103 protein-coding genes (2 of these 103 only partly in view) are annotated in these 115,343 nt (G+C 61.9%); 59 read left to right on the top strand and 44 right to left on the bottom strand.

Features of this window, described 5'->3' with window-relative positions:
- The 4 genes in view from RE4_RS00790 to RE4_RS00775 are tightly spaced (at most 55 nt apart) and all read right to left on the bottom strand, a layout consistent with a single transcriptional unit that may run on beyond the window.
- Positions 1-588 carry the 5' portion of a PucR family transcriptional regulator gene (locus tag RE4_RS00790; RefSeq protein ID WP_021345888.1) on the bottom strand. It extends 624 nt beyond the left edge of the window, so the window shows 588 of its 1,212 coding nt (coding positions 1-588); it begins with the start codon at positions 586-588; its stop codon lies off the left edge, out of view.
- Between the two features lie 55 nt (positions 589-643).
- The gene (locus RE4_RS00785) at positions 644-1,774 is read right to left on the bottom strand and encodes a thiolase family protein (protein ID WP_003942932.1); all 1,131 of its coding nucleotides are present in this window, start codon (positions 1,772-1,774) and stop codon (positions 644-646) included.
- Positions 1,767-2,150: a Zn-ribbon domain-containing OB-fold protein gene (locus RE4_RS31175; RefSeq protein ID WP_060937811.1), complete on the bottom strand. Its 384-nt coding sequence runs from the start codon at positions 2,148-2,150 to the stop codon at positions 1,767-1,769. Before RE4_RS31175 ends, RE4_RS00785 begins: the two co-directional genes overlap by 8 nt.
- 19 nt (positions 2,151-2,169) lie before the next feature.
- Entirely contained in the window at positions 2,170-3,747 is a 1,578-nt protein-coding gene (locus RE4_RS00775; protein WP_060937810.1) for an AMP-binding protein, read from the bottom strand.
- A gap of 375 nt (positions 3,748-4,122) precedes the next feature.
- Here RE4_RS00775 and RE4_RS00770 point away from each other — a divergent pair, with 375 nt between their 5' ends.
- Positions 4,123-5,472: an MFS transporter gene (locus RE4_RS00770; RefSeq protein WP_060937809.1), complete on the top strand. Its 1,350-nt coding sequence runs from the start codon at positions 4,123-4,125 to the stop codon at positions 5,470-5,472.
- Here the strand turns inward: RE4_RS00770 and RE4_RS00765 are convergent, their stop codons facing one another.
- The 5 genes from RE4_RS00765 to RE4_RS00745 all read right to left on the bottom strand — a co-directional run bounded on the left by RE4_RS00765 (position 5,473) and on the right by RE4_RS00745 (position 10,986).
- Positions 5,473-6,108 (bottom strand): TetR/AcrR family transcriptional regulator, encoded by a 636-nt coding sequence (locus RE4_RS00765; RefSeq protein ID WP_031333860.1) that lies wholly within the window; start codon positions 6,106-6,108, stop codon positions 5,473-5,475.
- 60 nt (positions 6,109-6,168) lie between these two features.
- Positions 6,169-7,722, bottom strand: coding sequence for a succinyl-CoA:acetate CoA-transferase ScpC (gene scpC, locus RE4_RS00760; protein WP_060937808.1), 1,554 nt, complete (start codon positions 7,720-7,722; stop codon positions 6,169-6,171).
- 82 nt (positions 7,723-7,804) lie between these two features.
- Positions 7,805-9,448, bottom strand: a complete 1,644-nt coding sequence (locus tag RE4_RS00755; RefSeq protein ID WP_046379496.1) for an AMP-binding protein — start codon at positions 9,446-9,448, stop codon at positions 7,805-7,807.
- A 14-nt stretch (positions 9,449-9,462) separates the two neighbouring features.
- The gene (locus RE4_RS00750; RefSeq protein WP_024487574.1) at positions 9,463-10,344 is read right to left on the bottom strand and encodes a crotonase/enoyl-CoA hydratase family protein; all 882 of its coding nucleotides are present in this window, start codon (positions 10,342-10,344) and stop codon (positions 9,463-9,465) included.
- A gap of 42 nt (positions 10,345-10,386) precedes the next feature.
- Entirely contained in the window at positions 10,387-10,986 is a 600-nt protein-coding gene (locus RE4_RS00745) for a TetR/AcrR family transcriptional regulator (RefSeq protein WP_021331692.1), read from the bottom strand.
- Between the two features lie 117 nt (positions 10,987-11,103).
- On the opposite strand from RE4_RS00745, the gene RE4_RS00740 reads away from it, so the two are divergent.
- Positions 11,104-11,745: a nucleoside/nucleotide kinase family protein gene (locus RE4_RS00740; protein WP_060937807.1), complete on the top strand. Its 642-nt coding sequence runs from the start codon at positions 11,104-11,106 to the stop codon at positions 11,743-11,745.
- A 177-nt stretch (positions 11,746-11,922) separates the two neighbouring features.
- Here RE4_RS00740 and RE4_RS00735 read toward each other — a convergent pair whose 3' ends face one another.
- Positions 11,923-13,557, bottom strand: coding sequence for a N,N-dimethylformamidase beta subunit family domain-containing protein (locus RE4_RS00735; protein WP_060937806.1), 1,635 nt, complete (start codon positions 13,555-13,557; stop codon positions 11,923-11,925).
- 255 nt (positions 13,558-13,812) lie between these two features.
- On the opposite strand from RE4_RS00735, the gene RE4_RS00730 reads away from it, so the two are divergent.
- The 3 genes from RE4_RS00730 to RE4_RS00720 all read left to right on the top strand — a co-directional run bounded on the left by RE4_RS00730 (position 13,813) and on the right by RE4_RS00720 (position 16,518).
- On the top strand, positions 13,813-14,859 hold the full coding sequence (locus tag RE4_RS00730) for a LacI family DNA-binding transcriptional regulator (protein ID WP_060937805.1): 1,047 nt from the start codon (positions 13,813-13,815) through the stop codon (positions 14,857-14,859).
- A 90-nt stretch (positions 14,860-14,949) separates the two neighbouring features.
- On the top strand, positions 14,950-15,816 hold the full coding sequence (locus RE4_RS00725; RefSeq protein ID WP_060937804.1) for an alpha/beta hydrolase family protein: 867 nt from the start codon (positions 14,950-14,952) through the stop codon (positions 15,814-15,816).
- A 168-nt stretch (positions 15,817-15,984) separates the two neighbouring features.
- Positions 15,985-16,518 carry an ANTAR domain-containing protein gene (locus tag RE4_RS00720; RefSeq protein WP_238076631.1) on the top strand — a complete coding sequence of 178 codons (534 nt, stop codon included), beginning with the start codon at positions 15,985-15,987 and terminating at the stop codon, positions 16,516-16,518.
- A gap of 136 nt (positions 16,519-16,654) precedes the next feature.
- Here RE4_RS00720 and RE4_RS00715 read toward each other — a convergent pair whose 3' ends face one another.
- Both RE4_RS00715 and RE4_RS00710 read right to left on the bottom strand, forming a co-directional pair.
- Complete coding sequence (locus tag RE4_RS00715; protein ID WP_020909524.1) at positions 16,655-17,989, bottom strand: MFS transporter; 1,335 nt, start codon at positions 17,987-17,989, stop codon at positions 16,655-16,657.
- On the bottom strand, positions 17,989-19,704 hold the full coding sequence (locus RE4_RS00710) for an amidohydrolase (protein ID WP_060937803.1): 1,716 nt from the start codon (positions 19,702-19,704) through the stop codon (positions 17,989-17,991). Before RE4_RS00710 ends, RE4_RS00715 begins: the two co-directional genes overlap by 1 nt.
- A 224-nt stretch (positions 19,705-19,928) precedes the next feature.
- Between RE4_RS00710 and RE4_RS00705 the strand changes: the two genes are divergently transcribed.
- The 7 genes from RE4_RS00705 to RE4_RS00675 all read left to right on the top strand — a co-directional run bounded on the left by RE4_RS00705 (position 19,929) and on the right by RE4_RS00675 (position 26,196).
- On the top strand, positions 19,929-20,831 hold the full coding sequence (locus RE4_RS00705) for an Lrp/AsnC family transcriptional regulator (RefSeq protein WP_019745816.1): 903 nt from the start codon (positions 19,929-19,931) through the stop codon (positions 20,829-20,831).
- Positions 20,832-20,910: 79 nt separating this feature from the next.
- Positions 20,911-21,567 carry a FadR/GntR family transcriptional regulator gene (locus RE4_RS00700; protein WP_021345902.1) on the top strand — a complete coding sequence of 219 codons (657 nt, stop codon included), beginning with the start codon at positions 20,911-20,913 and terminating at the stop codon, positions 21,565-21,567.
- Positions 21,564-22,367, top strand: coding sequence for a class I SAM-dependent methyltransferase (locus RE4_RS00695; protein WP_020909528.1), 804 nt, complete (start codon positions 21,564-21,566; stop codon positions 22,365-22,367). Before RE4_RS00700 ends, RE4_RS00695 begins: the two co-directional genes overlap by 4 nt.
- A 56-nt stretch (positions 22,368-22,423) precedes the next feature.
- The gene (locus RE4_RS00690) at positions 22,424-22,975 is read left to right on the top strand and encodes an acyl-CoA thioesterase (RefSeq protein WP_020909529.1); all 552 of its coding nucleotides are present in this window, start codon (positions 22,424-22,426) and stop codon (positions 22,973-22,975) included.
- Positions 22,976-23,020: 45 nt separating this feature from the next.
- Positions 23,021-24,301 carry an NAD(P)/FAD-dependent oxidoreductase gene (locus RE4_RS00685; RefSeq protein WP_020971174.1) on the top strand — a complete coding sequence of 427 codons (1,281 nt, stop codon included), beginning with the start codon at positions 23,021-23,023 and terminating at the stop codon, positions 24,299-24,301.
- 69 nt (positions 24,302-24,370) lie between these two features.
- Positions 24,371-24,694 (top strand): DUF6292 family protein, encoded by a 324-nt coding sequence (locus RE4_RS00680; protein WP_019745820.1) that lies wholly within the window; start codon positions 24,371-24,373, stop codon positions 24,692-24,694.
- Between the two features lie 80 nt (positions 24,695-24,774).
- Complete coding sequence (locus RE4_RS00675) at positions 24,775-26,196, top strand: DUF2252 domain-containing protein (protein ID WP_019745821.1); 1,422 nt, start codon at positions 24,775-24,777, stop codon at positions 26,194-26,196.
- 4 nt (positions 26,197-26,200) lie between these two features.
- Here the strand turns inward: RE4_RS00675 and RE4_RS00670 are convergent, their stop codons facing one another.
- A complete protein-coding gene (locus tag RE4_RS00670) occupies positions 26,201-26,458 on the bottom strand; it encodes a WhiB family transcriptional regulator (protein ID WP_003943196.1) in 258 nt (85 codons plus the stop codon).
- A 19-nt stretch (positions 26,459-26,477) separates the two neighbouring features.
- Entirely contained in the window at positions 26,478-27,017 is a 540-nt protein-coding gene (locus RE4_RS00665) for an HNH endonuclease (protein ID WP_020971175.1), read from the bottom strand.
- Positions 27,018-27,351: 334 nt separating this feature from the next.
- On the opposite strand from RE4_RS00665, the gene RE4_RS00660 reads away from it, so the two are divergent.
- Positions 27,352-28,362: a threonine aldolase family protein gene (locus RE4_RS00660; protein WP_019745824.1), complete on the top strand. Its 1,011-nt coding sequence runs from the start codon at positions 27,352-27,354 to the stop codon at positions 28,360-28,362.
- A gap of 1 nt (position 28,363) precedes the next feature.
- Here the strand turns inward: RE4_RS00660 and RE4_RS00655 are convergent, their stop codons facing one another.
- Both RE4_RS00655 and RE4_RS00650 read right to left on the bottom strand, forming a co-directional pair.
- On the bottom strand, positions 28,364-29,218 hold the full coding sequence (locus tag RE4_RS00655) for an LLM class flavin-dependent oxidoreductase (protein WP_060937802.1): 855 nt from the start codon (positions 29,216-29,218) through the stop codon (positions 28,364-28,366).
- Complete coding sequence (locus RE4_RS00650) at positions 29,215-30,078, bottom strand: patatin-like phospholipase family protein (RefSeq protein ID WP_060937801.1); 864 nt, start codon at positions 30,076-30,078, stop codon at positions 29,215-29,217. Before RE4_RS00650 ends, RE4_RS00655 begins: the two co-directional genes overlap by 4 nt.
- A gap of 54 nt (positions 30,079-30,132) precedes the next feature.
- Between RE4_RS00650 and RE4_RS00645 the strand changes: the two genes are divergently transcribed.
- Together RE4_RS00645 and RE4_RS00640 are read left to right on the top strand one after the other, a co-directional pair.
- A complete protein-coding gene (locus RE4_RS00645; protein ID WP_021345909.1) occupies positions 30,133-31,818 on the top strand; it encodes a dihydroxyacetone kinase family protein in 1,686 nt (561 codons plus the stop codon).
- 101 nt (positions 31,819-31,919) lie between these two features.
- The gene (locus tag RE4_RS00640) at positions 31,920-33,542 is read left to right on the top strand and encodes a long-chain fatty acid--CoA ligase (RefSeq protein WP_019745828.1); all 1,623 of its coding nucleotides are present in this window, start codon (positions 31,920-31,922) and stop codon (positions 33,540-33,542) included.
- Positions 33,543-33,629: 87 nt separating this feature from the next.
- Here the strand turns inward: RE4_RS00640 and RE4_RS00635 are convergent, their stop codons facing one another.
- Genes RE4_RS00635 through RE4_RS00625 form a run of 3 tightly spaced genes read right to left on the bottom strand, consistent with a single transcriptional unit; the run spans position 33,630 to position 36,252 of the window.
- Complete coding sequence (locus tag RE4_RS00635) at positions 33,630-34,256, bottom strand: TetR/AcrR family transcriptional regulator (protein WP_060937800.1); 627 nt, start codon at positions 34,254-34,256, stop codon at positions 33,630-33,632.
- A gap of 12 nt (positions 34,257-34,268) precedes the next feature.
- A complete protein-coding gene (locus tag RE4_RS00630; RefSeq protein WP_003942978.1) occupies positions 34,269-35,030 on the bottom strand; it encodes a 3-hydroxyacyl-CoA dehydrogenase in 762 nt (253 codons plus the stop codon).
- A 28-nt stretch (positions 35,031-35,058) separates the two neighbouring features.
- Complete coding sequence (locus tag RE4_RS00625) at positions 35,059-36,252, bottom strand: thiolase family protein (RefSeq protein ID WP_019745830.1); 1,194 nt, start codon at positions 36,250-36,252, stop codon at positions 35,059-35,061.
- A gap of 368 nt (positions 36,253-36,620) precedes the next feature.
- Here RE4_RS00625 and lanKC point away from each other — a divergent pair, with 368 nt between their 5' ends.
- Entirely contained in the window at positions 36,621-39,203 is a 2,583-nt protein-coding gene (gene lanKC / locus RE4_RS00620) for a class III lanthionine synthetase LanKC (protein WP_060937799.1), read from the top strand.
- Between the two features lie 770 nt (positions 39,204-39,973).
- On the opposite strand, the gene RE4_RS00610 is transcribed toward lanKC, so the two are convergent.
- Entirely contained in the window at positions 39,974-40,456 is a 483-nt protein-coding gene (locus RE4_RS00610; protein ID WP_238076633.1) for a hypothetical protein, read from the bottom strand.
- Positions 40,457-41,558: 1,102 nt separating this feature from the next.
- Here RE4_RS00610 and RE4_RS00605 point away from each other — a divergent pair.
- Positions 41,559-42,797, top strand: coding sequence for an HNH endonuclease signature motif containing protein (locus RE4_RS00605; protein WP_060937798.1), 1,239 nt, complete (start codon positions 41,559-41,561; stop codon positions 42,795-42,797).
- A 96-nt stretch (positions 42,798-42,893) separates the two neighbouring features.
- On the opposite strand, the gene RE4_RS00600 is transcribed toward RE4_RS00605, so the two are convergent.
- Positions 42,894-43,781, bottom strand: coding sequence for an SDR family oxidoreductase (locus RE4_RS00600; protein WP_019745837.1), 888 nt, complete (start codon positions 43,779-43,781; stop codon positions 42,894-42,896).
- Positions 43,782-44,013: 232 nt separating this feature from the next.
- On the opposite strand from RE4_RS00600, the gene RE4_RS00595 reads away from it, so the two are divergent.
- The 4 genes from RE4_RS00595 to RE4_RS00580 all read left to right on the top strand — a co-directional run bounded on the left by RE4_RS00595 (position 44,014) and on the right by RE4_RS00580 (position 48,658).
- Positions 44,014-45,021 carry an AurF N-oxygenase family protein gene (locus RE4_RS00595; RefSeq protein WP_003943163.1) on the top strand — a complete coding sequence of 336 codons (1,008 nt, stop codon included), beginning with the start codon at positions 44,014-44,016 and terminating at the stop codon, positions 45,019-45,021.
- A gap of 33 nt (positions 45,022-45,054) precedes the next feature.
- Positions 45,055-46,782 carry an FAD-dependent oxidoreductase gene (locus tag RE4_RS00590; RefSeq protein WP_060937797.1) on the top strand — a complete coding sequence of 576 codons (1,728 nt, stop codon included), beginning with the start codon at positions 45,055-45,057 and terminating at the stop codon, positions 46,780-46,782.
- A gap of 212 nt (positions 46,783-46,994) precedes the next feature.
- A complete protein-coding gene (locus RE4_RS00585) occupies positions 46,995-47,471 on the top strand; it encodes a Zn-ribbon domain-containing OB-fold protein (RefSeq protein ID WP_019745839.1) in 477 nt (158 codons plus the stop codon).
- Complete coding sequence (locus RE4_RS00580; RefSeq protein ID WP_020909545.1) at positions 47,468-48,658, top strand: lipid-transfer protein; 1,191 nt, start codon at positions 47,468-47,470, stop codon at positions 48,656-48,658. Before RE4_RS00585 ends, RE4_RS00580 begins: the two co-directional genes overlap by 4 nt.
- A 30-nt stretch (positions 48,659-48,688) precedes the next feature.
- Here RE4_RS00580 and RE4_RS00575 read toward each other — a convergent pair whose 3' ends face one another.
- Positions 48,689-49,495: an alpha/beta hydrolase gene (locus RE4_RS00575; RefSeq protein ID WP_019745841.1), complete on the bottom strand. Its 807-nt coding sequence runs from the start codon at positions 49,493-49,495 to the stop codon at positions 48,689-48,691.
- 168 nt (positions 49,496-49,663) lie between these two features.
- Between RE4_RS00575 and RE4_RS00570 the strand changes: the two genes are divergently transcribed.
- Positions 49,664-50,635: a helix-turn-helix domain-containing protein gene (locus RE4_RS00570; RefSeq protein ID WP_060937796.1), complete on the top strand. Its 972-nt coding sequence runs from the start codon at positions 49,664-49,666 to the stop codon at positions 50,633-50,635.
- On the opposite strand, the gene RE4_RS00565 is transcribed toward RE4_RS00570, so the two are convergent.
- Positions 50,596-51,357: an ankyrin repeat domain-containing protein gene (locus RE4_RS00565; RefSeq protein ID WP_127160028.1), complete on the bottom strand. Its 762-nt coding sequence runs from the start codon at positions 51,355-51,357 to the stop codon at positions 50,596-50,598. The genes RE4_RS00570 and RE4_RS00565 overlap by 40 nt on opposite strands.
- Positions 51,354-52,064: a FadR/GntR family transcriptional regulator gene (locus RE4_RS00560; protein WP_019745844.1), complete on the bottom strand. Its 711-nt coding sequence runs from the start codon at positions 52,062-52,064 to the stop codon at positions 51,354-51,356. The genes RE4_RS00565 and RE4_RS00560 overlap by 4 nt, the downstream gene beginning before the upstream one ends.
- A 216-nt stretch (positions 52,065-52,280) precedes the next feature.
- Between RE4_RS00560 and RE4_RS00555 the strand changes: the two genes are divergently transcribed.
- The 5 genes from RE4_RS00555 to RE4_RS00535 all read left to right on the top strand — a co-directional run bounded on the left by RE4_RS00555 (position 52,281) and on the right by RE4_RS00535 (position 59,871).
- Entirely contained in the window at positions 52,281-53,720 is a 1,440-nt protein-coding gene (locus RE4_RS00555; RefSeq protein ID WP_060937795.1) for an aspartate ammonia-lyase, read from the top strand.
- On the top strand, positions 53,720-55,165 hold the full coding sequence (locus RE4_RS00550; RefSeq protein WP_019745846.1) for an amino acid permease: 1,446 nt from the start codon (positions 53,720-53,722) through the stop codon (positions 55,163-55,165). Before RE4_RS00555 ends, RE4_RS00550 begins: the two co-directional genes overlap by 1 nt.
- A gap of 15 nt (positions 55,166-55,180) precedes the next feature.
- On the top strand, positions 55,181-56,143 hold the full coding sequence (locus RE4_RS00545) for an asparaginase (protein WP_060937794.1): 963 nt from the start codon (positions 55,181-55,183) through the stop codon (positions 56,141-56,143).
- 177 nt (positions 56,144-56,320) lie between these two features.
- The gene (locus RE4_RS00540; RefSeq protein ID WP_060937793.1) at positions 56,321-59,035 is read left to right on the top strand and encodes a helix-turn-helix transcriptional regulator; all 2,715 of its coding nucleotides are present in this window, start codon (positions 56,321-56,323) and stop codon (positions 59,033-59,035) included.
- Positions 59,036-59,049: 14 nt separating this feature from the next.
- The gene (locus RE4_RS00535; RefSeq protein ID WP_020909552.1) at positions 59,050-59,871 is read left to right on the top strand and encodes a hypothetical protein; all 822 of its coding nucleotides are present in this window, start codon (positions 59,050-59,052) and stop codon (positions 59,869-59,871) included.
- Here RE4_RS00535 and RE4_RS00530 read toward each other — a convergent pair.
- The 3 genes from RE4_RS00530 to RE4_RS00520 are packed head-to-tail and all read right to left on the bottom strand — an operon-like array spanning position 59,863 to position 62,948.
- A complete protein-coding gene (locus tag RE4_RS00530) occupies positions 59,863-61,563 on the bottom strand; it encodes a SulP family inorganic anion transporter (RefSeq protein WP_060937792.1) in 1,701 nt (566 codons plus the stop codon). The genes RE4_RS00535 and RE4_RS00530 overlap by 9 nt on opposite strands.
- Positions 61,560-62,273: a GAP family protein gene (locus tag RE4_RS00525; protein WP_019745851.1), complete on the bottom strand. Its 714-nt coding sequence runs from the start codon at positions 62,271-62,273 to the stop codon at positions 61,560-61,562. Before RE4_RS00525 ends, RE4_RS00530 begins: the two co-directional genes overlap by 4 nt.
- 15 nt (positions 62,274-62,288) lie before the next feature.
- Entirely contained in the window at positions 62,289-62,948 is a 660-nt protein-coding gene (locus RE4_RS00520; RefSeq protein WP_020971194.1) for a GAP family protein, read from the bottom strand.
- A gap of 257 nt (positions 62,949-63,205) precedes the next feature.
- On the opposite strand from RE4_RS00520, the gene RE4_RS00515 reads away from it, so the two are divergent.
- On the top strand, positions 63,206-63,418 hold the full coding sequence (locus RE4_RS00515) for a DUF8691 family protein (RefSeq protein WP_078377385.1): 213 nt from the start codon (positions 63,206-63,208) through the stop codon (positions 63,416-63,418).
- A 112-nt stretch (positions 63,419-63,530) separates the two neighbouring features.
- Here RE4_RS00515 and RE4_RS00510 read toward each other — a convergent pair whose 3' ends face one another.
- A complete protein-coding gene (locus RE4_RS00510; RefSeq protein WP_020909554.1) occupies positions 63,531-63,947 on the bottom strand; it encodes a DUF7144 family membrane protein in 417 nt (138 codons plus the stop codon).
- A gap of 145 nt (positions 63,948-64,092) precedes the next feature.
- Between RE4_RS00510 and RE4_RS00505 the strand changes: the two genes are divergently transcribed.
- A complete protein-coding gene (locus RE4_RS00505) occupies positions 64,093-64,566 on the top strand; it encodes an SRPBCC family protein (protein ID WP_201799176.1) in 474 nt (157 codons plus the stop codon).
- Between the two features lie 54 nt (positions 64,567-64,620).
- On the opposite strand, the gene RE4_RS00500 is transcribed toward RE4_RS00505, so the two are convergent.
- Positions 64,621-65,301 (bottom strand): cation efflux transmembrane domain-containing protein, encoded by a 681-nt coding sequence (locus RE4_RS00500; protein WP_021345930.1) that lies wholly within the window; start codon positions 65,299-65,301, stop codon positions 64,621-64,623.
- A complete protein-coding gene (locus RE4_RS00495; protein WP_060937791.1) occupies positions 65,292-65,636 on the bottom strand; it encodes an ArsR/SmtB family transcription factor in 345 nt (114 codons plus the stop codon). Before RE4_RS00495 ends, RE4_RS00500 begins: the two co-directional genes overlap by 10 nt.
- A gap of 128 nt (positions 65,637-65,764) precedes the next feature.
- Between RE4_RS00495 and RE4_RS00490 the strand changes: the two genes are divergently transcribed.
- Positions 65,765-66,529: an acyl-[acyl-carrier-protein] thioesterase gene (locus RE4_RS00490; protein ID WP_060937790.1), complete on the top strand. Its 765-nt coding sequence runs from the start codon at positions 65,765-65,767 to the stop codon at positions 66,527-66,529.
- Here the strand turns inward: RE4_RS00490 and RE4_RS00485 are convergent.
- Complete coding sequence (locus RE4_RS00485; RefSeq protein WP_021345932.1) at positions 66,520-67,116, bottom strand: CHAP domain-containing protein; 597 nt, start codon at positions 67,114-67,116, stop codon at positions 66,520-66,522. The two genes, RE4_RS00490 and RE4_RS00485, sit on opposite strands and share 10 nt — an antisense overlap.
- A 131-nt stretch (positions 67,117-67,247) precedes the next feature.
- On the opposite strand from RE4_RS00485, the gene RE4_RS00480 reads away from it, so the two are divergent.
- The 4 genes from RE4_RS00480 to RE4_RS00465 all read left to right on the top strand — a co-directional run bounded on the left by RE4_RS00480 (position 67,248) and on the right by RE4_RS00465 (position 70,448).
- The gene (locus RE4_RS00480; protein ID WP_029256566.1) at positions 67,248-67,763 is read left to right on the top strand and encodes a toxin-antitoxin system HicB family antitoxin; all 516 of its coding nucleotides are present in this window, start codon (positions 67,248-67,250) and stop codon (positions 67,761-67,763) included.
- A 65-nt stretch (positions 67,764-67,828) separates the two neighbouring features.
- Complete coding sequence (locus RE4_RS00475) at positions 67,829-68,704, top strand: DUF4097 family beta strand repeat-containing protein (RefSeq protein ID WP_021333362.1); 876 nt, start codon at positions 67,829-67,831, stop codon at positions 68,702-68,704.
- A gap of 14 nt (positions 68,705-68,718) precedes the next feature.
- Positions 68,719-69,660, top strand: coding sequence for a daunorubicin resistance protein DrrA family ABC transporter ATP-binding protein (locus RE4_RS00470; protein ID WP_020971200.1), 942 nt, complete (start codon positions 68,719-68,721; stop codon positions 69,658-69,660).
- Entirely contained in the window at positions 69,657-70,448 is a 792-nt protein-coding gene (locus RE4_RS00465) for an ABC transporter permease (protein ID WP_019745861.1), read from the top strand. The genes RE4_RS00470 and RE4_RS00465 overlap by 4 nt, the downstream gene beginning before the upstream one ends.
- Here RE4_RS00465 and RE4_RS00460 read toward each other — a convergent pair.
- A complete protein-coding gene (locus RE4_RS00460; protein ID WP_060937789.1) occupies positions 70,403-71,197 on the bottom strand; it encodes a 2-phosphosulfolactate phosphatase in 795 nt (264 codons plus the stop codon). The genes RE4_RS00465 and RE4_RS00460 overlap by 46 nt on opposite strands.
- A 12-nt stretch (positions 71,198-71,209) precedes the next feature.
- Positions 71,210-72,037, bottom strand: coding sequence for a transglutaminase-like domain-containing protein (locus tag RE4_RS00455; protein ID WP_042953237.1), 828 nt, complete (start codon positions 72,035-72,037; stop codon positions 71,210-71,212).
- 88 nt (positions 72,038-72,125) lie between these two features.
- Here RE4_RS00455 and RE4_RS00450 point away from each other — a divergent pair, with 88 nt between their 5' ends.
- Positions 72,126-73,139, top strand: a complete 1,014-nt coding sequence (locus RE4_RS00450; RefSeq protein WP_225989364.1) for an ABC transporter substrate-binding protein — start codon at positions 72,126-72,128, stop codon at positions 73,137-73,139.
- Here the strand turns inward: RE4_RS00450 and RE4_RS00445 are convergent.
- Positions 73,114-74,406, bottom strand: a complete 1,293-nt coding sequence (locus tag RE4_RS00445; RefSeq protein ID WP_019745865.1) for an MFS transporter — start codon at positions 74,404-74,406, stop codon at positions 73,114-73,116. The genes RE4_RS00450 and RE4_RS00445 overlap by 26 nt on opposite strands.
- 132 nt (positions 74,407-74,538) lie before the next feature.
- Between RE4_RS00445 and RE4_RS00440 the strand changes: the two genes are divergently transcribed.
- On the top strand, positions 74,539-75,660 hold the full coding sequence (locus RE4_RS00440) for an endonuclease/exonuclease/phosphatase family protein (protein ID WP_060937787.1): 1,122 nt from the start codon (positions 74,539-74,541) through the stop codon (positions 75,658-75,660).
- Here the strand turns inward: RE4_RS00440 and RE4_RS00435 are convergent.
- Positions 75,631-76,710: an alpha/beta fold hydrolase gene (locus RE4_RS00435; protein ID WP_020909566.1), complete on the bottom strand. Its 1,080-nt coding sequence runs from the start codon at positions 76,708-76,710 to the stop codon at positions 75,631-75,633. The two genes, RE4_RS00440 and RE4_RS00435, sit on opposite strands and share 30 nt — an antisense overlap.
- Before the next feature lie 106 nt (positions 76,711-76,816).
- Here RE4_RS00435 and RE4_RS00430 point away from each other — a divergent pair, with 106 nt between their 5' ends.
- Positions 76,817-77,419 (top strand): TetR/AcrR family transcriptional regulator, encoded by a 603-nt coding sequence (locus RE4_RS00430; protein WP_060937786.1) that lies wholly within the window; start codon positions 76,817-76,819, stop codon positions 77,417-77,419.
- On the opposite strand, the gene pip is transcribed toward RE4_RS00430, so the two are convergent.
- On the bottom strand, positions 77,407-78,366 hold the full coding sequence (pip, locus tag RE4_RS00425) for a prolyl aminopeptidase (protein ID WP_060937785.1): 960 nt from the start codon (positions 78,364-78,366) through the stop codon (positions 77,407-77,409). The genes RE4_RS00430 and pip overlap by 13 nt on opposite strands.
- A gap of 100 nt (positions 78,367-78,466) precedes the next feature.
- On the opposite strand from pip, the gene RE4_RS00420 reads away from it, so the two are divergent.
- The 10 genes from RE4_RS00420 (at position 78,467) to RE4_RS00375 (ending at position 94,003) form a co-directional block, all read left to right on the top strand.
- Positions 78,467-78,925: a hypothetical protein gene (locus RE4_RS00420; protein WP_019745870.1), complete on the top strand. Its 459-nt coding sequence runs from the start codon at positions 78,467-78,469 to the stop codon at positions 78,923-78,925.
- 4 nt (positions 78,926-78,929) lie between these two features.
- Positions 78,930-79,526 carry a hypothetical protein gene (locus RE4_RS00415; protein ID WP_020909569.1) on the top strand — a complete coding sequence of 199 codons (597 nt, stop codon included), beginning with the start codon at positions 78,930-78,932 and terminating at the stop codon, positions 79,524-79,526.
- Positions 79,527-79,610: 84 nt separating this feature from the next.
- Positions 79,611-80,231, top strand: coding sequence for a TetR/AcrR family transcriptional regulator (locus RE4_RS00410; RefSeq protein ID WP_019745872.1), 621 nt, complete (start codon positions 79,611-79,613; stop codon positions 80,229-80,231).
- A gap of 9 nt (positions 80,232-80,240) precedes the next feature.
- The gene (locus RE4_RS00405; RefSeq protein WP_019745873.1) at positions 80,241-81,101 is read left to right on the top strand and encodes a 3-hydroxyacyl-CoA dehydrogenase; all 861 of its coding nucleotides are present in this window, start codon (positions 80,241-80,243) and stop codon (positions 81,099-81,101) included.
- Positions 81,102-81,253: 152 nt separating this feature from the next.
- The gene (locus RE4_RS00400) at positions 81,254-82,297 is read left to right on the top strand and encodes a ParB/Srx family N-terminal domain-containing protein (protein ID WP_021345944.1); all 1,044 of its coding nucleotides are present in this window, start codon (positions 81,254-81,256) and stop codon (positions 82,295-82,297) included.
- Between the two features lie 182 nt (positions 82,298-82,479).
- The gene (locus tag RE4_RS00395; RefSeq protein ID WP_060937784.1) at positions 82,480-87,948 is read left to right on the top strand and encodes a glutamate synthase-related protein; all 5,469 of its coding nucleotides are present in this window, start codon (positions 82,480-82,482) and stop codon (positions 87,946-87,948) included.
- Positions 87,949-87,979: 31 nt separating this feature from the next.
- Positions 87,980-89,752, top strand: coding sequence for a sulfite reductase subunit alpha (locus tag RE4_RS00390; protein WP_060937783.1), 1,773 nt, complete (start codon positions 87,980-87,982; stop codon positions 89,750-89,752).
- A complete protein-coding gene (locus RE4_RS00385) occupies positions 89,742-90,692 on the top strand; it encodes a ChuX/HutX family heme-like substrate-binding protein (RefSeq protein ID WP_238076637.1) in 951 nt (316 codons plus the stop codon). The genes RE4_RS00390 and RE4_RS00385 overlap by 11 nt, the downstream gene beginning before the upstream one ends.
- Before the next feature lie 132 nt (positions 90,693-90,824).
- A complete protein-coding gene (locus tag RE4_RS00380) occupies positions 90,825-92,453 on the top strand; it encodes an ATP-binding cassette domain-containing protein (RefSeq protein ID WP_060937782.1) in 1,629 nt (542 codons plus the stop codon).
- Between the two features lie 2 nt (positions 92,454-92,455).
- Positions 92,456-94,003, top strand: a complete 1,548-nt coding sequence (locus tag RE4_RS00375; RefSeq protein ID WP_060937781.1) for an ATP-binding cassette domain-containing protein — start codon at positions 92,456-92,458, stop codon at positions 94,001-94,003.
- Positions 94,004-94,092: 89 nt separating this feature from the next.
- On the opposite strand, the gene RE4_RS00370 is transcribed toward RE4_RS00375, so the two are convergent.
- From RE4_RS00370 to RE4_RS00360, 3 genes are all read right to left on the bottom strand, one after another.
- Entirely contained in the window at positions 94,093-94,554 is a 462-nt protein-coding gene (locus RE4_RS00370; RefSeq protein WP_020971217.1) for an Rv1352/Rv1906c domain-containing protein, read from the bottom strand.
- A gap of 222 nt (positions 94,555-94,776) precedes the next feature.
- Positions 94,777-95,862: an ABC transporter substrate-binding protein gene (locus tag RE4_RS00365; protein ID WP_060937780.1), complete on the bottom strand. Its 1,086-nt coding sequence runs from the start codon at positions 95,860-95,862 to the stop codon at positions 94,777-94,779.
- A gap of 74 nt (positions 95,863-95,936) precedes the next feature.
- Positions 95,937-96,767, bottom strand: a complete 831-nt coding sequence (locus RE4_RS00360) for a siderophore-interacting protein (RefSeq protein ID WP_060937779.1) — start codon at positions 96,765-96,767, stop codon at positions 95,937-95,939.
- 169 nt (positions 96,768-96,936) lie between these two features.
- Here RE4_RS00360 and RE4_RS00355 point away from each other — a divergent pair, with 169 nt between their 5' ends.
- Complete coding sequence (locus RE4_RS00355; RefSeq protein ID WP_060937778.1) at positions 96,937-98,523, top strand: helix-turn-helix domain-containing protein; 1,587 nt, start codon at positions 96,937-96,939, stop codon at positions 98,521-98,523.
- Positions 98,524-98,553: 30 nt separating this feature from the next.
- On the opposite strand, the gene RE4_RS00350 is transcribed toward RE4_RS00355, so the two are convergent.
- The gene (locus tag RE4_RS00350) at positions 98,554-98,868 is read right to left on the bottom strand and encodes a hypothetical protein (RefSeq protein ID WP_042953267.1); all 315 of its coding nucleotides are present in this window, start codon (positions 98,866-98,868) and stop codon (positions 98,554-98,556) included.
- A gap of 174 nt (positions 98,869-99,042) precedes the next feature.
- Here RE4_RS00350 and RE4_RS00345 point away from each other — a divergent pair, with 174 nt between their 5' ends.
- Both RE4_RS00345 and RE4_RS00340 read left to right on the top strand, forming a co-directional pair.
- Entirely contained in the window at positions 99,043-100,158 is a 1,116-nt protein-coding gene (locus RE4_RS00345; protein WP_060938232.1) for an agmatine deiminase family protein, read from the top strand.
- A 36-nt stretch (positions 100,159-100,194) separates the two neighbouring features.
- Positions 100,195-100,767 carry a TetR/AcrR family transcriptional regulator gene (locus RE4_RS00340; RefSeq protein WP_046379538.1) on the top strand — a complete coding sequence of 191 codons (573 nt, stop codon included), beginning with the start codon at positions 100,195-100,197 and terminating at the stop codon, positions 100,765-100,767.
- 3 nt (positions 100,768-100,770) lie between these two features.
- On the opposite strand, the gene RE4_RS00335 is transcribed toward RE4_RS00340, so the two are convergent.
- Positions 100,771-101,427: a TetR/AcrR family transcriptional regulator gene (locus tag RE4_RS00335; protein WP_021333340.1), complete on the bottom strand. Its 657-nt coding sequence runs from the start codon at positions 101,425-101,427 to the stop codon at positions 100,771-100,773.
- Between the two features lie 167 nt (positions 101,428-101,594).
- On the opposite strand from RE4_RS00335, the gene RE4_RS00330 reads away from it, so the two are divergent.
- Genes RE4_RS00330 through RE4_RS00305 form a run of 6 tightly spaced genes read left to right on the top strand, consistent with a single transcriptional unit; the run spans position 101,595 to position 109,372 of the window.
- Positions 101,595-102,983: a flavin-containing monooxygenase gene (locus tag RE4_RS00330; protein ID WP_020971222.1), complete on the top strand. Its 1,389-nt coding sequence runs from the start codon at positions 101,595-101,597 to the stop codon at positions 102,981-102,983.
- Positions 102,980-104,134, top strand: a complete 1,155-nt coding sequence (locus RE4_RS00325) for a serine hydrolase domain-containing protein (RefSeq protein WP_060937777.1) — start codon at positions 102,980-102,982, stop codon at positions 104,132-104,134. Before RE4_RS00330 ends, RE4_RS00325 begins: the two co-directional genes overlap by 4 nt.
- On the top strand, positions 104,131-105,171 hold the full coding sequence (locus RE4_RS00320; RefSeq protein ID WP_020909584.1) for an NAD(P)-dependent alcohol dehydrogenase: 1,041 nt from the start codon (positions 104,131-104,133) through the stop codon (positions 105,169-105,171). Before RE4_RS00325 ends, RE4_RS00320 begins: the two co-directional genes overlap by 4 nt.
- A 19-nt stretch (positions 105,172-105,190) precedes the next feature.
- Positions 105,191-106,852 (top strand): steroid-24-oyl-CoA synthetase, encoded by a 1,662-nt coding sequence (gene casG / locus RE4_RS00315; protein ID WP_060937776.1) that lies wholly within the window; start codon positions 105,191-105,193, stop codon positions 106,850-106,852.
- The gene (locus RE4_RS00310) at positions 106,849-108,594 is read left to right on the top strand and encodes an N-acyl-D-amino-acid deacylase family protein (protein WP_060937775.1); all 1,746 of its coding nucleotides are present in this window, start codon (positions 106,849-106,851) and stop codon (positions 108,592-108,594) included. The genes casG and RE4_RS00310 overlap by 4 nt, the downstream gene beginning before the upstream one ends.
- Complete coding sequence (locus tag RE4_RS00305) at positions 108,584-109,372, top strand: SDR family NAD(P)-dependent oxidoreductase (RefSeq protein ID WP_020971227.1); 789 nt, start codon at positions 108,584-108,586, stop codon at positions 109,370-109,372. The genes RE4_RS00310 and RE4_RS00305 overlap by 11 nt, the downstream gene beginning before the upstream one ends.
- 2 nt (positions 109,373-109,374) lie before the next feature.
- Here the strand turns inward: RE4_RS00305 and RE4_RS00300 are convergent, their stop codons facing one another.
- From RE4_RS00300 to RE4_RS00290, 3 genes are all read right to left on the bottom strand, one after another.
- Positions 109,375-109,854: a carboxymuconolactone decarboxylase family protein gene (locus RE4_RS00300; protein ID WP_046379544.1), complete on the bottom strand. Its 480-nt coding sequence runs from the start codon at positions 109,852-109,854 to the stop codon at positions 109,375-109,377.
- Complete coding sequence (locus RE4_RS00295; protein ID WP_019745892.1) at positions 109,851-110,975, bottom strand: NAD(P)H-dependent amine dehydrogenase family protein; 1,125 nt, start codon at positions 110,973-110,975, stop codon at positions 109,851-109,853. The genes RE4_RS00300 and RE4_RS00295 overlap by 4 nt, the downstream gene beginning before the upstream one ends.
- A 61-nt stretch (positions 110,976-111,036) precedes the next feature.
- Positions 111,037-111,717 (bottom strand): NUDIX hydrolase, encoded by a 681-nt coding sequence (locus RE4_RS00290; RefSeq protein ID WP_047889437.1) that lies wholly within the window; start codon positions 111,715-111,717, stop codon positions 111,037-111,039.
- A gap of 78 nt (positions 111,718-111,795) precedes the next feature.
- Here RE4_RS00290 and RE4_RS00285 point away from each other — a divergent pair, with 78 nt between their 5' ends.
- From RE4_RS00285 to RE4_RS00275, 3 genes are all read left to right on the top strand, one after another.
- Entirely contained in the window at positions 111,796-113,718 is a 1,923-nt protein-coding gene (locus RE4_RS00285; protein ID WP_060937774.1) for an O-acetyl-ADP-ribose deacetylase, read from the top strand.
- Positions 113,719-113,988: 270 nt separating this feature from the next.
- Positions 113,989-115,131, top strand: a complete 1,143-nt coding sequence (locus tag RE4_RS00280; protein ID WP_046379547.1) for an Ig-like domain-containing protein — start codon at positions 113,989-113,991, stop codon at positions 115,129-115,131.
- A 29-nt stretch (positions 115,132-115,160) separates the two neighbouring features.
- A protein-coding gene (locus RE4_RS00275) for an Ig-like domain-containing protein (RefSeq protein WP_238076640.1) crosses the window boundary here: on the top strand, positions 115,161-115,343 show its 5' end (the start). The gene runs 1,563 nt beyond the window's last position; 183 of the gene's 1,746 nt are visible here — the first part of the coding sequence; it begins with the start codon at positions 115,161-115,163; the stop codon falls past the right edge of the window.

Raw genomic sequence — 115,343 nt, 5'->3', positions numbered from 1 at the left:
GCCGAGCACGGCACGTTCGACGGCCCGCACCAAGGGATTGTCGTCGGTGAACTCGCGCGTCGCGGTCACGACCGCGACGGCATGCGGACCGCTGAGATGGAGCCCGAATCCCGAAGCACGACCTAACAATCCGACGACATCGGCTCCACCGGTCAACAGGTCGTCGACGAACTCACGGCGTGCCGATACCTGCGAGCGGACCAGAGAACGCCTGGCCAACTGAAATCCTTCGGCCAGTTCGGCGACGGCATCGTCGACGGCGCGGAGCATGACTTCGCCGGCCGAGACGACGGCAGTCGGATCCGATTGTGCCGCAATAACAGCGGGGAGCTCACGCCACAGGCGCCAAGCCGAGGAGAGATAAAGATCGAGCAGGGCTCGCAGGGCAACACCCTGCTGCGCCGCTTCTTCACCGCGGGCACGGAAACGATGCAGCTGACGACGCTGCAGCGGCTTCCCCTCGCATACGGCGACACTGAGCACGTCCAGGAAATCACCCAGCAACTCGACGGGTAGGCCACCGGCGTCGTCCGCCCCTGCCGCGGCTACCCGGGAAAGCACTTCTGTGGGTACTCCGGTTGCGTTCACCCCCCGCATTCTTCCACCACGTTCCGAAGGCGGAGGGACTGTCGTACCGGAACCGCTAGTCTTCGCCGACCAGGATGTGCGCGTAACTCACTCCGCCGGCTCCGATCATCTGCGCGAATCCGATCCGCGCACCGTCGTGCTGACGGACCCCGGACTGCCCACGAATCTGCTGAGTGATCTCGACGAACTGGGACAGGCCGGTCGCTCCACCGGGATGCCCACGGCCGATCAGTCCACCGCTGGGGCTGACCGCGACACGGCCTCCGATGTGGAAATCGCCGTCTGCCATCGCGAACGACGCCTTCCCTTCCGCCGCCAACCCGAGATCCTCGATGTACTGCAGTTCTTCGACGCTGAAAGCCTCGTGAACCTCTACGACGTCGACGTTGTCGGGGCGAATGTCGGCTTGCTCGTAGGCACGGGCGGAGACCCGCTTGGTCACACCGAGATCAGGCATGAACGCGGCAGCCCCGTGCCACTTGTCTGTCTCCGCTACGGCGGCAGCCACTCGGACTGCCCGACTGGCGTTCGCGAGTTTTCTGCTGGTGATGACGACTGCCGCTGCGCCGTCACCGATCGGGCAGGATTCGACGCGCCGGAGCGGATCCACCAGCATCGGTGCAGCTTTCAACTCGTCCATCGTCAATGCTTTGTTACGCTGCGCCATGGGGTTTCGGCTTGCATTGAAGAGGTTCTTCTCCACCACCAGGAGGCTGGCGTCGGCCGATTCGCCGTGTCGATGCATGCGGGCCTGCTTCATCAACGCAAACGGAACAGCAGGAACTGCCATGCCGGATACAGAAATCAAGTCCGGTTCACGTTCCCCTTCGGCAGCGCGGCTCATCAAGAGAGCACCTAGGCTTCCGACTCCGACCACCGCGGCAGTTTCCACCTGCCCCGATGCCACAGCAGCGCGGGCCTGCTCGAAAGCCGCTGTGCCGGTGGCTGATGCGTTCTCTACCGCAACAGCAGGAATCCCGGTCCACGCCATTTCGTGCAGAACCAGCGGAGCGGTCGACATTCCGGTACCGACGGCACCGACCACGAGCAGGCCGACTTCAGCCCAGTCCAGTCCGGAATCCCCGAGGGCCGCGTTCAACGCCTGTCCACCCTGAACATGTGGCGGTGTCGTCGTTTTGGAAACGAACGGCGTCATTCCGACGCCCGAGATGTATACCTCACGCATCGCGCGACTCCTTTTCGAAACCGTATGTCGTGAACAGTGAGTCTTCCGTGCCCGCACTCCGGGGAACAACGGAAACCACATCACCGATTCGAACGGGATCGGCACTGACTCCCAGAATTTCGATGTCGGCGTCACCGATACGCACCTGCGCGATGGTCACGGGAGGTTGCGCTCCGGCAATCGGAAATGCTGCAGTGCAATGCGATAAGACGGTACCGGACTCGGCCAGTTCGATCTGGGTCGCCGCGGCGTAGCACTTGGCGCAACGCTCACGGCAAGGGAAGCTGATGTTCTCGCACCGACTGCACTGCGAAGCCAGCAGTCTGATGCTCGTGCCTTCACATCGCAGGGCGGCATCGTCGAATGAAGGGTGCATTATTCGTCAGTCCTGTTCTTCAGACTCGTCGAGCCTGATCAGCCCAGTAGAGTTCTCGGAGATCCTTCTTGAGGACCTTCCCGTTGACGCTGCGCGGGAGTCGTTCGACGAAGTCGATTCGCTTGGGACTACGAACACCTCCGAGCTTGTTGCGGCACAGAGCAATCAGCTCGTCGGCACCTACTTCTGCGCCCTCGTTGAGCTCGACGACAGCGGTGACGGCCTCGCCCCATTCCGGGTCCGGAATGCCGATGACGGCACAGTCCTGCACAGCGGGGTGCGACCAGATCACCTGCTCGACCTCAGCTGGGAAGACGTTGAATCCGCCCGAGATGATCATGTCTTTCTTGCGGTCGGTGAGCGTCAGAAACCCTTCGTTGTCGAGGTATCCGATGTCGCCGGTGTGAAGCCAACCGTCACGTATGGTGTCGCCGGTCGCCTCGGGGTTGTTGTAGTACCCCTTCATGACCAGGTCTCCGCGTACGCAGATTTCGCCACGCTCACCGCTCGGAAGCGCGTTGTCTTCGTCGTCGCGGATTTCGACTCTGATCAACGGCGACGGCCGACCACAAGACAGCAATCGGGCGTCGTCGGCGATCTCGCCGTCGACAAAGTGCTGCTCGGGGCGCAGGAAACTGATGGAGCCGGGAGCTTCCGTCTGGCCGAAGCATTCGATCATCACCGGACCCAGAACCTTCAAGCACTTGCGCAGCTTCTCGGCCGACATCGGGGCAGAACCATAGAGGAAGTACCGCAGCGACGTGAGATCGTAGTTCGCCAGATCCGGATGTTCGATCAACCGGTAGATCACGGTGGGAGGCAGGAACAGGTCGGTGACGTTGTATCGGTCGATCGACTCGAGCAGGGTCTCCGGATCCGGCCGCTTCAACACGACGACGGCGCCGCCGCGGGCAGTTGCCGGCAGGGTCAGCATTCCGGCGGAGTGCGTCATGGGGGCAGCCGCGAGGTTGACCACCTTCTCGTCGGCGCGATAGTGCATGGCAAGCATCAGCTGCGCAACACACATCGAGAAGCTGCGGTGGGTGTTCATCACGCCCTTGGGAGCGCCTGTCGTACCGCCGGTCGGCGAAATCATCGCCACGGAATCCTGCGGAACGTCGACCCTCGGATGCGTCGACGGAGAATCGCCGAGCCAGTCCGTCAAAGCGCGGGCGTAGTCACGAACACACTCGGCGGCGTCCGCTTCTCCTTCGAGGCGGATGTACTGGATGCGGTCGCCGACTGCAGCGTGAATCTCGTCTACAGCTGCTGCAAGCGCAGGGTGATAGAAGAGAATCTCGCAATCGAACTGGTTGACGAATCCGATGCTGTCCGTGATCGGACTGTTCGGATTGAGAGGCACCCAGGTTCCCCCGGCACGCCAGGCAGCGATGACGCATAACCACGCCGCTGGATCATTGGGAGAGAGAACGCCGATCTTCGTTTCCGGCTTCATTCCGTCTCGCAGCAACGCGTTCGCGACACGACAGGACAGCGAACCTGCTTCTTCGAACGTCCAGTCGACGTCGCCGTGACGATATGCGATGGCAGCGGGATCGACGCTCCACCCTTGGTCGAAGAAATCGGAGAGGGCCATGGGAAACCATTCCTTCCTTCCTGCGGGCCGCAGCGTCCCAGGAAGTTGTCAGTAACTGTTTACATCTCGGCGAAACGTAAGCTCCCCCGGCCGACCTGTCAACCATCGACAACTGCAAAACTGTTGCACAACAACAGAATAGAGCTAACAGTCGAACAGACTCAGCAGAATCATCCCGTCTCGTACACTAAACCATACGCCATTAGGTTTACCGAAGGCGCATGCGTTGACCATTTAACCGAACTGCGTTAGATTAACCGATGTGACTTGAGGCACATCGATTCAGTGTCGACTCGAAAACTGCTGCTGGTGAACATCACCCGAGCGCACAAGCCAAGTCACACCCGCAACCACCCCTTCCGACTAAGGAACACGATGGCTTCAGCACGCGAACTGATCGATGCGTCTCCACTCAGCAGACTCCAAATACGGGTAATCCTTCTGTGCACGCTGGTCAACATGGCCGAGGGATACGACATCCTTTCGATGTCACTCGCCATACTGCCGATCACGGACGACTGGGGAATATCCGGCACCCAGTCCGGCATGCTTTTCAGCGCCGGCCTCATCGGCATGGCGGTCGGCTCGATCGCCTTGGGACCGGTCGGCGACCGATACGGGCGCCGCCCCCTGCTGATCGGTTCGCTGGTCGTCATCACAGTCGGTCTTCTACTGTCCGCAGCGAGCGGCGACGTCACACAACTTGCGCTTGCGCGTCTGCTGGCCGGCGTCGGTATGGGCGGCATCATCCCGAGTTCGCCGATCATCGTCGGCGAGTACGCACCTGCACGCAAGCGCTCGACGCTCATCGCGCTGTTCGCGATCGGCATTCCACTCGGGGGTGTACTCGGCGGCGCCGGAGCAGCGGTGCTGATGTCGACGTACGGCTGGCACTCCGCATTCCTGCTCGGCGCGGTCGTCACGGCAATAATGGCGGGTGTGGCCTATTTCGGAATCCCAGAATCGCCGGACTTCCTCGCCGCCAAGGGAACCGAGTCGTCGCGAAAGAAGCTGGACGAACTGATTTCCAAGATGAAACTGACCGGAGTCCCGGCCACGGGTAATCACACGACACCTGTGCGGCGGTCACCGAACGTCTCCGGATCGGCTCACCTGAAGTCCTGGGCCCTGGCGACGACATGCATCGTCTTCGGCCTGGTCAACATCGCATACTTCTTCGGCAATACCTGGACACCGAAACTTCTCAAGCTTGCCGGCATGTCCAACAACGCCGGAATCAGTGGTGGACTGATGTTCTCGCTCGGCGGCGCGCTCGGAACGCTGGTCTTCGCCGGCCTGGCCCTTCGATTCGCCTCGATGTGGATCACCATGGGCTTCATCCTCGCCGGCTCGCTACTGTTCGGCGTCCTCGCTCTGGTCTCGACTCAACTCAGCCCCGCGCTGGTGGCGTCAGCTCTGCTCGGGCTGTGTATGACCGCGGCCTACACCGGCCTGTATGTCATGGTGCCGATCCTCTTCCGCCCCGAAGCACGTGTCTCCGCTCTCGGAATCGCAGCGGGACTCGGCCGCATCGGAAGTATCGTGACGCCGTTGGGGATCGGTCTACTCGTCGACCGATCCTGGACGACGGAATCCATCTTCTTCCTCTTCGTCGTACCGACCCTGCTCGCCGCCGCAACGATCGCATACGCGCAGGTTCGCAATACCAAGGAATCAGTCGCCCTTGCCGTCGACGGCGAAAAGGCATCTGTATCTGCCGCTTGATCAGATCGAGTTATCCACCTGGTCGGCGTGAAGAACCCCGTAGAGGAAACTTCGCATCATCTGTTCGTACAACTGCCTGGGCGTACGTTGATTCGACTTCAGCGCGGCGTCGAGGACCGGGTGGGCAATTCGATCTACGTTGGCAAAAACGGCGGAACGCTTGGCCTCGGGCCTCATCGCCTCAGTGAGGGTGACACCCAAGGTCAGCTTCTCGAGGCCGTCGAGGATCTGAACATGCAGCCGCACAGGAACTCCCGAACCCTCGAGGTAATCTGCTGCAGCCTCGAACATGTCAGTCACGAGGTCTCGCGGAAGAAACTGCAACATCACCGGCGCGGCATTGCGGTGACGCAGAATCACATCCCGAAAGTTCAAGCCGTACGCGACAACCCAGTCCTGCCAATCACCTGACGCGGGCTGACGCGGAATCCTGGTCTCGAACACGATTGCTCGCGCAACCTCCGTCAAAATCTCGTTCTTGTCGGAGAAATGGTGATACAACGACGGAGCTTTGACGTCGAGGTACTTAGCCAGACGCGGAAGGCTGAAAGCGTCCAAGCCCTCGGCATCGATAATCGAGATTGCTGCGGCAACTGCGGTGGTTCGGCTGATCAACGGTTTCGACGGTCGAGCCATGTCGCTCTTCACTCCTGATTTGCTCGGCGTCCGAAGATCGTACAAGCACCGATCGGAAGGTCAGGACAAGCGCATCGAACCCGTGTCGATGTACTGCTGATGGAACGAGAATGCCTCGCCCAGGATGTGCGGCGTCTGCCCCGCGCCCGGCTGAGCGTCGGCGCGAGCGATGTAATCGCGGAGCAGTGGCCGGAACTCCGGGTGAGCACAGTTGTCGACGATCAGGCGCGCGCGTCGCCGCGGAGACAGACCGCGCAGATCGGCCAACCCCTGCTCGGTGACCAACACCTGAGTGTCGTGCTCGGTGTGGTCGACGTGCGGAACCATCGGAACGATCGCCGAGATCTCACCCCCGCGGGCCGTCGACGGGCTCAGGAACATGGACACGTAGCCGTTACGAGCGAAGTCTCCCGAGCCGCCGATTCCGTTCATGATCTTCGTCCCCATGACGTGCGTCGAGTTCACGTTGCCGTAGATGTCGGCCTCGAGCATGCCGTTCATGGCGATGATTCCGAGTCTGCGCACCACCTCTGGGTGGTTGCTGATTTCCTGCGGACGGAGCGTGATGTGGTTGCGGTAGAAGTCGATGTTCGCGGTCAGTTCTTCGATGCCCTCGTCGGTGAGCGCCAAAGCCGTCGACGACGCATGCGCGACGGTTCCGTCCTTGATCAGCTTGAGCATCCCGTCCTGGATGACCTCGGAGTAGCAGGTCAGGCCGCGGTACGGCCCCCGATCGAGACCGCCGAGCACCGCGTTGGCAACATTGCCGATGCCTGCCTGCAGCGGAAGCAAGGTATCCGCCGGCATCCGTCCGGCGCGCACCTCGAAGTCGAAGAATTCCAGGACGTGGCCGGCGATCGCCTCACTGACGGCGTCGGGTGCAGTGAGAGGGCTCGCGCTGTCTCGGCAGTCGGTCTCGACAACGGCCACAACCTTCGCGGGATCCACTCGGAATGTCGTCTGGCCGATCCGGTCTTCGACGCGGGTGATCTCGAGAGGCTTGCGATGCGGCGGCAACGCGGTGCCGTAGTAGACGTCGTGGATGCCTTCCATCGCCTCGGGCACCCAGGAGTTGACTTCGAGAATGACCTTGTCTGCGACGTCGAGCCACGTCTTGTTATTGCCGATCGACGCGGAGGGAATCAGTTCACCTGATTCGGTGATACCGGCGACTTCGACGACCGCGACGTCGACGTTGCCGTAGTAGCCCTCCCACACCTGCTGAGCAACGTGGGAGAGATGGATGTCGACGTAGTCCATGCGACCGTCGTTGATGCGGCGACGCGCGGTGGCCTCGGACTGATACGGCATACGCAGCGCGATTCCGTCGACCTCGGCGAGCAGCCTTTCGGTCTCGGTGGACACCGAAGCACCGGTCAGGAGATTGATCGTGAAGTTCGATCCGTTGCCGCGGGTGTGGTGAATGCGCTCGGCCAGTGCCGGAATGATCACCTTGGGAGTACCGGCGCTTGCGAAACCGCTGATCGCGACCGTGTCGCCGGGGTGAATGAACTTCACAGCGTCGGACGCGGCCATCACCTTCGACGCAAAGGCTGTGGCGCGAATGCGGCTGGAGGTGGCTTTATGTCCGGTTTCACCGAAGGTTGAACTCACGCCACCAGGATAAACAGGGCACATCGGAGCGATTTACGGGGATAACCCAGACAGAATCGCTCCGACGTGCTATGCGCTCGGGTCAGCTGACGACGCCGTAGGCGCCCTCGCCGACCAGGCTTGCAATTCGATATTTCTGAATCTTGCCCGAGCCGGTCAGAGGAAATGCTTCTGCACTGAACCACTCCTTGGGTGCTTTGTGGCGTGCCAGTCGCTCGGTGCAGAACTCGACCAGTTCGGCTGCGGTCGGCTGGTCGGACTCGTCTTTCCACCTGATGACGGCAACCACCCGCTCGCCCCACACCTCGTCGGGCACACCCACGACCGCCACATCGAGGATCTTCGGATGCGTGAAGATCACGGACTCGACCTCTCGCGGATAGATGTTCTCCCCGCCGCGGATGATCATGTCCTTGAGCCGGCCGGTCACCCGGACGTATCCACGGTGATCCATCGTCCCCAAGTCGCCGGTATGCAACCAACCGTCCTTGTCCACGGTGGCGGCCGAAGCCTCCGGGTTGCGGAAGTATTCGGTCATGACGAGGTACCCGCGCGCGCAGATCTCACCTTGTTCGCCGAGTGGCACGCTGTCCCCGGTCACCACGTCGGAAATCTTCACCTCGACCTGCGGCAACGCGAGACCGACCGTCTCCGATTTGTCTTCAGGGGTGTCGGCGGGGCTGGTCTGCGTGATCACGGGGCTCGCCTCGGTTTGTCCGTAGACGATGCTGAACCCCGCACCGAAGGCCGATTCCACCGTGCTCACGAGTTCGGGCGGGACCGACGACCCACCCGACACGACCACCGAACAGGCCGAGAAATCGCGGCTCGCGAAGCTGGCGTCGTTGATCATCGCGATCAGCATCGTCGGAACTCCACTGACCACGTCGGCCCGAAAGCGTTCCGCCGCATCGAGAACCGCAGTCGGATCGAAATACTGGATCAGACCGATGGACATTCTTCGCTGTGCGGCGCCGAGGACCAGGATGCCGCACCCAGCGGTGTGAAAGAGCGGCATCGCCGAGACCACCGAACCCCGTTCGGGGAATTGACCTCTCCGACTGACGAAATCGGCATTGTTGACCAGTCCTCGGTGATGCAGCAGCGCACCTTTGGGAACTCCGGTGGTTCCCGACGTGTACTGGATCTGCGCATTGTCGTCAGGAGAGACTTCCGGCAGTGCGCCCCGTTCGCCGGCCCAACCTCGAACCTGACGATCCCAGTCCTCGAAGTTCACTGCCAGAACTTCTGCTCCCGCAATCGAAATCGCCTCGGATGCCACCGCTGCCATGTCGCCGCCGCGGAACTTTCCGGTGTGGAAGAGCCCGCGGGACTGGGACTGCGACAGGACGTACGCCAATTCCTCCGCACCCAATGCCGGATTGGCAGTCACCAGAACCATTCCGGCAAGCGCGGCGCCGTACTGCAGAATCATCCACTCCGGAATGTTCGGAGCCCAGACCGTTATCCGGTCGCCGCGGTCGAACTGCGACAAGAGGTAGTGCGCGCACCCCTCCGCTTCACCCAGGAGTTCCGCAAAGGTCCAGGTGCGATCCGTCTCGGAGGCACCGGACAACGAATGCGATTGCGCCGGAACTACTTCTCGGATAGCAACCAGGTTCGGCGAGTCCGCGGCGCACTCTCGGAGCAGCCCGCCGACCGTTTGTTCCACTATCGGGTCCGACACGTCCGCGGGGAAGTACGACGTTTCGAGAACACTGCTCATCTCACATCCACTTTCTATCGTGAAGGGGTGTCGGATTCGGGGAGCGGCCCGCCTCCGTCTGGAATCTTGCGGCCGGAATCGCGGTACTGCACCGCGGCGTGAAATCCGTCGCGTTCGGCAAAATCCTTGAACCAGCGCCCTTCCGGCGAGTGACGCGTAATTCCGTCGAACAGGGTTGCCAGCACCTGGGTGCCCTGCAACCCCATGTTGTCGTACGCCTGATTGATCATCATCTTCTGCATTGCCAATTGATTGAGCGGGACACCGGCGATGCGATCCGCCAACGCCTCCACCGCAGCGTCCAGTTCGTCGGCCGGCACCGATTCGAGCGCCAATCCCCAATCGGCGGCGGTGACACCGTCAATGGTGTCTCCCGTCAACAACATTCGCTTGGCGCGTTGCGCCCCGAGGCGGTACACCCACATAGCTGTGGTCGGGCAACCCCAGACGCGAGCAGGCGGGTATCCGATGCGGGCGTCGTCAGCCATGATCAGCATGTCGCAAGACAGCGCAATATCGCTTCCGCCTGCGACTGCATGACCCTGAACTTTGCAGATGGTCGGCTTGAGCGATCGCCAGAGGGTGAAGAAGTCATCGGTGTTCTGCTTCATGCCCCGAAAGTCCTTGATGGGGTCCCACACCGGGCCTTGATTCCACTTTCCGTCGAGATCTCCTTCGGCGAACTTCTTGAGGTCGTACCCGGCGCAAAACGCCTTGCCTGCGCCTTGCAAGATGATCACGCGAACGTCGTCGTCGTCATTGGCCGCCGCAACTGCATTTCGGATGTCCGACGGCATCCGATCGTCGATTGCGTTGAGCCGATCGGGGCGGTTCAGGGTGATGTACGCCTTACCACCAGAGGTCTCGTATTTCAGGGTCGCAAAATCTGTCATCATCGGTCCTGTCGATCGAGCGCATCTCGAACGAAACGAGTTGCGCTAGTTCTGGGTGAGCAGCAGGCGAACGACGCCCGCCCATTGACTGATCGAACGACGCGCAGAGGCATCGCTCTTGTGTACCGCCCGGGACAACGCCAAACCACGGAGCATCAGCACGGTTAGATCTGCAATTTGCGAATAGTTCTCGGAAGCAACAATTTCAGGCCCGAACGCGTCATGGACAACTCGCTGCAAATCCCGCCCGGCGACGCGCTCCGATTCGCGGAGAACCTCCGCCAACACCGGATCCGTCCGAGCCGCCGACCACAGTTCGAGTTCCGCTTGGAACGGCGGCTGAGTCAACGCCGAATACAAAGCGGAGATCGAGTTCTCGATCGTATCCACCGACGGGTCTTGTCGAGACATCGCCGACCTCACCGCCGCCTCGTTCCGCACGACGATATTCGACACCAACGCGGCAGTGAGCTCCTGCATATTCGGAAAGTGGTGCAGGAGAGCGCCCCGACTGACTCCGGCAGCCGTTTGAACCGACTGCGTCGTCAACGACGAATACCCGTCCGCTATCAGTAAATCCGTTGCCGCATCGAGAATCCGGTGGCGCGTGGCTTCGCGCTGCGCGTCACGCAGGGTCACGGTCACACCTCCAGCCTCTCGAGTGGCATGGCTCACAGTTTCACAGTCCATTCAGACTGTCAACGGTTGAAGACCTCCGGCGTACCCTCGATCCACCGGACCTCGGACTGATCGGAGCAACAAGTGAGAACCTCACCGCCGACCGTCTCGCTGACGCTCGATCAACTTGCCTCACGCGCCGCTTCACTGATCACCGACAACGGCCGATACATTCTCGGCATCGCGGGAGCCCCTGGAGCCGGGAAATCGACGGCTTCACAGGCAATTGCGCAGAAACTGGACTCACTGTGCACCGTCGTCGAGATGGACGGCTTCCACCTTGCCAATCGGGAACTCGACCGACTCGGCAGGCGTGGACAAAAAGGCGCTCCGGAAACTTTCGACGCCGACGGATACGCGGCGCTTCTACACCGCCTCCGATCCGAAGACTCCATTGTGTACGCGCCCGCCTTCGATCGCGAGATCGACGAATCAATCGGCAGCGCAACCGCTGTCGAGCCTCGAACGCCATTGATCGTCACCGAGGGAAACTACCTCCTCCTACCAGACGGCAGCTGGCCACAAGTACGAGCGGCGATCGACACCGTCTGGTACCTCGAGGTTCCGGAGGCGACACGCACACAGCGGTTGGTGAAACGCCACAGCCGCTTCGGGAGGAGTTCCGAAGCGGCCGCGGACTGGGTGAGACGGGTGGATCAACCGAACGCCGACGTAATCGCAGCGGCCAGGTCACGTGCGGATCTGATCGTGGAGATCCGCACGTGACTGTCGAAGTTCGGCAGCTCCCCACACCCACCCGTCATCCAACTGAACGGCGAAGACTACGGTAGTTTGGATTAAAAACCCTGGTCAAGTCGATTTAGTATCTCCATACATACGTACGTATGGATCCTCTTTCGGCCATCATCCTCGGGCAACAAACTCTACCGCTGGTCGCCGCCGTCAGTCTGGCTCCTCAGTGAAACTCGACAGTTGCGCAGCAAACAGATTCAGCACGTTTGCGGTTATTCGTTCGGTGAAAGGATCCCGGTGAATCAGTCCACTGACCCACTCGGTCGTCCCGGCATTGAAAACGGTTCCGAGACCGCGCCGATGTGTCGCCACCATTCCCGAACCGTATTCGAACTCGCGCAGATGCTCGGGGAGTTCTCTCCCATAGGCACTTTCGAAGATTCCCGACACCTCGGCGAGGGGCGCACCAATCGGAGCGGTGCCGTTCCAGTTGTCCCGTGACCCCGAAACTGCCGGCGCCATTGCGATGATTTCCAGATCCTCTGGTGCACCGTCGACACCGGTGGCGTACGGCAGACCCTTCCTGAACGTGTAGTCCGCACCGTCCATTGCGAAAGCAGCAATACAGACCGGCGCGATTCCGAAGTTGTCACCGTAATACAGGTCGGTTCCGTTCAATGCCCAATGATCGGGCCGGTATACGGTAAAGCCGCCGGATGACCTCGGAGCTGTTGCACCGTAACGGTTGTACACCCCCGCCATCGCAGTCAAACCCATCGTCCACGCGCCCGGCCGATCAATCTCGGGGGAATCCCATGCCGTGGTGACGCGGGTGGGGTCTACTTCTCGTATGGGATCGCCGAAGGGGTTCTTGTAACAAATCTGCGCGTCACCTTCGATGCGTACCTGCCACAGGAAGTTCCCGCCGAATCGCGCCAGGCCGCCTCCTCCTTCGACAAATGCGTCGAGACGATCACGCATTTCCCACGACCAGTACTCGTCGTGACCGACGACGACTGCACACGAATATCCGCGCAGCGCTGAAGGATCCTCATGTAGGTCGTGCTGGGTGATGTGGTGTACGAGAAACGCTTGCTCCTCCGCCCACACCGTGAACGGGCGTTCGTACGTCGCCCAGAATGCGTCGGCGTGATGGCGCGAGTATCCGTTCACCCAGGCCCATTCGTACGGCGGGTGCCGCGGAACCCATCCGATTCCCGGCATATCGGTGTGAATGTTTCGCGCTGCACCTTCGGGTTTGCGCAACATCCCGCGCGCGATGGGACGCTGCGTCGACGAAATCGGTGTCGCCACGTCGCCGAAACCGTCCGGGGCACCACGGAAATTGTTGGCTCCGCCCCAGTCGTTGTAGGCCAACATCGTGCTCGTGGTGTGGATGAGGACCATGTCAGCGTGCTCGGGTTCACGTGCCTTGACAATGAAGAAGCCCTCACGTTCGACGACCACACCTTCGTGGCGCATTCGAACCAGGATCAGGTACATCCCCGAAGCCCAATTCGGTGCAACGGTGAAGGCAACGGATTCCGACCAATCACACCCGGTCGCATAGGCGTCGTCGGGCGTCGACTGTTGTTTTCCTGGTAGCCCGATGTACTTGACGATGCTCTGTGGGCGCGCGCCGTCACGGACCACCTCGATGTCGTATTCGTCAGCGGTGGTGTGGACCCGCACCGAGACGGTATCGCCGGCGAAGTAGGAGAACTTGTCTGCGTAGACCCAGATCTCGGGTGCACCCGGAATCAATCCCGGCCGTTCGACCAAACCACCAGTGGCCGACCACGCGGCAGCAGCACCCGCGCGACGTGGACGGGTTTTCTCTCTCATGGGGTAACTCCGTGGATCGTCGTATTTAGGCGCAGGGACTGGGAATGAGGGTGCCCGAGGTCGACCGAATTTCACTCGAAGTTGTCCCGGTGTTCTACGAGAGTGCCGAAACGTTTCGGCATAGTCAATAGCTTTGATGAAACGATTCGGCGCAATTTCTTCGACTGAACAATCGTCCGCCAGGTTCCCCCTGCCGAAACGATTGGGCGTTACTCTTGAGTAGAAACCGCCCAGCAACTAGAGGACGCGACCCCGATGATCACGCCGAACGTCCCGACGCTTCGCGATGTCGCGACAGCCGCCGGCGTCGACGTGTCCACAGTTTCCTACGCACTCAACGGCAAGGGCAGAGTCGACTCTGCCACCCGGGCGCGTGTTCAAGAGGTTGCGGATCGCTTGGGTTACCGAGCCAATCGGTCGGCACAAAACCTTCGCTCGGGTCGAACCGCCACCCTCGGGTTGATGCTCCCGGCTCCGGACGAGCCTTCCTCGGCCGAGTGCCTCAACTTCGACTGGTACGGCCGTGTGGCGACCGCCGCCACACAGGCAGCGTTCCACGCCGATCACTCACTCCTGCTGTTGCCGTCGATGAAAGACCCGAACGGACTGCGTCGCATCGAGATGGACGGTGTGATCGTCGTCGACCCGATGATGCACGACCCTCGCGTCGACATCTTGAAGAAACTCGGAATACCTTCTGTCGTAGTGGGTCCCGGCAACCCTGAGCAATTCGGATGGAGTATTTCGCCGGATCTCTTCGCCACGACCGAAACGCTCTTGAACCACCTCACCGAACAGGGCGCAACGGATATCCTTGTCCTCAATCCCGGAATGGATTCGGCATGGACTCGCGCAACGACCATCGCTTACCTCGAATGGTGCCGCATCCACGGCGTGTCGCCCCGAGCCACCGACGACCTGGCGTCGTTCGAGGGCGTCAATTCCGTCGAACAACTCGTCTCCGCGGCATACGCGGCGACTCACAAAGCACTGACATCCGAGAATCCCCCTGACGCGATTCTCTCGGTCATCCTCGGTTGCGCCCCCGCCGCTGCACGAGCGGCGCTCGATCTCGGCCTGTCAATTCCCGGAAGTATCTTGATCGCCCAGGACAGTGACGAGCCCGCTCTACTGATCTCCGATCCCCCGATCACCGCCGTCGACTTCTTCCCCGAAGAACAAGCAGCTTTGGCGGTGGATGCACTGCTCGCCCTGATCGACGGTGACGAACCCTCTGCGCCGACCCACACGCGTAGCGAACTACGCATACGAGCAAGCACGGCGCATTCGCTCACCCCATGAATTCACTCGGCACCGATAGACTGATTTCCTGACAATCGTCCGTCGCAGACCGAGAGGAATCAAGCCATCGCGCACCGCTCCCGCGACCGCTTGGCCAGGTACCTCGCCGTAGCGCTCGTCTGCATCTTCACGCTCGTGATCTCGGTCGCCAGCGCCTCCGGTCTCGACCGCGATGTCCCTGCGGTACGCATCGCTTACGCTGCTGCCGCAGATACTTTCGGCGATCTGTATCTTCCACCCGGATCGGACGGCGACCTGCCAGTCGTCGTATTGATCCACGGCGGCGGCTGGGCGCAGAAGAGCAATCTGGAGTACGCGGGTGCGTGGGCAAAAACGCTGACCCCCTACGGAATTGCGGTCTGGAACATCGAATACAGACGTATAGGTGGGCAGGGCGGTTGGCCGACTACTCTCTCCGATACCGTTGCGGCGACCAACGCGCTTGCCGGCATCGTTCAGGAAAAGGCCTCCGGGCGACTGGATTTGGGTCGCGTGCACATCGCCGGATACTCCGCGGGCGGACAACTGGCCGCGTGGGTCGCGTCGCGACCACAACAGGACACGGATGCTCCCGCGCCTGACCTCACCGTGCCGATTCGTTCGGCGACGATCATGGCCGGCGTCTTCGACATGACACTCGCCGCAACCGCGGGCAAAGATCGATTTGTTCGAAATCTTCTGGGCGGCATGCCGGTCGATCACCCTGACCGTTACCGCATCGCGTCACCGATCGAACATCTCCCCACCGGGCTCCCCGTCACGGCGATCCACGGACTCGGCGACAAGGTCGTGTCGGTCGAACAGAGCCGGCGCTATGCCCGTGCCGCACGAGCAGCAGGCGACGTGGTCGATCTGATCGAACTACCCGGCGTCGGCCACGGCGACTTCGGAAACCCGACAACCAACGCCTGGGCTATCACCAAGCAAGCAATAATCGATCACGTAAACACTCCTTGAGCAGGTGAAACCGCCTACTGTGAGCATGATCGCCCGCAAAAGGATTAGCTGAAACCAACTCCATGACGTACGGTGGGGTTATCAGAGGGCAGCCGTCAGTCAGGCAGCCGGTCGCTTCGCCCGGAACGACAGTTCCAATATTCGTTCCAGGGGCAGACTTCCAGTTCGGTGCAAATCCGCGCCTTTGATCACTACGCACTTTCATCAGTCCCGCAGATTGTTGACCAGGCCGAAGGCTCCGACAGAGTCCGCCGCCAATCGCGTACCGACTGCACCAGTATCAACATGCGCTACACACCGCACGGGTCCAAAACCCATGTGGTTCAAAGGAATACCTTGTACAACACCATGATTCACCCCGACGACACGAACAACCAGACGAACAGTGTCCCGACAAACGGACTACGGATCCCGACCAATTCGGGCCGTCTCCGCGAACGGGCTCTCGAAATTGTCTGCACGCTCTACCGCTGCAGCACCGACGAAGCCGCCGACCTGCTGGTACGACATTCTCAGACCAACAACCTCAAGGTCACCAGCCTGATCAAGGCGCTTGTCGCCTTGATCGACGAGGACACCTCCGGCACGGGCTACGGAAGCAATAACGCGCTGGCGTCTCACTTCTGGCTTCGCGAGATCAGGAATCTCAGCCAGGCCCACCGACGCAGCGATCACTTTCACCGCCATCTCGTCGGCGCGTAACAGTCGCTGAACGACAACTGACCTGAAACGACAGCTGGGGCAGTACACGGAAATCGTGTACTGCCCCAGCTTCGTGTTTTCAGTTGTCAGGCGGAGGCCGATTCTCGGCAGTCAGGCGGAAGCCGATTCTCGGCAGTCAGGCCGAGGCCGATTCCTTGTTCAGGTCCTGCCGCACACCGTCGGTGTCGGTCGCCTCGTCCACATGCTGCGGAGCGAAGAGCAGGCAGACGATGCTCAGGATGCACATGCCGATCAGCAGTGCGATGACCGGCCAGATGCTGCCGGTTGCCTTGTACATCAGCGTCGAGACCAGCGGAGACAATCCGCCGAAGATCGCGCCGGCACCCTGGTACGCCAACGAGATACTTGTGTAACGAGCCTGCGGCTTGAACATCTGCGAGAGAACGGCGGCGATCGGACCATACGTGGCAGCAAGCACCAGTCGCATGACCGCAAACGTCAGGAAGATCAGGAACACGGATCCGGACTTCAGCACCAGGAACTGCGGCGCTGCGAGTATTGCGACCGCAGCAAGACCCCAGATGACCACGCGGACGCGCCCCACCTTGTCGCCGAGCCACGCAACTCCCAGGGTCGCGATCAACTCGACCACTGCAGCGACACTGAGCGCGTTGAGAATCAGCGTCTCCGACAAGCCGACGTCGGGGTCGGTTGCGTATGCCGTGATGAAGGTCGTCACGAGGTAGTAGCCGCCGACTGCGACCGGCAGAATGCCGATACCGAGGATGATCGGACGCCAGTTGGTCACCAGCGCGTACTTGAGCGGCAGCATCTCCGGAACGTCCGCGGACTTCACCTCGGACTCGAAGACCGGGGACTCCTCGACCTTCAGGCGAACGACCAAGCCGACCAGAATCAGCAGTGCCGAGCAGAGGAACGGCAGACGCCAAGCCCACTCGCGCAGAGCGTCGTCGCCGAAGGTGGAGAGAATGCTGAAGAAACCGGTGGCAAGAAGGGCGCCGGCCGGGTTGCCCAGCTGAGCGAATCCGCCGTAGAAGGTCTTCTTGTCCTCGGGAGCATGCTCGACGGCCATCAGGACTGCGCCACCCCATTCGCCGCCAACGGCGAAGCCCTGGACGAAGCGGAGCACGACCAGCAGTAGCGGCGCCCAGAACCCGATCGACGCGTACGTGGGCAACATGCCGATGAGGAATGTTCCTGCACCCATCAGCGTCAGGGTGACAACAAGAGCGGTGCGTCGGCCCATCTTGTCACCGACATGGCCGAACACGATTCCACCAAGGGGGCGGGCGAAAAACCCGACGGCGTACGTCGCGAACGCCGCCGCAACGCCGGTCAGGCGATCGGTTCCGGGCGGGAAGAAGATGTCACCGAACACCAGGGCGGCTGCCGTGGCATAGACGTAGAAGTCGTACCACTCGATGGTTGTACCGACGAAGGCTGCAAATCCCGCCTTGCGGGCCTTCACGATCTGTTGCTCTCGGTTCATTACTTTTCCTCGGTGGTCGAAGTGCTCGACAATAGGTGGTTATGACCTGAATGTGCGAGTTCGCCGTCGATCCAGGTCTCCCGGACCTCGATCTGCGCAATCGCGTCGGCCGGAACCTCGAGGAGATCCGCGCCCAGAATCACGAAGTCGGCCCGCTTGCCGACCGAGATGCTGCCAAGTTCCGCTTCACGGCCCAGCGCACGCGCGCCGTTGAGCGTGTGAGCCTGCAGTGCCTGGTCGGCGGAGATGCGGAGTGCATCGGAGCCGAGCTGATGGCCCTGACGTGTCACACGAGTGACGGCTGCCTGAATTGCCTCGAGCGGCTTGGGCTCTGCGACCGGGGCGTCGGAGCTGATGGTCACGGGAACATCGGCAGCGATGAACTCCCCGAGCGGGTTGAACCGCTCGCCCGGAGTGCCGATCGCCGCGGTGACGCCCTCACCCCAGTTGTAGTAATGCTGCGGCTGGTTCACCGGGTAGACACCGGCCAGGTTCATCCGGGCGATCTGCTCGGCCGTCGGGAGTCCGCAGTGCTCGATGCGGTGACGCGCGTCGGCGTCGGGGTGAGCCTTCTGCGCTGCTTCGATGGCGTCGAGCACCATGTCGATGGCGGTCGGCGACTGTGCGTGCGTGGCGGTCTGCAGACCCACGGAGTGTGCCTTGGCAATGAGCTCCGAGTAGTCCGCCGGCTCATGGTAGAGCTGCCCGGTGCGGCACGGGTCGCCCACGTAGCCGTCGGGGAAGTATGCGGTCCAGCCGCCGAGAGTGCCGTCGGCGTAGAACTTGATGCCGCCGAACGCGAGCCGCGAATTGCCGAAGGCGCCATGCATTCCCGTGTCGATGACGTGATCGAGGAGATGGCTGAGCATGTACATGCTGACGCGCGTCTTGAGCTGATCCTGCTCGGCCAGACGCAGGTACATGTCGAATTCACGACGCGTCACCTGGCAGTCACCGATGGTGGTGACGCCGCCGGCCAGGAACTTGTCCTGAGCGACCGACAGCTGGCGAAGGTGCTCTTCCGGCTCGTCCTCGAGATGGAAGTTGGGTCCGTGATGGCCGACCTTCACACCGTTGACACCGGTGAGGATGTTGCACGCGGCGTCGGACAGCTCGCCCGTCAACTCGCCGTCTGTGTCTCGGAAGAACTCGCCACCGGCCGGGTTCTCAGTGCTCGCATCGATGCCGTGCTTGTCGAAAGTGAAGGAGTTGACGACGCCGCCGTGACCGCTCGCGTTCATGAGGTAGACCTCGCGATCAGTGGCAACCTGATCGAGCTCTTCCTTGAGCGGATGACGCCCTTCGATCAGGTTGCGGTGCTCATAGCCGTATCCGCGAATCGGGACACCTGCAGGAGCTGTGAGTGCCGCTTCCTGAAGCAGGGCAATGATTCCGGGAATCGAGTGCGCCTTCTCCGGCCCGCAGTCCACCCAGCTGAGCATCTGTCCGTACATCAACGGGTGTGCGTGCGGATCGACGAATCCGGGGACGACGGTGGCGCCGTCGAGTTCGACCACCGCGGTCGTGCGAGTGCTCAGGCGTCGCGCCTCCGTGCGGCATTCCTCGAGTGTCCCCACCGCGGCAAAGCGGTTTCCGAACACCAGGAACGCTTCGGCTCCCGCCGTGCTGTCGTCAACGGTGTGGATCTTGGCGCCGGTGAAGATCGTGGCGGTGGCGTCGAGCGGCGAGGCTTCGTGCGTGTGCAACTTGCGCATGGTGGTCCTTCGTCGAAATGGTGGTGCAGGTCACTGCGTGTTGAGCGAAAACTACGCCCTGACCTGGAGCTATGCAATGCATCAAAGTTTCAGACCAGGTGGTACACAACTTTTTTGTACAAGTTTTCGAGCATTTCTGCACTTATCCACATCATCTATGCCCACATGCGACTGTTCTAATAGGAAGCTCATACAGAAAAATCTCTGGAAAAGTTGGGGCATCCATGACGGTCGATCTCGATTCCAAGCTCATCGCTGCTCTTCAACGCAATGGGCGAGCGACGTACCGCGAACTGTCCGTGGCCGTCGATGCCCCACGCGCGGCAGTGTCCACCAGGGTGCAGGCACTACTCGACTCGGGAACGGTGTCCGTGGTTGCCGTCGCACACCCCGAACTTCTCGGCCTGAAGGCACTCGCACACGTGTCGATCGCCGTGTCCGGACCGATGACCCCGGTACTGGACGCGTTGATCGAATCCGAGGCTGCCGTCTACATCTCGGCAGTCAGCGGGCAGTACAACGTGATCGCGGAACTTCGGGTGTCCAGCCACGACGATCTGTACCGCGCTATCGCCGAACTCCGCTCACAGCGTGGCGTCAGATCCGTGAGCACGCTGGTCTACGTCGACGTCATCAAGGGAATCTTCATGCCCGAGACCGCTTTACAAGCCGACATCCGACTCGATTCGACGGACGTCACCTTGATCGAACTGCTCGAACGCAACGGGCGCATGCCATTTCTCGAGCTGGCCGAACACACCGGCCTGTCGCCGAGCGCTGTGCGCAATCGCGTCAATCACCTGATCGCGAGCACGGCACTGCGCGTCGGCGCTGTCGTCAAGCGGCGAGGTGGTGGCCGGACGCTGGCGATGGGCATCGGCGTCAATCTGGGCTCACGGGACGACAACGCGGTATCGGAGATCGAGTCCCTGCCCGGAATCGAATTCCTCGCGCGGACCCTGGGACGGTACGACGTGATCGCGACGGTCGCCGCCAACTCGTCCAACGACCTCCATGCCCTGTCCGAGCGAATCCGGGGCATCGACGGTGTCAGCGGCTTGGAATCGTGGGCGCATCTCGAGGTTTTCAAGGAGCACTACGCCCGCAGCCTGGACGTACGCGGATAATTCCCAAGTCATTGACCCACTCGTGAGAGCACGCTAACCTCGGACAAAGTCATTGACTCACTTACCCGAGGTGGCACACATGTCCGACTCCGGACGCAAGGTAGACATCGTCGCTGCGGCAATCGAGGACGCGATATCGACCGGCCGATGGCCCGTCGGATCAAAACTCCCGCCGGAGACCGCACTGGTCGAGGAATTGGGAGTCGCCCGAAACACCATGCGCGAAGCGGTACGGGCGCTTGCACACGCCGGAGTTCTGTCCGTTCGTCACGGTGGCGGCGTGTACGTCATGGCGGCGTCGCCGGTCGAAGGACTACTCGGGCGCAGGCTCGCCAGAGGTGACATTCTCGACGTACTGAGCTTGCGACGCGGACTCGAGGTCGAAGCCGCGCGACTTGCAGCGCAGCGCCACACCCCCGAAGATCTCGCGCGGATACATGCAGCCTGGAATGCCCACCCCGGTCACGTCGGCGGCTTCACTGTCGAAGCCGGCATGGCCCTGCACCTTTCGATCGTCGAGGCGTCCCACAATTCCGCACTGATCGACGTCTACCGGGGAGTCCTTGCCGCCGTGACGGATTCACTGTCCGCCGTCAGTGTCGGTCCAGGTTTCCACGTCGACGAGCACCGACCCTTGATCGCTGCCATCGAGGAACGCAACCCCGACGAATCAGCGCGCGCGGCGGGCGCAGCGCTCGATACGGTCATCGACGCAGTCGAAAGGAGCTTGGCGTGAATCAGGGAAACTGGAACGGTACGACGTATTCGCCTCTTGCCGAGCAACTCTCACCGGCATCGACGGAGGCACTGCGCTCGATCGGGCATGTGAGCACGGTGTACGACGTCTGCGCCGGAACCGGGAACTTTGCGCTCCCGGCGGCTCAGTCAGGCATGACGGTCCACGCACTCGACCTCTCCGCCAGCCAGCTCGAGGTCGCACGCAAACGCTGGATTCCCTACCCCGGCACTACCCAACCCACCTTCACGATCGGCGATGCGCAGTCTTTACCCTGGCCGAATTCGAGTGCCGACGCCTGCGTCAGCATCTTCGGGATCATCTTCTGCCCCGACCCCTCGATTGCCCTCGCAGAGATGATGCGGGTGACCCGGCCAGGCGGAAAGATCTGCGTCGCGACGTGGTCGGAGAACGGGTGGGCAGCAGCACTCCGCCGGGAGGCCGCCTCGGCGTGGAATGGCATCACACCACTACCGACGACATGGTCGAGCTCGAGCGAATTCGAGAAGGCAGCAGCCGGATTGGAGTCGGTGAGCTCGGCCTCCCACCTGCTTGAGTGGCAACTACCAGCCGGATCGGATCCCGTCGAGGAACTGTGCGACCAGGCACCGGCGTTGAAGAACTTTCGCGAGGCCGTTCGAAGCACAGGGAATTGGGCTTCGATGTCAGCGCACCTCCGCTCGACGCTCGAGCCCTATCTCAGGTCGAGTGCGCCAGGCCCCGTCGCCACCAGCGAATACATCCTCCACGTTGGCACTGTCCCGAACTCTGACACCGCGTTCTTCCGAACGCGCGGGTAACCCTCTTTGCCGGATACGGTCTCTTCACCGTCCACCGACCCGAAGAGGCCCGCTCGATGTCCGAATCGAACTCCCTGCCCGAATTGAAGCAAGCATCGCAGCAAGCATCGAAACAAACGTTGTCCATGACCGTCCTCATGACGCCGGACATGTCCAATTTCTCGGGCAACGTTCACGGCGGAACGATTCTGAAGTTTCTCGACCAGGTCGCCTATGCGTGCGCGAGTCGATACGCCCAGACGTACGTCGTGACCCTGTCGGTGGATCGTGTGGTGTTCCGCGAACCGGTGCATGTCGGAGAACTCGTCACGTTCAGCGCTTCGGTCAATTACACCGGGCGCACCTCGATGGAAATCGGGATACGCGTCGAAACCGAAGACATTCTTCTCGGAAAATCTCGACACACCAATAGTTGCTACTTCACGATGGTCGCAATGGGCAGCGACGGAAAACCGGCCGAGGTACCCCAACTGCGGCCGACCGGAACAATCGCGAGGCAGCGATTCGAGGCCGGTCGTCGGCGTCGTGAACTGCGCAGAGAGAACGAGCTTCGTGAACAGTCCATCCGGGCCGCGGTTCGGGACTTAACGCCCGAACACGATGACTAAATCCAGTCAAATTTAAGTTATAACCTTATGCATTAAACTGATCGAGTGACTTCGAAGGCACGGGAAAACTATGACGTTGTAATTGTCGGCGCGAGCATCGCGGGATGCGCGGCCGCAATCATGTACGCCCAGCAAGGTCTGCGGATAGCGCTTCTCGACGCTCGCTCCGACATCCGGGCGCACAAAGTCCTGTGCACTCACCACCTACAACCCTGCGGTGCCCCGATCTTGCAACGACTCGGCGCCACGGAAAAACTGCTCGCCCTGGGAATGGTGGAAACCGTTCCGAAATTCTGGACCCCGTGGGGAATGATCACCCCTGATGCTGCGGAGAACTCACCGCCGCCTGGATTCAACGTCCGAAGGGAAACTCTCGACCCCCTCCTGCGCCAACTCGCGAACGACTACCAGAACGTCGACCTTCTTCTCGGACATCGTGTTTCCGGACTACTGACGAAGAACGGCACTACTGCAGGCGTCTACGGCACCGAGCAGGGTTCGGCCTTCACTGTCGAAGCACGATTGACCGTCGGAGCAGACGGCAAGGATTCGACCGTCGCACGATCCGCGCGTTGCGACTCGGTGAGTGCGTCCAACGGGCGCTTCAGCTACTTCGCTCAACTCTCCGGACTCGAACGACCCGACGGAGAATCTTCATTGTCGTGGTTCATGGATCCCGACGTCGCCTATCTGCTCCCCAACGACGGCGGAATCAGCGTGCTGGTCGTCTTCCCTGCCCTCGACAAGCTCGGCCCGTTCACTGACGACCTGTCTACTGCTTTCCTCGCGTACGCCAACGCATTACCCGGCGCTCCGCCCGTTCGCCGAGAGCACATCGTCGGGAAGATCGTTGGTACCAAACACTTCTCCACAATCCTCACCGACCCGGTAGGTAACGGGTTCGCACTCATCGGCGACGCCGCGGCAACCAACGACCCGTTATGGGGCATCGGATGCTCGTGGGCACTGGAGACCGCTCAGATGCTGGTCGACGCGACCGCCCAAATGCTGACGGAGACGACCTCACACACACTCGACTCGCATCGGAACGTGAACGCTGCCTTGGCCGAATACCGCAGTGCCAGAGCGAGTATGACGAAACACATCGATTACATGAGCGGTTACGCCGGTGGGCGAAAGTTCACCGCGATCGAACGTCTGCTCATCTCCGCGGCCACACACGACCACGACGAAGCCCAAAGGTTCTACTTGTTCGGTTCCCGGTTGATACCCGCCGAGCAGTATCTCTCGACTCGCTCGGTCGCGCGGGCAGCACAAAAACATCTCAGACACCGTCTGCGTCGTAGATCTGTGGCCGGGACGTAATCTGCCAAGCGTTTTTTCGGCGCCGGCAACGGGGAACCCTCCGATCGCAACCGAGCCGGAGGAGCGACCATGCGTGCACACATCGCCATTCCGAGTGAATCGACTTGTCACAGGTACGTAGTCGCCGTCGCCAGCTCCACCTTCGCCGAATCGGTCATCTGGTGCGACGGCCCCGCGTTCGACGCAGTACTCGTTCTGGGCAGCGAGATTCCGCAGCACAGTGGCCACCGAGCCGTACTCGCCTGGAATCACTACTTCGGGTGGGCGCTCGGCGTGGAAACGACACCGGATACGTCGTTCGCCGTTGTCGAATGCCTCGGTATCGGGAGAATGCCGGACCCGGAACTGTGCGCCGACCGCGCTGTCGAGTTGATTGCCCAGGCGGGTAGTTAAGGAACTCGTCGCGCGGCGCGCAATCCAGCGGGCATAGGATCGAGCGCGAGTTTCGCACGCCCGACGAAAGAGAGCCCGACATGGACCCGGTGAACAGGCCTGCCGGCCAGCTGGCTCTCGAGAACGAACCGGACGGCAGGGCGACTTTGCGAGCGCGTCAGACGCCCCGCAGTGAGCGTCGCAAAATCGGGAAGGGCCTGCGCAAGCGAGTAGCACGATCGTCGCTTGGTGATTGGACGCCCCCGCCCAACCGACGCGATCCGGTCGATCAGGTCAACACGGCACACGAGGGAAGACTCGACTGGTTGGTTCCGATTCGTGTGGGACGCATGGTCGCTTCACCGTACGGTTTCCTGCGCGGTACCGCCGGCTTGATGGCAGAGGACATGGCGCAGCTCCCGTCCACCGGCATCACTCCCGTCATCTGCGGGGATGCGCACGTCGGAAACTTCGGGTTCTACGGGTCCCCGGAACGCGAACTTGTCATAGACCTCAACGATTTCGACGAAGCACATCCGGGCCCCTGGGAATGGGACCTGAGAAGGTTGGCTGCGAGCATCTGGGTGGCCGGGCGGCAGAACGGTCTCACCGAAGCTCAATGCGAAACAGCGACAACCTCGTGTGTGTCCGCATATCGCCTCCACTTGGCAAAGCTGTCCGAGCGTCCACTGTTCGATCGCTCCTTCGACCGGGTCGATCTCGACGGACTCACCGACCACGTCACTGATCCCGGGTTGCTGGCCGAGATCCGCCGCGCCGCGGAGCGCGCACGACGGCGTACGAGCGATCACGCGGTACCCCGGTTCACTGTCGAGGATCACGGACGGCGCCAGTTGGTCGAAAACCCGCCGCTCACAACACGACTCACGCCGCAGGACACCGACTTCCTCCTGGAGGGTCTGGACGAGTATCTCGAAACCCTTGCACCACACTGGCGCCGAGTCGTCTCGGGATACAACGTCATCGACGTTGCGCACCGGGTTGTCGGAGTCGGAAGCGTCGCTCTGCGTGCGTATGTCGCCCTGTGCGAAGGGAGCATCCCGGACGACGTCATCTTCTTGCAGCTCAAGCAGGCTCGCCGATCCGTCGTCGCCCCCTTCGTGCACGGCGACTCGGCCTGGCACGACCATCAGGGACGACGCGTCGCGGAATACCAGCAGGCTCTCCAGACAGTCAGCGATCCACTGCTCGGGTGGTGCACCGTGGACGACCGCCAGTACTACGTCCGTCAGTTCCGGAACATGAAAGGTTCTGTGGACCTGAACAATATCGATGCAGCAGCCTTGACCGATTATGTCGCGATCTGCGGTCGCCTACTGGCCAAGGGACATGCACGAACCAGTGGCGCGTCACTGATTTCCGGTTACCTGGGAACCTCGGACACGGTCGACACCGCCCTCACCCGGTTTGCTCGGCTCTACGCCGATCAAACCGAACGTGACCACGACGCTCTGTGCCGGGCGGTATCGGCCGGTACGATCGCCGCGGAGCCGGGAATCTGATCCCTCACGCCGCGACGATCCTGCCCTGCTCGAACTTCACTCCACCCCAGATTCCGGTCTGACCAGTGGCAGAGGCGAATTCACGACACGATTCCGCAATCGGGCACCTGTTGCACACGTCGGTCGCGTAGTCGTATCCCTCGGACGGAAAGGGAAACCAGCGGTCCGGCTCGGGGTCTCCTCGACATTCCGCCTGCCACCAGGTTCGGTCGTCCGAGATCGGCAGAAGCTCAGCCAGATTCGAGATTTCGTCAGCGCACATCACTTACTCCTTTGGACCGTCACGTCCGACTCAATTCACGCCAGATCTTCTGCTGCACTTTCTCGATGCGTCGAGGTGCCTTCGGTTCCCACAGCAGCCGCATGCCGGCCTCAGCCGGTGTGCGATCCGCTTTGCGCTGATTGCAGGAACTGCAGCACGCCACCAGATTCCCCCACGTGTTGGGCCCGTTGCGGCTTCGCGGCTGGACGTGGTCGATGGTCGTTGCTCTGGCGGCGCAGTACGCACATTGACGACCGTCCCGGTCGAAGATGCCGGCGAAGGTCGCTCGGCTGGAATCGGTGACCGTAACCCGGTGGGCGACATACACGTACTCGGCAAGCAGGATCGTCCGAGGCAGTGGGATCTCGACGTGCTTGGAGCGCACCGGAAGTATCGGGATCACGTCTTCGGTGGACTGCGCGGAACCTGTGGCGATCAGGACGATCGCACGATCGGCGCTCACTTCACCGAGGTACTCGTACGTTGCGTTGAGTACCCGGACGGACCGGTTCATCCAACTGTGAGAAGCGGCGGTAGATGCGCGGTTCGGGTTCCGCATGAGACGTCTCAGTTCATGTCGAGGAGTGGAACTCCTGGACGTGAAGACGGGTCAGGAGCAAATGCAAGAAACGGGGAACGGCATATATCCAGCGCCACTCTGTTCCCCGAATGCAGGAAGGGAACTGCCGCGGGGTGAGTGCCCGCGCAGGTGCAACGCTTGCTTCGAGTCGCGCATGCCTGTCCCTTCCACTTCTTGTTCTCTTCACCGACGATTGCCGGCGCCCATCATCACACGGAAGGCATCCTCAGCGATATTGATTTATCAGGCCGGAATAGCCGTCCAGCAAAGGCCGCGGTTTGACGCCGGAACACGCGGCTTGATCGAATGAGCCATGACTTCGTCGTACATCGACCTACGCTCGGACACCGTCACCAAGCCTGATGCGGAGATGCGGAAGGCGATGGCTGACGCCGAGGTCGGTGACGACGTCCTCGATCACGACCCGACCATGGCGGCGCTCGAGGAAGAGGTCGCACATACTCTGGGCTTTCCGGCGGCCTTGTGGGTACCGAGCGGATCGATGGGCAACCTGATTGCGCTGATGCTGCACCTTCGCCGCGGCGATCAGTTCCTCGCACCGGAACACTCTCACGTCTTGGGGTCAGAGTTGGGCACCGCTGCTTGGCTCGCACAGGGAATGCCGATGGCGCTGCCGCACGACGGCGGACCCGGACGTCCCAGTCCCGAGACCGTCGTGAAGGCGGCGGGCTCCCCCGGCCCGTACTTCACGTTGAACACCACGCTGCTCTGTCTCGAGAACACCCACAATTTCGCCGGCGGCGCTGTCATGAATCCGACGGAGTGGACGAAACTGGTCGACGCAGCGCGATCACGCGGCTTGAAGATTCACCTCGACGGCGCCCGCCTCTGGAATGCCGCTGCTGCACTCGATGTTTCGCCCACCGAACTGACTTCCGGCGCCGATACCGTCCAGGTGTGCCTGAGCAAGGGACTCGGTGCGCCGGTCGGCTCGATTCTGGCCGCATCACCTGAATTGATCACCGAAGCCCGAAGGATCCGCAAGATGCTCGGCGGCGGCGTTCGTCAGGGCGGGGTGCTTGCCGCAGCCGGCATCGTCGCGCTTCGCTCACAAGCTCGCCTGTCCGACGATCACGACAATGCGCAACGCCTGGCGTCGGGCCTTCGTGAACGCGGTTGGGCTGTCGACGAACCCGCAACCAACATCGTTCTCGCCGCCACAGCCGATCCGTCGGCCACCGTTGCTCAGCTCGCCGCTGTCGACGTCGGTGCAGTCACCGTCGCCGGGAAGGTTCGGTTCGTGACACATCGAGACGTGAGCACTGCCGACATCGACGAAGTTCTGTCCCGACTAGCCGCCTGAGCTACACCATCAGCGGTTGTACCTCCTGCGCGACAAGGCGAATGAACTCGCGGACGTCCGGCTCGTCAACGGTCGGTTGGAGCACCACGGTGGTTGCACCCGCGTCCACCCATCGCAGTGCTGCGGCCGCAACGTCGGCCGCGGTCCCCACGGCAATCGCTTCCTCCGGCGACTCGCACCCTGACGCTGCGGCCTCGGCAAGGGCGCGCTCACGACCGCTGGAACCAAATGCACAGATGACGTAAACGACCACCTCGAGATCCTGCGCTCCGATATGAGCGATCGCCCGGCGGACGCCTTCCGGGGTCGTCCCACCCGAGAGCACGGTGCCCTGCGCCAGCTCACCACTGAGCGCCAAAGTCTTTGGCCCCGTGGCACCGACGAGCAACTGCGGCACCTTCTCGGGCGGCCACGCCAGCTTGACGTCCGCGAGATTCACGTATCGACCGGATACCGTCACCGACTCACCGCGCAGTAACCGCTCGAGTGCTCCGAACTGCTCTCGGAGGAGGGTCAACGGCGATTCGACCTTGGCGCCGATCTGCCGCATCCAACTCTGAACACCGTGGCCGAAGCCAACCCGCAGTCGATCCGGATGAACTCTGGCCAGCGCCGAAATCTCCATCGCCGTGATCGCGGTGTTGCGCATCGGCGTCGGCAGCACACCGATCGCCACTCCCAGGCGCGTGGTTTCGGCCAATACAGTTGCAGCAGTGGCTATTCCTCCACCGAAGAAGCAGTCCTCCCACAGCCAGACCTCATCGATACCAACTTCGTCGGCATACCCCGCATGCCGAACCAGATCTTCAGGGGATTGCTCCGGGCGCAGGACCACGGCAATCCGTGCGGCGCTCATGCCGTCACCAGAAACGCAGCGATCTCGTCAGCTGTTCGGCGACCCTGTTCGCGTCCCAGTTCAGCTGCCGGGCGCCTTGTCGCCGGCGAGAGGGAGTTGGTTCCGATCGCTTCCACGACGGCGTCGTCGGCGAAGATCGCCAGTACCCGTGACTGCGTCATCGCGTCGATTTCCTCTCGTAGACTGCCGCCCAGCAGATTCGGGGCGGGATCGGCAGCAGGTGAAAGAACCACGACCACATCGCAGTCGGCAGCCAAATGAACATTCGAGCCACTTGCCATTCCGCCGTCCATGTACCGGTCGCCGTCGATCGTGACCACCGGCCACACCCCTGGTACGGCGCAACTCGCTCCAACTGCGTCGATCAGGTCTACGCCGTCAGCACTGCCGAACACCCTCAACTCACCGGTTTGTGCGTTGATCGCCGGGATGCGCAACTCCCGCTCGGGCCACAACCGATTGGGCAGCCTTGCCTCGATGACCGCACGACGCACGGCGGGTTCGACGGTGTCGGCGGCCATCGCTGCCTCGCCGAGCGCACGAAGTTGTTCGGACCGATCCGCGGAGCCCGCGATCGCGTCGACGAACATCTGACCGAGGACCTCGACATCTACCTCCGGATCGATCTCACCGGTCGCAGCGGCCGTTTGTGCGTCGAAAAGCTCCTGAAGTGTCGCGCCGCCCGCAATCTGAGCAGTCACGGTGGAACCTGCAGAAGTGCCGATCAATACGTCCGCTGCCAGCAGCGCTGCGGCAGCGTCCGGCGATTTGTCCTGAACGCCCAACAGAAAACCGGTTTCCCAGGCGATTCCCGCAACGCCGCCACCGGCAAGTACCAACCCCAATTTCACGCCGTCCACCTCTCGTCGATCACGATCCGTGCCCGAAGTCGACGTTAGACCTACTCTGAAGTGATGTTCATGCGCAGCGCAAAGACATTTGTTCCCGACGCACTCCGCGGGTTGATCGCATCCACCGACGACATCGCGTGGAACCCCGATCCCGGATACCTCACTCGTGCACAGCCCCTTCCGCGCGGGCGAGTCGCGCTCGTCTCCGGCGGCGGCTCGGGTCACGAACCCATGCACGCCGGATTCATCGGCGAAGGAATGCTCACGGCCGTCTGTCCCGGGTTGATCTTCAGCTCACCCAACGCACTGCAGATCCATGAAGGATCCAAAGCTGCCGACGCCGGTGGCGGCGTCCTGCACATCGTGAAGAACTACACCGGCGACGTGATGAATTTCGGTATCGCACGGGAACTACTCCGCGAGGACAAGATCGACACGGACGTCGTCTTGGTCGACGACGACGTCGCGACCGAACGCGCAGACGGTAGCGGCCCGGGGCGACGCGGCACTGCGGCAACGATCGTGGTGGAGAAGGTCTGCGGCGCGTCGGCCGCCCGCGGTGACGACCTGGCCGAGGTGACCCGGATCGGACAACACGTCGCGCACTCGGCTCGCAGCATGGCCGTCGCTCTTCGCCCATGCACCTTGCCGGGGGCTGACGAGCCGTCGTTCGACCTACCGGACGGGCAGATGGAACTCGGTATCGGCATCCACGGCGAACGCGGCACAGAACGCGTGGACGCCCTGCCCGCACCGGAATTGGTGCGACGGCTGACGGATCCGATCATCGAGTCCCTGAGTCTCGCCGAAGGTGATCACGTCATTGCAGTCGTCAACGGGCTGGGAGCCACCCACCCAATGGAGCTGCAACTACTGTTCGCCGAACTCGGAGATTATCTGGCCGACCAGGGAATTCACATCGAGCGGACGCTGATCGGAACGTTCGTCACTGCATTGAACATGGCCGGAGCATCCATCACCCTTGTTCGCACAAACAAAGAAATCCTCGAATTATGGGACGCGCCAACAAAAGCGCCCGCCTGGCCGAATGCTATGGCACGTGAGTACAGCGGCATGGGCAAGCGTGAATCATTCGGTCCCACATTCACACCCGACACCTCACGCACTGCCGAAAGCAGCTTCGTCGGCGGCTGGATTGCGGACTGGGCCGCGAAGGTACTGGAGCAGGAACCTGCCCTGACCGATCTCGACCGACGAGCGGGAGACGGCGACTTCGGGACCAACATGGTGGCCGCACTGGATCAGCTCGATATCTCGGCGATCCGTGACACCTATTCCACTGCAACGATATTCGATGCAGTCTCCCAGGCGTACCTCGGTCACGCCGGCGGTACGTCCGGCGCGTTGTTCGGCATCTGGTTCCGGCATTTCTTCCGCGTCGCCGCAGAATCAGCGGACTCCGAACTCGACCTCGGCGCGATCGCGACTGCAGCACGGGCGGGGCTCGACAACATCACCTCGCTCGGCGGCGCACGCGTCGGCGACAAGACGATGGTCGACGCGATAGTTCCGGCGGTCGAGTCGTTGGAGCAATCCGTGAACTCGGGAGCCGATCGGGACGCCGCTCTGGCCAGCGCAGCGGCAGCGGCGGCGGCCGGCGCGGAGTCGACCGAAACCATGCTCGCGAACCGCGGACGTGCAAGTTATGTGGGCGAAGCCGCTCGCGGAGTGGTCGATCCGGGAGCGCTACTCATAGCGTGGTTTTTCGCTAGTGCAGTGGGTCACTAGCGAGCACTTCGGAGCTGTGACTAATCTGGCAGCCACAGCACATCGTTTGTGAGGGCCCGTGGGCAAAAGCACCGGTCTCACACACCACACAGGAGCAGCCCATGCTGAGCACCATGCAAGACGCCCCCCTCTCCATTGCTCAACTTCTCCGCCACGGTGCCTCCGTTCACGGCGCTTCCGAGGTTGTCACGTGGACCGAGTCCGGCCCGCGCCGTGTGTCATACGCAGACGTCGGCAAGCGCTGCGCACAGCTTGCGCACGCCCTGCGCGGACTCGGTGTCGAGGGTGACGAGCGAGTCGCCACGTTCATGTGGAACAACTCCGAGCACCTCGAGGCGTACCTGACGATCCCCTCGATGGGTGCTGTGCTCCACACGCTGAACATTCGTCTGTTCCCCGAGCAGTTGATCCACGTCGCCAATCACGCCGAGGACCGCGTGATCATCGTCGATCCGTCCCTGATTCCGCTTCTCTCTCCGCAGCTTCCGTCGCTGACAACCGTCAAGCACATCATCGTCACCGGTTCCTCCACTGCGGGACTCGAAGCTCCCGAGGGCGTGCAGGTTCACACATACGAGGGCTTGATCGCCGATCAGCCAACCGAGTTCGACTGGCCCGAGGTCGACGAACTCAGTGCTGCCGCAATGTGTTACACGTCCGGCACCACGGGCGACCCCAAGGGCGTCGTCTATTCCCACCGCTCGATCTACCTGCACTCCATGCAGGTCTGCATGAGCGACGGCCCCAACCTCGCGCAGGGCGATCGTGCACTCGCGGTGGTGCCTCAGTTCCACGCCATGTCGTGGGGACTTCCCTACGCTGCGTTCATGATCGGCGCCTCGCTGATCATGCCCGATCGCTTCCTCCAGCCTGCTCCGTTGGCTGCGATCATCGCCAGCGAGAAGCCGACGTTCGCCGCGGCCGTACCCACCATCTGGCAGGGCCTGCACCTCTACCTCGAGCAGAACCCACAGGACATCTCCTCGATGCGTGAGGTTCTGATCGGCGGCTCCGCTGTACCGCCTGCCCTCATGCACGCATTCGAAGCCGACCACAACGTCTCCGTCCTGCACGCCTGGGGCATGACCGAAACCTCCCCACTCGGATCCGTTGCCCGCCCGCCGGCCGGTGTCACCGGCGACGCGATGTGGAAGTACCGCTACTCTCAGGGCCGCTTCCCGGCATCCGTCGAGGCACGTCTCATCGACGATGACGGCAAAGTTGTTGCACACGACGGCGTTTCCGTCGGCGAGCTCGAAGTGCGCGGCCCCTGGATCACCGGGTCGTACTACGGCGTCGATGCGGAAGACAAGTTCAACGACGGCTGGCTCAAGACCGGTGACGTCGGATCCATCACGGCCGACGGCTTCCTGAGCCTGTCAGACCGCTCCAAGGACATCATCAAGTCCGGCGGCGAATGGATCTCATCGGTCGACCTCGAGAATGCCGTCATGGGTCACCCCGACGTCACCGAAGCTGCCGTCATCGGCGTGCCGGACGAGAAGTGGGACGAGCGCCCGTTGGTCGCGGTTGTTCTGCGCGCCGGATCCGAGACCACGATGTCCGAACTCCAGCAATATCTTTCGGACAAGGTCGCCAAGTGGCAGCTCCCCGAGAACTGGGCTGTGGTTCAGGAAGTTCCGAAGACGAGCGTCGGCAAGTTCGACAAGAAGCGCCTGAGGGCCGACTACCACGAAGGCGGACTCGAAGTCACTCGCCTCTGACACGGAGTGAATGCTGAAGTATGAATACTGAAGGTGGGCAACAGGTTTTCACTCTGTTGCCCACCTTCGTTTAACGAGCAATGCACTTTACGTACGATAACCGACCGTGTGAAAAGCGATGTCGACGTACTTCTGCGCCAATTGCGTCGGCGACATCGGCCCGCCGGTCTGGAACCAACGCGGCAGTGACTGCGCCATACCGAGTATGGCCCGGACGGTCTCTTCGGTGTCGGTGACCGCGAAATCTCCCGATGCCACACCGTCGTCGACGATCCTGCGCATGAGCAACTCGAGCCGCTTACGACTGGCGGCGTATCGACTTCGGCTTTCCGGTGAGACATGCCGAATCTCGGTGTCCAACGCAGCATGCCGCGACCGGTGGGTCATGTAGAGAACAATTGCCTCCACCACCAAGGCGAAGCGTCGTACCGGATTTTCGCCGGCTTCCACCTCTGCCGCTTCGGTTCTGGTATTCAGCTCACTCATCGAGATCTCGAACAGAGCGACGAGGACTGCCTCTTTGTTCGCGTGGTGATAGTAGAGCGCGGGAACGGTTACCCCGACACGGTTGGCAATCTGCCGCACCGTCGTGCCGTGGTAACCGTTCTCGTCGAACAGCTCGAGCGAAGCCATCAGGATGTCGGTCATCACCAGCGGCGGGAAAGTCCTCCAGTCCACTGCCACCGAATTCACGGGCTCCACCTCGCCAGTCATGAATAGCCGAAATTACCGCGGTGCCATACGGATTGCACCGTCGAGGCGGATCGTCTCACCGTTGAGCATAGGGTTGGAGACGATATGCGCAGCAAGCGCGCCGTACTCGCTGGGATCGCCCAGGCGAGAGGGGTGAGGCACCTGCTGACCCAGCGACGCCTGAGCTGCTTCAGGCAGTCCGGCCAGCAACGGGGTCTTGAACAGGCCGGGAGCGATGGTGTTGACGCGGATCAGCAGCGACGCGAGGTCACGGGCGATGGGGAGCGTCATACCGACGACGCCACCCTTCGACGCGGAGTACGCAGCCTGCCCGATCTGACCGTCATAGGCTGCGACGGAGGCGGTGTTGATGATGACGCCGCGTTCACCGTCGATGGGTTCGGTCTTCGAAATACGTTCCGCAGCAAGACGAAGAACGTTGAAGGTGCCGATCAGGTTGACGTCGATGACCTTCTTGAACGCGTCGAGCGGGAAAGCACCCTTCTTGCTGACCGTCTTGACTGCGTTGCCGATTCCGGCGCAGTTGACTGCCACGCGCAGGGGTCCGAGGGACTCGGCCACATCGAGTGCAGCGGTGACCGCAGCCTCGTCGGTGACGTCTGCAGCCGCGAAGCGGACCCGGTCGCCAAGTTCCTTGGCGATGGCTTCACCGTTGGACGACGGAAGGTCGATGATGACGACGCTGGCACCGTCGGCAAGAAGGGCTTTGGTCGTAGCCAGGCCGAGGCCGGATGCTCCACCGGTGACGACGGCGACGCTGTCGTTGACGATCATGAGAGTTCCTTTCGAAAGGTTATGTGTTTCAGATGCGTTCGATGATGGTGGCATTGGCCATGCCGGCGCCCTCGCACATGGTCTGCAAACCGTAGCGTCCGCCGGTGGCCTCGAGGTGGTTGACCATCGTGGTCAACAGTCGAGTACCCGAGGACCCCAGGGCATGGCCGAGTGCAATCGCGCCGCCCCACGGGTTGAGCTTTGCCGGATCGGCGCCGAACTCGTGAGCCCAGGCGAGTGGAACGGGAGCGAAGGCCTCGTTGACCTCGTAGGTGTCGATGTCGTCGATGCTCAGACCCGCGCGAGCGAGCACCTTGTGGGTGGCTGGGATGGGTGCGGTGAGCATGAAGATCGGGTCGTCGCCCGCAACGGAGAAGGAGTGGAAGCGTGCTCGCGGCGTCAGCCCCAGCTTCGACGCCATTTCTTCGCTCATGATCAGTGCTGCGGACGCGCCGTCGGTGAGCGGCGACGAGTTACCGGGAGTGATCGACCACTGCGCCTCGGGGAAGCGCTGCGCGTACTTCTCCGAGTAGAACGACGGCTTCAAACCGGCGAGTCCCTCGGCGGTAGTAGACGCGCGAACCGTCTCGTCGACGGTATGCGAGACGGTCTCACCGGCGGCGTTGGTCACCGAGATCGGCAGAATCTCCTTGTCGAAGAGCCCCTTCGCCGCTGCCTCTGCTGCCCGCTGGTGGGACTGCGCGGAGAATGCGTCGAGAGCGTCGCGGTCAAGCTTCCACTTGGCGGCGATCAATTCTGCAGAGATTCCCTGGTTGACCAGGCCTTCGGGGTAGCGAGCCGCGATGCCCGGACCGGAAGCGTCCTTCCCCATCGTCGTGGTACCCATCGGGACACGACTCATGGATTCGACGCCTGCCGCGATCACGATGTCGTAGGCCCCGGCGATCACGCCCTGCGCCGCAAAGTGCGCAGCTTGCTGACTTGATCCGCACTGGCGATCGATCGTGGTGGCGGGTACCGACTCGGGGAACCCTGCCGACAGGACCGCGCTGCGGGTGATGTTGAGCGCCTGCTCACCGGCCTGGCCGACGCAACCGCCGATCACGTCGTCCACCAGAGCGGGGTCGAGGCCGTTTCGCGAGGTGATGGAACGCAGAACGTGGGCCATCAGTTCGACAGGGTGCGTCCCGGACAGTGCTCCACCCGGCTTTCCCTTGCCGGACGCGATCCGGACTACATCGACGATCACTGCCTTGGTCATCTTCGTTCCCTTCGAGGACGTGCATTGCTGGGGCGGTCCGGCACCCGAGTTCGTGGCACCGGATGCCGGACCGAGATCGTGGGAGCATCCTGACTTAGCGCTCGCTAAACAATTACCACCGAGTCGGACCGTCCGTCAAGAGAGGGCTACCGAACTCGAAGCAAATATGGACGGACAAAAAAAGTTGGACGATCAGGAACCCCTGACCAACGCCCTTCATTAGTACTTTCGAATGATAGGTTTTCAATCTTCGCCCGAAATGTCCGGAATCGGATAACCTTCCGCCACAAGCAATCCAAGCCACAGGGGATTCGGGGCGTGGCACCAATCGATGACAAACCGCAGGGGGACTGACCCGGAGGTAGAGCGTGGACCTGCGATACGTTGCATTCACACGTGCCGACTCGCATTTCTACGACCGAATCAGAACGGTCACTCGACCTGACGCACCGACTGACCAGCACTTTAAGCCTGCAAAGTCGGTGGACTGGTCACTCTGGCGACGCGGTCCCCAAAGCGGACCGTGGAACTACTTCCAACCGCCTGACAGCGTGCTGCCAGAACAGGGATGGAAGATTCACTGCTCCGCTACCCAAGCCAACGCGCAGGAGCTGCTCGATACCGTCTCCGCGTATTGCGGCCACAATCTGGTGCCTTTCAAATTTCTTCGGACGGCAGCAGACCTCATGTTCTCCAACAGCAAGCAGGCCAATCGAACATCCAGCGGAAAATTCATCACGATCTATCCGGCGGATAGCGTTGCCACACAACGTGTCATCACCGAACTGGACGAGCTTGTCACGGCTGCCGACGGGCCATACATCCTCAGCGATGTGCGATGGAACCGGGGACCACTGTACTTACGGTACGGCGCGTACCTGCCCATGCACACCAACGATTCATTCGGCGATCGCGTCCCGGCAATACGGCGCCCTGACGGATCGCTCGAACCCGATCTGCGCGGCACTTCCTTCAGAACTCCAGACTGGGTACAAATCCCGGACTTCGTTCGCGCGCAGCAAGACAAGCTGAAATCACGCGACGCCTTCCCCTATTCGATCACTGAAGCCCTGCACTTCAGCAACAGCGGGGGGATCTACTCAGCGCTGGACGACGCCGGCATCAATCTGGTCATCAAAGAGGGTCGACCCTTCACCGCCCCGGACGCCAACGGCCGGTACGCAATCGACCGCATCCGCAACGAGTACGACACGCTGACTCACCTTGCCGACAACCCGTACTCACCTTCCGCGCTCAACTTGTTCGAGCGCGAAGGACACCACTTTCTTGTCACCGAGCGCGCTCCCGGCGCTCCCCTGAATCAGGAGATTGCGCTCCGCTATCCGCTGATACGCGCGGATCAGACACTCAGCTCCCGAACGGAATACAGAACCTGGGCGCTCGACATCGCACAACAGTTGACCACAGCAGTCGAGAGCTTCCACAACGCCGGAATCGTTCATGCCGATCTTCACCCCGGCAACGTGATGTGCTCACCGTCCGGTATTCGGATCATCGATTTCGAGATGGCCCACAACATCGACGAGCGACCGCCCCGGTCCACCGGGGCTCCCGGGTACACCGCACCGCAACAGTTGACAGGAATCGAGGCAGATCGATACTCCTTGGGATGCATCGAGCTGGGACTCTTTGTCCCACTTACTACATTGCTCCCCCTCGATCGCAACAAGATTCCCGAACTCATCGACTACGCGGTGTCTCGATTCGATCTTCCTCGTGCCTTCTGTGCCTCGCTCTATTCGATGCTCGACGCACATCCGCCGGAACCGGAGGATCACCCACATCGTTGGGACACGTCGTCGAGGGAAACCTTGCAACGTGCGGACGCTCGATTGCGCTGCGGCATCCTCGCCTCACTTGATCTCTCCCGCTCTGATCGACTCTTTCCCGGAGACATCGCGCAATTCGAAGTGAACGGCTACGGCATTGCTCACGGCTCGTGCGGAAACCTACTCGCCGATGATCTTCCCACCGACACCTTGGAGACAGTTCTGGAATGGACTGAACATCAAGTTGATTCGGATACGCAACCACGGTTCGGTTTCTTCGACGGGCTCGCAGGTGCGGTGCATACCTTTCGGCAACTAGGACGACACTCGACTGCCGACAGGTGGGCCGAGACTTTGCGTGGAGCCCCACTCGACGATCTCGACTCCAGCCTCTTCGGCGGCCTTTCCGGAATCGGGTGCCTTCTACTCGAGGAATCGGAGTCATGTCCGGCGGCATCGTCAACTCTCGCTCTCGTCACCGAAACTCTGCGGGATCGCCTTCCGGCTGCTCGCGCACACGTCCGCTTCACCGACGGAACATCTTGGGCGACAACGGGTCGCGGAGGCTTGATGAGAGGACCGAGCGGGCAAGCGCTGTTCTGGACTCGCCACTACGAACGGACCGGTGATCCTCGATCGCTGGAACACGCGCGACAGCTTGTCGACATCGACCTGTCCGTGATGCAGATGTGCCCTGACGGTTCGATGCAGCTGAGAGAGGAGCGCCGGACAATGCCGTACCTCGGATCGGGATCCGTCGGCGTGGGCCTGGTACTTCTTCAACTTGTTCGACATGTCGACGAGCCGCGCTACGCGTCTGCGCTACTTGCCATATCCCGCGCTGCCGCCGTCGAATTCACTGTCCAAGCCGGACTACTCAACGGGCGAGCCGGGCTGATTCTCTTCCTCGGCGAACTCTCCAAGAGTCCATATGCCGGCGCCGATTGTGAGCAGACGCTTGCCCAGCAGTTGCAGCTTCTGGGCTTACACAGCCTCAATCACGCAGGAGGACTGCACTTTCCAGGTGAACAGAACCTGAGACTCTCGACAGACTGGGCAACCGGATCTGCAGGAATACTGGCGTCGCTCCGACATACCGGATCGGCAACTGCCCGACAGTCGTTTCCACTGATGTGCGCGTCGAACTGCCACATCGCCTAATTGTTCGGAAGTTATCACCCACGGCAGATTGGAGCACAGAAGTACCAGGCGAAAAACCTGGAATTGAATCAACACCGCAAGCAAACTCGATCGATCAAATCCATCGGCAAGAACGCCGATCAACAAAGGAAATGACAATGGACGCTATTCTCTCCCTTCAAGATCTGTCAGTCGCCGCCGGCAACGTCGGAGACGCAGGCCAGCTCGAGCAGAACGCGGCAATCAGTTCGCTCAGTTTCTTCTGCCTCTGACCTCAGGCCGATACCTCGGAGAAGGTCCGGGGTATCGGCTTTCGGAATCCGTGCGGATCACCAGACGAACAGTATTGTTTCATCATGAGACGCATCCGCACTTCACCGAGCTGTATTTGCCGATGATGTGCGCGACCTGGCGGCAATGCCGAGGGCAGATCGGGCGGCCAGCGGCGGTGATATTCCTCCTGATCCTGACAGCCGCGTTTTCAGGTTGGTTCGTTCAGCGTTCGGCGAGAGTTGGGACTTCGGGGACATCTGCTCACGCTGGTACGACGGAGGTGGCAGTTGCCGCACCGACACCGCCTTGACCTTCACGACGCTTTTCGTACTCCTACTTCCCTTCGCCTCCGGAATGCTGGTCGGGTGGTTTGAGTTTCAATAGCTGTCAACGACAAGATGAGGGAATCGGTACCATCCGCCCCCGATGTCTTCCAACTGGAGCTGATTGAAGGTCTTGTCGGACACGCCATCGGGTGCGTACACCCAGCCGGGATTGTCCAAGATGGCCAATCCATCTCATGCGTCATGGAAATAGACGTGGCCTTCACTGCTGACGTTGGCATAGGAGATATCGAATCTGCCGATTCGTAGATCACGATGATACCCATCGGAATAGGGATCGTCAGGTTCTTGAAGTAGTTGCTGTGCAACGGTTTCGAAGTCTGCCCGATACTGATCGAAATGTGGCTGCCCCGCGGCCGCGATCCCGAGTGCGATCACCACGAGAACCGGAACAGCGACATCGGACCACAACCATCGGCGTCGCTGCCACCAGCACACTCCGAGCAGCACGATTGCAACAGTCGCGGTGAGGACCCAGAGAACGACCGCACCGGCGATCGAGAGTGCACTGTCCGCAGGTTCGGGCCAGGTGAGATGGCATTTCGCTGCGACATACATCGCCGACGCCGACGCTGCGATAAGTGCGTTTACCAAAGCAACCCAACGAAGAGCACCGGACCTTCTCGTTGCCTGCGAGTTCGACACTGCCTGATCCATTCGATGAGAATAGCGAGCTGTTTGTCGCGGACTAGCAGTAACCACTTCCCCGATCTCACGATCGATTGTTTCTCGGCACGGAGAAAGTGTCCACGGTGCTATCTTTGCTGCCTATGGGAGGCAGGGCTGCGAGGATGGTCGATTGAACTACCGATGTCAGGAGAGTTCGGCGACTCCCAAAGTCGACAGGTCAATTTTGAGCACGGCTGGATTCGGTGGATCGCAGCAACCAATACCATCGTCACCTCATGATGACGTGACTGTTGCGGGCGAGTCGTGAAGATTCGATTATTACGAGCAAGCCAAGCGTCTTTAGCAATATCGCTGATCGCACTAACCTTGGTCTATTTGTTGGACGCATTTTCTTTGCGCCTCCAACATCAGCCCAGCTGGTGCATTGATCACTATGGAATCCCATCACGATTCAATTATCTCCTTCCCGGCCGGGCGGAGAGGGTAGCGGCAGGAATTACAGACTTCTGGGGATGGTTCCCTCCAGGCATAAGCTGTACATTCACTGATGCAGTGACCAAAGAAAGCGAAACCGTGGCACCGGCCGCGGACAGGTCGTACATCGTCGTCGTTCTTGTGGCGCTGATCATGATCTCGGCTGTCGGCGTATTGTTCGGCCGCCGGAAGCGCTGAAGATTGGTTCTGACTCGGGACTGCAGATGCGCACTCGACACCAGACCGATGAGTAACAAATCGGTGTCCGTCGTGTCCGGCGCTTCCGCTACTCGTCGATCTTCGCGAATCCACCGGCCGTGTTCGAGGGTATTTCTTGCGGGTCCTGGTGGTCTTCGTTCCCATCACGCTGGCGATGACACTCCTGGGCCTGGTGCTCGACTGGACCCATACGCTTGCCGGGGACAGGCGGCAACATGATCGACGCCGATTACACAATGTGCTGGGGCTCAGACAATTCCGACGTGATGCTGTTGCGCTCCGGGTTGATGGTGGCGCTCGCACTCGTCGGCGCACGTGAACTACGTCGACGACCCCCCTATAACCGAATGTCCGAATTGTCGAAATCGATTTGATAGCAGCAATTTTCGATCAACAACCTCTTGTGTTCGAAACTTTGTTCGATTAAACTTTCGGCATGGACAGTCGGGAAGCATGGCAACTGGATGGTGAGGGCCTCAAGGGTGAGGTTCTGGATCTGGTGCGCGTCCGGCACGAGTTGCAGTCGCGGATGGTGATGCTGATCGTGGAAATGTTTTCCCGTGAGGTTCTCGGCGGGAAGGGTTTTCGGGCGATCGCGCAGTGGTTGCATGGTTCGACGAATTTGGAGATCGGTGAGTGCAGTCTGCTGGTCGGGTTGGCGCGGTTGTTGATGCTCGAACCTGTTGTGGCGGATGCGTTTCATCGGGGTGACGTGGATGCGTTGAAGGCGCGGCAGGTGGCGTCGTTTTGTCAGCATCCGCCGAAGAACATGACGCCGGCGGATGTGGACAAGGCTCGCGGGATCTTGTTGGGGTTGGCGTCGAAGAACATTGCCGATTGTGATGCGGTGCGGGCGGCGATCCGCCGAATCGAGAAGCAGTACGGAAAACGCGAGGACGGTGTTCCGGTCGGCGAGGATTCGGAGCGGAACGAGTTCTACGCCTCGAAAGGCCTGTACGGCAGAGTAACTGTGAAGGGTGATCTGGATGCGGTCAACGGGGCCCGTCTGATCACGTTGCTGTCGAGCCTGTCCGCTCCGACGCCGGAGAAGGACGGTGTCAAGGACACCCGCACGCCGGCATTACGGTGTGCGGACGGGTTTTGTGAACTGTTGCGCCGGTACGAGCGGGCGGGGTTGGGTCCGATCGAGGGCGGAGTGAAACCACACATCACGGTCACTGCCAGTGCGAAAGATATGACCGATCTGCAAGCGTTGAAAGACCTGTTGCCGTCGACTCAGGAACTCGGATTCGCGTGGACCGATTGGGTGGGCCCGATCAGCATCGACACCGCCCGGATGCTCGCCTGCGACTGCACCGTCACCCGAATCTTGTTGGATGAGAACGGTGTTCCGCTCGACTGCGGCAAGGAAGCGAGAACGGCAACGGTGCCGCAGAGGCGGGCGTTGGCAGTTCGTGATGGTGGGTGTGCGTTTCCGGGGTGCGGGACTCCGTCGGGGTGGTGCGATGCCCATCATATTGTTCACTGGAACGATGGTGGCCCAACAGATCTCGACAACCTGATCTTGTTGTGCGGTCATCACCACCGGACGATGCACCACACGGAATGGCGGGTGGAGATCGGACCGGATCGAAAGACGGTGTTCTATCCACCGATGTCGATCGATCCGTATCAACAGCCGATCGGCGGGAACAGCCCACCCACAGCGGCGTGAATCGCGACAATCGAATACATCAGCACCGGGGACGAACCATGCCCCGGTGCTGGTGCACGTTTCTGGTCAGATCCCAACCCCTCAGATCCCAACCCCTCAGATCCCTGCCCTTCGCACGAGAGCGTCAGTGGCAGAAGGGGATACAACGTCAATCGCTCGTAACAGCCCCGCGTACCGTGGATACAGCTCGACGGGACGCGTATTGATCGCCCTCAAGATCCACGATGCAGCTTGATCGGCCGTCAGCGCCGGCTGGCTCACGTAATCCGCCGTCGGCGCGATCATCGGTGTTCGTATGAGTGGGAATTGCACTGTGGTGACATCGACACCGGTGCCGTGACATTCCGCGCCGAGGCTTCGGCCGAAGGCACTGAGAGCAGACTTCGACGCGTGGTAGGCACTGAACCTCGGCATCACGCCGGCAGTGACTCCCCAGGTTCCGACGTTGATGATGTGTCCGGACTTCGCCTCGAGCATCGCGGGCAGCAGACGCAACGTCAGTCGTGTAGGTCCGAAGTAGTTGAGTGCCATGGTGCGCTCGTAGTCGTGGAATCGGTCGACCGAATCCAACGCGGTACGCCGGATCGAGCGACCCGCATTGTTGACGAGGATGTCGACCGACCCGAATCGATCCGCGATCGTCTCCGCGAGTTCGTCGACGGCTTCACCGCGGGAGAGGTCCGCAGGCACGATGTGCGCCCACCCTCCCCTGCGGTGGATCTCGTCCCGTACGTGTTCGAGGTTTTCCTCACCGCGCGCGACCAGGATCATCTCGGCTCCCCGACGAGCCAAGAGATGAGCTGTCGCCTCGCCGATCCCCGAGGAAGCTCCTGTCAGAACGATCGTCTTGTCGGAGAGCGTGACACCGCGTGACGGAACAAGAGAGCGCAGACGCGTCGGCGGACTCAAGGCAATATTGCTGAGCAGCGTTCTGATCACATCGGCCTCGGTTCGATCTTCGCGTGCGTTTCGGTGCGAACCCATCCCTGAACAGCCAACTTCGAGCGCACCGCGGAAATTACTCAAAAGTAAGTTATGGCGCCGTTTCGACCGTGTCAAGAATTCGTCGAGATCCAGGAGTATCTGCCACTAGCTTTTCCTGATACCTCGGGTTACATTAAACCCAGACCGAGTGCCAGCGATCACACAACCGGCCCTCGATTCCACCGAACACCGCGAGAAATACCAGCGGTGACCGAAACGAAGAGGAGACGCCATGACGCTCACATCGCCGCTCGACAAGCGCGGAGAAGCATCCGACGACTCGTACAACGAGACGCTTCGACTCCTGTCCGAGGGCTCGGTGCACAAGCACTTCGACCCGTACCTCGACATCGACTGGGACTCCCCCGAGTTTGCCGTCGTCCCGAACGATCGCCGCTGGATCCTCCCGGCCGAGACAGATCCGCTGGGTGCTCACCCGTGGTACCAGTCGCAGTCCGAGGCCAGGCAGATCGAAATCGGCATGTGGCGCCAGGCCAATGTCGCGAAGGTCGGTCTCCAGTTCGAGAACATTCTGATCCGCGGCATGATGCAGTACGTCTTCTCGCTGCCCAACGATTCGGCCGAGGCGCGCTACTGCACGCACGAGTCGGTCGAAGAGTGCAACCACACGATGATGTTCCAGGAGATGGTCAACCGCATCGGTGCCGACGCTCCCGGCATGAGCCGTCCGATGAAGATGCTTGCACCCTTCATCCCCCTCGCTGCGGGTCCGTTCCCCGAACTGTTCTTCGTCGGTGTCCTCGCCGGTGAAGAGCCGATCGACCACATTCAGAAGAGCATCCTGCGCGCCGGCGGCCAGATCCACCCGATCATGCAGTCGGTCATGGCCATCCACGTAGCCGAGGAAGCGCGTCACATCTCGTTCGCGCACAAGCTTCTGAGCCGTCGCATCCCGCTGATGTCACGCCCGAACCGGTTCGTCCTCTCGCTGCTGTTCCCGATCGTCATGCGCATTCTCTGTGACGCCATCGTCATCCCGCCGAAGTCCTTCTGGAAGCAGTTCGACATCCCGAAGTCCGTGAAGAAGGACCTGTTCTGGGATCTGCCCGAGTCGCGCCAGACCCTGCGCAACTACTTCGGTGACGTCCGCATGCTGGCCACCGACACCGGCCTGATGAACCGTGCCTCGCGCCTGGTGTGGAAGGCCTGCAAGATGGACGGCCGCGCATCACGCTTCCGTAGCGAACCTCACCGCAGCTCGCACAACGCCGCCGCGTAGCTCCCGGACAGTCGAGATCGGACTCATAGCGCCATGCCACACGTAGTCACGCAGTCCTGTTGCAGCGACGCCTCGTGCGTCTACGCCTGCCCGGTCAACTGCATCCATCCGACGCCGGACGAGCCGGACTTCCTCACCGCCGAGATGCTGCACATCGATCCGCAGGCCTGCGTCGACTGCGGCGCATGCGTCTCGGCCTGCCCGGTCGACGCCATCGTCCCCGAGTCGAAGCTGACCGACCCGCAGCGAGTCTTCCTGTCCATCAATGCGGACTTCTACAAGGAAGAGCGGCCCAGGCCGCTTCTCGCCAAGGTCATCCCGGCAGCCCACGTCGACAAGGGCCGACCGCCGTTGCGCGTTGCGATCGTCGGTTCCGGACCGTCGGCGATGTATGCCGCGGACGAGTTACTGACTCAGCCTGATGTGCAGGTCAACGTCTTCGATCGCCTTCCTGTGCCTTACGGCTTGGTTCGCGCCGGCGTTGCTCCGGACCATCAGAAGACCAAACAGGTCACTCGCTTGTTCGACAAGATCGCCGCACAAAAGGGTTTCGAGTTCTACCTCAACGTCGAGATCGGCAAGCACATCTCGCACAGCGAACTGCTCGAAAATCACCATGCGGTGCTCTACGCAGTCGGCGCTTCGTCCGACCGTGGTCTCGGCATTCCGGGTGCTGATCTGCCTGGCACGGCCTCGGCCACCGACTTCGTGGCCTGGTACAACGGCCACCCCGATCACGCCGACGACGTCTTCGACCTCTCGCATCGCCGCGCGGTCATCATCGGAAACGGAAACGTCGCGCTCGACGTCGCTCGCATTCTCACGGCCGATCCCGAGAAGTTGGCGGGCACTGACATCTCCGCTCACGCACTCGCCGCTCTGCGGAAGAGTCGCGTCGAAGAAGTTGTCATCGTGGGTCGACGCGGAATCGCGCAGTCCGCGTTCACAGTCCCCGAGTTCACCGGCCTGATGGCACTGCCGGACATCGAACTCTCTGTGGGACCCGACGACATGGTTCTCGACTCGGCCACCGAAGAACTGGCAAAACGCGGCGAGCTTCCGCATGCCGTCGAGCAGAAGTTGCGTCTACTCGAAGCCCTGAAGAACCGCGATCACGTCGACGTCGGCAACAAGCGCATCACGTTGCGCTACCTGCTCACGCCGACGTCGATCACCGGCGACGATCAGGTCAGTGGAATCGAGTTCGCTCGCAACGCCCTGGTCGACGCCAACGGAACCGTGCAGATCGAGGCGACGGGCGATACCGAGACCATCGATGCCGGCTTGGTCCTCACCTCGATCGGCTACCGCGGAGTGCCCATCACCGGCGTCCCGTTCGACGAGCGTGCTTCGGTCATTCCGAATGAGAACGGCCGCGTCCTCGAAGCTCCGAACGGCGATCCCGCAACCGGCGTCTACGCGACCGGTTGGATCAAGCGCGGACCGAGTGGGTTCATCGGCACCAACAAGTCCTGCGCGCAGGAAACGATCAGGATGCTCGTCGACGACTTCAACGACGGACGCCTGACCAACCCGGTCGCCGACGACTCCGCAGTCGATCGTCTGGTCCGGGCGCGACAGTCCGACGTAGTCGACCGCGAGGGCTGGCACGCCATCGACAAGGCGGAACTGGAACGCGGCGCTGCGCACGACCGTGTCCGCGAAAAGGTTCTGGATCAGGTCGAGATCACCTCCATCCTCGACGCTGCGGCCCGGGTGAAACCGACGCGTCGATTCGGTCGACCCGTTCGCGCCCGGTGATCCGCTACAGGTAAACAGCTACTTTCACGCACACGGCCCCGCCTGCAGACTCGTCTGCCCGGCGGGGCCGTCTGCGTTCCGGCAGCGTCCCACTCAGCGAAAATTTTTGCCCGTCAGCGGCCAAAATCGTGTAATACTGCAACCTGTTCCAGTAAGCGGCACAGCGGGCCCACGATCCCCCGGATCAGGCTCGCCAACCAGATGAGGATTGCATGAGCGAGACTGCAACGCCGGCGCCGAACGGGAGTGTGACACCTGCAGTAGAGGGTTGGTTCACCACCGGCGACGAACCTGCTCTGATCGGCACGAAGTGCCAATCCTGCGGCACCATTTCCTTCCCTCGTGAGGCGACGTTCTGCAAGAACCCGAGCTGCTTCAGCGAGGAGTTCGACGACGTGGAACTCTCCCGCCGCGGCACTGTCTGGTCGTACACCGACGCGCAGTACCAGCCCCCGCCGCCGTACATCCCGCGCTCGGATCCGTACGAGCCTTTTGCTCTCGCAGCAGTCGAGCTGCCCGAGGGGATCGTCATCCTCGGCCAGGTGGCCGACGGATTCGGCGTCGACGATCTCAAGGTCGGCAATACCGTCGAATTGGTTGTCGAGCCGCTGTACACCGACGAAACCGGAGTACGTACGACGTGGCGCTGGAAGCCTGTCGCCGCAGCTGATCAGGAGTCGCAGTCATGAGCAAGGACGTCGCAGTACTCGGTGTCGGTATGCACCCCTGGGGCAAGTGGGGGCAGTCGTTCGTGAAATACGGCGTTGCCGCCGCTCGCGCCGCGCTCGCCGATTCGGGTGTGAATTGGCAGGACGTCGACTTCATCGTCGGCGGCGAAACTGTCCGCAACGGTTACGGCGGATACGTCGCCGGAGCCACGTTCGCTCAGGCCCTCGGCTGGAACGGCGCTCGCGTCGCCACGTCGTACGCAGCGTGCGCGACGGGAGCCCAGGCACTCGACACCGCTCGCGCACGAATCCTGGCCGGCCTCAGCGAAGTTGCCCTGGTCGTCGGCGCGGACACCACCCCCAAGGGTTTCCTCGCTCCCGTCGCCGGTGAGCGTTGGGACGACCCGGACTGGCTGCGCTTCCGCCTCATGGGTATGACCAACCCGGCGTACTTCGCGCTCAACGCGCGTCGTCGCATCGACCTCTACGGCGCCACCGCGGAGGACTTCGCCAACGTGAAGGTCAAGAACGCCAAGCACGGGCTCAATAATCCGAATGCGCGCTACCGCAAGGAAGTCACCGTCGAGAACGTGTTGGCCTCCCCCGTGGTGTCCAATCCCCTTCACCTGCTCGACATCTGCGCGACGTCCGACGGCGGCGCCGCAATCTTGCTGACGTCGATGGAATACGCCCGCAAGATGGGCATCGCGGAACCTGTTCGCATCAAGGCTATTTCGACGGTCACGCCGACGTTCCCGCAGACGATCATGGATATGCCGAACTTCTCCACCGATTCCAGCTCCGCCGTCCCGGCTCCGGAGCGCACGTTCAAGGAATCCATCGGCTACGCCGCGTACGAGGAAGCCGGGATCTCTCCCGAAGACGTCGACGTCGCCGAGGTCTACGACCTCGCTACCTCGGTGGAACTGGACTGGATCGAAGACCTCGCGCTGTGCAAGCGGGGCGAGGCCGAGCACCTTCTGCGTGCGGGTGACACCAGTATCGGGGGGCGCATCCCGGTCAATCCGTCCGGCGGTCTCGCATGCTTCGGCGAAGCCGTTCCCGCACAGGCACTTGCGCAGGTGTGCGAGCTCACCTGGCAGCTGCGCGGACAAGCCGAAGGCCGTCAGGTCGAAGGCGCCCGCATCGGTATCACCGCCAACCAAGGTCTGTTCGGACACGGCTCCTCGGTAATCGTTTCCGCCTGACCCTGTTCTACTTTCGTGGCGGTCGCACACTCACCCGTGAGCGGCCGCCACGATCACGTCTGCCACTGCCCCTGGCTGTGAGACCAGCGAGGCATGGGAGGTCGGGAGTTCGCTGGTGTTCGCGCCCATCCGGTTTGCCATGAACCGCTGCGCCGAAGCTGGGATCACGCGATCCTCACCGGCGACCAGATACCAGCTCGGTGTGTTCGCCCACGACGGTGGCCCGCCGAGTTCGAGGTTCGCCCACAAAGCGGCGGACTTCTGGTGAGCCAACATGGTTGCCGCCGTCTCGTCGGAAACGTCTTGAGCGAAGACGGAATGGAAATACTCGTCCGTGACGTAGCCGTCGACGTTCTTCCCGCCGATCGCGTGAGGATCGTCGACGATCTTCAATCCCAGAGCGGGAGGAAGCAATTGGCTGCCAGGGAATCGAATCGGGTCGATCGTGATCTGTACCGGCTCACCCTCCACCGGACCGAACGCCGCGATGTAGACCAGCGACTGGACTTTCGGATCGTGGACATTGGTGATCACCGCGCCGCCGTACGAGTGCCCGACGAGAACGACGGGGCCGTCGATGTCCGCAACCGTCTTCTCGATCACGGACGCGTCGTAAGCCGGCCCGCGCAGAGGATTGTCCGGCGTCACGACGCGATAGCCACGCGAGCGTAGGTCGGCGGCAACTCCGTCCCAACTGGTGGCGTCGGCAAAGGCTCCGTGAACCAGAACGACAGTTGGCTTGGGGCCTGCCACCGCAGCACCGGAACCGAAGATCAGTCCGGCCGCGACTGTCATGAGCATTGCCAGAACTGCTGTGAATACACGTGAGATCTTCATGCGTTTCCTTCACTCTCGTAGGCAAGCGAGAAACTGCGGTAGGCCGGGACACGCCCGTTTCGATCCTAGAAATACCTGCTGCGACGGACGTGACTGTCCGTGCAGACTTCTGGGCTCACGGTGCACAGATTCTGGTTGAGCGTCCACATCCCGGGGTATCAAGGCTGCATGGCTTTGCTCCTGGATACTTCCGTGCTGGAGCCTGACCAACGCACGGACGCCTTCGTCGACGCGATGGGACGCGCATCGGTTCCCTGTGCGATCCACTTGGAGGATCCGGCGGGCGTGAGCGCCCGGATGAACGTGTGGAATCTGGGCGCAGCATCACTGTTCCGCTCCGAGTCGACGGGGATGCGATTGACCAGAACACCGCGGCACGTGCGATCAGCGTCGATGCCGGTTCTCGCGATTGCCCTGCAGGAGAGCGGAATCGGCCATCTAGATCAGCACGATGAGCAACGCAGAGTCCCGGCCGGTGAACTACTCATGACGGACCTGACGTCGACCTACGATTTCTCCTGGACGGGAACTGGTGCTTCCCAGTGCCTCTACGTTCCGATGGATCGGCTGGGACTACCGATCGACTCCATCCGTGACGCTGCCACGCGACCTCACCACAGCAACCTGTACCCCTTGATGATCGCGCACGTTCGTGAATTGTTCCGCAGCGCCGATCAGTTGGAGACCGATCCTGCCGCCGAACAATTGGGCGAGGCCTCGATCGAACTGGCGCGCGCTTTGGTCGCATCGATCACGCATGCAAATCCCGACGCCTCCGCTCCGAGATCGGCACTCACGTTGACATCGGTCCGCCGATACATCCGCGAACACCTTCACGATCCGGCGCTGCATCCTGCACGAATTGCCCACGCCCACAGCATCTCACTGCGTCAGCTGTACAAGATCTGTTCGGACAACGAATTCCGGCTCGAGCAGTGGATCATCACCCAGCGCTTGCAGAAAGCTCGGGCCGAACTCGCTCGACCCGCTACCGTCGACCTGCCCATCGCGACCATTGCGCGCCGTGCGGGATTTGTCGACGCCGGACACTTCAGCCGACGCTTTCGACAGGCCTACGGGCTGAGCCCGACTCGTTGGCGTCAGCTCCGCGATTGCAGCAGCGCCACAACGTCTGACTGACCACGGCTTTCGGCATTGTCCAATGCGGTCTTTCCCGACGCATCCCGGATAGAGGGATCTGCCCCGGCGTCGAGAAGCTGAGTGATCACGTCGACGTAGCGCGCCGAGCCGTCGCCGTACACAACGGCCTCGAGAAGCGCCGTCCACCCCGGATCATTGACGTGATTGACCGGTACCCCGGCAGCAATCAGCATCCGGACGGTCTCGACATGCGCGTGTTCACTCGCGGGAATCAGAGCCGTACCGCCGTAACGGTTCACGCTGTCGACGTCCGCGCCATGGCTGAGCGTCAGTGCCAGAATCTCGTTCAATCCCTCGGCTCCGGAATACAGGAAGGCCGAATCCTGCATGGAATCCTTCGCATTCACGTCAGCTCCGGCAAGAATCAACGTAGAAGCCGCAGCGACGGCGTTGTTCTTGGTGGCCTCGACGAGTGGAGTCCGTTCGCCCTCGCCGCGCGCTTCGATGTTCGCGCCGGCAGTCAGGGCAGCGGTAACAGCTGCGGGATCATTGCGGTCCACAGCATCGAAGAGCGCGCGCTCGGATTCCGGCGTCGATGGTGGATTTACACCCGTAGGCGGTACAGCTGCCGTTGTTGTCGCTGACGACGCGGTTGTCGGCGTCAGCGGGGTGTCGGACGAACTGCAACCCGCCAACGCTCCGGTCACCGATGCCGCGAAGATTGCGCAGGCGAGGACAGACCTGCGCGGCCGCGCCGTCACAGCGAATCACTTTCTTGGACAAGTGTTTCGAGCGTCACCCTGACGGCGTCCAGGTGTTCGGCCATCGCCCTGGAGGCGTGGTCGTAACTCCCGGATGCAATTCCTTCGACTATTCGTTCGTGTTCCTCGTTCGACTTTTCCTGGCGACCTGCAACAAGATTGAGAGTCTCGGATTGCCTTGTCAGCGCTTCACGGATATCGACGATTACCGACTCGAAGACACGATTCCTACTGGCTTTTGCAATCAGTCCGTGAAATTGGGCGTCGAGTGCAACCCATACGAGCGGATCGTCCTCGTCACGCATCTGCTGTACCAGTCCGCGGAGGGCTGCCAGTTCCTCCGCGGTGTGCCGTTGGGCAGCCCATCCTGCGGCCGGAATTTCGACATGAGGCCGTGCTTCGACCAATTCGTTGGCCGCATAGCTGCCGAAATCGAGGTCTCGCGCTATCGAATCACTGACGACGAAGGTGCCGAGCCCGGATTTTGTCTCGGTGAGCCCGAGGGCGTGGCACGAGCGCAGGGCTTCACGGATGACCGATCGACTGACTCCGTGCCTTTCGGCCAGGGACGCTTCGGACGGGAGACGCTCTCCGACTGCCAGATCGCCGGAGGCTATTGCGGCACGAAGGTCTGCGAGGACTGCCTCGGCAGCACTCACCCGCGCGGCGACTGGTCGCCTGGTGGCCCAGCTGTCTGACAGGTTCATGCCGTCATTGTTGCGACTGCCGAAGTCCCGCGTCAAACATCGCACCTGGTGACGGGTTGACGTGCAGGAGTGAGCGAGGTAACAATTAGACCTGTCAGACAGCCTGATAGCCCGATAGCTGGGCGGGTCTACTACTTGTCCGTCAGCGCTGCGATCCCGAAATACACCCACCGCGCAGAGTGATGCTTGCGCGAAGAGACACGAGGAATTGATCAAGTGCTCGAAACGCGAACAGAACACGATCTGCTCGGCGATCGCGAAGTTCCAGCCGATTCGTACTGGGGAATCCACACCTTGCGCGCGATGGAGAACTTCCCGATCACTGGTCGAACAATTGCCACGAACCCGCATCTGATCCGCGGCATCGCTTACGTCAAATGGGCCGCAGCCAGCGCAAACGAGAAGCTGGGCATCCTCGACGGCCCGCGAGCCGAGGCCATCTCACAGGCATGCAAGGAAATCGTGGACGGCCGGTGGCACGAACAGTTCGTAGTGGACGTCATCCAGGGTGGTGCCGGAACGTCGACGAACATGAATGCCAACGAGGTAATCGCCAATCGCGCATTGGAAATCCTCGGCCACCAGCGCGGCGACTACGAACGACTTCACCCCAATGAGCACGTGAACCTGAGCCAATCGACCAACGACGTCTACCCCACGGCCGTCAACATCTCGACGATCTTCGCGATCGAGGACCTGCTGGATGCACTTCGTGTACTCCAGAATGCGTTCACGACCAAATCTCTCGAGTTCGCCGACACAGTGAAGATGGGACGCACCCAACTGCAGGACGCCGTGCCGATGACTCTGGGTCAGGAGTTCGGCACCTACGCGGTCATGATCGAGGAGGATCGAGCGCGCCTGGCTGAGGCTGCTCTTCTCGTTCACGAGATCAACCTCGGCGCCACTGCTATCGGCACCGGTCTCAACGCACCTGCGGGCTACGCCGAGGTGGCCTGTTCCGACCTGGGCGCACTAACCGGGCTGCCGCTGGTGTTGGCAACGGATCTGGTCGAAGCGACCCAAGACGTGGGCCAGTTCGTCCACCTCTCCGGCGTACTCAAGCGGGTCGCTGTGAAGTTGTCCAAGGTGTGCAACGATCTTCGGCTGCTCTCTTCTGGTCCGCGAGCCGGATTGAACGAGATCAATCTGCCTCCGGTGCAGGCAGGTTCGTCGATCATGCCGGGCAAGGTCAATCCGGTAATTCCCGAGGTCCTCAATCAGGTCGCGTACGAAGTCATCGGCAATGACGTGACGATTACGATGGCTGCGGAATCCGGGCAACTCCAACTCAACGCTTTCGAGCCGATCATCGTGCACTCACTGTCCGAAGGAATGCGACACCTCGGTGCGGCTTGCCGCATTCTGGCGGACCGGTGCGTACTCGGTATCACGGCCAACACCGAACTGTTGCGCGCGCGAGTCGAAGACTCCATCGGCCTCGTCACCGCGCTCAACCCCTACATCGGATATACCGCGTCCACCCGGATTGCCCAGGAGGCGTTGATTTCCGGGCGTCGCGTCGCCGATCTCGTGATCGAAGCGGGCCTGCTCGACCGTGAGGAACTCGATCGGTTGCTCAGCCCCGAACATCTCGCCAATCTCCGCGCTGCGGGCGAGAAGCCTCATGCTACCGCCGTCGCGGAGGAGGTTTGATGACCGTCGAACGGGAAGAGACACCCCACGCCGAGGTTGCCGCTGAAGAGGATCTCGGATATCAGAAGGCGCTCGGCCCCAGACAGATTCAGATGATCGCGATCGGTGGTGCGATCGGAACAGGCCTTTTCATGGGTGCGGGAGGGCGACTCCAACAGGCGGGCCCGGCCTTGGTTCTCGTGTACGCGTTGTGCGGGTTCTTCGCGTTCCTGATCCTGAGGGCACTCGGCGAACTGGTGATGCACCGCCCGACTTCGGGATCCTTCGTTTCCTACGCACGCGAATTCTTCGGCGAGAAGATGGCTTTCGCTGCGGGTTGGCTGTACTGGATGAACTGGGCAATGACTGCCGTGGTCGATGTCACGGCTGTGGCGTTGTACATGAACTTCTTCAAGAAGTACTGGGCGCCACTGGGGCACATCGATCAGTGGATGTTCGCTCTGATCGCGGTGGTGTTGGTTCTCGGACTGAATCTGGTGTCCGTGAAAGTCTTCGGAGAGCTGGAGTTCTGGTTCGCGTTGATCAAGGTCGTTGCGTTGACCGCATTCCTCGGGTTCGGTGTCTATTTCGTACTCTTCGGCACGCCCATCGAAGGGCATTCCTCCGGATTCAGCCTGATCACCGACAATGGTGGGCTGTTCCCCAACGGAATACTTCCGGCAGTCGTGGTGATTCAGGGCGTCGTGTTCGCTTACGCCTCAATTGAACTCGTGGGAACCACGGCCGGAGAGACCGAAAATCCCCGGAAGGTGATACCCAAGGCAATCAACACAGTGATCATTCGGATCCTCGTCTTCTACGTGGGATCGGTGCTACTGCTCTCGCTGTTGCTCCCGTACACGGAGTACCACGCCGGTGAAAGTCCATTCGTCACATTCTTCGGTTCGATCAACATCCAAGGCGCGGATGCGATCATGAATCTGGTCGTTCTCACGGCAGCCTTGTCTTCCCTCAACGCCGGATTGTATTCGACCGGACGAATACTCCATTCGATGGCGATGGCAGGCTCGGCGCCTGCCTTCGCTGCCAAAATGAACAAAGCCGGAGTGCCGTACGGGGGAATCGCACTCACCGGCGTGGTCATCCTGTTCGGCGTCGGGCTCAATGCTGTTGTCCCAGCGCAAGCCTTCGAAATAGTCCTCAATCTTGCGGCCCTCGGCATCATCAGTGCGTGGGCAGTCATAGTGTTGTGCCAGTTGAAGCTCTGGCAACTTGCGAAACAAGGCAAAGTCACCCGCCCTCCCTTCCGCATATTCGGCGCACCGTACACCGGGATCGCGACACTGGTCTTTCTTGCGGTCGTTATCGTATTGATGGCATTCGACAACCCTGTTGGAACATGGACCGTCGGCTCCATCGCGATCATCGCACCGCTGTTGATGATTGGTTGGTACGGCGCCAGGAATCGCATTCGCGAGTTGGCCATCCATCGCCCCACAGCTTGACGTGAAAGGACCTCAGTGTCGAAAGTCGCAGTCGTCACCACTGGTGGCACCATCGCCAGCACCCGAGATGCGCATGGAATCAGTCGGCCCGCAATCACCGGTGCAGATCTGCTCGGCAATGAGCAGACCGACATCGATCTTCGAGTCGTGGACGTGATGTCGAAGGACAGCTCGAGCATGACCTTCGCGGACATGGATCGTGTTCGCGACGCCGTAGCCGACGAATTGAAGGATCCTGGACTCGATGCGGTGGTCGTGCTTCACGGCACCGACACGATGGAGGAAACTGCGTTCTTGTTGGACCTGCACCACGACGACCGACGTCCGGTGGTCTTCACCGGGGCGCAGCGCACTTTCGACCATCCCGAGTCCGACGCTCGTTCGAATCTGGCCGCGGCGATCGCGGCCGGACTCGACATCTCGTCGCAGGGACGTGGTGTCCTCATCGCCTTCGGCGGTTCGGTCCACCCGGCAGCAGGTACGCGAAAGGCCGACACGACGGCACTTGATGCCTTCCGCTCCTTGCCCATCGATCCGGCACTGCTGCACACTCCCGAACCATTGCCGTGGCATCCGATTTCGAACACCCGCGTCGACATCATCGCCGTGTATCCCGGGGCAGACCGCGTACAGATCGACGCTTGCGTGAGCGCCGGGGCAAATGGACTTGTTCTCGACGGACTCGGTTCGGGAAATGCAAATCCGACGATCGTCGAGGCCGTCCGAGACTGCGTAGGCGCTCACATTCCGGTGGTCGTGACAACTCGTGTGCCCTCGGGGCCAATCTCCCCGGTTTACGGTGGTGGTGGCGGCGGCCACGACTTGATCGCCGCAGGCGCTGTATTTTCCACCGATCTTCGGGCCGGGCAAGCACGTGTACTTCTGGCGGCCTTGTTGTCAGATCCGGATCTCGTGGGCCTGGAAAAGGCATTCGACCGATATTCGAGGTTTGCTCGCACCCCGCCGTTCAGGCGGTAGCACTGGCGACGCCGTTCGTAGTTCGAACGCACCCCTCACTAAATCAGGGACTTTGGTCCGAATCTTTTGATTTGGACGCTTAATAAGTGTCCGAATTGGGTAGTTTCACATCATCTAACTCGTTACGTATGTCGATCCAGCGGTCACGTCCAGTGCAGCCAGTCGAACAGGAGTCGGATGAGCAGCCCATTTCGTGATGCCGCTGCAGTGACGCTCGACGCGTCTCACCGCGTCGGGCACACTCACGCGTCGGACGCGCCTGTCAGCGGGCGCTTTCACCCGCCCTCTGCAATCAAGGGACTGGTTCCACGTCCCCGGTTGCACCAGAAACTCACCGCGTCCACCACTACCGAGGGCTCGGGACCCGGGTCCGTCGGGCTGCTTTCTGCACCGGCCGGGGCGGGAAAGACCCTGCTGCTGGCGAATTGGGCTCGTGAGTATTCGCGGGCGTCCCCTGACGTGGACCTCGCCTGGCTGACGTTGGCCGAGCGCGACAACAACGTGTCGGTGCTGTGCGAATCCCTCGCCGAGGCCATCTCGACGCCTCTCGACCCGGCCGGTCGCGCGCCCACCGGGCAAGGGTTCCCGGCACAGGCGGGATCGAGACGACCCGTCGAACAGTGGCTCGCGCACTTCGCGGAAACCGTCGAAGCTCACGATCGCCGAACGACGCTGATCCTCGACGACGTTCACACACTCCACGATCCGATGTCGATCGGTCTTCTCGACCAGATACTCACGCACACCCCGGACAATCTGTCGATCATCGTCGCTGCTCGATACGAACCTCCGCTCACCTGGCATCGTCTCGCGCTCGATGGCCGACTCACTCGCTTCGCATCCACCGATCTCGCCTTCGACCGCACCGAGATCACTGCGATGTTCGGCGAATACGACATCGCCCTCGGCGACGACGAGCTCGCAATCGTCGAGAACTTCACCAAGGGGTGGGGCGCTGTTGTTCGCCTGACCGCAGCGTTCCTGGCAGGCCGGAGCGACATCGGTAATGCATTGAACGAGTTCACCCATACGCCCCGCCCGATCGCCGACTTCCTCGTCGACGAGGTCCTGACATCCTTGCCCGAGCATGTCACGACATTCATGTTGCGGACATCCGTCGTCGATTCGTTCTCTGCTCAACTCGCAGAAACGTTGACCGATTCGAATGCGCGGTCCGAGATCGACGCTCTGATTCAATACAACTTCCCCGTGACGCGGACCGACTCCGCTGACCACACCACGTGGTTCAGCTACCACCCCCTTCTCCTCGAACACCTCCGCGCAGAGTTCCGCCGGGTCGATCACGAGGAGAGAAATCGCGCGCACCTTCGAGCAGCAACCTGGTTCGAGAGTCATCACTTCGAACTCGAGGCGCTCGAACTCGAGGTGTCGATCGGCGACCCGTGCCGCATCCTCGCTTTTCTCGAGCGCTGCGGACTAGGCCTCGTACTCGACGGGCACAGCGGAGACGTCGTCCGAGTGCTCGAATCCGCACCCACGCAGGTCTCCGAATCTCCGATCACCCGCCTGGTCCTGGCTGCGGCCGCCCTCCATTCCGGTGACATGACCTCTGCGACAACGTGCCTCGATCTCCTCGAGGCAACTCATCCGCCTATTGCGGACGAGCCACTGTTCCTGGCGATGAGTCTCGAAATCTCCTGTGCTTCAACAACTTCCGACAACAATCCATTGGTTTCGCGCCTGGTGCGGCGTCAGAACAGCACTCACTCGGACGTCGAAGCCTACGCTCACCTCGAGGTAGCGACGGCCCTCCTACTCGAACGCGAGTTCGACAGGGCAACTGTCGAATACACCCAGGCGGTCGCGCTCGGAACACTACGTGGCAGGTCGCGATTCGTACTGAAGGCACTGACCGGGCTAGGATTTGTCGCCTCACTCAGCGGGGACATCGAGGCGATGAGGGCACACTCCACCTACGCCATCGACTACGCGGTCGAACACCGAATCACAACGACGGCGGAGTACGAGTTGTCCGCGTCCGTGGTGGCCTTCGCTGCATATCTCTGCGCCACCAGCGAACTTCCGTACCGCATACCGACTATCGGAAACTACCGGAGCACAGATGTTCTCGGCGCCAGCGTCCCGGCATTCGGGTGGCACACCGTCGTCACGTTCGGGCTCCACAGTCTCGGCGACGCGGCCGATCGACGGTCGACCGCTGCCGACGTCCGCGATGCGATGCTCAGCGCAATCGCACTGCGCACCTTCTCATTGGCGACTCTTGCCCTACTCCCACCGGTCGTGAACGCATGCCTGTCGGTCGGCGAAGTGGAATGGGCCGGCCGACTCGTGCGCGATGCGGCTGATCAGTTCGGCGAGACTTCCGAGATACACCTGGCGCGAGCTGCCGTGGCTTTCTCGTCCAACAAGTTCGCAGAAGCACTCGTCGAGGTTTCCGAAGCCCTCGGATCCACCGAAGAGCCTGTGCTCGCCCACACCGTCTACGCCTGGACACTCGAGGCTGGGATCCACGCTGCCACCGGTCACGAGCGCAAGTCGTTTCGTTCGCTGCACAAAGCCCTGCGAGCCGCAGAAACCGGTGCGCTGTTGCGACCTTTCCTCGACTACGGCGCGTCACTGCGTCCGATCTTCGACGAGTTCAGTGGGCACTTCGGCGATCAGGAGGCTTTTGCCGAACAGGTACGCAACCGCATTCGTCCACAAGAGCTGGTGAGTGCACCGATCCTCACACCGGGCGAATACACCGTGCTGCGCGAACTGGCCTCGGGAGACACCACCGAGTCGATCGCCGACACGCTGTTCCTGTCCGTCAACACCATCAAGACGCATCTACGCGGGATCTATCGGAAGTTGGAAGTAAGTAACCGACGCGACGCACTCAAGGCTGCGCGCCGCGGCGGACTCATCTGAGCAAGACTGCTTCCATGCCCCCGAAGCTGTACTCCGATACGCGCGATCGAATGACCGTCTGGGCGAGACGCACACCAAGCCGACGGTTGGCTACCGACGCGACGATCGACGTCTTCGAAGTCGGACTCGTCGACAGCGCCATGACTTTGGCAGCCCAGGCGTTCACGTCCTTGCTGCCGGTGATGATCGCAGCGTCCACCCTGGAAAAGCTGAAGCCCTTGGCCGATGTCGCCAGAGACGACCTCGGGGTGCAGCTTCCCGACGCCGTGATGACCGACACCTCCACTGCGGCCGCGTTCGGCATTGTCGGCCTGCTCATGCTGTTGATCAGTTCCACGTCCTACGCTCGCGCCCTTGGCCGGATGTACGGACGAATCTGGAGTGTGCCGACAGCGACACTTCGCCAGGCATGGCGGTGGATCGCGGTCGTGTTCGTCGTCGCCGCGTCAGTGGTCGGTGCTGCGCTGTGCCGCGAACTGAATGCCGTTCCGAGAGTGGGCAGTCTCCTGGAATTTGTTGCGGTCTACGCAGTGTGGGCACTGGTCTGGACTGCCGTGCCCATGCTGTTGACCGCCAATCGCATGACCACTCGTATGTGTGTCGGGTCCGGCTTGCTCACTGCGACGGGTCTGACCGGACTGCACGTGGCCGGCACTCTTTTCCTGCCGCGGATGACCAAGACGTCTCAGGACGAGTTCGGCCTTCTCGGCGTGATGTTCACCGTGATCGGGTGGCTGTTCATCTTCTCTGCCATCGTGGTGGTCGCGTCGTCGATCGTCGGATCGGTCGCAAAAGATGCGGGGCCACTGGGAATCTGGCTGCGAACGTCACGCTGAAGTGTTGTCCCGGCCCTCGAGTGCCTGCGAGACGGTCGGATAGACGTCGACCTTCAGCGCACCCTCGTCGGCCCCGGACAAGACATCGCGGAACTGACCGATGTCGCGGGCCACCCGGAAGCTCACATTCTTGCGAGCCAACGAATTTCGAAGCTGAGCCAACATCTGGGCCGCGCTGACGTCGATGAACGGTGAAGTCTCGGCGTCGAGAATGACCGTCGTGGTCCCGGTAGTCACCATGCCGGTGATCTGATCACGCACGTGATCGGCATTCGCGAAGAAGAGTCCGGATTCGACCCTGACCACCACGACGCCGTCGAGTGTCCTCAGATCAGGATGGCTGCTCGTGTCGACCCAACGCGTGCCGTCCTTGGCCAGAGCAGCCACGTGCGGTTTGGAGACTCGATACAGGAGTAGCAGCATCGAGACGACGATTCCGATGATCAGACCGGGCAAGGTATCGAACAGGAGAACTCCGAACATCGCCGCGACAGCGGCAGCGAAATCGGCCCGAGCGGCGTGCCCGTAGATGCTGCCCAATCGCTTCGTCCAGACCCGGTACAGCGCTGCGAGAGAGGAGAAATCCACTAGTTCGATCACTGCGGCGATCACCACCGCCGATAGCGTCGCTTCCGGTAGTTTCTCGAACAACCCAGTCAGGAACAGCAGTGTCAGCAGCGTCAATGCGGCGACCACCAACCCGCTGACCTGTGATTTGGCACCCGCTCCCCCGTTGACAGCCGTCTTCGAGAGGCTGCCGTTGACCACCATTCCCGAGCAAAGGCCCGATCCGAGATTGGCGGCCCCCAGTCCTACCAGTTCCCGATTGGCGTCGATCGTGTATCCGGCCTTCGCCGCGTATGTCTTTGCAGCGCCGAGACCTTCGGCGAAACCGATGAGTAGAACACCGACGGCCGGCCCCACTAGGTCGAGGTAGTCCTCGGCTCCTACTCCACTCGGCAGGCCCATAGTCGGCAAGCCCGAATCGATGTGTCCGACGATGTCGATGCCACGGTCATCGAGTCCGAACAGCGCCACTGCGGTAATCCCCAGTAACACAACCAGAAGCGAACCTGGCACGAGCGGGAGCCATCGCTTGACTCCCAGAACCATTGCCAAGCTGAGCGATCCGATGACCACCGTCGGACCGTCGACCTCGCCAAGTTCCTTGATCACCGTCCACGCCTGGACGAAGAAGTTCCCCTCGCCCTTGTCCACGCCCAGGAGTTTGGGTACTTGACCGATGATGATCGTGAGCGCCAAACCGACTATGAATCCCTTGAGAACCGGCTCGGAGATGAAGGATGCGATGAATCCGAGGCGCATGAACCCTGCGAGCAATCCGACGAGTCCGGTCACGATCGCGAGCCCGACCGACAACGCGACAAATCTGGTGTCGTCTCCTGACGCCAGTGGAGCGATCATCGCCGCGGACAACGCGGCAGTGGCCGACATCGGTCCGACGATCAGATGCCGCGAACTACCTGCTGCTGCATACAGAATCAGTGACGGAACTGCAGCATAGAGCCCGACCACCGGCGGAACTCCGGCGATGGTGGCGTACGCGAGCGCTTCCGGGACAAGGACAGCCCACACCGTGAGGCCCGCGATGATGTCTGGGCGAAGCCAGCCTCGCTGATAGTCGGACAGTGATCCGAAGACCCACCACGTCCGTGTGCGCGGAGCACTCATAGCCCTTGCACCCCTTTACTGATCTGCATCGCCGCGATCAGGACGAGGAGCCCGACGTTCAGCAAGTGCGTGTTGGTGGCTATCCAGGTGCGGATCTTCTGCAGCGGTTCGGTGGCCTCCTCCTTCTTGATCAGGAGAAGGGCGACAGGCACGGCGACCGAGGTCACGGACACCAGAGAAAAGATCACGGCCGAGACGATCTGCGACGTCGGCGCCACGGTGCTGAGGCGAAAGTTCATGGCAGCGGCAATCGCACAGGACATGTCGATGGGATTGAGAACGAACAGCGCGAACCCGAGCACACCCGATCGCATCGGCTGGAAGTGTTCTACCGACTGGAGCATTTTCGGCAGTTGAGGGGCCGCCGCGACAACATCTCCCGGAGCCACTGCCGCCGCCATCGCCTGTACTCCGCGCCGACTACGCGTGTAGACGAACCAGGCACCCGCGAGCAACGTCACGCCGAGAACGAGGTGGAGGATGGGCACCCACAGGGGTGGGTGTGTTCTCTGATGAACTTGGAGTGCGGTCAAGATGATGTACGACCCGGCCAGGGCGACAACTATTCCGAGATACCACCCGATCAGATACGCGATGCTGTTGAGACGCGCTCGTTCGGAAAAGAGCACGGCGACAACGGCGACAACCGCCAGCGGGCTCATGATGATACCGAGTGCCAGCGGGATCTGTTGCAGTAGCAGCGATCCCATAACTACCTCCCGTTGTCAGAGACCGCCGATGCCCTTACCGATGAGAACAACACCGATAACCAGGATCAACACACTCATCACAGTGGCGTTGTTGTCCTGCAACCACACCTTCAGCTTGGCCAGCGGACCGCGCAGTCGCTCCGCGGCAACGAGGTAACCGATCACGGGCACGCACACTGTCGAGGCAGCGATGACGGTGAAAACCAGAACCGCGACGACTACTTCACCGGAGCCCAATGACGCAGAGCCGATCGAGATTCCAGCCGCGATACACATCATCAGATTCTTCGGATTGATCGCTGCCAGCGCGAAGCCCAAGCCGATGCCCTTGGCAGCGGTCATGTCGTCGATGGCTTGCATCCACTTCGGGGTTTCATGCTCGCCACCGCGCCCACGCCATTGCTTCACTCCGAACGCAAGTAGCAACACACCCAACGCCAGCTTGATCCACGACACCGTCGCAGAGGGATCGCCTTCGGAGTCGCCGAGCTTGCTGGACAGGAGCACGAAGATCACAGTGGCGACAACTATTCCGAGTATCCAGCCCAGGGCGAATCCGACGCTGGTGCTACCGGCTCGCTTGGACAACAACATCAAGATCGCCGCGATGATCGGGATGGGCGATACCGCAACACCGACCGCTAAGGGTAGAAGATCCCCGATGACAGATCCCATGCCGACCTCTTCTCTCTCCCGGTCGACACTAGGGGTGACGATCCTTCGCAGCCTCACACAAAAGGGATGAATGGAGCCGCGATGACATTCACCCGTTGGGGATGACGCCTCGGGAGCGTGTGGGAGCAAGACTGGATCTCACGGATACGGAGTCCTGGATCGAGCGGCGACGCCGATTGCCCCTGACGACACGTGATTTCGAGGCTCGACGCGGTACTGACCGAACCTCATGGCCCTACGAAATGGAGCGGACACTGATGAATGCTCCCACTCGGTATCAATTCCTCATCGACGGCGAAGTGTCGGACCGCGTCAAAGCGGCGTTTCCCGAACTCAGCGTTGCCAGTGCCGCCGGCGGATTCACCAGTTTGTACGGGCCCGTCGCGGATCACACTGCTATGCGAAGCATCATGGCCCGCCTCGATTCCCTCGGCTTGACCGTTGCCGAACTGCGAAGGCTCCCAGACTGATCCGAGCCGACTGATCCGAGCCGGCCCTCCGTCGGGTCGTCCCCCGCGCACGAGCGATGGTCCCGACCGAGTCGATTCGGTCGGGACCAACTGCTCTCGAGTTGTTCGGCGCCTAGACTCTGTCTGTGTCCCAGGTCGCGACGGCCCAGATCACAACGACGTCGAGCGCGATGACCAGGATCGACCACAGCGGGTAGTACGGCATCCACAAGAAGTTGGCGATGATCGAGAGCGACGCAATGACTATTGCCGCCGCCCTGGCCCACACTGCACCGGTGAAGAGGCCGAGAGCCACCACGATTCCGATGATGCCCAAGATGATGTGGATCCAGCCCCACGTCGTGATGTCGAACTTGTACGTGTAGTTGATACCCACGACAAACAGATTGTTGTCGGCGACCGCCGCAATGCCCTGAAGCAGAGCGACAATGCCTGCGGTGAGCAGCAGAATTGCTGCTGCAAACGTCGTACCTACCGCGAAACCCTGCCGGACAGGGTGATTCGCGGGTTCCCGCGGTGGAGCAGTCATCAGCGTTCCTTTCGACAGAATGCACTTCCCATACTCAGTCTCGAGGGGCTGGGAAGCGAAAACATCACCCGTCGCGGATGAACCGCAGGTCACCGACCCGTACCCGCTTGCCGGCGTCGCAAACCAACATTGGCAAACTGGCACTGTGCAACACACCGTGGTCGTGATCACCGATATCTACGCTCCACCGGCAGTGATCTTCGATCTCGAACTCGACATGGACGAACACTCCGCCTCGCTCCACGCAACAGATGAGGTGGCAGTCACGAGTACGGGTAGATCGACGCTGGGAGAGGGCGACGAGGTGTCGTTCACTGCTCGGCATTTCGGGTGGAGATTCTCGATGACAAGCCGAATCACGCAGTACAACCGTCCGTACTCGTTCACAGACGAGCAGGTCCGCGGCCCGTTTGCCGCGATGCAACACGAGCACGTCTTCGACGATCAGCCGGGTGGGTGGACGCGGATGCATGACCGCTTCACGGTTACGGCCCCTTTCGGCGCGCTCGGACACCTGGCACTGAGGTTGGCTGTCAGCCCGTATCTGCGCCGTCTTCTCGAGCAACGCGCGGCGCACATCAAGACCCGCGCAGAAGCTGGCACCCCTTTCACCGAGTGAGCACCCTCTCCGACGCGCTGCAGACGGTGTTCACTCAATTGAACCTGTGCTCACTCAGCAGCAGTCGCACTCGTCACCGCTCTCGGGCACCGCCACAACCGGGCAGCACGGATCACCCTTCCACGCGTTGATGCCTTCCTTCACGGCGATGACGGCGATCACCAGTGCCGCAATCGGGTCCGCCCACGACCAGCCGAGCACCGAGTTGAGCAGCAAACCGACCAGCAAGACCGCAGAAAGGTAGGTACAGAGCAGCGTCTGCTTCGAATCCGCGACCGCCGAAAGCGAACCCAACTCCCGACCTGCTCGGCGTTGCGCATAGGACAGAGCCGGCATGATCGCCAAACTCACTGCAGCCAATACTATTCCGACGCTCGTGTGCTGCGCTTCACCCAGACCGAACAGCGACCGAATCGCGTCGAACGAGACGTACGCAGCGAGCCCGAAGAACGAGAATGCGATCACTCGCAGTGCCGTCTTCTCACGGCTCGTCGGATCCGGAGCCGAGAACTGCCAGGCAACCGCTGCCGCCGAGGACACTTCGATCACCGAATCGAGGCCGAAACCGAACAGTGCTGCGGACGACACCCGTGTGCCCTCCGCCAGCGCGATGATCGCTTCGACGACGTTGTAGCTGATCGTGATCGCCACGAAGATGCGAATTCGTCTCGACAAGAGCGCACGCCGGGCAGTCGAGAGGCCGCCACCGTCAACGGGCGCAACCATCAGCAGCATCCTTCTGATTCACTGTCCGGGCAGTACGACGGATCCACCGCGAGTACGACCCCGAGCAGGTCGTCGAGGGCCTGACCGATATGTGCGTCGGCGAGTTCGTATCTGGTCCGGCGCCCTTCCGGGACGGCCACTACCAAGCCACAACCGCGCAGACAAGCCAGATGATTGGACAGCTTCTGCCTGGTCACAGCCAGTGTTTCAGCGAGGTCGGACGGATACCGAGGGGCAGTTTTCAGTTCGAGCAGTATCCGTGTCCGAGTCTCGTCGGACAAGGCATGCCCGAACCTCGCAAGCACCGCCACGTTGGTCACCACATCTACGGCCTCGACATCCATACGTACGACAGTACATCGAAATCTGTATTCAGAAAACAGTGAACTCAGATGGTTCAAGATCCCTCCGTCGGGTAACGCAAGCGTGAAGCCACCCGACCGGATAAGCGAACACCGGGAGTCCACATCCGATGAACCGTACAAAAGTCGACGATCACGTAGCGATGGCCGAACTACCGACAACCGGCAGCATCTTCCAGGTCTCCTGGCCGGTGCGTACGGGCGACATCCACACCGACAAGCAACTGCGCCTCGACGCGATCGCGCGCTACCTCCAAGACGCGGGCTTCGACAATCTCGTCGACCGCGGCGCCATGGATACACACCCGCTGTGGATGGTGCGAAGGACGGTGATCGACGTACTCGAACCCGTCGTCTGGCCGGATCGAGTTCATCTGCAGCGCTGGTGTTCCGGACTCTCCAGCAAGTGGTGTTCGATGCGGGTTCGGATCAGGTCCGACAGCGGTGGATTGATCGAGACCGAGGCATTCTGGATCAACATCGACCCGAAAACCGGAATGCCGGCAACCATCAGTGAAAAGTTCACCGCTGCCCTGGCATCGACGGCCGTGGACGAGCATCTTCACTGGCGTCGGTGGATCGACCCCGACACCGACGATTACGCGGATTCTCCATTCCCGTTGCGCTCGAGCGATTTCGACCCTTTCGATCACGTGAACAACGCGATCTATTGGCAACCCGTGGAAGATGCACTGCCCGAAAAATTACGAAGCGAACCCTTTCGCGCGATCCTCGAGTACACCCAGCCCGTCAAGAGAGGTGAGCAGGTGAGCGTGCGAACCGGCACGAACACGCTGCACATCGACGCCGGCGGCGAGGCACGTGCATCCGCTCGATGGTTTGCCCTGACCTCGAACCACAGCAATCAGGGGTGAAGTTTTCCGAACCCCACGACGGCGGAGTCGGATTGCCAGTGAAGATCATGGACCCGCACCTTGCCGAACTCGTTGCCGCCGACCGTGATCGCCGAGTCACCGTCCACTGCCACAACGATGTTGGTGTGCTGACCCACCCATCTCGAACTGTCGTAGATCACCACATCACCCACGCTCGGGGTGTACCCGCTGCCGTTCTCGGCGTACGCGCCGATCCCCTGGTAGTACTCCTGCAAGGTGTACACCCCCGGGATACGCCAGCTTCCGGAGTTCGGGTTCGACAACGGTCGACCCGCTTCCCTCATTATCCAGCTGACAAAATCGGCGCACCATTCTTCGTCGATACCGTCGGAATAGAAAGTGCCCGGACGGTCCCGCTCGTGCTCGGATTGCAGCAGTTCGAGCACTCGAGCCTGGTCCGCAGTCACCGAACTGGCGTCGACCGTCGGGAACTCGGCAGTGTCCCAGGGCAGATACCGCGAAGGCGCGACCGCGACGACAACCGCCCCGACCACGATCACGACGCCGAGCACCCCGGCAATCCAGAGCAAGATACGGCGGCGACGGTTGGGTTCGGCAGGACTCACCCTTACGAGTGTGCCAGCCTGCCGAGAATCGAAGCGCCAACCACCCCGATGACCTGGCACTTCTCATCAAACTCACACGAATGTGCCACCAAACTCTTGCTATGGCACCAAAGTGGTGCCATAGTGGTGCCATGGACTTGACACCGTACGTAGACAACCTTCGCCACGAACTCGCGGTGGCGGCCGAAGCAGGCGGAGAAGACGCAAAGGCCCTCGCCGATCGTTTGACCGCACCGCTGGAATCAGCAGTGCGACTCACCCTTCTCGACGCATTGTCTGCGGCAGCCGCCGAGATCACGCGTGACCTCGCCCCGGGCTCGGTGGACCTGCGCCTACGGGGACGCGAACCCGAATTCGTGGTGGCACCAGCCATCAGCGAACCGGCTCCGGCCCCCGCCGAAGAGGAACCGACTCCGGCTCCGCGCCCCGTCACGGAGTCCGACGACGCCTCGATGACTCGAATCAACCTGAGGCTGGGGCAAGACCTCAAAGACCGGATCGAGGCGGCGGCCAAGGAAGCCGGGATCTCCGTGAACGCGTGGCTGGTTCGCTCGGCTGCAACTGCGCTGGAAGGCGGCATGAGCAGAAGCACTCCGAGACAGCGCACGTCCCAAGGCTCCGAAAGCTTCAGCGGCTGGGTGCACTGACACCGGCTTCACCTCTCGCTCGACCCTCTATCACCAACCGAGACAACCTCATCGGGAGTATCACCATGCCTACATTCAGCACACCTGACCCCATCACCTTGAACTTCGACGTGGCAGTCGGACACATCCGGATCGCTGCGAGCAGCCGCAACGACACTGTCGTGGAAGTGTTGCCCAGCAACTCGTCTCGCGAGGTAGACGTTCGAGTCGCCGAACAAACGCGCGTCGAATTCGCAGGTGGCCGGCTACAGATCAAGACTCCGAAACAACGTGGCCTCGGCATTTTCGGGAAGACAGGATCTGTCGACATTGCCGTTCAGCTTCCTTCCGGCTCGGAACTCGAAGGCACTGCAGCAGTTGCCAGCCTTCGCGCCGAAGGCACTCTCGGACGCTCACGCGTGAAGGTCTCGGCCGGAGATTGCACACTGGACACCACCGGACCGCTCAACGTCAGCACCGGCGCCGGAGCGATCATCGTCGAGCATGTGGCCGGTGACATCGACACGAGCACCGGGTCCGGAAGCATCCGCATCGGCCGCGTCGACGGCAACGCGGAGGTCAAGAATTCCAACGGCGACATCAACATCGGCACGATCACCGGCGCGCTGAAGGCGAAGACCGCCAACGGAAGCGTCGCCGTCGAACACGCCGAATCCGACGCGAGCGCCGCAACCGCCAACGGCGACATCCGTTTCGAGAGCATCGAGAGTGGAGTCGTATCCGCCAAGACGGCCGCCGGGCGAATCCATATCGGCGTTCGATCCGGAACCGCCGCACGATTCGACGCTCATACGTCCTTCGGCCGCGTCGACAACCAGATGAATGCCACGCACGGTCCGGCTTCCACCGAACGCCGGGTAGACGTCCGGGCACAAACCAGCTACGGCGACATCGTCATTCGACGTTCGGAGCCCCGAGAAGAATCCAACAAGAAGATCTAGCGAAAGGAACGCTGATGTCCCGTAAACCAGCCATCACCGCGACGGGTCTGAAGAAGGCCTACGACGACAAGACGGTACTGGACGGAATCGACATCTCCGTCGACCGCGGAACCGTCTTTGCACTCCTCGGCCCCAACGGCGCCGGCAAGACCACCATCGTGGAAATCCTCTCGACCCTCGTTCCCGCAGACGGCGGCGACATCCGCATCGCCGGGTACAACCCTTCCGACGATCCTGACGCGGTGCGTTCGCGCATCGGTGTCACCGGACAATTCTCGGCGGTAGACGACTACCTGTCCGGCGAGGAAAACCTTCTCCTCATGGCCGATCTTCACCACCTCGGCAAGGACGAACGCCGCACTCGCACTGACGAACTCCTGGAGATGTTCGATCTGCAGGGCTCCGCGGACAAACTCGCGTCGACGTACTCGGGCGGAATGCGCCGACGGCTCGACCTGGCAATGACGTTGATCGGACGACCGGAGATCATCTTCCTGGACGAGCCCACCACCGGCCTCGATCCCCGGAGTCGACGCACCATGTGGCAGATCATCCGGGAGTTGGTCAAGGGCGGTGTCACCATCTTCCTCACGACGCAGTACCTCGAGGAAGCCGATCAACTGGCCGACCACATCGCCGTCCTCGATCAGGGACGGATAGTCGCCCAAGGTACGGCAGCGGAACTCAAACGACGCATCCCCGGCGGCCACATTCGTCTTCACTTCATCGATCGAGACCAACTCGACTCTGCTGCTGCTGTTTTCGACGAGTCTACCCGTGACGATGCCGCGTATGTTCTGCAGGTTCCCAGCGACGGCGGTGTCCGCTCGCTGCGCTCTCTTCTCGACCAACTCGACGCTCACTCGATCGACGTCAAGGAACTCTCCGTGCACACACCGGACCTGGACGACGTGTTCCTGACTCTGACCGCCACCGAAAGGACCGACGCGCGATGACCACCATGACGCTTGCCTATCAGGACTCGAAAACCATGCTGCGTCGCAGCATTCGACACATCCTTCGATATCCGTCGATGACGGTGATGCTTGTCGGGATGCCAGTCGTCTTCCTGCTGCTGTTCGTCTACGTGCTCGGCGGAACGCTCGGGAACGGCCTCGGCCCAGGCGGTGGCGGCCGAGCCGAGTATGTCAATTACGTTGCACCGGCGATTATTCTGATGACTGTGGCATCAGCGGCACAAGGTACTGCCATCTCCGTCGCAACCGATATGACCGCGGGGATCATTGCACGATTCCGCACGATGGCGATCACGCGCACGTCCGTCCTGACCGGTCACGTTCTCGGCAGTCTCCTTCAGACGATCGTGAGCCTCGTTGTAGTCATCGCCGTGGCGATAGCCGTCGGCTTCCGGCCTACTGCAGGCTTCGTGGAGTGGGTCGCCGCGTTTGCTCTCCTCATCCTGGTCTCCATCGCGATGATCTGGTTGTCCGTTGCCTTCGGCCTCGTCAGCAAGAGCGTCGAGACCGCCAGTAATCTTCCAATGGTGTTGATCCTCTTGCCTTTCCTGGGAAGCGGATTTGTCCCCACCGACTCGATGCCGACCGTGTTGCGATGGTTTGCCGAGTATCAGCCGTTCACTCCGATCATCGAGACTCTTCGAGGACTTCTTCTCGGCGAAGCGATCGGGAACAACGCGATACTCGCGATCGGATGGTGCGTCGCAATCACCTTCCTCTCCTACCTCTGGGCGCGGAGTTTGTTCAATCGACGCCCGGTGCGCTGACCTCGAAACACACGATCTTCGAGAACAGGTACGGTGTCGCTGTCGTCGAGTTCCGAGGCGATGGCGACGTCGTGTGGAAACCCCATGACGATCAACTCGCGTCCTGAGGCACAGTCCCGCAGGCGGTCCTCGTACGAATCCGACACCGCTGTCCAGGCATCCGCCGCCATCTGCGCCTCGGGTGACAGGGAACCTTCCCAACCAGCCGCGGTCAACGCCGTGACAACCCCGCCGGCGCCCCACAGATCCTCCACTGCCGGACGCAACTCTCCACCGGGCCACTTCTCCCCGGATGCGACTATCGCAACCCGCGATCCCGGACCATGTTCGTGCACAATCCAATCAGCGACGGCGGAAGCGTTCCTCAATGAAGCGCCGACACACACCGCAACCTGGGACGCCAACGCAAACGCGATGGTCGACCCGTTCGGCGACGGCAGTACCAGCCGACTCGGCACCTCGGCCTCGCGAATCGTCCTGGGAGACAGACTGATCTGTCCCTCCCTGGCCACACTTCGTCGTACTGCAAGAACCGCATCGGCATCACGCGCGTAACCGACCGCCCTCTCGTCGTTCCAGGAAAAGGGAAGTACGTCGATTCCCGCGTCGGCGGCGACGCTCAGCGTCGTCGTGAACGAGAGGACATCTACCACCACTGCCACATCGACGCCGACAGCAATTGCTTCGGCGCCGCGCAGGCCCCAGTCGAATCGAAGTCCGTACTCGAGTTGGCGATGCTCCGGATTCATCGCACCAGCATCTCAGAAACGAATCAGGTTGTCCGGCACGCACAAATCCTCGTGCTCGTACAGCCCTCGCACGGCAACTGGATCGTCGCCGGCGCACACCTCGGCGATATCGTCGAGCAGTAGGTCGTAGTCGGCGCCGGTCTTTCCGTCGTAGGCGTCAGTCATACGACCCCACTCGTCCCACGGCAGGGTTTCGACCTTGTTCATCGCGGCAAGATCCTTCACTGCGTTGCCTCGGATCTCGGCAGGCCCCCAGTTCTGGGTGCCGTACACCCCGAACTGGGACCCGTCGATCTCGCCGCGTCGATACGCCAGCCACGCCTCACCACCACTGAGGAATTCTCCCGGCTGCAGGTTATGGGCGTGAGGAAGGACGTTCTGTCCGAGGATCTCCGAGTCGATGCGGATCCACCGCTTGCCGGCGTCGTCCCAGTACTCGGTGATCCAGTGGTCCACGCCCTGTCCCGGTTGAAAGTAGGTGGCAAAACCACAGCGGACGCGAGCGGCAATTCCGCGGTGGCGCAGAAACGCACAACTCAAAACAGCAAAGTGCCGACAGGTTCCGACGAGCCGCTTGTCGGGTTCTCGGGCGGAGGTCACCGGTGCCGGATCGAGCGCAAGCAAGCGTTGGAGCAGAACGCTTGCCGGCCGGATCTGGTTTTCGTCGAATCGGTCGGCAGGCAGATTCAGCGACCGTGCATCGGTGGGTTGGACCACCAGGTACGGCACTACCCGGCATATTTGCACGGGGTCGGTGGGGAGTGACTCGAGGGCGAGCGGGTCCACTCCGTCGATGCGGGTGAACGGTCCTGCTGATGTGTAGTCGAGAACCGCCGTCATGGGCGGAGACTAACAAACACTGCCGACACTGCCGCTCCACTATGGTTAGGGTCCCATAACCATGAAACCCGAGGTTGCTGTGAACCCAATGTTGAGCCGCCGTGCCATGCTGTCCGTCACCTTCGCAACAGCAGCAGGTTTTGCCCTTGCTGCCTGCGGCGACAGCGCGAAGGACGAATCCACTCCCGGCACCGAAGGTGCTCACGCCGAGGCCAACGCCTTCCCGGTGACGATCGACCACAAGTTCGGCTCCACCACCATCGGGCAGGCACCCAGCCGCATCGCAGCGGTCGGCATCGGCGACGCAGACGTACTACTTTCCCTCGGGCTGACGCCCGTCCTGGTCCCGGTGTGGAAGGGATCGACCGACGACGGAATCGGAGTCTGGGCCGACTCGGCAGTCCAGGGCGCCGAGCCGACACCACTGGCCAACGCCACCACCGATTTCGACATCGAAACGATCGTGGCAGCAGCGCCTGACCTGATCATCGCCGTCAACAACGCGATCGACGAGGATCTGTACAAGCAGCTCAGCGCCATCGCGCCGACTGTGCTTCACGCCGCCGATCAGACGGATTGGGTTCTGCCCTGGCAGGAAGTCACGACCCGCATCGGTACGGCTGTAGGCGTTCCCGCGCAGGCAAAGCAGGAGGTCCAGGAAGTCGAAGACCTCATTGTTCGCACCCGCGCGGAGAACCCCCAGTTCGAAGGCAAGACAGCAGCTCTCGTCATTCGCTGGAGCGACGGAAATCTGCGGGCGTTCAGCCCTGAGGCAGCGCGCGCTCAGTTGCTCACGCAATTGGGATTCACGGCTCCTGCCGCATTGAAGGATCGGTTCGCGGGCAAGCTGAACTACGAGATCTCCGCCGAGAACTACGACCTCCTCGAGTGCGACTACCTGCTCTTCGACAACTACGAAAAGGCTCGCCCCGAGATGGAGACGCAGCCGGCGTTCACCAATTTGAACGTGGTCAAGACCGGCGGCCTGATCAGCTTGGACCCCATCGTCAGTGACGCGGTGTCCATGCCGAACCCGCTCACCATTCCGTTTGTGCTGGAAGATTTTGTAGCAAAGATCAATCAGACGATCGCGGGTCGATAACCTTCGTTCGACCGGACCACACCCACAACACCACAGCCGACACGGCCACGCAGACCGAAACGATCACCCATGGTGACGCCGGCGCTGCGTGGCCGTTGTCGACTAGGTCGTACACGAATCCGACTCCCACGGTTCCCAGGAGCGCGAGCAGACCGCCGATCGTGTTGAGCATGCCGAAGTGCGCTCCGAGGTTGCTTTCACGACCGAGGATGGCAATGGTGTCTCGCATCGGCGGCACCATCAACATCTGTCCCAGGTGCAGCAGCCCGATCCACACCGCCAGACCGACTATCTGCGTCGACGCCGAAGCTGCGGATTCGACGCCGGTGACCAGCGGAACCAGGAACGACACCGAAATGAGCACAAGCCCGAAGGTGATCGCGCGTCGATGCCCGATGCGGTGGGCAACCGCGACCGTCGGCCCCTGTCCGACGATCACCAACACCGCTGCGCCCACGTAGAACCATCCCAGCGCCGACTGCGAACCGATTCCGCGCTCGAGCTGTTCCGGAAGCATCAGGTACAGCTGGCTGTACGCAACCAGCTGAAAACTGCAGAGCGTCGCGAAGAGCAGAAAGTTGTTGTTGGTCAGGACGCTTCGCCAGACGTCGCGCAGCGTATAGGTCGACACCGGGCCGTCGTGGGCATCGCCCGGCCGCGGGAACCAGATGAAGAACCCGACCCACATGATCGCGAACAGCAACGCCGCGCTCGACGCCGTCCACGAGAACGGAAACATCAACAGAGCAGCACCCAACGCCGGACCGATCACGGTTCCCAGGCGGCTGCACATCTGTTCCACTGCAAACAGATCCGTACGACGCATGACTCCTGAGGTTTCGAGTTCGCGTCCGTATTCGGCGTTGGCCGACTCCACTGCGGGCGCGAACAGAGCCGCGGCGAACCCGACCAGAAGCACACCGACGATCACCGCCGCCATACTCTCGGCCAATCCGAGCATCAGGAAGCCGACCACGCGAACTGCGATGCCCAGCAGGATGATCGGACGCTTGCCGAACCTGTCGGCGAGGCTTCCACCGATGAAGAACATGCCCTGCTGACTGAACATCCGGAGTCCGAGGACCAGGCCGACAATCCAGGCCGCGAATCCGAGGTCCTCCGAAAGGTGCACCGCGAGAAAGGGGACAACCAGATAGAACCCGATGTTGAACAGCACCATCGAAAGAAGGAGCAACTTCACCACCGGCGGCAGGACACGAACCTTCGCGAAGGTCTTGTTACCGGGGAAACGCTCACTGAGTACCACGACCAGAAGACTATTGCCCGCGCGGCGTTCTGTGGAAATCTGCCATTTTGCAATTGGTTAACTGTCCGTTTAGGTAGCGATGGTAATCATCTTCCGGGGGTTCGAGCACACGACAACGAGAGCCGGGATCTGATGAATGGATTGACGCGCCGCCAGATGGTCAAGGCGATGGCGGTAGCCGCAGGGACAGTCACCGCAAGCGCATTTACCTTGGGTGCCAATACCTCCGTCGCGGGGGCGAACCCCGCGCAGGAGGTCAAAGTGCTCTCCCTCAATACCTGGCACGGCGGAACCAAGATCAACGGTGGCCTGCAGCTGATCGCCGACATGATCATCTCGACCCAGGCGTCGATAGTTCTCCTGTCGGAAGCCGGCACTGCGACAACTGTATTGGCCGACATGCTGACCAAATCAGGAACCACCTTCTACGGAGCAGCGTCCTCCGACGTGGGGATTCTCTCCAAGTTTCCGATCGAGGAAACAGCCGACCTGAACTCGATGATCAAGGCAGTCGTGACGGTCGACGGCAAACAAATCGCTGCTTACTCGGCACATCTGGCCTACACGTCCTACGCAACCTATCTACCGCGCGGATACGGCGCGGGTGTTCCCACGCCTGGAGAGTTCTCCGAGTTCGGCTGGAACAAGATGCCGTCCGGTCCGGTCACGGACCCCGAGACGGTTCAGCGTGTGAACGTCAATTCGGGACGACCCCTGGCAATTTCGACGTTCATCGACGATGCGGCCGCAGAACGGACGAAGGGCAGGTCCGTCATCCTAGGCGGCGATTTCAACGAACCGTCGGCCCTGGACTGGACCGACGGCACGCGAAATCTGTTCGACCACAACGGTGTCGTCATTCCGTGGGAATCCACTCGTCTGCTCGACCAAGCCGGATTTGTCGATGCATACCGCAGCAAGTACCCGAACCCGGCTACACACCCGGGCTTCACCTGGCCGTCCGACAATCCCGACGTCGACACCTCACAGCTCACCTGGGCACCCGAGGCAGACGAACGCGATCGGATCGACTACATCTTCGCCGACCGCGCTTCCGAACTGAAGTTGGGATCTGTAGGAATCATCGGACCCCGAAAGACGATCGTGCACAACAAAAGAGTGGAGGAGAACTCCCAGGACAACTTCATCGCTTCACCGACGCCGTGGCCGACCGATCACAAGGCCGTTCTTGCGACGTATCGTTTTGCCAGCTTCGGCGGCGGATCATCTACCGGTTCGTGGAGCGGTTCCTGACAGGGCATCTCGTAGCCAGTCGATCATCATCGGCGTCAACTCGGGCAGCTTGGTCACTGCACAGTGCCCCGCATCCGGGATGACGTGTACCTGCGTGTTCGGGCGCTCTTCGAAGAGTGTTGTGTCCGAGAGCGGGATGTGAACGTCGTCGGCCCCGTTGACCACAAGCATCGGGGTCCGGCCGTCGTCGGCGGTCATCAAGACACTGCGATCGAACGCACGGAGACCCTGTACCAGCGCCTCTTTGGTTGCCGGGGCATCGAAACCCAGTGCGTTTCCGACGATGTCGCCCATGCCGTAGACCAGGCGCTCGGCATTCGCGGTCTCGAACGCACCCTTGACCGGGGCGCCGATGTTGATCACCGCATCGACGGCGCCGATCAACCCCGAGCGCACGGCGAAGTTGCCGCCGAAGGAGACTCCCAGGTGCGCCACCTGCCCGTTGCCGAGAGCGCGAGCCGTCGATACGAGCCCGTCGATCACCTCGTCGCCGAAAGCATCGAGAGGGACGGGTGATTCACCAGTTCCCGGCTGATCGAAAGCAATAACCGTCACCCCGGCGTTCTTCGCGAACGCACTGGCCAACGGATGCATGTCCATCTTCCAGCCGTCGACGCCGCCGCTGAGCAACAGGACGGGTGCGTCTTCGTACCGTCCGTCCGCCGAGAGGATGTGCACCGGTAGCTCGATCTCGCCGTTTCGGTAGGGCAGGGAGAGGACTCGACGCTCGAACTCGAGCCCGAATCCTGGTGCTGACTTGACGTATTCGTCCACCTGATTGCGCAGAGCCCGTCGACGGGATTCGTTGGCCAGCACCGGGAACTTGGCGATTCCGTAGATCATCGCTGCCAGGGAATGATTGCCGGCCGCGGAGTACTTCGCCGCCAGCGCCGACCACTCGTACGACCAACCACCCGGCGCGTCGGCCCAGGTCGAGTTGATGGACGCGCGCAGTTCCTCGAGATCCGAGACGGGGAGCCCGAAGCTCAGAAACTGTCCTGTGCGCTCTTCGAAGAGGCCTCGGTGATCGACAGGAAATTCGTATGACATGGGAAAACACCCCTCAATTCATCTCTAACGCAACGATCAGTTGCATTAGCTCAGTGAACCACGTGTCTCCAGCTAACACAACACCTTGTTGCGATAAGGTTGACCCATGACCTCGACACCACAACGGCCCGGAGGGCGTAGCGCCAGGGTGCGCGAGGCCGTCCTGGCGGCCACCGCGGCCGAACTGTCCGAACGCGGATTTGCAGCGATCACCATCGAGGACATAGCCGCCCGTTCCGGAGTCCACAAGACCACGATCTACCGGCGATGGAGCACGCTGTCCCAACTGGTGGCCGACGCGGCCGTCGAGGTATCGGCAACCACCGTCCCCATCCCGGATACCGGTTCCATCGAATCCGACCTGCGCGAGATGGCCAGATCGATAGTCGCACTGGTGACAAGCGAGCCGGGCGGCGCGTTGGTGGCTGCACTGTTCTCGGACGCGGTTCGTACGCCAGAAGTGGCGAGACTCAAGCGCGAGTTCTATTCCGCACGTTACGAACTGGCCGACATCGTGGTCCGCCGAGCAGTCGAACGCGGGGAAATCTCCGAGAAGGTCTCAGCTGCTGATCTTCTGGCGGCCGTCGCCGCGCCCATCTACTATCGCCTGTTGGTCGCCGATCTACCTGTCGACCAGTCGGTTGCCGATCGCGCTGCTGCCGGCGCGCTCGCTGCGGCGCACGCCGGAGCACTCGATCAGACCGAATGAGCCAGTGAATTCAGCGCTTCCACGATTGCCTCGTTGAATCCACCCCCGCCATGCCCGGCGTCGTCGAGCACCACCAACTCACTGCCCGGCCAACGCTGGTGGATCGCCCAGGCAGTGTCGAGTGGTCCGGAAATGTCATACCGGCCGTGCACGAGAATCGCGGGAATCTCGGCGAGACGGTCCATTCCGTCCAGGATCTGATTCGGCGCGAGGAAGCAATCGTTGGCCCAGTAGTGCGTGACCAGCCTGGTCATCACCCGACGGAAGTCCGGATTCTGGTATCGAACACTCGGAGTCCACCCCGGCATCAGCGACACATGTACGTCTTCCCAGCGGCACCACTGCACCGCAGCATTTTCCCGCACAACAGGATCCGGATCGGCGAGCAGTCGCGCGTATGCCGCCGGGACGTTCCCGTCACGCTCTTCCACCGGCAGCGGCGCGACGAACTCTTCCCATTCACGCGGAAATATCCTGCCCATGGCACGGGTGATCCATTCGATTTCCACTCTCGTCCCGCCGGTGATCGCGCCCAAAGCCATCGCGATCACCCGCTCGGGAAACGCTTGGGCGTACACCAGACCCAAACTGACGCCCCAAGAAAGGCCGGAAACGATCCATCGTTCGATACCGAGATGTTCACGAAGACGCTCGATGTCGTCGAGGATGTGCGCCGTCGTGTTCACGGTGAGATCGACGTCCGGGCTACTCGCGAGAGGAAGGCTGCGCCCACAGCCTCGTTGATCGAACAGAACTGCGCGAAAGGTTTCGGGATCGAAAAAACGCCTGGCGCCGACAGTGCATCCCGCACCGGGACCGCCGTGGAGATAGAGAACCGGGACACCGGCCGGGTTACCGACGGTCTCCCAGTAGAGGCTCTGACCATCGGGCACTTCCAACAGTCCCGACTCGTACGGTTCGACGGGCGGGTACAGGACAGCGCTCATGGGCGGTAATTCTTCCATCAACCGACGTGTCCGGTAAGCAGCACGCGTCCGGGCTATGGCCTAGCGTGGACAGGACACCTCTGCGACGGGAGTACACCAGATGCGTGATGGGTTCAGGTTGCCGGGGTACGGCGGCGCCGCGGTATTCCTTCGCAGTCATGCGGTACCCGCCGCTGTCTTCGAATCCGACGTACCCACACTCGTTTTCGACGTAGGCCTGCTCAGCCCCGATCGGTTCAATCAGTATCTCAGCAGACACACCGACGAAGGATTTGTCGAACGGCTGGCGGCGTTCTTCTTTCACGCGGCCGCAGACTTTCATCCCGAGAAATCGCTTCCGGCGTTCACCGACGAACGACTCGGGCTGATGATCTCGGTCTGTTCCAGCACCGATCGAGAGGTGGAACTCGACTTCTCACTCGCCGAGGATCCCGAATCGGAGGACACCGAACGCGACGAGATGACCTTCGAGACAAGCCGAGTCGTCCTCGCGACCTCGGCTCAAACGGTTTCTCGACTCACCGGTGGAGTAACCACCCACTTCGACGGAGAGTGGTGACGACATGGGTTTCCTCTTCGAGGTTCTCGATTTTCCCGACGGCAGTCGGATGACCGACCTGTGGAACAACACGTGGGCCGAGCCGGCAACCGGAGAGGAGATCGCGTCCGGCCACTTCATTCACCTCGGAGACGATCAGCACGTCGACGTGGAGACAGATTTTCTCAGTAGCCACCTCCCCTTCAACGTGGCAGGCTTCGGCGGAGTCTTTCCCGACGGCAAACCCTGGATGTTCGTCATGCAGAAGGCACCGGCCGACCTCGCGACCAGGCTGCGCGGTGAGGACGATCCACACTCGCTTCTGCGCGGATCACTCGACCGCGCCATGTCTTTCAATCCCGATGCACTGGTGGCCGAGGAATTGTCCTGGAGGCATGACGATCTGGTGAAGGTGTACGAGGAAGAGGGGATCCCAGCAGCATCCATCGCCGGCTGGTCGGCCGCGGACCTCCTGCGCGGCCTCTTGGCGCAGTGTTGCAATGCCGAACTTGCCGCCGTCGTCGCCGGATACCCCGAATGTGCCTACCCCGAATCGGCGCATGCGTGCGAAGCAGACGTGTTCTCCGACGTGTTCGCCGGTTGGGTCAGCGGACTGCGGTGATGTGACGGAGGAGACCCCACCCTCTCCATATTTCGGAGTAGACTCATTTATGAGCGTGATCCGAAATGAGACGAGGTGAGCGGGATGACGAAATCGGACCAAGAGTTGGGTCGTCGTGAACGCAACAAACTCGAGAAGCAGACACGCATCTTCGACGCCGCGGCCGAACTGTTCGCGGAAAAGGGCTACAGCGCAGTCACAACTCAAGAAATTGCCGATCGCGCCGATGTAGCCGGTGGCACCCTCTTTCGTTACGCCGCAAGCAAAGCCGAGCTACTGCTCATGGTGTACAACGCGGAGTACCGCAAGCAGATCGAACTGGGAGAAGAGCGTGAGGCCAAATCGACGGGCACAGAAGATCGTGTGCTCGAGCTGGTTTCACCCCTGCTGATCGCGAGTCGCCGAAACGACGAGAACACCGGTATCTACCAACGCGAAGTGTTGTTCGGCGAGCCCAGCGAATGTTTCCGGGCCGAAGGCCTGGAACTCTCGCAGCGCCTGCAAACGCGGATTGCGCAAATCTTGCTCGAGGGGAACCCCAACCACACCACCCGAACCATCACCGCAGCGCGAACGATTTCCAACGTGCTGCACTTCGAAATAGCCCGCGCGGCATTGGACCGGATCACGGCTGACGAACTCACGAACATCGTTGCCGCACAAGTTCGATTGACGCTTGCCGGACTACCCACCGAAAAGGATTGAGGATCGAAAATGACTGAACTGAAGCAGATCACCGTTCTGGGTACCGGAGTTCTCGGCTCGCAGATCGCCTATCAGACCGCCTATCACGGATTCGACGTCGTCGCGTACGACATCAACGCCGAGGTCATCGAGAAGGCGCAGGCTCGGTTCGACTCGTTGGCCGCGGCCTACAAGGCCGAAAACGTCGACGGGGCCAAGGAAGGCAAGGCCGACGAAGCGCTACAACGTATTACGTACTCGTACGACCTCGCCGAAGCCGTGACCAAGGCCGATCTTGTCATCGAGGCAATTCCCGAGGACATCGCCATCAAGCGCGACACCTACGAGAAGCTCGCCGCAGTAGCTCCTGAGCACACGGTGTTCGCAACCAACTCCTCGACGCTTCTGCCGAGCGACCTCAAGGAGTTCACCGGCCGCCCCGAGAAGTTCCTCGCACTGCACTTCGCAAATCACGTGTGGGTCAACAACACTGCCGAGGTCATGGGCACCGAGTCCACCGACCCCGCCGTGTACCGCGAGGTCGTCGAATTCGCGAAGAACATCGGCATGGTGCCGATCGAACTCAAGAAGGAGAAGGCGGGTTACGTACTCAACTCGCTCCTGGTCCCGCTCCTCAATGCAGCATCCGACCTGCTGATCGACGGCATCGCCGATCCCGACATGGTCGACAAGACGTGGCGTATCGGCACCGGAGCCCCGTTCGGCCCCTTCCAGATCATGGATGTCGTCGGGTTGACCACCGTCTACAACATCTCCTCCCAGGGCGGCGAGAAGCAGCGCGCGTTCGCCGACTACATCAAGAAGAACTACATCGACGAAGGCAAGCTCGGCGTCGCTGTCGGCGAGGGCTTCTACAACTACAAAGGCTGATCAACCAACCGGCTCACCGCGCGGTGGCTACGACGTGAATTCACGTGGTAGCCACCGCGCGGACGTCTGTTGTCAGTAAGTCCGAAACCACCCTGAGCGATTGTGACGCAAGCTTCTTCACGTGCGAACCCATCCTCAGGAGAGATCCCCACATGCGTCGTTCCGCCATCTCGGCACTCACAACACTGGTACTGCTCGGCGCCGGAACACTGGTCAGCACACCCGCTGTCGCCGCTCCCCTCGCGTGTGGCGGAATCTCCACCGGTTCGTTCTCAGGCTCCGCCGGCGGCTCGGAGTACCTGTGCGCCAAAGAAGGTGACCTTCTGGACGTGCGCATCGGCGACGTTCATGCGACGCAGCCTTCCCTCGGCTACGACGAGGTGTACTACAAGCTCGGGCGATACACGCTCGGAAAAGACACGATCAACAAGAAGTTCGACGACTGGTGCGAGGCGAACGGCCAGATCCAGGCTGCGACCGCTACTCCCGCCTCGACGCTGAAGGACCCGTCGTCCTTCACCTGCCAGCTTCCAGTGGGTCAGGAAACCGCCGAGAGCATCGCGCCCATGAAGACCGTGGTCGTCGGACCCCGCGGCGATCTCTACCTGACCGACGGTCACCACACCCTCACGTCCTTCATCGAGACGGCCGACGGAGGCCCCGACCTGCACGTGCGACTGCGGGTTCTCGGCAACCTCAGCGGCCTGAGTGAAGGCGCCTTCTGGACCGAGATGGAAAAGAACAAGTGGGTCTGGTCGCGTGACGTGGACGGAAACCAGGTACCGGTCCAGTCCCTGCCGAAGAGCGTCGGCCTGGCCAACTTCGCCGACGACAAGTACCGCAGCCTGATGTACTTCTCCCGCGACATCGGATTCGCCGCCGGCACGATTCCGTTCCAGGAGTTCTACTGGGGTGCGTGGGTCCGCGACGCCGCGCCCGTCGACCTCACCAACTGGAATCGCGACGACCTCTCCAGCTACCTGGCCACCGTGAAGTCGGTGACCAAAGCACAGACCGCGTTGGCGGGTGATGCCGTCGTCGACAGCGGGTTCACGGCCGCCGATCTCGGAGTCCTGCCGGCCTGGAACGACGGCAAAGCGGAGTCAAAGGGCGAGTTCGCAAAGCTGTCGAAGCCGTACACAGACGACAAGCCGGGCAAGATCGCCTACGCACTTGCCTACAAAGCAACCCTCTGACCTGCTCAGATCCAAGTCACACCCAGCAAACTTGACTAAGGTAAGCCTCTACTCAGTAGTCTGATCCCATTCGGGTGCCGCTTCATCGAAGCAGCGACGCCCTGCCCTGACGGAAACCATGCCGTCGTATCTGCCCGGTCGATCAATCTCCGGGCAACCAGGACAGGGAGAAGGTTGCTGCAGTGAGCACGTCCATCGTCGGTTTGTACGACCCCGCAGATGACAAGAGCAGTTGCGGGGTCGGGTTCATCACGCGCAAGGACGGCGTGCAGACCCACGATGTCCTGATCAAGGGCAGCGAAGCGCTCTGCTCGGTTCCGCACCGCGGCGGTATGTCCTCCGAGGGCGTCGGCGACGGCGGCGGCGTCTCGGTGGACCTCTCCCTCCGGTTCTTCCGCAAGGTAACCGGGCGCCCCGACCTTCGCGCCGGACGCTTCTGCGTCGGCAACTTCTTCCTTCCGGACGACGACGCCCAGCATGCACGCGCTGCCGCCCTGGTCGAACGTGAACTTCTCGATCGCGGTTTCACCACTCTCGCAGTGCGCGACGTCGCGGTCGACAACTCGGCGATTCGGCCGGCCGCGATCGCGCATCAACTTCCGGTCAGGCAGTGGATTTTCGAGGTCCCCACTCCGCGTCCCGAGCCTGCGGTAGTCGATCGCCTCGTACACGAGGCCCTGCTCGCCATCGAGGCAATCGCGTACAACACGCCTGCACTACGCGGTTTGTACCCACTGTCCCTCAGCGCGAGGACTCAGGTTCTCAAGGGCCGCTTGAACTCCGACGAAGTGATCCCGTACTTCCGCGACCTGGTCGACCCCGATCACGCTGTCCACACGATGTACTTCCACACGCGATTCTCGACCAACACGGACCCGCATCCCACGATGGCGCAGCCGTTCCGGTTCATGGCTCACAACGGAGAACTGAACACGGACAAGAAGAATCGGCTCTCCGAAGCTGCGGTGGCGAGCGCAAAACGACGTGCGATCGTCCGTCCGCCCGGTCAGTCCGACAGCTGCCGGCTCGATCAGACTCTGGAAGCACGCGTCATCGAGGACAGCGTCGATTTGGTGACAGCTGTGGTCTCGATGATGCCCCCTGCCTGGGAAAACGACACCACCCTCTCCCCCGCAGTGCGTGCGATGTTCGAGTACTTCTCGCTGTACGAGGAGAAGAACGACGGACCGGCAGCGCTGGTGTTCGGCGACGGCACCATCATCGGCGCCCGCCTGGACCGCCTCGGCCTGCGTCCACTTCGCACGATCGAGACACACGAATACGTGTGCGCATTCTCCGAAGCCGGACAGATCGCGTTCGCACCCGAGACGGTGATTCACCGTGGACGCGTCGAGGCCGGCGGAATGCTGTACTTCGATCATCGAGATCGCCATACCTATACCGCCCGCGAAGCCCTGGAAAAGATTGCCGCACAGCGCGACTACCAGTCTCTGCTGGAGCAGTCACGAATCCTGATCGAAGACATTCCCGCCGTACCTGCGGAGAAGGTCAGCTCACCGACGCGCTACAACGGAACGTTCGAGGTTCATCAGCGCTACATGGCGTACTCCCTGGATCAGGAGAGCTTCAAATTCTTGATGGATCCGATGCTCACGCACGGAGCCGAGAAGGTATCGGCCATGGGTTACGGCAACGCCATCAACGCGTTTTCCGATCGTGAAGGCGGTGTGGCACGCTACTTCTCGCAGCGATTCGCCCAGGTCACCAACCCTCCGCTGGACAGCATCCGGGAAGCGGACGGCATGACCCTCCGGGTCGCGTTGGGCGCGAAGATGACCGCCGGACAGGGCAAGCAGATCGTCATCTCGTCGCCGATCCTCGGGCATCTGGACATGCTCAAGATCCGCGAACAGAAGCACACCCCGCATCGCCGATTCGAAATGCTCTACCCCGCCGCGGGTGACGCGCAGGCGATGGTTGACGCGATGACCGCGCTCGGCGACGCCGTTGTCGCCTTCGCGGCCGAACAGGGCGGAATCGCAGTCCTGACCGACCGGCACGTATCTCATGAACGCGCAACACTTCCCGCGATCATGGTCGTCGGAGCACTGAACCAACGCCTCATCGACGCAGGCCTGCGATTGCGTGTCTCTCTCATCGTGGAGAGTGGCCAGATCGAGTCCTCGCACCACGTTGCCGCTGCGCTCGGATTCGGTGCTTCCGCTGTCTACCCCTTGTCCGTTCAGTTGCGAGCCGAGGAGAAGTTCGCTGCCGACCCGGATGCCGCCTTCCGACGCTTCGCGAAGGCTGCCGAGAAGTCCCTCATGAAGACGATGGGACGCGTCGGCCTGTGCACCGTCGAGAGCTACATCGGCGGAGAATTCTTCGAACCCAACTTCCTCGATACGTCCGACCCTGTTCTGCGCCAGTGGTTCCCCAACCTGAAGTCACCGGTGGGCGGCGTCGGTTTCGACACCGTCGCGGTGACCTCGAAGCACTGGCACGAGCGTGCAAGTGAAGTCGAGGGTGAAAAGGACCTGCCACTGCTCGGCCTGTTCAAGGAACGCGCAGACGGCGCAGGGCATTCGTTCGGGACCACTGCAGTCCGCAAGTACGTCGAACTCACCGAAGAGAAGATCGCGTTCGACAGTCCCTCAGGAACCGAACAATTCGATGCTCTACGCCTGCTTCCGCTCGGGCGGCTCGACGACGCATTCCGCCTCGACGCCGGGGCCTACCGGGCAACGAGCTTCGACCGGTTGACCACCGAACAGATCGACGACTTCGACATCACTGCCGGGTACCGTGATTTTTCGACTGTGATGGCCGCGGAACGATCGCGTCGGCCCGCAGCGTTGCGCGACGTCATCTCTGTTCCCGGCGACGTCACGTTTGCGGTCACGACAGACGAGTTCGCCGAGCAGATCAGCCGATTCTCGGTGCACGGCAACACAACGATCGTGATGCGCGGAGTCCGGTGTGAATCCGCCGCAGACGACCGGTACACGCTTAGCCTGGACGGTCCACTGGCCGGTGACAGCGCGCGAGCAAAAGCACTCGGCGACGCTCTCTGCGCCACCTTTGCCGCCGATATCACCATTGAAGCCATCACACCGGATCTTGCGCTGAGGGCAACCGGCATCGGGGCAGAGTTCCTGTCCAAGCTGAGGGTCGCACCGGCAGGTGTGCCTCTCTCCGAGGTACAGAGCGCCAGCGACATCACCCCGAAGTTGGCGTCGGGTGCCATGAGTCATGGCGCACTGAACGCTCCGGCGCACGAAGCCGTCGCTCACGGCACGAACATGGTCGGCGCGATGTCCAACAGCGGCGAAGGCGGCGAACACCTTTCGCGCTACAACACGATTCGTGCGTCGCGCATCAAGCAGTTTGCATCCGGTCGCTTCGGAATCTGGGCGGGATACCTCGCCGACCCGATGCTCGAAGAGATCGAGATCAAACTCGGCCAGGGCGCAAAACCCGGTGAGGGCGGGCAGCTTCCGGCCGCCAAGGTCACCGTCGACATTGCTGCTGCCCGCGGCGGAACGCCCGGCGTCGAACTGGTATCGCCGCCGCCGCACCACGACACCTACTCCATCGAGGACCTCGCTCAGCTCATCCACGACTGCAAGGCAGCGCGCATCCGGGTGATCGTGAAGTTGGTGTCCTCGGAAGGAATCGGCACCATCGCCGTCGGTGTCGCCAAGGCCGGCGCCGACGTCATCAACGTCGCCGGAAACACCGGTGGCACCGGCGCCGCTTCGGTGACCAGCCTCAAGTACGCGGGTCGTGCGGCCGAGGTCGGTATCGCGGAGGTCCATCAAGCTTTGTGTGCCAACGGGCTTCGCCAGAAAGTCGTTCTGCGATGCTCGGGCGCGCATCAGACCGGCAGCGACATCATCACTTCCGCGCTACTGGGCGCAGACAGCTTCGAGTTCGGTACGTCTGCGCTGATGATGATGGGCTGCGTCATGGCCAAGAACTGCAACATCAAGTGTCCGGCCGGTCTGACCACCAACCCGGAACTGTTCGACGGCGATCCCCGCGCCATGGCGCAGTACCTTCTCAACATCGCTCACGAAACTCGTGAACTGCTCGCGAATCTGGGAATGCGATCCCTTCAGGAAGCGCGGGGTCGAACTGATCTCCTGCATCTGCTCGATCACCCGTCCATCGTCGGCAATCTGAAACTGGACGCGATGTTCGAGTCCGCCCCGGACATCACCGTCGACAATCCCGTGTACCTCGAGCGTGAGTACGCGCTCGACGAGAAGATCATGGACGAGGTTCGCACGGTGCTCTTCAACCGTGGCGAGGCCTCGGTCGCCGTGTCCGGACCTGAATTCGCCGAAGGTGCACTACACCTGGGTAACCGGAACAAGAGCGTCGGTGGGCAGTTGGCGATCGACCTCGAACGCGAACTCAACTACGGAGCGGCCGGCCTTCTCGCTCCGGGGGTACTGACTGACGAGCGTGGGCGACGATATCTGGCTCCGGGCAGCGTGCGCGTCCTGACGACCGGATCTGCTGGCCTCTCGTTCGGCGGATTCTGCAACGACGGCATGCACCTGGAACACACCGGGACATGTAACGACGGTGTCGGAAAGAGCATGAGCGGCGGCGTGATTGCCGTGCGCAGCCCAGGCGGCGGCTCCAGTGACGCCGGCGGAAACGTGTTGATCGGCAACTTCGCGCTCTTCGGCGCCACCGGCGGAGGAGTGTTCGTCGAAGGTGAAGCAGGCGATCGCTTTGCCGTTCGCAACTCCGGCGCCAGTGCTGTCGTCGAAGGTGTCGGCGACTTCGCCGGCGAGTACATGACCAACGGTGCTGTCGTGAATCTCGGCGAGTTCGGCAAGGGTGTCGGCAACGGCATGAGCGGCGGGTTCTTCTACCAGTACGACCCTCGCGGCGAACTGGCACTGCGAGCAAGTACCGATTCCGTACTGCTGGGTTCGATCACCGCTGCGACCGATCCTCTAGCCGCCGTCCACAACCACGCGGTACAACTCCTGCTCGAACTGCATGTGGAAGCAACGGGATCCGCACTCGGAACCCGACTGCTCGAGAACTGGGAAGTCGAACAGCACTCGTTCGTCTACGCCATGCCCAAGGCATTGATGCTTTACCAGGACAGCGATGCAATCCTGGCTGCGAAGTCGCACAAAGAGCTTCTCGAAGAATTGGCGTCCGCCATCGCAGCACGTCAGGTCCGCACGTTCAAACTCGCAGTGCGCGATGGGCGCCCCGCGCTGAACGGAGCAGTCCCCGCCTATGGCGAGACCGATACCGCGACGATGTATGCGCTGCTCAGTGCGTACACCGTGCTTCACTTCGCACAACAACTCGCCGCCGCCCGCACGCCGGGTGCGTCCGGACCCGACGATCCAGCAGTGCAGAAGGCGGCCCGAAACCTGGTGCTGACCGAGGACTTCGCCCTCGTCCAGCACTTGGTCAAGTACTCGAAAGAGATTCTCGCCGGCTACGACGACGAACAGTTGGCTGCGTTGATTGCAGCCAAGCGCGTCGACGACTACAAGCAGGCGCTGAGCCTGCGCAACGTGTTGGCCATGGACAGCCCGGCGACGTACGGCTGGATTCTGTTTCAAGACAACAAGAATCGGGACAAGCTCGGATCACTGCCGAACTTCGACGAACTGTTCGCTTCGCGCACGATCCCCGACCTGGTGTCCTGACCTCCTCCCCCGAACGTAGGTGAGCTTCAAAATGGAAATCCCGTACATCCCCGAATACGCACCGTTCAACGGCGACCAACGCGCGTGGCTTTCCGGATTCCTGGCCGGTCTACACTCACGAACTGTCATGCCCGGTCAAACCGGTGCTGCAACAGCGACAGTGGAGAGAACTGCCGGCGCGGCAGTGCACATCCTCTACGGAAGCCAGACCGGCAACGCGGAGTCCGTGGCCGAAGACGCGGCCGCAGCTGCTCGTGCCCACGGTCTCGAACCACTTGTCGCGGGTCTGGACACCGTGGATATCAATGCACTTTCCGCCATGCGCCGGGTGCTCGTCATCACCTCCACCTACGGCGAGGGCGAGATGCCTGACAACGCGCAGCTGTTCTGGGATGCAGTCGAATCCGAGAGTGCGCCCCGGCTGGAGGGTCTCTACTTCGGAGTACTCGGACTCGGTGACACCAGCTACGACGGGTACTGCCAGTCGGGAAAGAACATCGACGCCCGCTTCGAAGCGCTCGGCGGGACCCGGGTTGTCGACCGCACCGATTGCGACGTCGACTACGAGGATGCTGCTGCCGAGTGGATCGTTCGGGCCGTCGCTGCGGTGGCCGGTGTCGACGGTGATGCGGGAGCCGCTGCCGCGCCGGTTACGTCCGCTCCGACGAAGACCAAGTCCCAGTGGACTCGCAAGAACCCTTATCCTGCAACCGTCCTCGCCAACCGACTGTTGTCCGGCGAGGACTCCGCCAAGGAAGTCCGCCACTTCACCTTTGCGCTCGGCGAGGACGGTCTGGACTACGAGGCCGGAGATGGATTGGGCATCCGCCCGATCAACGACCCCGCTCTGGTCGAGGCGATCATCCTTCAGCTCGGTGCGAGCAGTGACTACGTCGTCACCGCGAAAGACGGCTCGTCCGCACCGTTGGACCAGGTGTTGACCAGCGACTACGAGATCTCGATTCCCTCGCGCGATTTGATCGAAGACATCGCCCGACGCAGCGGCGACGCCGAACTGCAGCACATTCTCGACACGGAAGATCGGGAAGCGCTCGATGCGTGGCTGTGGGGCAAGGACGTTCTCGATCTCCTGCAGTTGGACAACAGCATTCGATTGAATCCCGAAGATCTGCTTGCACTTCTGCGCCCGCTGCAACATCGGGTCTATTCGATCTCCTCCAGCCCGCTGGCCCACGACGGCACCGTGCATCTGACGGTAGCGAGTGTGCGCTACCGCTCGGGCGAGCGGGACCGCGGCGGCGTCTGCTCGACGTACCTGGCGGACCGCGTCGGCGAGGGAGATCGGGTCGGAGTTTTTGTCTCCAAGAACAATTCGTTCCGCCTACCTGCCGATGACACTGCTCCCGTCGTGATGATCGGACCCGGCACCGGTATCGCACCCTTCCGCGCTTTCCTGCACGAGCGTCGCGCACGCAACGCGTCGGGGCAGAATTGGCTTTTCTTCGGCGATCAGCATCAGTCGAGTGACTTCATCTACGAGGACGAGTTGAACGGTCTGACCCGTGACGGTGTCCTGACGCGTCTCGATCTGGCATTCTCGCGTGATCAGTCCGAGAAGGTCTACGTCCAGACTCGTATGCGCGAGCATGGCCGAGACTTGTTCGACTGGCTCGAAAACGGTGCGCACGTGTACGTCTGCGGCGACGCGACCCGGATGGCAAAGGACGTCGACGACGCGTTGCACGAGGTGGTCGCCGAGCACGGTGGGTTGGATGCGGACGCCGCCGAGGATTACGTCAACAACCTCAAACGATCGAAGCGGTATCTACGGGATGTCTACTGAGATGTGCCCGCACCGTGGCGAATGCCGTTGCGCGGCTTTGGCGCGCATGTCGGACCTGGACGCACTGCTTGCGCGTCCAGGGTTCCGCGGCGGACTGATCGACACCACACCTGAGGTAGTCGGCAAAATGTTGCCGCTCTTGGACGACGCCGTAGCGATCACCGTTGCAGGTCCGGTGGCTGTCAACGACTCGGGCAAGTACGCCGTTCCAACAGTTCCCGGCGATCCGCTGGTCTGCACGCCGGGACTTTTCTCCCTACGTTTGAAGCCTTCCGCCCTCGGTTCGGTGGTGACCACTGACGCAGAACAGCACCTGCCCCCGACGCTTCGGATGTTCGATACCCACGGATCGAGTTCACACACTACGTATTTGACCCCGACCTCGGATCGTCTCGCCTTCGAAGCGATGCGAACTGCACCGAGCACTGTGAGGGAAACAAGCCCTCCCGCCCAGACATCGAATACTCCCGCCTTTTGGGCCGAGGCCGATCAGCTGACACAGCTCGACTTCATCCTCGCGGACAGCGGCAGCGAACGTCGTAGCGGCTTGGTCGCTCTGGGTGCCCTCGGCTACCGGAGAATCGATCCTCACCTCATGGCTGCCGGGATGGAGCACCTGTCCTACCATCAACTACCCGTCACGACAGTCGTCGCCGGCAACGGCTGCCTGCAGATTCACCGCGGTCACCTCGACGCCGCAGCCCTGTTCGGCGGGACATTGACTCTAGCCTCGGACACCTGCCGAACGATGATCGATCTGAACGGCGTCTCGGAGTGTTGGCTGACCCGCACCCACGGAGTGCACGGTTTGACGACGTCTGTCGAGGTGTACGACTTCCGCCGCAAGTGCGTAGCCGTGTTCACTCAGACTGGCCCAACCGAATCCGCGGTCATGAGCGTATGGGAAGACGTCATGAGCAGCATTTCTGCAGCATCCTGAAAATCGCAGTGCGTTCCATTCAGGTGTAAGAAATCGGCGCATCGCGATAACCAGACAGGACGACCGAAGCCTAGCCTTGGGTTTCGGTCATTTGTCGTGTCTGCACCCGGACGCTGATTCAAGGAGTTATCCATGCCCCGCCCTCTCGTCGAACCGTCGCTGGTCCCGGCTTTGCGCCCGGCGCTGCCTGCATTGGCCGCCGGGGTGGTCGCGGCGGCAGCGTCGGGGGTCGCGATGCTCGGTGCGCTCTGGAGCGTCGTGCAACTCATCGGTGAACCGTCGATGACTTGGGCCGGGTGGGCATGTGGGCTGTGGCTCACCGGGGTAACGCTCGCGGCCACGTCGTCGTGGCTCTCGCATCACGCCGAGTCGCTCTTCGAGGCCAGGCTTCGACGCCAGCTCGCAGCTCATCTCGTTCGACTGCCCGCAAGCACGCTGTCCCGCTACAGCGGAGACGCACTGAGGAGGCTCGTTTCGGCCGACATCTCGGCGCTGCACCATATGACTGCGCATCTACCGGCCGAGTTCGCCACACTGATCGTGGTCCCGGCGGTCACGATCGCGGTGCTGGTTGCCTCAGCCGGCCCCGTGGCGCTTCTCGCTCTGGCTCCGGGCATCGTGGCAGCACTGTTCTACTTGTTCGTGATCCCCAGAATGGCCGCTCGGCACAGCGCCGAAAGTGCGGATGTCATGGGCGACATAGTGACCGCCGTGGACGACTATGCCCGCGGTATCCACGTCTGCCGGATCTACGGCGCGCAGACCGGCGCTGCCGCCGACTATGCAGAATCGACAGCACGGTTCACCCGGGGAATGCAGGAGCGCGTTCGACTCGTGGCTACCCCTGCGGCCGTCGCGGTTGCACTCATGCAGGCGACGGCGACGTTCGCGATCGCCTACACCGTCGGATATCGCTGGGATGCAACGACGTTGGCCGCCACTATTCTCTTCAGCCTCGCAATCGTGACACCGGCCCTGCGGCTCGGGCACGGCCTCGACTACGTTGCGGCTGGACGCGCTGCTGCAGTCCGGCTCGCCGCTGCCCTGGACGAACCCACCCTTCCTGCCGGTGAAGCACTCACCGTTCCGGCGTCGAGTCCCTCCGACTGCCTGGAGATCGTTGACCTGACCGTCATGATCGCGGACCGCAGAGTCGTCGACGGCGTCACGCATACATTCCGCCCAGCCGCGATCACTGCGATCACGGGACCGAGTGGAGCGGGCAAGTCGACGCTCCTGAAAGCACTGGCCGGCTTCGAGATCCCGGAACTAGGTACCGTCCGCTACGCGGGCCAGAGCGTCGTCACGATCGACGAGAACCTGCGGCCACACTCCATTCTGCTCACACCCCAGGGCGCAGACGTGTTGCCGGCCACGGTGCGCGAGAACATCGCACTGGCCGCCCCCGATGCAACGGACGCAGAATACACCGCCGCACTACGCCGGGCACAGATCGACATCAGCCTCGACACCGACGCCACTTCACTCTCCGGCGGAGAACGTCAGCGAGTCGGGCTCGCTCGGGTATTCCTCTCGCCCGCAGCAGTACTGCTGCTCGACGAGCCGACCAGTGCGCTCGACGATCGGACAGCAGCCGAACTGCTGAAGGAACTGCGCCACTTCGCGCACGCTGAAGGGAAGACGATCGTGATCGTCACCCACGACCCTGCTCTTGCAGACGACGCCGACGATCGACTCGACCTCGACAGTCCCAACTCGCACAACGCCGCCTCGCGTAATGCCGCCCTGACTGGAGCCTAATAATGAACAGCGCCAATGCAGCCCGTCGCCGCTTGATCACCATCGGAGTCGGTTGGGTGTCCGTTGCTGTCCTCGAGGCGATCGCGTACACCACCCTCGCCCTCTCGATCGCTGATCACCGGTCGCCGGTTCTCGTGCTGGCCACGGCCGCAATCGCTCTCTTCGTGACCGTCCTGGTCTCGCGGGGTGGTTACTTCACCGGGGCTCGACTCGTCGGCGATCTCTACGATGCGCTCGGCGACGCCTTCGCCCGCACCAAGCTGTCGTGGTTCACCGACGACAACCGGGCGCTGCTCGCCACCGTCGCCGGGCGCGGAATCCCGTCACTGATGAGCGTTCCCGCGCACCAACTTCAGACCTTCCTCGTTACGCCACTGATACCGCTGCTCCTACTTCCTGGAGTCGCGGTCGTCGCGGGGCCCGGCGTTATGCTGCTCGTCGGCGGTCTGCTCGCCGTGTCGCTCGCGGCTCAGACGCTCGCCCAACGCGCTCTCAGCCGAGCGGACGCGCGCCGGCACGAGGCCGAACTCGCAGCAACGCAGTCGACTCTCGAGCTCACCGATCATCTCGAATTACTGCGCACGGCAGCCGGTCCCACACGTTCCGTCGAACGTATCGAGCGAAGTTGGCGGGATCAGGAAACCGCGCTTGCACGGACCAATCTCGCCGCGGCACCAGCGACATTCATCTCGGCGATCGCCACCATTGTGCCGCTGGCAGGCGCAGTGATCTTCCTCGCCGCCACCGGATTCGACGATCCCGCAGCCGCTCTCGCGCTCGTCATCCTCACCGCCCGCGCCGCTGCCCCGCTCGACGAACTCGCTCTGGCCGGAATCGGAGTCAATGAACTGCGTGCAACGGTTCGCGATTATCGGGCCGCGACTTCGGCTCCCGCACTACCCGAGCCCGCGTCCCAGGACGCCGCGCTCCTTGTTGGAACTGACATCAAGGTCGTAGGAGTGGACCACGCTCCGGTTCTGCGCGGCATCAACGCGGAGATCCCCGCAGGGGAGCGTGTTCTCGTCGCAGGGCGCTCGGGTACGGGGAAGAGCACCCTTCTCGGGCTGCTCATGCGCTTCGACGACCCGGACCAAGGCAGCGTCACTCTGGGTGGAGTTTCATTGCGCGACTTGCCATATGACGACCTGGCTACTCACATCGGCTACGTGCCACAAGATCCACTCGTGTTCTCGGGCACGCTCGGCGAGAACATCGGACTGGGAAGACCGGGCGCTACCGAAACCGAGATCGAGGACGCCGCAAGGCGCGCTGCCCTCGGCGCCGTTCTCGACCGCTCGGCGCTCGGCATTCATCAGGACATCGGTCACCAGGGAACCGCTCTCTCCGGTGGCGAACGTCAGCGGGTGGCGATCGCTCGTGCCTTCCTCAAAGACGCTCCCGTCCTGGTGCTCGACGAGGCTACTTCGGCTCTCGACGAGGGCACCGAGCGCCGCATCGCCGGCGCCGTGCGGGAAGTGGCGGCTACCGTCTTCGTCGTCACCCACCGCGACCCCGCCATCTGGGAGCCCACCCGCACGATCACGCTCTGACATAGCGTTCCCCACAGCCAGGCCTGCGTCGACGCGGCCTGGCGGATCCAGCGAAAGCCTCTGCCCTGCAGCGCGACCGGTCCTTCGAATCAGCTTCCCGTGAGCACCAGCGCGGGGAGCATTGACGAGCCGATGGCGGCCGACCCAATACCTAAGGGGATGAGCGCCGACATCATGTTTCGGTAATCAACGGCTTCGATGGGTGGAAGCCCGGGGATGGGATTGGGAACTGGAGCGTGGCGTTCCCAAGCCCCGCATCGGTCGGAGGTGAAGCTGGTGTCGCCCCACATGATTTCTATCGTTTCTGGTCCACCGCCGAAGTTGTTTTGAATGATGTCTCGGCCGTAGCCCGTCCGTTCCCAGTAGCAGGACCGTCCGCCGGAAGTACTCCACAGGCCGGGCAGCATCTGGCCTTCGCCGCTGCCGACACGGTAGGTGCCATCAGCACCAGCGGGGATATAAGTGCCCGCGTTCGCGACACCGCCACCCACAAAGATCAAACCGGCAGATGCTGTGGCACACAACAGTGACCCGACTAACTTGTTCTTCACTGACTCTCCCAATACTCGCAAACTTGACCAGCGAACCTTAGGCGACCGACCGGTCGGATCGCGCACACCTGCCCGAATTGTGAAGTATTTCACCCCTCAGTGAACGAAGCCCTCGACGATCACGCCCAGCGCCGACCCCGTGTTATCACTGCGACACGAACAACCCGTCGCCACACAATCATGTGGCGACGGGTGGGTGCTTTCCGTTCTCCAGTTGTCCGTCTACAGCTTCGCGCTGACGAGCGGCACGATATGTTCAGCCGCCCACGTCGTTCCGATCGGGCCACCGCTCGTGATTGCCCACAGAACATCCCCGCCGTCGGCGGTGCGAGGAGGCAGGCCAACCCAATGACCGGAGGACACAGCGCCGAGTGCTTGGAAGAGCTTCCCGCCGGTCAGCTTGTCGAAATCCTCTTCGCTGCCGGCGGCACTGCGACCGATCAGCAGGAAATCCGCATCGATGTTCTCGAGAAGTTCCTCTCCGACCGTGCTCTGGGTGACGAACTCCTTCGCACGCGGATTCTCGGCGAAACCAAGCTCACCCAGGAATGTTGCCGGCGCCGAACCTGGCGCTGAAAGATACTGCAACCCATTGCCCGTGCCGTAGAAGATCGCCCAAGTCGCAGTCAGACCCGCGAGTTGCGGGTTTTCCTCACGCACTTTGGCGAAGTACTGATCATGCTCTGCCACAACCTTTTCAGCCGCATTCGAGAGATCGAGGGTCTCGCCCAGAACACGGATCGACTCCTTCCACGGCACGAGCATCCGCGACTTTGTGTCGGGGCTCGTCACCACCGGTGCGATGGAGGACAAACGCTCGTAGTAATCACCCATGGACAAACCACCCAGGCCGTCAGCCCAGCCGACGGCGACGATGAGGTCCGGTTCGCTCGCGGCGATCGCTTCGACGGGAAGTGTTCCGCCCATCGCGAACTCGAAGGTGTCGAGATTCTCTGCGTCGTAAGGCAACAAGTACGACTGGGAAGCCGATTCCTTCACCATCGACGAGGAGAGGACAGGTTTGACGCCGAGCGCGAGGAGCATTTCCGTGTCGACGGCGTTGGGCACGATGGCGGCGATCCGCTCCGGTCGCTTCTCGAGAATACTTGTACCGTATGGCGATTCCAGGGTCAGCGGGTAGGTGGTCGTTCCTTCCGCAGCGGGCAGGGCGTTCCCCTCCGAACCGGGAGAGGATGCCGTTTTCGAGTCTTCGGCCGAGGCCGAGCACCCGGTTACGAGGAGCGCTGCGGCGAGCGCGGCCCCGATCAGTCCGGTGATCCGTGATCGTCTGGTGCGCAGGACTGTCATTTCTGCCTTTCGGTGTTATCGAGCACTTTCGGTGTTGCTGAGGTGAAGGGTGTTGGGTGAGCGATGGAGCCAGGTCAGGAATCTGCGCGCACGGCCCCGCCGCGTTTCCAGTAGCCGGTGAAATCGATGTCGGTCTTCACAATTCCTCGATCACGAATCAAATGACGACGAAGCGAGCGAACCGTCGCCTGTTCGCCTGCAAGCCACGCGGATACGCGTCCGTCAGACCATTCGACAGCACTGACCGCGTCGAGCAACAAAGTAGTGGCGCCGGGCTCGGCCCCCTCGCGCGGCAACCACGTGACACTCACCCCGGACAACTCGCGCACCGATTGGATGTGAGCCGAGTCCGCAATTTCGACGAACACATGCCCCCTGGCATCGGCGGGCAATTCCTCGAGCAGACGTGCGATCGCCGGCAACGCGGTCTCGTCACCGACGGCCAGCAGATACTCGTGATCTTCCGGGAGTCCCTGCGATACAGAGGGGCCCGCGATGTGCATTCGGTCGCCCGGGCTGGCGTCCCGCGCCCAGGTGGTAGCCACTCCGTCGCCGTGAACGACGAAATCGACGTCGAGTTCCCTTGTTTGCGGATCGTAGCGGCGCACGGTGTATGCGCGGGCAAGCGGACGGCGCCCCGCAGCGAAAGTCACACTGCCGTCGACCATTACCGGCAGGACCGGGTCGGTTTCGCCGGGGTAGGTGAACAGCAACCGGATGTCGTCGTCGAAGCCCGTACTCGCGAAGGCGGGTTCGGCAATTCCGTCGGCGTTGGTGAAGGTGTCGAGTTGGGCTCCGGTGAGCGTCACTCTCCGCATGCCCGGCGTCACCTCTGTCACCCGATGTACCTCGAGTTCACGCAAGGTAACGGGGTACGCCGTTGTCGGACGGGTGTTTCGGGGCACGGAAAGTCTCCTCGGAAGCGCACAGACGGGGGTCCGGCCCACGTTCGCACGACGGGAGGGCCAATAAATAAAGCTAGCCTGCCCTAATCAGTTAGGGTTATCCGTGCGTGCCGACTTCTTACACTCATCGGTCGGCTGGAAGAGAATGCATCGACGTCGGGAGGGCATCGTGGGACCACGGCTGGTGTTCCCCGCAGGCGAAGTCCCCGAGATCCCCGCTGCTCGGCTCGCCTCGACCGCGAATGAACGCGAGCCACTGCTGTTCTGGGTACATACCGGGCGCGCAGAATTGCAGATCAGCGGCCGTACCCGCAGTGTGACTGCGGGGGCGGCAATCTGGGTACCGGCGGGAATCGCGTACAGCATCCGGGTCGATCCGGGCGCGGTCGCATTTCCCATCCCACTGCCCGCGGCCGACCTGCCGCCCGCGTTGAACCGGGTCATCGACTTCGAGATCCCAGCAGACTGGCAGGACTGGCTCGTCCACCAATTCGCGCACAACTTGGGATTTCTTCGGGGTGAGACGGCAGCGGGAGCCGGACTGATCGAGCTTGTCGCGGGTGTTCACTCCGACGGGGACGACAACTCCCCGTCATACTCGCCACCGCGCTTGCCACGCTCGGCCGAAACCCTCGAGATCGCACGCACGCTGCTGCGGACGCCATCCGACGACACCGAACTTTCCCGGTTCGCCCAGCAACTCAAGATCGGTGTCCGCACCCTGCAGCGCCGATTCACCGAGGAAACGGGATTGTCATTCGTGCGCTGGCGTACTTCGGCCCGGATCGCGGCAGCGACCTCATATCTGGCCGCCGGCCGCGAAATCGGCTGGACGGGTAGCCAGGTCGGCTTCGCGACACCCGCGGGCTTCACCCGCGCCTTCCGAGAACACACCGGCATGACACCCACCGACTACGCACGCGCCAACCGGCGCCCGACGCCGCCCCGTGAAGACGAGACCCTGGCACAGGGCGTTGCATTGCTGTCCGAAGAAGGCGCCCGGTCAGGATCGGCACCAGCACCCCCGACGATCCCCGCAAGTGGAACGTGGGCACGGGTCAACGACTTTCACGTCGTTGTCTGGATCTACCGAGGCTCCGCCCGGGTCACTTTCGGCGACCGAACCTGGAATCTGAGACGGGGTGACGCGATGTGGCTTCCCGCTGGAGTGCGCAACAGCGTCGAGATCGCCGAAGGCTCTTTGTTACTTCCCCTCGGATCCCAGCCGGGTGCCTCTCCCGTCACCGCACCGCCCCCACGTGTGCTGCACTTCGCGCGCGAAGCGCAGGCGTATCTGCTGCACACGGTGGTCGCGAATTACACCCACCTGCGCCCCGAGATCCACGACCCCGCCCGGATCGCGAGGCTGATTCGAAGTGCCGCGGCAGCACCCCTACCCAGCGGCGATCAGGCCGATCCAGTCGAAACGATCCTTGCCGCACTCCGGGAGAACCCCGCCGATTCGCGCACGCTGCCGGATTGGAGCGCTCGGCTCGGCGTCGACGAGGACATGCTCCTCAAAGACTTCGTAGCGGCCACCGGCCAGAGCTTCCCGCGCTGGCGCGGTCAGTTGCGGATGACCCTCGCCCGCGCTTATCTCGAGGAGGGCCTCGCGGCCGGAGAGACTGCCCGTCGACTCGGATACGCGCACGCGTCCGGATTCACCAAGGTCTTCATCGCGGCTCACGGCATGTCGCCCCGGGACTACCAGCGCCGCGGATGGCGAGGAACGGTCGAAGGACTCATCGACTCGTGACCTTCCGTCGGATAATTCCTTCAGTTCCCACTACACGAACAGTGCGGCAGCCATTCCGGCAAAAACCAGCGAGATGGCAAACAAGTAGAGACGCAGAATACTGCGGTACCTCTTGCGAGCATGCTCCACTTCATACGAGCTACTCAGCGTTCGGAAGAGAACTATGAGCATCAGAGCGACGGCTGTGAACAGTGTGACCACGATGACCCAGTCCGTCGTGGTTTCCACTGGCGCTTTGCCATCGTCGCGAATTGCCCACTGAGCCAAAAAGTTCAATAAGAACCCCAAGATGATGCCAAGCGAAGTCACCATCGGCTGGCGGGTATCCCGAATGTCATCGTTCATGATCACTACTTTCTTGACTAAATTTTCAGTCAGGAGCTAGTCTCTGTGCAAGCAAGTGAGCGCCAGACGCACCTGGTGTGATCGAACAGTAGCTGGATGTTGCCCCACTCGCGCGCGATGAACAGATTTCTCGAAGACCACACGAGCCCGCGAGAAGCAGAAGGAGTCACCGCAATGCACAGACGTCGGTTCATACAGGCAGGCGCAGCCGCGCTCAGTGGCCTCTTCCTGGCAGGTTGCGGCGATTCCGACTCAGCCTCGGGCGGGAGCAATGGCAGCGACGATCTTCGCGAGTGGGTGATGCCGGAAGAGGGCGATCCGCACAAGCGCACCTGGATGGCGTTCGGCGCCAGTGAAGCGATCTGGGGAGCCGCCCTCCTGCCCGAGGTCCAGCGCAACCTCGCGACGATCGCGCAGACTATCGCGCAGTTCGAGCCCGTCTCGATGCTTGTCTGTTCCGAGGAACTGGACTTGGCACGAACCCTCGTCGGCCCATCGGTCGAACTGATCGCCGCCCCTCTCGACGACCTCTGGATGCGCGACACCGGCCCCGTATTCGTGAAAGGCAACGGGACCAAAGCGGGTATCGATTTCAACTTCAACGGTTGGGGCGAGAAGCAGGATTTTGATCAGGACGGCCAAGTCGCAGCGTTTGTCGCCGCCCGCGCGGGAGTCGAATCATTGCCTACCGACCTGATCCTCGAAGGCGGCGGCATCGAGGTCGACGGCGAAGGAACAGCCATCATCACCGAAAGCTGCGTCCTCAACAACAACCGCAACCCGGGATGGTCGAAGTCGGACGTCGAAGCCGAACTCGGTCCCCTGCTCGGCCTCGACAAGATCATCTGGCTACCGGGAATCGCAGGCAAGGACATCACGGACGGCCACACGGACTTCTACGCCCGCTTCGCGCGACCAGGCGTCGTGGTCGCAGGCCTCGACACGGATCCGGAGTCCTTCGACCACGACGTGACCGCACGCCACCTCGAGATTCTCGAGAACGCGACCGACGCCCAGGGGCGGAAGCTGGAAGTGGTTGTTCTCGAGGCACCTGTTTCGATCAGGCCGCAGTTCGAATCAGATGATTTCGCAGCCGGATACATCAACTTTTACGTGTGCAACGGAGCAGTCATCGCCCCTGAATTCGGTGATCCCGAGGCCGACCAGGCTGCCAGAAGTGAATTGGAGCGCCTCTTCCCCGACCGTCGCGTCGTGCAGATCAACATCGACGCCATTGCCGCCGGTGGTGGCGGCATTCACTGCACCACCCAGCAGGAACCTGCGGACTAGAAGCCCGTCCCGACCACCCTCGTAGAATTCGGACTCGTGTCGAACCGTCAAACGGAAATCTTGGAAGCGGCAGTCCGCGTCATCGCCCAGCACGGCGTGCGCGGGCTGAGAGTGGAAACGCTCGCCGCCGAGGCGGGGGTGTCGACCGCGCTGATCTACTACCACTTCCAGAACCGCGCCGGTGTGCTGCGCCGGGCCCTCGATCACATCAACGATCGCGCCGCGCTGTACACCGAGGATGCCTTCACGGAAACAGACCCGCGCGCGCAGCTCGACCAGATGCTCCTGCTGGAGTTTCAGAACTCGCCGAAGATTCGCGAAAACAGCATTGCATGGGGCGAACTTCGGGCAAGCGCCGTCTTCGCAGACGAGCTACGCGAATCACTACGTACCACAACGCAGAAATGGGCAGACGACGTCGAATCCTTGATCCGGCAAGCTCAGGACGTCGGCCTCGCTGATCCGAAGGCAAGCCCGGCCGACGCCGCCGAACGACTCACTGCACTGGTCGAAGGCCTGAGTGAACGCTGGCTGAGCGGCTCGATTTCCATCGAACGAGCAAGAGAACTCCTCATCGGTGCGATCAGCGTGGAGATCGATCCGAGCTAGCCCCTACCGCTCGTCGCCGCCCTTGGATTCCGGCGACAGGGCCGGGAACCAGATGTCGGTCAGAACCTCGGCCGCCTGCATCCGAGTCACGTCGATCGTCCCCTGCACGGCCCAGCGTGTGAAGAATCGCTCCAGCTGGCTCACGAGCAATTCGACGCGCAACCTCGCCTCGTCATGCTGTTCCACCGGCCACCGACCCAGATACTTGGGCATGGCATTCGGCAGTTCGGTCATACCGTCTCGCGCTGTCTCGCGGAACTCCGGTTCGAGTGCCACGGCCTCGTCCCACGCCGGCAGCAGGCGCTTGTTCTCGTCGAACCAGTCGAAGGCACGCTCCAGCCATGCGGTGAACTCCACGCGAGAGTTCGTGTCGAGGACCCGATCGAGATCGATGTAGAAAGCGAACGCACTCGCCGCCATCCCGGCCGCGCCGATCGTCTTGAGCATCTCCACCTTGCTGGCGAAATGCACGTAGAACGTGGCTCTACTGCATCCGACGACCGAGGAGATGTCGTCGACCGTGACAGCCGCGTATCCCCGTTCCTCGAACAGAGTGCGTGCGGCGTCCACGAGTTTGGCCCGCGTCGCGCGTTTCTGCTCGTCGCGAAGGGTTCCCCGCCTGTTCTTCGGGCCATCGGTAGTCGTGCTCACGTCGCCCACCTTGCTCGCATTTCGACTTCCTGGCAAATCACCGACTCACCGTCATCAAAAAACATTGCGTCATTCATTGACACATCGTCAGCGAATGGCGCACTATGACTCAAGTCACTTCTCGGGCTTCGATTCTTCTTCGCGCACGCCCGAGACAGAACAGAAAGCGATGGCGAATGAGCCCCTCCCCCTTGCCGAGCGTCTGCATCATCGGCGCCGGGCCTACCGGAATCACGACGGCCAAGCGAATGAAGGAATTCGGAATACCCTTCGACTGCTACGAAGCGTCCGACGAGGTCGGCGGAAACTGGTACTACAAGAACCCCAACGGAATGTCGGCCTGCTACCAGAGCCTGCATATCGACACGTCGAAGTGGCGCTTGGCATTCGAGGACTTCCCGGTCTCTGCCGACCTTCCCGATTTCCCCCACCATTCCGAACTCTTCCAGTACTTCAAGGACTACGTCGAGCATTTCGGCCTGCGTGAGTCGATCATCTTCAACACCAGTGTTGTTGCCGCAGAGCGTGATGCAAACGGACTGTGGACCGTCACGCGCTCGGACGGCGAAGTCCGTACCTACGACGTCCTGATGGTCTGCAATGGTCACCACTGGGATCCCAACATCCCGGATTACCCAGGCGAGTTCGACGGCGTCCTCATGCACAGCCACAGCTACAACGACCCGTTCGATCCGATCGACATGCGCGGCAAGAAAGTAGTCGTGGTCGGAATGGGGAACTCCGGCTTGGACATTGCTTCCGAACTGGGGCAGAGATACCTCGCCGACAAGCTCATCGTCTCGGCGCGCCGCGGCGTGTGGGTGTTGCCGAAATACCTGGGCGGCGTGCCGGGAGACAAACTGATCACCCCGCCCTGGATGCCTCGGGGGCTGCGCCTGTTCCTGAGTCGTCGATTCCTCGGCAAGAACCTGGGAACCATGGAGGGCTACGGACTACCCAAGCCGGACCACCGCCCCTTCGAGGCACATCCGTCAGCCAGTGGCGAGTTCTTGGGACGCGCCGGGTCCGGCGACATCACCTTCAAGCCGGCGATCACCAAACTCGACGGAAAGCAGGTTCATTTCGCCGACGGCACCGCCGAGGACGTCGACGTGGTCGTCTGCGCCACCGGCTACAACATCAGCTTCCCCTTCTTCGACGACCCGAACCTGCTGCCGGACAAAGACAACCGTTTCCCACTCTTCAAACGCATGATGAAGCCCGGAATCGACAACCTCTTCTTCATGGGACTGGCTCAGCCCATGCCGACGCTCGTCAACTTCGCCGAGCAGCAGAGCAAGCTCGTTGCCGCCTACCTGACCGGGAAATACCAACTGCCGTCCGCGAACGAGATGCAGGAGATCACCAAGGCCGACGAGGCGTACTTCCTCGCCCCCTATTACAAGTCACCGCGCCACACCATTCAGCTCGAGTTCGACCCGTACGTCCGCAACATGAACAAGGAAATTGCCAAGGGCACCAAGCGTGCCGCGGCCTCGGGGAACAAACTACCTGTTGCGGCGCGTGCAGCAGCACACGAACTCGAGAAGGCGGATCGCGCATGAGCACGGTGAACGGTCACTGCAACAACGAGTTCGAAGCCGTCCGCACCGCCTTCGAGGCGCAACTCGAATCCGGTGAGGAGTTGGGTGGCTCCATCGCCATCACCGTCGACGGAGAAGCCGTAGTAGACATCTGGGGCGGATACGCCGACGAATCCCGTACCACTCCTTGGGGCCCGGACACCATCGTCAACACCTTCTCCATCACCAAGACCATGACGGCTCTGTGTGCGCTCCTGCTGGTCGAACGCGGCCAATTGGACGTGTACCAGAAGGTTGCTCACTACTGGCCCGACTTTGCGGTAAACGGCAAGGAAGACATCGAAGTTCGCCACCTTCTGTCGCATACGTCTGGCGTCTCCGGTTGGGAGCGCCCGATCGAGCTGAAGGACATCTACGACCTCGAGACGTCCACCGCTCGCCTCGCTACCCAGAAGCCTTGGTGGACCCCAGGTACGGCGTCGGGCTATCACGCGATCAACTACGGCCATCTCGTCGGTGAGGTCATTCGTCGCATCGACGGTCGGACCCTCGGCAGGTTCTTTGCCGAAGAGCTTGCCGGTCCACTGGGAGCCGACTTCCACATCGGTACGTCCGCAGAGCATTTCGGTCGAATCGCCACCATGGTTCCGCCGCCCGCGTTGGAGTTCGACCTGTCCACGCTCGACCAGGACAGCATCTTCATCAAGACCCTGACCTGCCCACTGCTCGACTACCCCGAGGTCAACACCGCGCCCTGGCGGGAGGCCGAGATCGGCGCAGTCAACGGCCACGGCAACGCACGTTCTATCGCTCGGATCCAATCCGTGATCTCGAACGGTGGTGTGCTCGACGGCCAGAAGCTGCTCTCGCAGAGCACCATCGACCTGATCTTCGAGATCCAAGCCGACGGTATCGACCTCGGGATCATGACTCCGCTCAAGTTCGGCATCGGATACGGACTGCCGCACCCGGATACCGCACCCCTGGTTCCCGACGGACGCGCCTGCTGGTGGGCCGGTATCGGCGGCTCGATGCTGGTCAACGATCTGGACCGCCGGATGACTTTCGCCTACGTCATGAACAAGATGGCACCCGGTCTGATCGGGTCCGACCGCAGCAACGCCTATCTGAGCGCTGCGTACAACTCCGAGATCAGCGAGGTCAGTTCATGAAGGCAGCTCAGCTCATGGGGCCTGGTCTCCTCGAGATCAACGACGTGCCGATCCCCGAGATCAGTCCATCGGAACTGCTGATTCGGGTGGGCGCAGCGGGAATCTGCCACTCCGATCTGCATCTCCTGCACTTTCCGTACAAGATGCGCGAAGAACCGCTGACCATCGGCCACGAAATTGCCGGAACGATCGAAGCCGTCGGGAGTGGCGTCGACGGCCGTTCCGTCGGAGAGCGTGGCGTCGTCTACCTGTGCTGGTCCTGTGGACAGTGCCGAGAATGCATGAGCGGCAACGAGAACATGTGCCTCGCCGCTGGACGCACCGCGATGCCGCCCTGCCCCGGGCTCGGTCCCGAAGGCGGAATGGCCGAGTACGTCAAGATCCCGGCTCGCTCCTTCGTACCCATCGGAGACCTCGACTTCCTGCAGGCCGCACCGCTCGCCGATGCAGCACTGACGAGCTACCACGCCATTCGCGGCGCACGCGAACATCTCCAGCCCGGTGCCACCGCCGTCGTGATCGGCGTCGGCGGACTCGGTCACGTTGCAGTACAGATACTTCGCGCAATCAGTGCCGTGCGCATCATCGCCGTCGATGTCGGACAGGATCAACTCGATCTCGCCAAACGGTGCGGCGCCGACATCACGCTCGAATCGGGACCGGACACCGCGCAGCACATCCTCGACCTCACGTCGGCCAGAGGCGCAGAAGTCATCTTCGACTTCGTCGGTATCGACGCAACGGCACAGATGTCCGTTCAAGCGGTTGCGCCGAACGGCGCGTATCGCATGGTGGGTCTCGGAGGCGGAAACCCGGGAATCACAGCCGAAGCTGCCGGCGGACCGGGCTGGCCGTGGGGTGCATCGATCCGGAAGTCCTATGGCGGCACCAGAAACGACCTCGTCGATTCCATCGCCCTGGCACAGGCCGGTCTGGTAACGGTAGAAGTAGCCCGCTTCGACCTCGCTGATGCCCGCGACGCACTCGACCGTCTCGAACACGGCAAGGTCACCGGACGCGCAGTGCTCGTACCCTAATCTTCGAAAGGCACTTCACGTGACTACTTCCGCTGATACACAAGCATTCATCGCGTCCGTCATGGCTGGGCTGACCGGCCCTGGTGGTCCTTTCGAGATGCAAGTCGAGGATGTACTCGGCAGCTCGATGCCCGTCATGAAGAACCGTGACAAGGCACTCGGCGACGTGCTCGCTGCATCCTTCGATTGCGGATCACGCGACTACCTGGTGACCAAGGACCGACGCTTCAGCTACCTCGAGCACGGCGAGGCCGTAGCAGCATTGGCCACTGCGCTGCGCGAGCGTTACGGCGTTCGCAAGGGCGATCGGGTGGGCATCCTCGCCGCCAATACGCCGGAATGGGTGATGACCTTCTGGGCGGCTCAGTCGCTTGGCGCCATCGCCGTCGGGTTCAACTCGTGGTGGGTGGCCCGTGAAGTGCAGTACGGCATCGATCACACCACTCCCACCGTGGTGATCGCCGACGCCAAACGCGCACAAGTTCTTTCCGAAGTGAACACGGATGTTCCCGTGCTCACGATGGAAGAAGATCTACCGGCCTTGATGGAGAAGTATTCGGGTTCGGCACTGCCCCGCACGTCCGTCGACGAGGACGATCCGGCCGTCATTCTTTACACGAGCGGAACCAGCGGCCGCCCCAAGGGAGCTGTTCACACTCATCGAAACGTGTTGGCCGTCATCGACTACCACCGCTACAGCGATCGCCTCGCTGCGGCATTCACCGGCCGACCCAGTGACGGCCGACCCAGTGACTTGCGGTATCTGCTGACCGCGCCGCTGTTTCACATTGCAAGCCTGCATAACCTGGCGATCCCACGACTCGCAACGGGCGGAGCGGTGGTCATCCACCAGGGCGCCTTCGACGTCGACGAAGTCCTTTCCCTTGTCGAACGCGAGAAGGTCACCAACTGGGCGGTGGTCCCCACCATGGCAACCCGTCTCCTCGAACATGGCAGTCTCGAGAAGTACGACCTGACCTCACTGAGCGCCTTTGCACTCGCGTCTGCGCCGTCATCTCCGGCCTTGCAGGACCGCCTGCGCGCACGACTGCCTTTTGCGCAGCACACCTTGGTCGACAGCTACGGGCTCACCGAATCCTCCACCGGCATTTCGGTTGCCACGCCACCAGAACTCGCCGCGTTCCCCGGAACTCTCGGACGACCCATCATCGGTGTGAGTGTGGAGGTCCGTGATCCATTCGGTGTTGCGGTTCCCGACGGCGAGGAGGGCGAAATCTGCGCTCGCAGTCCGTATGTGATGTCGGGATACTGGAACGACGAGACTGCGACTGCTGCCGCCATCGGTCCCGACCGATGGCTCCGAACCGGCGACTTCGGAGTTCTCGAAGACGGCCGACTCCGCCTGACGGGCCGCCGGTCCGATCTGATCCTGCGCGGCGGCGAGAACGTCTACCCTCTCGAAATCGAGCAGTGCATCGACGAGCATCCCGCGGTACTCGAATGCGCTGTGATCGGCATTGATTCGGCAGACCTCGGTCAAGAAGTGGCGGCCGTTGTCGTTCTTCGCAGTGAGCGAGCGGCGACCGAAGAAGAACTACGCGACTATGTCGCCGAACGACTGGCCTACTTCAAGGTGCCGGTGAAGTGGAAACTGAGCACAACTCCTCTGCCTCGCAATGCAACCGGGAAGACGATACGCGCAAAGGTGGCTATCTCATGACCTACGACGCCGTGATCAACAACGGTCTGTGGTTCGACGGCACCGGGGCGAAACCAGCTGTCCGCAATCTGGGTATCAGCGGCGGGCTGGTCACTGCCATCTCCCTCGATCCACTCGACGAAACCGACTGTCCCCGTGTCATCGACGCGCGGCGCAAGTGGGTGATCCCGGGCATCGTGGACATCCACACTCACTACGACGTCGAGATCCTCGAAGGCCCGGCGCTGAGCGAATCTCTCAGACACGGGGTCACGTCGATCTTTGTCGGATCGTGTTCCCTGTCCACCATTCACGCCAGCCCGTCGGACGCCGGCGACCTTTTCGGCCGCGTCGAAGCTATTCCACGCAAGCACGTCGTCGAAGCACTCACGCGGGCCAAGACCTGGAACTCCGCGAGAGAGTATGTTGCTGCGCTCGAGGCGCTTCCGCTAGGTCCCAATGTTGCAGCCTTCATCGGACACTCCGACATGCGAGCCGCCGAGATGGGACTGGATCGTGCTACCCGGAAGGACGTGCACCCCACCGACACCGAACTCGCGTCGATGGAAGCACAGTTGACCGAAGCTCTCGACGCAGGATTCGTCGGGATGTCCAGTCAGCAATTGTTGTTCGACAAACTCGACGGTGAGACCTGCCGCTCACGCACGCTGCCGTCGACGTATGCAACCACGAAAGAACGACGCCGACTCAATGCGATCCTGCGCCGCCGAGGACGGGTATTTCAGGCCGGACCTGACCTCTCCAACCCGATGAGTACCGGAGCTATGGCGTTCTCCAGCGCGGGTATCTGGCGTAAGCGACTCAAGACGAGCATGCTTTCGGCGGCCGACATCAAGTCCAACAAGTTGGCCGTGGTGATCCTCGGCCCACTGGCACACTTGGTCAATCGACTCGGCGGCGACCTGCGCTGGCAGCACCTGCCAGTTCCCTTCGAGGTATATGCCGACGGCATCGACCTGGTTGTCTTCGAGGAGTTCGGATCCGGCGCTGCAGCACTGCATCTGACCGACGAGATGGAACGCAACGTCCTGATGCAGAGTGAGAAGTACCGTCGACAGTTCCGCAAGGACTACGATCAAAAATTCGGCGTCAAAGTCTGGCACCGCGACTTCTTCGACGCCGAAATCGTTTCCTGCCCCGACGAATCCCTTGTCGGCAAGAGCTTCGGGCAGGTCGGTGTCGAACGAGGCGGCCTCCACCCTGTCGATGCATTCCTGGATCTGGTCCTCGAACACGGCACGAAAGTGCGTTGGCGCACAACCATCTCGAACCACCGACCGGAGATTCTGGACAAGTTCGCCCAGGACAACGGTGTCCAACTCGGGTTCTCCGACGCCGGAGCGCATTTGCGCAACATGGCGTTCTACAACTTCGGCTTACGACTACTACGACGTGTCTACGATGCCCAAAAGGTCGGCCGTCCCTTCATGACCGTCGAGGCAGCGGTGCATCGCCTCACCGGCGAACTCGCCGAGTGGTACGACGTCGATGCCGGGCACCTTCGATTAGGTGACCGCGCCGATCTGGTTGTGATCGATCCCGCCCATCTCGACGATTCACTCGAGACGTACGCCGAAAGTCCGGTCGCGGAGTACGACAACCTCTCCCGCATGGTCAATCGCAACGATCAGACCGTCACCGCAGTGTTCGTCGGCGGCGAGTACGTCTTCGGCCACGGAGAAGCAGCACCCGTTCTCGGCAACCGCCGAACCGGAAAGTTCTTGAAAGCAGGTGCCCATTAACACGTCCAGATTTGCCGGCAAAACCGCGGTTGTCACCGGCGCAGCATCAGGTATCGGTGCAGCCATCGCACTACGACTTATCGGCGAAGGCGCACAGGTAGCCGGAATAGACATCGATGCAGAGGGTTTGAAGGAGATAGCCTCCCAGCACAGCGCGTCTTTCCTCGCCGTTCCCGCTGACGTCACCAAGGAGTCCGATGTTGCCGAGGCTATTGCCGCTGCGGCAGCGGAATTCGGCGGTATCGATCTGGCTTTCAACGTTGCCGGGGCGTCGCGGGTTGGGCAGATCGTCGACCTCGACGAGGCCGACTGGGACTTCACCATCGACCTGGTGCAGAAGGGCGTCTTCCTCTGCACCAAACATGAAGCGCGGCATATCCGAGAGCATGGTCGCGGTGGTGCGATAGTCAACGTGTCCTCATTGAACGCGCACGTGCCGAGCCCCTATGGGAGCGCGTACGCGACAGGCAAAGCCGGGGTCGAGATGTTCAGCAAGAATGCCGCGATCGAACTCGCTGCGTCGGGGATCCGGGTCAATGCCGTTCTACCCGGCCTGGTCGACACGCCACTGGTCGCGCCGGTCATGAACTACGAACCCGCCCGCGACATGTTTCTCAGCCGAATCCCCATGTCCCGAGCGGCAACTCCCGACGAGATCGCGGGCCCCTGCCTCTATCTCGCCAGCGACGACGCCTCGTACATCACCGGAACCAGTCTGGTCGTCGACGGCGGCTGGGAGGTCTCGAACTACCCGGATCTGACGACGCTGGGCAACTAGGTTCAGTTGCCGGGCAACACACATTGAGTATCGAGGCCGAGGACGTGGTTGAGCCGGCCGAAGGCCAACCACGATCCGAGGCACATACTCAACTCGACGATTTCTCGCTGGGAGTAGTGAGCTGTCATACGTTCCCAGAACTCGTCGTCGAGCCCGTGGTGGTCGAGGGCGTACCTCTCGGCGTATTCGGCAGCGAGGCGCGTCCTGACGTCGAAGGCATCTGTGGTGCGCCAGTCGGTGACAGCCTGATCGAATGTCGACTCCACAGTCTCGCCGTCACGCTCGGTGCGCCAGTCCTGACAGAAGATGCACCCGTTGATCTGAGCGATCCGAAGCCTGGCCGCCTCGAACTCGCGGAGTCCGAGAGTGCCGTCCGTGTAGACCTTTTGGGAGAACCCGGCGGCCGCGGGCCCGATGCCGGGAACCATCTCGCCCCACACGTAGCCGATCGGGTTCTTGCCTTCGGGTATGTCGATATTCATGTGAGTACCTCCGAGTTTCGGGCACCGAGCTTGCCGACGCCGGGTGTGAGCGGAACGTCCAGCGCGTCGTAGAGGCCGGGTTCAGCCTTACGTAGCCACGGAATTGCGTTGACGAGACGTCCTACGGCCGTGGCATTTCCACCGGCCGCGCGGTTTCCACCTTCATCGGTGGCTTCGACGTTGATCTCGATTCGTGGTCGTCCTTCGACGATCACCTTGTGCGCGCCGTCGCCTCCGTCTGGCGGGAGCGGCCAGTCGCGGGCACAGGACGGATGAATACGCGTGACGTGTTCGATCACGATCAGGGGTTCCCCGCCGACGATTCCCTGAACCTCGAATCGCAGTGCGCCTTGGGTGCCGGCCGCGAACTCCCCCATATGTTCGGTCGACACGGTTTCCTCGAGCGGGCGGCGCAGCAAGGTCTCGCGGATCTCGTCGAGTTCCACCCCGAGCGCTCGGGCGATGAGCCGAATCTGCCCGCCCCAGACCATGGTGGGAACACTGGGCGCGACCATCGGAGGTTCGTAGTCCATCGGCTGACCCATCCCGATCAGGTAGCGGACAGAATCCGGCTGTTCGTAGGTCGTGTAGTCGAAGATTTCCTGACACCGGATCTGGTCGATTGTCCCCGCGAGCCCGCTGACGAGAATCGGCAGGATGTCGTTGCCCCAGCCTGGGTCGATACCGGAGACGAACAGAGCGCCGCCGCCCGCCTTGGCTGCAGCTTCAACGGGATCACGAAGTTCGGGAGGCGCAGATTTCGGGTCGTACAGCGCATATACCGACGGCGTGACCACTACAGCTCCAGCGGCCAGCGCCCGCGTGATGTCGGCAACAGCGTCATCGGGCCGAATGTCGCCGGACGCCGCGTAGACCACCGCGCCGGGGGACGCTGCGAGCACGGCATCGGCGTCGTCGGTAGCCGCGACGCCCAGGTGCACTCCCAGATCCGCGAGGTCACCGGCGTCTCGCCCGACCTTTGCAGGGTTGGCAACGATGACGCCGACAAGTTCGAGGGCCGGATTGGCTGTCACAGCGCGAATCGATGCACGCCCGACGTTGCCGGTACCCCACACGACAGTCGGAATCTTGGACTCGGCTTCATTCGAAACTGCACCCATCAATCGGACATTACCCAGCTCAGCGCGTCAGGTCAGCAGAACTGCAAGAATTCGTTTCACTTCATCCGGTCAAAAATGCCATTGCCTGCGCAGTCAGTGCACCGTCACCCCGCCTCCGGTACGTCTCGGCGGGTCGGCCGTTACCTGGCCTGCTCATCTCGCCGGTACTTTCGAGCGCGTCGAACACCTGCCGGCGGAAGCTGTCCTTCTGGAACGGACGATCGAAGATCACCTCGTACAGTCCCCGAAGTTCGGCGACGGTGAACGTCCCGCCCGACAATCCGTCCGGATCCACGTACGACGCATACCTCGTGCGTAGGTCCGTGACCGCGAGTCGCACCATGTCGGCGTGATCGAATGCGAGTCCGCTCACTGCCTCGTCGTCGTACACATCGACGAGAAGCGCCGAATCGGGCAGTGCCGATTCCGGTAGGCAAGCCGTGTGTGCGACCGACAAAACCCATCCACGGTCGTCGCGGTCCGGTCGGTCGAAGATCGCCAACTGGTGAAAGCTCGTCTGGGCCAACTCTGCCTTGACCGACAGGGCACGATCGGCTGCGGCCGTGAGCAATTCGCGTTCGTGCAGAAATGTTCCCGGTAGCGCCAGCGCACCGAGACGGTGCCGAACCACCAGAACTTTCAGAGATCCACCGCTGTACGTCAGCACCGCGACGTCCACTGCCACAGACGGACGCGGATAGTCCGTCAATCGCTTGCCGCTCGTGTCTGTCCATTTATTCACCCTTGCATGTTATCTCAAATATGATCTATGGTTAGCGCAAAGTTGATCAAACGATCATCGCGAACCGAAGAGGTGGCTATGAAACTCACCGCACAGCAGTCCGATCGAGCGGCCGGCGTTCTGCTCGGCACCGCAGCAGGAGACGCACTCGGCGCCGGCTACGAATTCACCTATCCGAAGGCCGAGATCGACATCGACATGATCGGTGGCGGCCCGTTCAACTGGGCACCGGGAGAATGGACCGACGACACCTCGATGGCAGTTGCGATCGCCGAGGTGGCCGCTACCGGAATCGACATCGTAAGCTCTGGCGGTCTTGATGCCATTGCAGCACAGTTCATCCGGTGGTACGACTCGACGCCCGCGGACATCGGCAACCAGACGCGAGCAGTGTTGTCTGCCCGCTCCGAAAGCGCAGCGGCGATGGCGGATCGTGCGCGGGCGATCAGCGGCCGCAAGGCCGGCAACGGCTCGCTCATGCGGACTGCTCCCGTCGCCCTCTCCTACTTGGACGATGCAGAAGGTGCCAGGTCGGCAGCGCACCGGATCAGTTCACTCACGCACGACGACCCGCGTGCCGGACAGGCGTGCGAGTTGTGGACCCATGCCATCCGCCATGCCGTTGTCGCCGGCAACTTCGACGGTGTTCGCGGCTTCCTCTCCGTTGCCGATCAGGACGTCGCCGAATACTGGGGCCCGCTGCTCCATCAGGCCGAAACCGGGAACCCGCAGGACTTCTCCAAGAACGGTTGGGTGGTGCATGCACTTCAGACTGCTTGGTGGGCCATCACTTCCACGGACAATGCCGACGCTCGCCACCTCCAGTACGCATTGGAAGCAGCCGTACGAGCCGGCGGGGACACCGACACGACTGCGGCCATCGCGGGTGGCCTCCTCGGCGCCCGCTGGGGAGCGTCGGCGGTTCCCGCCCGCTGGCGCCGAATCATGCACGGCTGGCCGGGATACCGTTCCTCCGATCTGGTTCGCCTGGCGATCAAGACTGCTCGCGGCGGTACCGACGACAAGAACGGATGGCCGTCGACGGCAGAACTCGATTACTCGAAATTCCGCGGGACCCACCACCTGACCACACATCCGCACGACGACGGCGTCATGCTCGGCGGCGTCGATGCGGTGTCCACTGCAGACTACGACGCCGTGGTCAGCCTGTGCCGCATGGGAACACGGCAGGTCAGCTCCGATCACGTCGAGTTCTGGTTGGTCGACGACGGTCACGATTCCAACGCCAACCTCGAGTTCGTTCTCGACGACGCAGCGCGCACCGTCCAGGCGTTGCGGGCCGAGGGAAAGCGCGTACTCCTTCATTGCGTTCAGGCGCACAGTCGCACACCGTCGGTTGCGGCGCGATACTCGATGTTGATCGGACGTGACCCCTACGACGTACGCTCGGCTATGCCGTGGGCTCGCCCGAAGCGTGAACTCTGGAACACGGCAGTCGGAAACACAGCCGTCGGAAACACAGGAGGATCCATGCCCGCTATTACAGTCGTCGAAGGTGACATCACGACGCTGACCGTCGACGCCATCGTCAATGCGGCCAACTCCAGGCTCCTCGGCGGTGGCGGTGTCGACGGCGCGATCCACCGAGCCGGAGGACCGGAGATCCTGAAGGCCTGCGAGGTATTGCGCAACACCAGCCTTCCCGACGGCCTCCCGGTGGGTGCGGCCGTGGCCACCACCGCGGGAAAGCTCCACGCCAAGGCCGTGATTCACACCGTCGGCCCGAGGTATTCGCGCTCCGAGGACCGATCCGGATTGCTTCGGTCGGCGTACACCCGCAGTCTCGCCGTTGCCGACTCGATCGGCGCACGAACCGTCGCCTTTCCGTTGATCTCGGCAGGGGTTTACGGCTGGCCGAAGGAAGATGCGGTCCGACAGGCCGTTTCAGCGATTCGCACGGCGAAGACCGAGGTCGAGACGGTCACACTGGTCGCATTCAACAAGGAGACGGCAGAACTGATGCGCCGCGCGATCGCCTGACCGTTTACCGGGCCCACTTCACGCCACGTTAAAGCAGTGCAGAGCGGTCAGACAAGTGGAGAAATTTCGCCGGTTGGACGTTTGTCCAACAATTTGTCCGAATCGCATATTTCGCGGCTCGCTCTGTGTTCTACTCCTCTCCAGGGTTTGAGCTGGTGGTGAGCAAACGACGAAGACGTATTCGCTTCTCTGTCAGCTCGAGGCCGGTTCCCGGACCCGGCTTCAAGCCGAGAGCTCGATCTTTTCGAGCGCTACTCAAGGAGAATGTGAATGGTGTCGACGTTGATGCGCCGAGGAGTAGGGGTGGCCGCATCCTTGACCGGATGCGTTGCCCTGGTCGTCGGCGGAGCGGGAGTTTCATCCGCCGCTGATGTGAACCTTCCGTTCACGGCATCGTGTCACGGGTGGCAGTTCCCCGGTCCGATCACACACAACGAGACGCGTGATTCCGGCGTCACGATCAGTGCCCCGACCGTGGTTCCGCCGAACTCGACCTTCACCTACCGACTCGCCCCCAAGCCGATGACGGTCCCCAATGACGGCTACGACCTCAGGTCCGTCGTGAACTGGACACGTCTCAAGTTCGATTTCGACATCCCTGCAGGCACCTCTTACGTGGGGGCGCAGATCGTGGCCGGCACCAGCTCGAATCTGGGTGGGGTCGCCCCGACGATCACGCGGGTGAACGATGCCGGTTCACCCGATCCGAATGGGACGCATCTTCGTATCTCCGGCAACAACATCACGGCAGGCAACGGACCCAACACCGACGACAACGGCGGCGGCGGAATCGAGGTCGGTGGAGGAAAGACGTTCCAGCTCCCGGCAGTCGACGTCACCGTCACGTCAGGGGCTGTGGGAACCCAGATCAAGCCCATGCTCCGCGTTTCCGACACCAACTCCGGTTCCTACGACAGTGCCGCCAACTACCTGACCTTCCTGCAACAGGAAACCCTGCTCGGCGGCGTCAAATACTGGCTGACCACCAATTGCTCACCACGCGACAATCGTTCGGCCGGATTGAACGCAGGCGGCCAGCCGCTCGCCGTGATCAATGTCGACTCCAGCCTCGCTCAGACACAGACGCGAATCGACGCACCCGGTAAAGCTGTCGTCGGTGACTCCGTGGAACTGACGGCGACGGTCACTCCGTGGCCGTCGGGAGGAACAGTGCAGTTCCGTGACGGAGGGGTCGACCTCGGCGCTCCGGTGGCCGTCGTCAACGGCGTCGCGAAGGCCAACCGCACGATGACAACAGTGGGCGACCACAACATCACGGCGTACTACACGGGATCTGCAGGCTTCATGGAGTCGATGTCGGGCGCCGTGACGATCAACGTCGTCGAACCGTCCGAGCCCGAGCCGGGCACCGGTAGCCTCGGCAGCCTTGGTACCCCGGGATTCGGGTCGTGAAAACTGTGAACAGAAACCAGGATTCGTCGATGAACTCGAAACTGTTACGCGGCTCTGCGATTGCAACCGTCTCGGTACTGGCCGGCGGGTTGTTCGCGATCGCCGGCGGCGGGACCGCCTCTGCTGCCCCCGAGACCAAGAGCGTGGCCTTCACAACTGCATGCCATGTGCGCGAGATGGACGGTGCGGCAAGCCCGATCACGTTCAACGAG

The organism is Rhodococcus erythropolis NBRC 15567, assembly GCF_001552595.1.
Classification (GTDB): Bacteria; Actinomycetota; Actinomycetes; order Mycobacteriales; family Mycobacteriaceae; genus Rhodococcus_F; species Rhodococcus_F erythropolis.
The sequence above is the reverse complement of the archived record's forward strand: the minus strand, read 5'-3'. Positions and strand labels throughout refer to the sequence as shown.

Bases quoted from the DNA above. Each gene is read 5' to 3' on its own strand.
- RE4_RS00785 (WP_003942932.1), bottom strand. From the start codon at position 1,774: ATGCGTGAGGTATACATCTCGGGCGTCGGAATGACGCCGTTCGTTTCC.
- RE4_RS31175 (WP_060937811.1), bottom strand. From the start codon at position 2,150: ATGCACCCTTCATTCGACGATGCCGCCCTGCGATGTGAAGGCACGAGC.
- RE4_RS00775 (WP_060937810.1), bottom strand. From the start codon at position 3,747: ATGGCCCTCTCCGATTTCTTCGACCAAGGGTGGAGCGTCGATCCCGCT.
- RE4_RS00770 (WP_060937809.1), top strand. From the start codon at position 4,123: ATGGCTTCAGCACGCGAACTGATCGATGCGTCTCCACTCAGCAGACTC.
- RE4_RS00765 (WP_031333860.1), bottom strand. From the start codon at position 6,108: ATGGCTCGACCGTCGAAACCGTTGATCAGCCGAACCACCGCAGTTGCC.
- RE4_RS00755 (WP_046379496.1), bottom strand. From the start codon at position 9,448: ATGAGCAGTGTTCTCGAAACGTCGTACTTCCCCGCGGACGTGTCGGAC.
- RE4_RS00750 (WP_024487574.1), bottom strand. From the start codon at position 10,344: ATGATGACAGATTTTGCGACCCTGAAATACGAGACCTCTGGTGGTAAG.
- RE4_RS00735 (WP_060937806.1), bottom strand. From the start codon at position 13,557: ATGAGAGAGAAAACCCGTCCACGTCGCGCGGGTGCTGCTGCCGCGTGG.
- RE4_RS00730 (WP_060937805.1), top strand. From the start codon at position 13,813: ATGATCACGCCGAACGTCCCGACGCTTCGCGATGTCGCGACAGCCGCC.
- RE4_RS00715 (WP_020909524.1), bottom strand. From the start codon at position 17,989: ATGAACCGAGAGCAACAGATCGTGAAGGCCCGCAAGGCGGGATTTGCA.
- RE4_RS00710 (WP_060937803.1), bottom strand. From the start codon at position 19,704: ATGCGCAAGTTGCACACGCACGAAGCCTCGCCGCTCGACGCCACCGCC.
- RE4_RS00705 (WP_019745816.1), top strand. From the start codon at position 19,929: ATGACGGTCGATCTCGATTCCAAGCTCATCGCTGCTCTTCAACGCAAT.
- RE4_RS00700 (WP_021345902.1), top strand. From the start codon at position 20,911: ATGTCCGACTCCGGACGCAAGGTAGACATCGTCGCTGCGGCAATCGAG.
- RE4_RS00690 (WP_020909529.1), top strand. From the start codon at position 22,424: ATGTCCGAATCGAACTCCCTGCCCGAATTGAAGCAAGCATCGCAGCAA.
- RE4_RS00680 (WP_019745820.1), top strand. From the start codon at position 24,371: ATGCGTGCACACATCGCCATTCCGAGTGAATCGACTTGTCACAGGTAC.
- RE4_RS00675 (WP_019745821.1), top strand. From the start codon at position 24,775: ATGGACCCGGTGAACAGGCCTGCCGGCCAGCTGGCTCTCGAGAACGAA.
- RE4_RS00670 (WP_003943196.1), bottom strand. From the start codon at position 26,458: ATGTGCGCTGACGAAATCTCGAATCTGGCTGAGCTTCTGCCGATCTCG.
- RE4_RS00665 (WP_020971175.1), bottom strand. From the start codon at position 27,017: ATGCGGAACCCGAACCGCGCATCTACCGCCGCTTCTCACAGTTGGATG.
- RE4_RS00660 (WP_019745824.1), top strand. From the start codon at position 27,352: ATGACTTCGTCGTACATCGACCTACGCTCGGACACCGTCACCAAGCCT.
- RE4_RS00655 (WP_060937802.1), bottom strand. From the start codon at position 29,218: ATGAGCGCCGCACGGATTGCCGTGGTCCTGCGCCCGGAGCAATCCCCT.
- RE4_RS00645 (WP_021345909.1), top strand. From the start codon at position 30,133: ATGTTCATGCGCAGCGCAAAGACATTTGTTCCCGACGCACTCCGCGGG.
- RE4_RS00640 (WP_019745828.1), top strand. From the start codon at position 31,920: ATGCTGAGCACCATGCAAGACGCCCCCCTCTCCATTGCTCAACTTCTC.
- RE4_RS00635 (WP_060937800.1), bottom strand. From the start codon at position 34,256: ATGACTGGCGAGGTGGAGCCCGTGAATTCGGTGGCAGTGGACTGGAGG.
- RE4_RS00630 (WP_003942978.1), bottom strand. From the start codon at position 35,030: ATGATCGTCAACGACAGCGTCGCCGTCGTCACCGGTGGAGCATCCGGC.
- RE4_RS00625 (WP_019745830.1), bottom strand. From the start codon at position 36,252: ATGACCAAGGCAGTGATCGTCGATGTAGTCCGGATCGCGTCCGGCAAG.
- RE4_RS00610 (WP_238076633.1), bottom strand. From the start codon at position 40,456: ATGGATCAGGCAGTGTCGAACTCGCAGGCAACGAGAAGGTCCGGTGCT.
- RE4_RS00605 (WP_060937798.1), top strand. From the start codon at position 41,559: ATGGACAGTCGGGAAGCATGGCAACTGGATGGTGAGGGCCTCAAGGGT.
- RE4_RS00600 (WP_019745837.1), bottom strand. From the start codon at position 43,781: ATGGGTTCGCACCGAAACGCACGCGAAGATCGAACCGAGGCCGATGTG.
- RE4_RS00595 (WP_003943163.1), top strand. From the start codon at position 44,014: ATGACGCTCACATCGCCGCTCGACAAGCGCGGAGAAGCATCCGACGAC.
- RE4_RS00590 (WP_060937797.1), top strand. From the start codon at position 45,055: ATGCCACACGTAGTCACGCAGTCCTGTTGCAGCGACGCCTCGTGCGTC.
- RE4_RS00585 (WP_019745839.1), top strand. From the start codon at position 46,995: ATGAGCGAGACTGCAACGCCGGCGCCGAACGGGAGTGTGACACCTGCA.
- RE4_RS00580 (WP_020909545.1), top strand. From the start codon at position 47,468: ATGAGCAAGGACGTCGCAGTACTCGGTGTCGGTATGCACCCCTGGGGC.
- RE4_RS00575 (WP_019745841.1), bottom strand. From the start codon at position 49,495: ATGAAGATCTCACGTGTATTCACAGCAGTTCTGGCAATGCTCATGACA.
- RE4_RS00570 (WP_060937796.1), top strand. From the start codon at position 49,664: ATGGCTTTGCTCCTGGATACTTCCGTGCTGGAGCCTGACCAACGCACG.
- RE4_RS00560 (WP_019745844.1), bottom strand. From the start codon at position 52,064: ATGAACCTGTCAGACAGCTGGGCCACCAGGCGACCAGTCGCCGCGCGG.
- RE4_RS00550 (WP_019745846.1), top strand. From the start codon at position 53,720: ATGACCGTCGAACGGGAAGAGACACCCCACGCCGAGGTTGCCGCTGAA.
- RE4_RS00540 (WP_060937793.1), top strand. From the start codon at position 56,321: ATGAGCAGCCCATTTCGTGATGCCGCTGCAGTGACGCTCGACGCGTCT.
- RE4_RS00535 (WP_020909552.1), top strand. From the start codon at position 59,050: ATGCCCCCGAAGCTGTACTCCGATACGCGCGATCGAATGACCGTCTGG.
- RE4_RS00530 (WP_060937792.1), bottom strand. From the start codon at position 61,563: ATGAGTGCTCCGCGCACACGGACGTGGTGGGTCTTCGGATCACTGTCC.
- RE4_RS00525 (WP_019745851.1), bottom strand. From the start codon at position 62,273: ATGGGATCGCTGCTACTGCAACAGATCCCGCTGGCACTCGGTATCATC.
- RE4_RS00520 (WP_020971194.1), bottom strand. From the start codon at position 62,948: ATGGGATCTGTCATCGGGGATCTTCTACCCTTAGCGGTCGGTGTTGCG.
- RE4_RS00515 (WP_078377385.1), top strand. From the start codon at position 63,206: ATGAATGCTCCCACTCGGTATCAATTCCTCATCGACGGCGAAGTGTCG.
- RE4_RS00510 (WP_020909554.1), bottom strand. From the start codon at position 63,947: ATGACTGCTCCACCGCGGGAACCCGCGAATCACCCTGTCCGGCAGGGT.
- RE4_RS00500 (WP_021345930.1), bottom strand. From the start codon at position 65,301: ATGCTGCTGATGGTTGCGCCCGTTGACGGTGGCGGCCTCTCGACTGCC.
- RE4_RS00495 (WP_060937791.1), bottom strand. From the start codon at position 65,636: ATGGATGTCGAGGCCGTAGATGTGGTGACCAACGTGGCGGTGCTTGCG.
- RE4_RS00490 (WP_060937790.1), top strand. From the start codon at position 65,765: ATGAACCGTACAAAAGTCGACGATCACGTAGCGATGGCCGAACTACCG.
- RE4_RS00480 (WP_029256566.1), top strand. From the start codon at position 67,248: ATGGACTTGACACCGTACGTAGACAACCTTCGCCACGAACTCGCGGTG.
- RE4_RS00475 (WP_021333362.1), top strand. From the start codon at position 67,829: ATGCCTACATTCAGCACACCTGACCCCATCACCTTGAACTTCGACGTG.
- RE4_RS00470 (WP_020971200.1), top strand. From the start codon at position 68,719: ATGTCCCGTAAACCAGCCATCACCGCGACGGGTCTGAAGAAGGCCTAC.
- RE4_RS00465 (WP_019745861.1), top strand. From the start codon at position 69,657: ATGACCACCATGACGCTTGCCTATCAGGACTCGAAAACCATGCTGCGT.
- RE4_RS00460 (WP_060937789.1), bottom strand. From the start codon at position 71,197: ATGAATCCGGAGCATCGCCAACTCGAGTACGGACTTCGATTCGACTGG.
- RE4_RS00455 (WP_042953237.1), bottom strand. From the start codon at position 72,037: ATGACGGCGGTTCTCGACTACACATCAGCAGGACCGTTCACCCGCATC.
- RE4_RS00450 (WP_225989364.1), top strand. From the start codon at position 72,126: ATGTTGAGCCGCCGTGCCATGCTGTCCGTCACCTTCGCAACAGCAGCA.
- RE4_RS00440 (WP_060937787.1), top strand. From the start codon at position 74,539: ATGAATGGATTGACGCGCCGCCAGATGGTCAAGGCGATGGCGGTAGCC.
- RE4_RS00435 (WP_020909566.1), bottom strand. From the start codon at position 76,710: ATGTCATACGAATTTCCTGTCGATCACCGAGGCCTCTTCGAAGAGCGC.
- RE4_RS00430 (WP_060937786.1), top strand. From the start codon at position 76,817: ATGACCTCGACACCACAACGGCCCGGAGGGCGTAGCGCCAGGGTGCGC.
- pip (WP_060937785.1), bottom strand. From the start codon at position 78,366: ATGAGCGCTGTCCTGTACCCGCCCGTCGAACCGTACGAGTCGGGACTG.
- RE4_RS00420 (WP_019745870.1), top strand. From the start codon at position 78,467: ATGCGTGATGGGTTCAGGTTGCCGGGGTACGGCGGCGCCGCGGTATTC.
- RE4_RS00415 (WP_020909569.1), top strand. From the start codon at position 78,930: ATGGGTTTCCTCTTCGAGGTTCTCGATTTTCCCGACGGCAGTCGGATG.
- RE4_RS00410 (WP_019745872.1), top strand. From the start codon at position 79,611: ATGACGAAATCGGACCAAGAGTTGGGTCGTCGTGAACGCAACAAACTC.
- RE4_RS00405 (WP_019745873.1), top strand. From the start codon at position 80,241: ATGACTGAACTGAAGCAGATCACCGTTCTGGGTACCGGAGTTCTCGGC.
- RE4_RS00400 (WP_021345944.1), top strand. From the start codon at position 81,254: ATGCGTCGTTCCGCCATCTCGGCACTCACAACACTGGTACTGCTCGGC.
- RE4_RS00390 (WP_060937783.1), top strand. From the start codon at position 87,980: ATGGAAATCCCGTACATCCCCGAATACGCACCGTTCAACGGCGACCAA.
- RE4_RS00385 (WP_238076637.1), top strand. From the start codon at position 89,742: ATGTCTACTGAGATGTGCCCGCACCGTGGCGAATGCCGTTGCGCGGCT.
- RE4_RS00380 (WP_060937782.1), top strand. From the start codon at position 90,825: ATGCCCCGCCCTCTCGTCGAACCGTCGCTGGTCCCGGCTTTGCGCCCG.
- RE4_RS00375 (WP_060937781.1), top strand. From the start codon at position 92,456: ATGAACAGCGCCAATGCAGCCCGTCGCCGCTTGATCACCATCGGAGTC.
- RE4_RS00365 (WP_060937780.1), bottom strand. From the start codon at position 95,862: ATGACAGTCCTGCGCACCAGACGATCACGGATCACCGGACTGATCGGG.
- RE4_RS00350 (WP_042953267.1), bottom strand. From the start codon at position 98,868: ATGAACGATGACATTCGGGATACCCGCCAGCCGATGGTGACTTCGCTT.
- RE4_RS00345 (WP_060938232.1), top strand. From the start codon at position 99,043: ATGCACAGACGTCGGTTCATACAGGCAGGCGCAGCCGCGCTCAGTGGC.
- RE4_RS00330 (WP_020971222.1), top strand. From the start codon at position 101,595: ATGAGCCCCTCCCCCTTGCCGAGCGTCTGCATCATCGGCGCCGGGCCT.
- RE4_RS00325 (WP_060937777.1), top strand. From the start codon at position 102,980: ATGAGCACGGTGAACGGTCACTGCAACAACGAGTTCGAAGCCGTCCGC.
- RE4_RS00320 (WP_020909584.1), top strand. From the start codon at position 104,131: ATGAAGGCAGCTCAGCTCATGGGGCCTGGTCTCCTCGAGATCAACGAC.
- RE4_RS00310 (WP_060937775.1), top strand. From the start codon at position 106,849: ATGACCTACGACGCCGTGATCAACAACGGTCTGTGGTTCGACGGCACC.
- RE4_RS00300 (WP_046379544.1), bottom strand. From the start codon at position 109,854: ATGAATATCGACATACCCGAAGGCAAGAACCCGATCGGCTACGTGTGG.
- RE4_RS00295 (WP_019745892.1), bottom strand. From the start codon at position 110,975: ATGGGTGCAGTTTCGAATGAAGCCGAGTCCAAGATTCCGACTGTCGTG.
- RE4_RS00285 (WP_060937774.1), top strand. From the start codon at position 111,796: ATGAAACTCACCGCACAGCAGTCCGATCGAGCGGCCGGCGTTCTGCTC.
- RE4_RS00280 (WP_046379547.1), top strand. From the start codon at position 113,989: ATGGTGTCGACGTTGATGCGCCGAGGAGTAGGGGTGGCCGCATCCTTG.